The organism is Aeribacillus sp. FSL K6-3256, assembly GCF_037965805.1.
Taxonomy (GTDB): domain Bacteria; phylum Bacillota; class Bacilli; order Bacillales; family Aeribacillaceae; genus Aeribacillus; species Aeribacillus composti.
On record NZ_CP150188.1, the window covers coordinates 3,445,076 to 3,560,418 of the forward strand.

Consider the following 115,343-nt stretch of genomic DNA (forward strand, 5'->3'; position numbering starts at 1 on the left):
AGAAAGACCTGCTGCTTTTTTCGGAGCTGCTCCAAAACTAGCAAAAGCAAAAAGTATTAAGACAACAGCTATTGCACCTATTATGAAGTTCTTTTTCATTATGAATATTCCTCCTATCCCATCAATATCCAGATTGATTATAATATGGGTGGATCATAAATGCATCCTCCGAATGAACTAACATAATTTAGTAGAATGAACCGATTTTTGAAAAATAGTATCTTTCAATCTATGAATGACAAATTGCTGCTTCTCAATCAGCACACAGAGGAAAAATTGAAGGGCATGAAATTGCCGAAAACGTATTGAAAAAAAAGCATGAAATAGTGCTAAATGTCCAGAAGTCCTGATTACGGAGAAAAGCGCTTTTAGGTTTTAAGTTGTTTTCAGCTGACAGGGGCACTAGGACATATCGCCTAGTGAGAAAATCATCCTTTCAGCAAACAGACAAACTCGTCCAAAACGTTTGAATCGCTGCGCCCATTTATAACTGTGCTCCGACAAACTTGTATTAGATGTTATGAAACTGATCCAAAAGCGGGAAAGCTCGCAGCCTGTATTATTAACGCGCCGTTAAGAGGTAAATTGCAAAATCAACAGAGGTTTTGTGGACAAGCAGCCTTGATAACCTTCTTTGTTTTCCTAGATAACAATTGGGAAAATCTCCATGCTCAAACTTTAGATCAATCAATCGCTTACTTCCATTTTTCTCACATGAAAGACACCTTTAGAATACGTGCAGCACAATTTCTTCCATAATAGATTCCGCCTTGATGTAAAATATATGTTTGGAGGATAAATACATGAAACCAAAGGTGATAGTATATAAAAAATTGCCTGAAGATATTTTAAACAGCTTGAAACAAGTATGTGAGATCAAATATTACCCCGACAGTGAAGACTATTCTATATTTCTGCATGACTTACATGACGCTGAAGGGATGATTGGCGCAGGAATGCGAATCGATCAGCATTTTTTAAAGCAAGCTCCAAAATTGCGAATTGTCAGCAATGTTTCCGTTGGATATGACAATTTAGACATTCAGGAATTAACGAAACGAAACATTATGGCAACCAATACACCTGATGTTTTAAATGAAACAACGGCTGATGCAATTTTTGGGCTGCTCCTTATTACAGCTAGAAGAATGGCGGAGTTAGATCGTTACGTAAAAGAAGGCAAATGGGAAGCCCCGATTGGAGAAAATTTATTTGGTGTTGACGTTCACCATAAAACACTTGGGATTATCGGCATGGGGAAAATCGGCACCGCCATTGCCAAAAGAGCACATTTCGGTTTTGGCATGAACATTTTATATCATAACCGATCCCGCAATCAAAAGGCAGAGGAACAATTTCATGCCATCTATTGCGAGCTTGAGGACTTACTAAAACAATCAGACTTTGTCTGCCTCATGACGCCGTTAACATCAGAAACAAAGCATTTAATCGGGCTAAAACAATTTCAATTGATGAAACGAAGCGCCATTTTCATCAACGGTTCAAGGGGCCAGACCGTCAACGAAAAAGACCTTATTTACGCGCTCCAAAACAAACTCATTTTAGGTGCCGGGCTTGATGTATTTGAACAAGAACCTGTCCCGAAAGATCACCCTCTGTTAAAAATGAATAATGTCGTCACATTACCGCATATCGGCTCAGCAACTTATGAAACGCGGTATGCAATGGCAAAACTGGCGGCGGAAAATTTAATAAAGGGGCTGAAAGGATTATGTCCGCCCAATTTAATAAATCAAGAAGTGATGCGAAAGTGAATTGCTAATTTCAAACCTCTGAACATCAGAAACACTCCTTTCCAAAAAATCTTTTCAAAGAAAAAAAACGCTCTCCACGGAGGCGCTTTTTTTCTTTGAAAACATAAAATGTGAGTCCTTAAACTGCTGCTTGCTGAAACCGGGATAAATGCTGATTCATTCAAACCGTTCTAAGTTCAGCCTTTAGCTCCAGGTTGAGGAGGCTCGCACTCTTTTTGCAATGAGCTGCTTTTTCTGTTATATTTCATTCGCTGCTGATGATTGTGCTGAAATAATCAAATCGTTTTCTTAAAGCATTCAGCAGTCATGGATGCTAGTTTTTATTTGCAGATCGGACGTTGGATGATCTGCTTTTTTTTACGTATTTAGTTAAATAATTCGTGAAATGGAATTTTTTTAAAAAGATACTTTTTACAAAAATGTCATTTATGTTAATATAAAAAAAGATATTTCTATTTTCCGGTCATCAGATGACCTGTTTATCTGTTGTCAGAAAATTTAATAAAATGAAAGGAGGCGGACAAAGCTCTAAATGAACTGAAAGCTTCGTGAAAATGAAAGCGTTTAAACAATTCGATTTTATAACGAAAAATTTGAAGAAGGGGAGAAAGCCATGGTCAAGGGTAAATGGAAAATATTGATTGCCAGTTTAGTAGGAAGTGCGATTGAATGGTTTGACTACTTTCTTTATGGAACAGTTGCATCATTAGTTTTTAACCAATTGTTTTTTGTTAATGAAGACCCTACAGTCGGATTATTAATTGCCTATACTTCTTTTGCTTTAGCGTTTTTCCTCAGACCTGTTGGCGGAATTATTTTCAGCCATATTGGCGACAGGTTAGGAAGAAAGAAAACATTGGTTTTAACCCTTAGCTTAATGGGAATTGCCACATTTGGCATGGGGGTAATGCCTACGTATCAAGTGATCGGAATTTGGGCTCCTATCTTTTTGACTCTGTTGCGTTTCATACAAGGTTTAGCTCTTGGCGGAGAATGGGGAGGCTCTGTTTTACTAGCTGTTGAATATGCTTCAAAAAATAATAGAGGTTTTTTTGGAAGTGTACCTCAAATGGGAATTTCTTTAGGATTGATTTTAGGCACCCTTGCCCTTTCAATTATGTCACTTTTGCCGCATGATCAATTTATGTCATGGAGCTGGCGTGTTCCATTTCTGTTAAGTGCATTGCTTGTAATTTTCGGGCTGTGGATTAGAAAAGGAATTGATGAGACGCCTGCCTTTAAAAAAGCTCAACAAGAAGGAGAGGTTGCTAAAATTCCATTGGTAGACACTCTTCGCTACCATTGGAAAGAGGTTTTAATTGCGATGGGTGCAAAAGTCGTGGAAACTGCACCGTTTTATATATTTGGTACGTTTATTGTATCGTATGCCACTTCAACTTTGAATTTTGATAATACAGATGCATTAAATGCTGTACTGATAGGCTCTATCGTAGCTACAATCGTCATTCCGCTCGTCGGAAGCTTATCAGATCGAATCGGACGAAAAACGATTTATATTAGCGGAATTATACTCACTATTTTATATGCGTTCCCATATTTTTGGATGCTTCAACAAAATTCGGTGTTTTTATTAATTTTAGCAACGGTGATCGGCCTAGGCGTTATTTGGGGATCTGTGAATGCAGTTCTCGGCACAATGATTTCAGAAATTTTTTCGGCCAAAGTTCGATATACGGGAATATCTCTAGGCTATCAGCTTGGGGCTGCAGTTGCCGGAGGGACCGCACCGTTAATTGCAACCGCTTTATTAGTGGAATTTAACAATTCCTACATTCCTGTTGCCATTTATATTATTTTCGCTGCATTGATCAGCTTCATAGCTATTTGGTCTGTAAAAGATGGAGCGAATAGAGAGCTGAATGATAAAGTACAAATAAAGGCTTAAGAAAATTACAAAGCCCAGATTATTCCATTCCATGTGGATAATCTGGGCTTTATTTCTCACCATACTTGGGGTTGTTAATATAAAAATGAATAATTTTTCCATTAATAGGTATAAAAAAGCGAAAACTCTGGTATCGTAATTGTTGACTAGACAAACTAATTTATCAAATCTATTCTGCCATTACCATCTTTTTTATGGTTTCTATGCCTTCTGATGAAGTGCCTGCTGTTTTTCCAACCCAAGCAGCACTTCCATGCATTCTTTGTCCCATTTGCTTTGGGAAAAAATAAAATAAAACTCATCAAAAAGGGGGGATGGATACCGAAACAACGAACATCTTTTCTTTCGTATCCGCCTAGAAACGGGAAGAAAATTTGTCACCCCCGCCTTTTGATGATGAACCTTTTATTTTGCAATCTTCCTTATTTTTCATACTTCACAAACGGATCAGCAATGGTAATTTTTTGCGCTTCTGCATCGCTGGTGCCTACATATAGATCAGCTGTTCCATCCCCTTTTCTGATTAAACCGCCGCTGAAAACTACATTGACAAGGTCAGGCCGCTTGGCAGCGCCTTTCAAAAAATGGGATCTCGTTGCAATGAGTTCCATATCAGAAAATTTCATTGTATCAGGATCTAATACAAACACCATCGGATAATAATGGCGGTTCCCTTGTTCATCTTTGCTTGCTATATGTCCGAGCACACCAATCAGACCGTTAGAAAGCAAATGCAGTTCGTTTGCTCCTCCCCATTCTTCATCCGTAAATTGGCCCTCTAAAAGCGTGGCTTTTTCGAGATTTTCGGGATTAAGATCATCAAGAGTCGGTATTCGGATAAACCCAATTTTGCCGAGACCGCCTTTCTCGCCTTGAGGCCTTGTCAACACTCCAATTGATCCGTCTTTTAATTCAATCACTCTGATATCCTTCATGCCTTCAGGACCTTTAGCGAATTTTTCTAAATCTGCAATATTTTTCCCTTTATAAAAAAGCGTTCTCCACCAAAGTGAGCTTTTAAAAGTGGGATGCGGAAAAATTTCAACTCCACCAAAAACTAAATCTCCTCCAATTCTCGTCACGAACGGATCCTGCAGCTGAAATTTCGGCGCTCCTTCTTTCGGAATCCACTTTCCATCCCGATTTACAAAGAAATATACTTCTGAATGCTCGCTGTTTCGAGGCTCTACTCTACCTGCTATGACAAGTTCCCCATCATCTAAAAACGGCGCCGAGATATTATATACGTCCCTATTTCCTACACCTTTGAAAATTAACTTTTGTGGATTGATCGGCTGAGGAGCATTTTCAAATTCTTTTAGCAGCTTAGCGCTTGACTTAATGCCCGTTTTCTCCAACCGCACAAAAGCTCCCTCCACACTTTTGCATTTCTGTTTCTAGCAAAGACTTTCTGATGTTTTATCATATTCAATTCCAATGATGCTTGACAATGATGTGTAACGGGGGAAAAATATTTTACAAATGGATTCATCAATATTATTTACCTTTTCAAAAGAATTCTTTTAATTATTTTACATAACAAAAGTATTTCGTCAATTATATCATTTACAAAGATCAGCAAATTATTTATATGCCCTGCCCTATTTCAAATAAAACGTTTGCAAAGTTTTTCCATTATTTCTTCAAGAGAAATTTCCGCACCTGCAACCGATTGATCCGATGCACCATAATAAATCCGAACTGTACCATTTTCCGTCAAAGCTCCGCATGTAAATACAACTTGACCGAAGAATCCGTTCATTTCATAATCCGCTTCAGGCTTTAAAATGGGTTCCTCCGTCTTAGCTAACATTTTCCCAGGATCATTCAAGTCTAGAAGCAGAGCACCTAAAGAATAGCAGTCGTTTTGATCAGCGCCATGATAAATAGCCAACCAGCCTCTATCGGTTTTAAATGGAACTGCTCCCCCGCCAATGCGGCAGCTGTCCCATCCTTTTTCGCTAAGACTAAGCAAATGCCGATGATTTCCCCAATATAAAAGATTGTCCGATTCAGCAATCCATATTTCCGGTCTGCCGATTCCTTTCGGTACAGGTCGATGCAGCGCATAGTACTTGCCATTAATTTTTTCAGGAAAAATGGCCACATCTTTGTTTTCAGGATGAAAAATTAACCCTAGCCGCCTGCATGTTTTAAAATCAGTTGTTGAGGCAAGCCCCACTCCAATGCCTTCAGGCGACACTGCGCTGTACTGAATGTAAAAAGATGCACCAATCTTAGTAATTCTTGGGTCTTCAATTCCCCATGCTTCACGTTCAGTTTCCGGATACATGAAAGGTTTATCATCAATGGTGAAATTCCGTCCGTCTTTGCTGCGGGCAAGTCGAAAATAAGATAAAGATGTGACATAGGCAGCTCTATGCATGGAATCACTGTAAAAAATCATTCTTGGGTCAGAAAAATCATATCTTTTGTCATTTTTTTGCAATTCCATCTCTTTCAGCTTTCCTTTTCCTGAAGAAAAATCGATATAAGAAATTTTCACGACATTTGGATCAGTACAGACAGGACGTTCAGCAACGCGCAGCAATAAAAGCACTTCGCCGTTCAACTGGGCAACACCAGCATTAAAAACTCCTATTACTTCATGTCCACGGTGAAAAGGTTTTACATCGTCCGGAGCAATCAGTGGATTTTCTGGAAAACGAAAAACTTTCACAACCAATGCCTCCTGTTTTAAAAAAATCTAGGAAGTTTTTTGAATTGCCATGTTATTTTTCTTCAATGTCCCCTTTTCAATTCCTGTTACCAATTGTGATCGAATGTTAAACAATCCATGATCAACGTTTGAATTATCTATCCAAAGAACATCTCATTTATACAGCGTCGCTAATATAAATATTCAGAATAAAAATCAAGGTTGATATGGCAATTTTCAATCAAAGGTAAGAGTTAAAGCATGAAATCCAGCTGTCCAAAAATCCACAAACACCTCTTGAATGGATTGGCAAGGCAAAACGCAGCACTTATGTATTGAAAGATGAGCCATTATTTTTATGGTGACAAAACAAACGAAAGATTGACATACTGCATAATGACAGGGATGGTTATCAAGGGGTGTACAGAGCAAATTCAAACAAAATTCTCTATATAAAAATGACAGTCCGATGGGTTCCTAAAATGAAGGATTGGGGAGAAATACTACTGTAAAGGACAAAAATAATCGAATAAAATTTGTAAATGTCCTTCATAGAGGCAATGAAGTCCAACAAGAAGCAATTGTATGTGCTGAATGTCCATCATAAAACTTTTGAAGAACGTAATTCAGAAAGAGAACATAAGAAAAATCCTTCATAAGACTTCTGAAGGATTAAACAAGATAGGAAAAAATGGTTTGTCCGATAAATCCCTAAAATGAAGGGGCTCCAAAAAGTCAGTTAACTTGGGCACCTCTCCAACGGAATATTTTGACTGTACCAAATGAATGGCTCCAAAAAGTCAGTTAACCCTGACTTTTTGGACAGCCCTACCATCTAAGCGTCTATTCATTTCGATTTTTTCCACCTTAGTCTGTCTTAAAAACGCTTGGCAGACAAGGAACTGATCTTTAGAGAAGATGCGAATCGAACCAAAAAAGTTCATGAGCGGACGAGGCCAGTGACGCTGGATGAAAGCATTCGCCGACAGTCTGAATGCCTCCCAAATAAGGAAGGCTAGACTTTGTTCAGCTGTTTTTATTCATTTGTATATTTTGCAAATGAAGCTCCAAGCAGGTAACAATAGTTCAAATGGCAAGAATAAGCTTTCCGCATAGCTCAAACAGCGGCTGAAAATTAAAGCCTAATTTCCGGATAAAACAATACTTTGCCGATGAACTCTTTTTTTTCTAAAATTTTTTCAAACATTTTCGGTCCTTCCTCTAACGTGATGCGATGTGTGATCAGCGCCTCAGCGTTTATTTTTCCGGTTCTCATACAATCGATGGTCGTTTTCCATTCTTTTCCCGGAAACGGAGACGATATGGCATTCCAAGATCCTAATACGGTTAATTCGTTTCGGACGATTTTTTCAAAGTAAAATCTTTCGACTAGGACGTCTCCGTATGGAATTCCCATAAATACAACCTGCCCTCTCTTTTTCGCTAATGAAAAAACTTGGGCGGAAGTTACAGGGGATCCCGCTGATTCTACAGCAATGTCTACTCCTTTTCCATTCGTCAGCTCCATGATTTGATCATATGCCGATTTTTCAAGAGGATTAATCGTAAAATCCGCTCCCATTTCTTTGGCAATATTTAATTTCTGATCATCGATATCAATCGCAAAGATTTCACTTGCTCCAAAAATTTTTGCCCATTGGACTGCGAGAAGCCCGATAGTTCCGCATCCCATGACAGCAACGCTGTCACCCGGCTGCAACGATGTCCGGTAAAGCCCGTGTACGACAACGGATGACGGCTCAATCAAAGCAGCGGAGTCATAGCTTATCTCGTCCGGTATTAAAAGCACATTTTCACTAGGCAATTTCACATATTCGGCAAAGGATCCCGGCTGTAAGGCTCCAATAACATGCAAGCTTTCACATTGGGACAAAATCCCTTTTTTGCAGCTTTCACATTTACCGCAATATAAAGCAGGACAGCCGACAACCCTGTCTCCTGCTTTTACATGAGAGACAGAAGGACCAACTTCTACCACTTCACCGGAAAATTCATGTCCCCAAATCATCCCTTGTACGTAAGGTCCCAGTTTTGCATATCTTGAAATGTCTGAACCGCATATGCCTGTTGCTTTTACTTTAATGATCACGTCGTTCTCATTTTCTATCCTTGGTTCACTAGCATCCTCGAACCGCAGATCTCGTTTTCCGTAAAGTTTTAGTGCTTTCATTTCCTATTCCCTTTCCCGCATGGTTTAATTTTCGTTATGAACCTTCATATCTTGCTCCGAACGAACACCTTTAGATTTATTTTTGAAAAGCTTGTAAAATGCAACTGCCAACACGATTGAATTTATGATAAATTGATGTTCAATATAAAAATCGCTGACCATTCTCCCATACGGTCCAAGAATAAAATCTATGATGCTCTCAATCATTTTTTCACCTTCTTATTGACATGTTTGTCAATACTTTACTTCTTCCCCTTTGCCAAGACTTACATGAGACATATCCCCACCTGCTATGCGGTGGGGAACAACTGATTATTCATGAACAGGAGTTAAAATAACTTTAATTGCATCGCCGCTTTTAATTGCTTCGTATGCTTTATCCCATTCAGAAATGTTGAATTGATGTGTTACAAGTGTTTTAGTATTTACTCTATTTTCATTCATCAAGGCTAAAGACGGCTCCCAATCGCTTGGTTTTTGACTGCGAGATCCGGTAAATACAATTTCTTTTTGAATAATTTTTTCCATATCAATAGGGATTTCAGATTTTGCATAAATGCCAACCTGTACAAATTGGCCTTTCTTTTTCAATAAATCGAGCCCCATGTTCAAAGCAGGTACAGCACCGGTACATTCAAATACTGCGTCTACACCGTAGCCATCCGTCAATTCATTGACTAATTGTTTGACGTCTTCTTCTTGAATGTTTACGGCATAATCCAGTCCAAGCTCTTTTGCCTTTTCCAGCCGCAGCTTGTCATTGCTTAATCCGGTTATGATAACTTTAGCTCCTAAATCTTTTACGACTTGAGCGACTAATAAACCAATCGGACCGGGGCCGAGTACTAAAACGACATCACCTTGATGAATCGTAGCTTTCTTAACTGCATGATGTGCACATGCAAGCGGCTCCGTCATCGCTGCAGATAGAAAATCTACATTTTCAGGAAGCTTATGAACACTTTCTTTACGTGCAATCAAATAGGTTGCAAAGCTTCCATCTTGCTGCGTGCCCAGCCCTTTTCTGTTGCTGCATAAATTGTAATCACCGGACTGACAGTATTTACATGTTCCGCATATATAATAAGTAGTTTCAGAGGTTACCCGATCTCCTACCTGAAATTCAGTTACATTCTCCCCGACTTCTGCTACTACACCGGAAAATTCATGGCCTAACGTAACGGGGGCTTTCACTTTGTAATGTCCTTCATACGTATGAATGTCCGTACCGCATATTCCGCTGTATTTCACTAAAATTTTGACTTGATCCGGTCCGACTTTCGGTTCTTCCACATCTACTATTTCCAAGTTCCCAAATCCTAGTTCTTTTTTTACTAAAGCTTTCATTTCTTTATCCCTCCAGCAAGCTGCAATATTGGAGACTATTAATTGAATAGCGCAAAAATTCTATAGATGACGTAATTGATCAGATTTCCACCTTGGTCGATACTAGAGATTTTGCTCGCTCCTTCAGGCATGTTAAATTTAGATTCTACAGCCATCTCAGTATGGAGCGCCGCCAAATCTGTCGCCATGTACAGTGACAGGGCGATTAACAACGTACCAACGATTACCGAATGAACAATGTTTCCTCTTGCAGCACCGACAATAAATGCAACAATGAAAGGAATGGTAGCTAAGTCCCCAAACGGAAGAACGTTATTTCCAGGTAAAATAATGGCGATTGCTACTGTGATCGGTACTAAAATAAGAGCTGTTGAAATTACGGACGGGTGACCAATTGCAACGGCAGCATCTAGCCCGATATAAATATTTTGTGCGCCGAATTTCTTTTGAAGCAGTTCTCTAGCTGATTCAGAAATCGGCATTAAACCTTCCATTAAAATTTTCACCATTCTCGGCATTAACACCATAACTGCTGCCATAGACATCCCGATTTCGATCGTATCTCCGACAGAATATCCAGCCAATAATCCTAATGCGACACCTAAAATTAGCCCCATAAAGATCGGTTCACCAAAGATCCCAAATCTTTTTTGAATCGTTTCCGGATCAGCATTTAAATTTTTAAGACCTGGTATTTTTTGAATCAATTGGATCAATGGGATACCAAGAACTGCGTATGAAACCGTGCTTCCCGTTGCAACAGAAATTCCCGGAAGCCCGAAATATTTATCAAGCATCGGAGCTGTCCAATCTGCAATTTTCAAGCAAGCAATTTGGAATAATACCGCGGCAATTAAGCCTTGAATAATACTGCCTGATAACGTATATACAATTGCACCGGTAAAAGTGTAATGCCAAAAATTCCAAATATCTACATTCATTGTTTTTGTCGTTTTTGTCACAAGCATCAAAACATTTACTAACAATCCGAGAGGAATGATAAAGGCTGCAATTGGGGAGGCCCAAGAAATCGATGCAGCAGCCGGCCAACCTACATCAATAACATTCAGTTCGATTCCAAATCGATCAACCATTCCTTGAGCTGCCGGCCCTAGATTATTGACTAAAAGATCAACTACTAAGAAAATCCCTACGAATGCAACACCAATCGTCAAACCGGCCCGAAAGGCTTTTCCGGGTTTTTGTCCGAAAATTAACCCTAGTATAAAAATCGCCACGGGCAAAATAACTGTTGCACCTAAATCTAAAAATGCTCGTATCGCATCAACAAAACCTTGCATATTTTTCCCCTCCTTAAACCCCTACCAAAATAATCAAACGTTTGTTTAATTTTTCAGCGCTTCCAAAATTTCTTTTTTCACTTCATCCAGTCCAATGCCTGTTAAGAAAGCGCGTGCATTAATAACCGGGAACGGGTACTCCTGCTGTACAATTGTTGTACTAATTAATAAGTCAGCCGTGTCCACATAAGAACCAACTTCTGTAATTTTTATTTGAATAATTTCACATTCAATGTTATGTTCTTTGCAAAGCTGTTGCACCGCATCATTAACAATAGTTGAAGTAGCAATTCCAGCACCACATGCGACTAATACTTGTTTTTTCTTCATTTCAATTCATCTCCTTTAAATCTAAACATTCTATAATTTTTGTTTTGATTAATGTTTTATTTTTTTCTGTTGTTAAAAACTTGATGACATCCTCGTTTTGAAAGATGCTTATCAGTTTTTGCAAAATTTTCAAATGAGAATTTTGCTTGTCGATCGCTAATAAAAACACAATTTTTACCGGAGTTTTTGCCTCCTGCTCCCCCATGATTCCAAACTCAACAGCGTCTTTTAGTATCGCCAAGCTGATCGCCTTTTTATTGACATGAACGGAATCCGTATGGGGAATGGCGACAGATATATTACTGGAAGTTGGGAGACCGGTCGGAAAGGTTTTTTCCCTCTCAATAATTGCATCTATAAAACTCTCTTTTACAAAGTTTTTTTCGTAAAGATGGTTTCCCATTACTTTCAAAACTTCTTCCTGATCCTTCGCTTTTAAGTCGCAAAAAATCAAAGATTCATCAAAATGCAAATCAATCACTGGTATATCACCTACTCCATTAATAAAAGAGCTTTTATTCTTGTGCATATAATTTCAGAACTTCATGTAAGTCTTTCATGCTTTGTGCGTTCAATACTTTATTCAAATCCTGTTCATTTCTCACTAAATTCATTAATTGCATGAATGCTTTTAAATGTTGATCTTTATCTAAAGCTGCAATCACAATGATTAACTTAATGGACTGATAGTTTTCAAAGGCTACTCCTTTTCGCAATTTCAATAAGCTCATCGATAAACGATTTACTCCTTCATCAGGTGAAGCATGTGGAATAGCTACATGTTCACTGATGACAAAATAAGGATCTGATTGGCAATGTTTGATCATTGCTTCAACATATTGTTCTTTAATGCTTTTATCCTTCAGCAAAGGCTGGGCCGCCAGTTTAATCGCTTCTTCCCAACTACGAACCGAATGGCGGAATATCATCGTTGAAGGAGTAATTAAATCGCATAAATTCGGATTTTTAATAGAATGATTTTCTAACTTGTTGTTAGAGCCTTGGTGAATATAGCTTTGAATCGCATTGTAAAGCTCTTTTTTATTTTTAATGACAGCATGCTTTTCAATAATTCCCATTAATTCTTCAACATTTATTACTTCAGGTACAAACCCATATAAGTCAGACATCACTTCTTTTCGCAATCGTCTTTTTTCTTCAGCACCAATAAAATGATCTACAAGGAAGAACTTTTTATTTGTTTTCAAATAAACTGGAGAAAAGACAATGTCATAATCCATTTCATATTGTTGGAATTCGCGCACAGACAATGAATCAAGAAAAATAAATTCAGGAAACAGTTCTCTTAGCGTCCCATACATCAATCTGGAAACTGATATTCCTTTTGGGCAGACAACTATGGCTTTCATTCTTTGGCTAATATTGTCGCCCTGCCTGGAAAGCCACCCGCCGATTAAAATTGTTAAATAAGCAATCTCACTTTCCGGAATAGCTGAACCGATTAAATCTTCCAGCGGTTTAACCGATTTTTTAACAAGATGATGCAATTCCTTGAAATTTTTATTGATATCATCAAGAACATCATTTGTATCAGTTAAATTGTATTTAATTCGAAAATAGGCGGGCTTCATATGAAGGACGAGCTTTTGAAGAAGCTGCTCTTTATCCTTCAAAAAAATGAACGTATTTTTTTCAAAGTTGTCGATCACTTGACTTAGCGCGCTTTTTAATTCAGGAATTTCTTTATCAATCTCCTCTTTAGACCAATAAACATTCGTTGTCAGCAAATTCAGAGTAATAAAGAGCCGTTCTTCCTCTGAAACATTTGGAAAATCATGCAAAAGTTCTTCCGTTGCCAAGTATTCTTTTGTGCCGGAAATCTCATTATAATTAAGGTTAAAAGAACCGATATGATGGCCTTTCCGTATTCTTCTTAAAATAAAAATTAAAATATAAGGCATTAACTCAAGTTTTTCGTCTGTAAATTTCAGATTTAACGATGCCTCCACTTTTTCGAGGCGATTTTTAAATTCCTCTAACTCATCTACAGATAATTGCGAAATCTGAATGATCTTTTCTTTTCCTTGATCTGCTGTCCAGATGCTGTTCGTGATAGAGATTAACAGTTTCCGGCATTGAAATTCGTCTCCCTCAATGACGTATCCATATTTTCTTGAATACTTGTATTCAAGGCCGTGTTGTTCGACAATATCCTTTACTTTTTTCAAATCGTCAATAACGGTATTCTTGCTCACTTTTAGTTCAGATGTGAAATGAGCCAACGATAAGGCATCCATTCTCGTTAAAATCATCAATATAATGAAATGGACGCGCTGCAGTTTCGATAAATCATAAAAATCGACTGATTGAGTATTTTCCTTTTCACTCAATACTTTTAGTAAACTCGGATCTACAACAAAATAGCCGTGATTTGTCCTTTCAATCTGAGGGAAATTTTGTTCATAAAGCCAATCATTGATCTTGGAAAAACTATAATTGATCTGTCTCTTGCTCAAGTTGAATTTTTGAGCAAGTTCATTGCTACTAATGTTTGGATTTTTGATTACTTCTTTCAAAAGACAATTGCTTCGAATGTCTAGTAGCATTTGTACCTCCTTTCTAAGCACAATTTTAGGCCACTTTTCCTAAAATTGATTACGCTTTCATTCCTTTTTTTGAATTTTCGCTTTACAATTTTGGGATGAACTGATCTGTTCTCGTTATTATCAAATATTAAGGACACCTTCTGAACGAATGACATCCTCCTTCTGATAAATCTCATTTTCAGGCATTAAGGCAGTCCGAAATGGATGCTGCATCAAGTAAATGGATTTAAATCCAATTACTTATTTAATTTATCTATAGACTTCCCAACAAGGATTTAGAATATAAAGAAGTACAAGGTCAAAGACCTTGCCCAGTCGCTTGTAATCAATAGCGACGAAAAACCTGTCCATCCGGAAAAGATAAGACGGGATTCGTTTGACACTTACTTTAAAATCGAATGTCCTTGGATGTACGAGCTCTTCTTAACCGTCTTGTTAGGAATCAGCTAATATACTAACACAATTACATAATGTTATTTATAATTTCATAAAAGAAACATAATGAAAAATATTTAAAATTTTATCTAAATTTTAAAATATAATTATAAAAAATCCATATTTTATCACAAATTAAGGAAAGATGCATGAAATCATAATACAAATTCTTATTATTCATTCGTATAAAAAACGTCATTTTTTTATTGAACTCAAATAAAATTTACTGTATATTCTAATTATTTTTATAATTAAAAATTCTATAGGGTGGGATTAGCTGATGAGCGATTTTTTAAATGAGAAATTCACGGTTGCTGCCGTACAAGCCTCTTCGATTTTATATGACAGGGAAAAATGCTTGGAAAAAGCTATTTCGTTAATTGAAGAATCCGCGAAACAAGGGGCTCAATTAGTTGTATTGCCTGAGTCTTATATTCCTGGCTATCCGTATCACATCTGGTTAGGAACACCAATGTGGTATCATGAACTATTTAAGGAATGGTTTCTCAATTCCGTAGAAGTACCTAGTAAAACAACTGATGCTTTATGTGAAGCTGCACGAAAACATAATATACATGTCGTTATTGGTATTTCAGAGCGCGAAGGAAAAACATGCTATAACACAATTTTATTTATTGATAATAAAGGGAAAATTTTTGGCAAACACAGGAAATTGGTGCCGACTCATGTTGAGCGTGTTCATTGGGGCATGGGAGATGGAAGTTATCTAAATGTTTATGACACAGAGCTGGGACGAATGAGCGGGTTGGTCTGCTGGGAGCATACTATGGATTTGGTACGTCATTCCCTTATCGCACAACGCTCCCAGCTGCATTGTGCCGTATGGGTAGGATTTTCAAGTATAACGGGTTGGGATACATTATTTGATATGTCTACGGAACTATCTGCGCGTTATCATGCTCAAGTAGGCGGATGTTTTGTTATCAATTGTCAAAGTACAGTCGACAAGGACAATGTGGAAAAGTTAACACAGACTGATTATCAAAAAGAGTGGATAAAGCCTGGAGGGGGCTGGACGGCGATTATCGCACCCGGTGGTTCGATATTATCCGGTCCTTTAAAAGGAAAGGAAGGTATTTTGTACGCTGAAGTTGATATGAAATTAATTGCTGATATGGCACATTGGCACGATGCCATCGGACATTATTCACGACCTGATGTGACTAGTCTTCTGTTAAACCGCGAGCCTTATAAAGTGCTCCGAGATATGAACAATGCCAATAACATTAGTAATCCGAAGAATGGAAGTGGTCATGATCAACAATCTGTTGATCAAATAATGAACTTGTTAAAGCAATTAGAACAAAATCTTCGAAGCAGTGAATCAGATGAGCTCAGCAGAAGATTATCAGAAATTCAGCGCGAAGCCGTTCATGCATTTACAAGGGGGAATTAACCATGTGTCTTTGTTCTTTCGGTCCGAATTCTGGTGTTCACACTTATGATGTGACAAAATCAAAAGTAACGTATTTCAAATATAATATCAATGATCGTACTTTAGTTACGAACAAACAAGAGCAAGCAGATAGTGAAGCGTTGCCTAAGGGAAAAAGTCAATCATTATAAGCATATGCAACAAAAACTCCCTTGTTTTTCTCGAAACTAGGGAGTTCTGAATGACAGAAATATAGCCAATTTTTCAAACGAACGAACATTCGTCTGTTCTTCATTATAAATCGCCGACCAGCAACCATTACGGATCAGCAGGTTGCAAATAAACAGAGACAAACAAAATCCGAAATGCTTCTGACCGCAAGCTGCCATTGACCGTCATCTTGTATGGAAAGAGCATCTTGAAATTTTAGCTCAGAGTTAAGCAGGAAAAATCAGGAGCTTTACAATCGGTATTTCGAAAGAACGGCTCTTCTTGTGATTATTTTGCAAAACGAGGTGCTCTAAGTATGCTCCTATAGTCTATGATTTCACGATTCCTTGACGCCACATGATCCAATATGAAACGGAAACTTTATTTTATACGCTAACTCTTGAAAGTCTATAAAAGGATTGCGGTTTCCCTGTATATAATAAATCGATTGGTTCCGATGCTTTTCATAGATGGAAACGGGAAACGATTCATGCCAGTGAATCAGTAAAGAAAGATTAATTTGTTTAAGGCTGCTTTTTTTTATTTCATTCGGGTATCGCAATAAAAAATACATCATTGCTCTCGCAACAGTACCTTTGCCATGTTCCGGTTCGAATCGGCCGTCTTTAACAACTCCGCAGCGATTGCGGATTTTTTCTTTTGGCGATTCCGGCTGATAAAAAGAAAAATCATGAAAAGGATAATTGGATCGTTTGACATTGCACTCCGGATGACAAACAAATAAATGATGCAAATCGCTTTTCATCGGTTCCCGTGCATGAAACCAAGACTGCGGAACAATATGTTCTGTATTATATTTTAAACGCAAGTCAATGCTTTTCATCTTTTTCAATAAAGAAACGTCCTTTTTGCTCACTATTTCTAAAAGAGCCTGAAATTGCTCATATCTTTTTTGAATTATTTCGAAATCTTCTTGTATGATTCGGCTAGGATCGCTTTTTTCGCCAGAATAGATGCTTTTCACTGTTCCATCCGGCTGCAAATCGACCCACGTATACAAATAATGATCTTTGCATATAAAATACGGCAGCTGATTTTTATGTGTTTTTTTCACTAGATTATGATAATGGTAAAATAGGTTCAGCCCCTTGATTTCTTTTCCGATGACATTTTTGTAATAATGCTCTATATCTTTTTTATCTTTTTCTGGATCATAATAAAACTTCGTGTTTTGGCGGATTTTTTCCTGATTCTGCAAAAGAGTAAGAGATGTCCGAGTACGATCTTTTTTCTGCCACTCCTTGTGCTCTGCAATATTTCTAATTAAAGGTGCATCTTTTCTCCTTTTTCTTCCCATCATTCCTCATACCTCAATAATTAGTATCATGCTTGCAAACAATGAAACTTTGTTACTTTTGCAGCTTGCGAAATACAAGAAAAAATTTTCATCGTCAACAGCCAATCAAAAACCTTCTATTATTCTTTATTAATGGAATAATGCCAAACTCCTTTTTCCATCTCCTTTCTAATTTTTCCGTTGAATTCTAAATAATCTAGATGTCCTATAATTTCAGACATCACAAGCGAAAACTGCTCCGAATACTTATTTCCATAATAGGCTTGGGCTAGACCGCTCGCGGTTGTTACCCCGTTTAAAATGAGATTCATAATTTTTTCTGCTTTTTTCTCAATCCCTTTTAATCTTTTATTTATTAAATCTTTCGGGTCTTGAATGAATACGCCGTGTCCCGGAAATACGAGATCGAGAGGCAAATCCGAAACTTTCTCTAAAGAATGTTTATGCTGGAGTAAAGTCGGCATCCGCCGTCCAAAAGAATCGGGTTCGACAAGTGCGTTGCTGGATATATGCTGAATCAGCAAATCACCTGAAATCATCCAACGATGCTTTGGATCATACAGCGCAATTTGATCCGGAGCATGTCCGGGCACCTCGATAATTTGAAAATCCAAATGGCTGCTCTCGATTGGAATGATCTCCGCTTGGATAGCAAGTTTTCTGTTTTTCACAATCGATTCTTTTAAATAATCGACCTGCTTTCTCCCTGCTTCATGACATCCCATTTCCTCATATAATTTAGAAAAAAACTCCACCCTCATCTCAAGAAATTGGCGGTCTCTCTTTAAGCGCGGGATCGCATTTTTGTGGGCATAAACTTGAATGGGGTGATCAGCAATAATTCGATTCACTAATCCTACATGATCTATATGGTTGTGAGTTAAAATGATTTCAGTTAAGTCATGCAAAGCCAACCCGTTTTTTTGCAGCGTTTCCAACAATGCATTCCAACAAGCCTCATGATCCAAACCGGCATCTATTAAAGCAAGGGATTCTTTTGCTTTCACTAAAAAAAAGTTTATCGTTCTTAAATTAGACGGAACATCGACGATAATCGGGATGATTTCATAATTTTGCTTGCGAAGCTCCATATTTTTACTCCCCCTTTGTTTTGACGAACCAAATAAACCGCTTAAAACCCCCGACTTTAAATTTTGATACAAAGCGAAAAAAATCAGTTATGTGATTTGTTTCAGTCCTTGCAGCGCAAACGCTTACTGTAACCAAATCCCCATTTTTGCCATACCCTTTGGAAAATTTAGAACTGTATAAACATATTATATGTTTTTTTAAAAAGGTTTGTAAAAGAGGGGCTGCCAATTTATTTTCCATTTGTAACATGTAAGGCAATAACAAATATAGATCCGGTAGTACGGCCGCTGATTTCACGCTAATTTTACATCAAAAATCCCCATCGCCAACCGGCCGATAAGGTACTGTAAATTGACGCGCTTCATATTAAATACCAAAGCTCTTTACTGAAAAATAAATAACCCTCTTCCTTATTTTCAATGGAAAAGGGAAATCTGCTTGAACATTAAAATTCATAAATTCTTTTTTACATGTTGATCTAGGTCCGAAACAGGCAAAAGAACTAGCAGCTTCTTGCTAGCATTCTTATACATAAAATAAATCCGGTCGAATGAAAAAACGATTCAACCGGAATTAGTTTTTCAATAATTTCTGAATATCTTGCTCAAAATCAATCGGTTCGTCCCATGGTTCATATCTATTCACGACTTGGCCGTTTTCATCAATTAAATATTTTGTAAAATTCCATTTAATATCGTTGCCAACCAGCCATTCAGGGTATTCATTCGCTAGTTTGATTTTTAATAGTTTTTCTGCCGTATTCGATTCATCAAATCCGCGGAACGGCGCCTCATTTTTCAAATATTCGAATAATGGATGAGCGTTTTTTCCGTTCACGTCGATTTTTGCAAACATCGGGAATGTGACGCCATAATTTAATTGGCAAAAAGAAGCTGCTTCATCGCTTGTTCCCGGCTCCTGTTGATCAAACTGGTTGCATGGAAATCCTAGTATTTCAAAACCTTGATCATGATATTTTTTATATAGCTTTTGCAATTCTTCAAACTGGTATGTAAATCGGCATTTACTAGCGGTGTTCACCACTAAGAGCACTTGACCTTTAAATTCTGCTAAAGAAACTTTTTCGCCGTTTGCTTTTTCTACTTCAAATTGATAAATAGACATGGGAAACACCTCTTTATCTATTATTAAGTTATAATTATTATAATATAAAAATATTATCACGCAAAAAAAATTGCTCTCAGTTACAAATTTGGAAACTTTTTGCCTAAAACGAAAAAATGAAGGTGAATACCCGCCTATTTTTTCAATTTGAAGCATTGATTTTTTAGAATGGCTGCCTTGGCGAAATGCCCTCTTTTTTTGTCCAGCCCATTTTCTCTCACTTCAACTAGAAAAATGAATGTTCCCTCAATCAAAATAAAAAAATCCTTGCTTCATCTTCTCCTTTATTTTTAAAAAAGAAGACTTACCCAAGGAAAGATGTTTGAATACCTGCCAAACTAGCTTCTTTTTATGCCATGAAAGCATCAATTTTTATATAGCACTTGTATCAAAAAAAGCATTGGCAGGTCATCATTTTAAATGATCCTAAAACGTTCAATTGTTTTTATATTATCAACGTATACGAGCAATTTTTTTATGTCATTAGATATATAGTTCAACCGCTTGTATGCTTGTTTTTATTATGCATCGGTGTAAGCATATTGTTCGTTTTGGAGCGACAGTGCCAGTTTCCAAATACAATTTATCTAAGATTCGTTACATCATTAATATTATTGTAGTTCAACAGCCTTATAGTTTAATTGAGGGATGACATTTGCATAAAATTCCGGTAGTTCCTGCAACGGATTGCGGAAGGTTAATAGAATTTTGTCGATTCCGATTGATTCGAGGTCAATGATTTTCCGTGCAACTTCTTCGTAGCTCCCAATAAGACCTGTTCGAAAGCCTTCGTTATTGGCTATAAAATCACTAATCGTTGTAGCGTTTTTCCACATACCTTTTGTTTCTCTTCGTTTTTTTAACAAAGTAATAGCTGTGTCATCTGCGTGATCGATGATCATTTGATATTCTTCCATTGCTTCGCTTGTTGTTTCCCTGGCGATAACAAATGCGTTGACAGCAAATTTCACTTGGCGGCCATATTTCGCCGCAATTTCACTGACTGATTTTATTTGTTCCTCAAGTTCTTCTATAGGAGCACCGTTCATAAAATAATAATCTGATAAACGGCCTGCCATTTCTTGTGATTCCTTAGAATTTCCTCCTTGATAAATAGCGGGATAAGGTTTTTGGATCGGTTTGGGAGTTAATGTAGCATTTTTAATTTGATAATACTTTCCTTCATAGGAAAAATTATCGGAAGTCCACAACCCTTTTAGAACCTCCAAATATTCCGTTGACCTCCGATACCGCTCTTCATGCTTGATCCATTCTAATCCGAACATTTCTTGTTCTTCTTTAAACCATCCACTAACTAAGTTTATATGAAATCTCCCGTTGGAAATAATGTCAATCGTGGCCCCTATTTTGGCTAATGTCGCTGGGTGGATAAATGCGGGTAATACTGCAGCAATAAAATGAATGCTGCTTGTTTCGGCTGCTAAAGCTGCGACGACTGATAAAGGATCCAGCTGGCCGCTGTTTGCCGAACGATTTCCGCCAATATTCCCAACATAACGAACAGGAAAAAGAATGGAATCTACACGCAATTGATCAGCAACTTGAACAAGCTGCCGATTATATTCTATGCTTCCATCTGTACTTTGCTCGATTTTAGAACGAAGGAATCCTCCAGACAAGTTGGCGCCCCAAATCGAAAATTTCATACTGTTTCATCCCTTCAGTTGCAAATTCAATATAACTTTTTTCAAATTAAGACCTTTTCTTTAAATAAAGGCAAAACTGTTTCACCGAATCTGGATGCTTCTTCAAAATGAGGGAATCCAGAGAGAATAAAATGTGTTGCACCTGCATTTATATATTCTTGCAAACCTTCTCTAATTTGTTCAGGAGTGCCAACGAGAGCTGTACCTGCACCTTTTCTTATTCTTCCAATTCCAGACCATCCGTATTTGTCAAAGCGATCTCCCTGCTTTGTCAATTCATTCATTCTTTTTTGAGCAACGGAATCTGTCGTTTCATAATAATGATTCATATTGTTTTGAACGCTTTGATCAATCTTGCTGATGATATGATTTGCTGCTTCCCATGCTTCTTTCTCGTCTTGCCGAACAACGATGTGAATTCTAACACCGTACTCTAACTCTCTGCCATATTTTTTCGCTCTCTGCTTTACATCTTCAATCTGCTGTTTAATTTGTTCTACAGGTTCACCCCATTGAAGATAGACATCGGCTGACTTTGCAGCAATCTCTTTGGCGATATCAGATGAACCGCCAAAATAAATTGGAATGTTTGGGCTTTGGTGAATAGGCGGAATTAATTTCCCTTGTTTGATCATAAAGTACTCGCCTTGATAGTCGAATTCCTCACCAGCCCATGCTTTTTTAATAACTTCAAGAAATTCATCCGTGCGTCGGTATCGATCATCATGCTCTAAAAAATCACCGTCTTGACCTAATTCCTTTGCTGATCCACCAGTCACTACATTGACAAGTATTCTTCCTTCAGAAAATTGATCGAGAGTTGCTGACATTTTAGCAGCAACAGTAGGTGCTACAAAACCTGGGCGGAAAGCGATCAACGGCTTGATTTTTTCTGTATTATGAATAATAGCTGAGCCAACTAACCATGAATCTAGATAAGGTATGCCTGTTGGAATTAGGATTCCTTCAAAGCCGGCTTTTTCAGCTGTCTGTGCTACTTGAATAATATAGTCTAGAGTCGGTTTTCGATCGGGCACTTTCAATCCTAAAAATTCACCATCTCCATTAGTTGGTGCAAACCAGTAAAAATGAACAGTCATCGTAAAAGCCTCCCTATTTTAATCTCTCATATGCGAAAATCAATTGGTTTAATATGAGCTTTCCAATCATTTTCATTTCAAAAGTTAACTCCTAAAAACACAAAAAGCCCTTGGCGGAATAAAAATAAATTTATTCCAATCAAGGGCTATCGGTTGTCCGGTAAGCATATTCAGTTTAGTACTCATTATATTAAATAAAACCGATGTGTCAAGTATGATTTCATATTAGTTAGAAAATTTTCACAAAAATACAAAGTTTACTCCCAGTTATAGTCTACATATTTTTAAAGCCTGCCATAAACCGATGAGGGATTATATATTAAGCCAGCCTCCAATGTTTTTTTCATTTTGCTGTCTACATCATTTATTCGATCCGTTTTGTTCTTCATAAACTTTGTCAGCAATTCTGCGAGTATATATTTTGATCGCCAATAAACTAGCGGCTCCAACTAAAAGGATGGAAAGGTTGGGAATAAAAAAAGCCCAAACAATCGAAATGAAATAAAAGAAATAATAAGCGACCATGGATAAATACGTTTCTTTTACAGAAATGAGCCCGCTTTTTAAAAATTCTTTTTTGATATGCCGCACATATTTAATCGATAAAATCAATATGATGCCTACAACTCCGGCAAAAATATAAATATTTCCTGCGATAAAAACAGCTATACAAAAGGCAGCAAACATATAGTCCAGTTTAGTAACCGCATGATAGAGAGGTGTTTTCTCCAATGCTAGCCCCATATTATAAAACAATTTGACTTCTTTTATGAGATCGAACTGAACATCTTCAAGGATGTTTTTTATTTTAAAGTTTAAAACGCTTGAAGCAATAAATAATACAATAAAAATAGCCATCAGGAATGCGATGCTGTTTGTTCTGGCATAAGCTACATGCCCTAATGTCAAAAATGCAACAATTCCGAGGCACATACATCCTACGTTTATATAAGAGTATTTTCTTACCGCTCGAAACTTTTTGTTAAAAGAAAGGACGATGTAAAAAGTACATAAAAGAATAAACACCCCTAGTGTTAGTAAAAACAAGATTAGCTTAAAGATATTAGCATCTGTGGAAATGTGCGGGATGGTCAAGATGAATGCGACTAGACATACATAGTAAACGAAATGAAGATTCATCATTAATTTCATTTTTTCAAGTCCTTCTTTACTATAAAAATTTGGGAGCTCTCGGCGGCATCCATTAATTTTTGAAAATATATGTTTCCTCTTTGTAAATAACTCGAGCCTTCACAAGTATTGATTATTTTCCGGCGCTCGCAATTAAGTTGTAATTAGATACACTCACTAATTCCTTCATCCATTTCTTGTGTTAAAGTGATAAAGTAAGCAGGCAAAAGTTCTCCTTCAACCGTTCCATACTTATAAGTATTCAACCACTAGTGCCAGCTGGACTTTTTGTCCAATCTTTCCTTTATCTTAAGCTCCCGCCTGCAGATCATCATAATCTTTGAGTTGGCTTGAATGGACAGTGAACAAATCCCATCTAACCAAAGAAGATTTGGAATTTTTCTTACTAATTCTGCCAATTTAATTGTACCTCAAATCTTCCATATAGAAAATGATTCCGGACAACTTGCGTGACTTTTTCTTATTTTCAATGTTGTCAAGGCGTAGTGATCATAAATTATTGCCGGCAAGCAAACTGCTGTTAAGAGAAAGGATTAAAAAGCAAAAAAAACCGGGCGAAAAAATGGGTGCCCGGTTTGCTGTCTTATTTACTTGTTTCACTTAAATCTTTCACAGTTTATCCATTTATCCATTGAAGCTGCAAAAAATCTTTTATGTATATGATTCATTCACTGAATCTATTCAGCCTCATTTTTCCCTTCTATTGAAAAAAGTCGGATGAATAGCCAATGATGAATGGAAAATATCCAAATTTTTATTCACTCGCAATCTTTATTTCGGTATTCAATCCAATTTCAGGGATATCTTTATTTTCCAAGTACAAAGTGCCCGGCAGTTCCGGTGTTGTCGATCCGTCAAAGCGCAAAGTAATATGCCCCAATGTTGTTAAGTTTCTTTGCACAGCATCGCCGACAGCCGTGATTTCAAATTTTTCATTATTAATATAAAGCTTCTGTCCAGCTTGAATGACTCCTTCCGCCTTTACGACATCAATGACATAACAAAAATCTTTCAGATCCTGCGGAGCTTCATTACCAAATAAAATAATCATTTTCTCTTTCAAAAAATGATCGGCCATTGTTCCGATTCCTTTTATTTTATTCTTATAAATGATTGTCATAAAGTCGGCACAAACCTGTTACGGTTGTGCCTTCCCTCCCATATGTCAGATTTTTGCAAAACTCATGATGTTATAATTACAAATTTACGAATCATAAAGTCCGAAGCTTGCCAGCCAAGCGACAAACACCCTTGGAACCCCGATTAAGAATCTTGAATAAAGGACGGACGGTACACCGACCTCTACTGTTTCAGGTTCCGCTTCTGCAAGTCCCAAACCTACAGGTATAAAGTCACAGGCGTTTTGCGTATTGATGGCAAACAATGCTGGCAGCGCCAAGTTTGGCGGGATATTCCCTTTGCCAATTTCCACTCCAATCAGCGTCCCGATAATCTGAGCGATTACTGCTCCAGGTCCAAGCAAAGGTGATAAAAATGGCAATGAACAGATAAACCCGATTAAGAGCAATCCCCATATATCGCCAGCCAGCGGCGACATGATCTTAGCAAATACGTTTCCGATTCCTGAACCTTGAATAATTCCAATCAGCAATGATACAAAAGCCATGAACGGAATAATCGTGTTAATCATTGTTTGCACTGCTTCACGTCCTGCTTGATAGAACGTGCTAATGACTTTTCCTGCGCCAAGTCCAATTTTCGTTAGTAAGTTTTTATTGGAGCTTGCTGCCATTGTTTCAGAAATCTTTTTATCACTGCTATATTTAAACTCTCTTTCAGGTTTTTCTTCCGGGATTTTTTCTTCAGCCGGAGCCGCCTCTCTAGCACTCTCTTCAACGGGCTGAATTTGATCCAACCCCACATCTGAAACGTAAATATCTTCCGTAATATATTGGGCCAACGGTCCGCTTTTTCCTGTTGGCATAATATTGACAGTTGGAATGCGTTTTTGCGGATAGATGCCGCAGCGTAATGTACCGCCGCAATCAATAATTGCAAGCGCAATCTCTTCATCCGGTACTGATGTTTTAAAACCGTTGACCGGCTCGGCACCTGTCAGTTCAGCAATTTTGTCTACAATTTCAGGCTTTGCTCCTCCGGTAATATAAACAATTTTATTTCTTTTTTCCGTCGGTGTAATGATGAGCGGTCCGCCAAAACCGCCGCTGCCCTTCACAATTTTTATCGACCGATATTTAGCCATTTCCCATTCCTCCTCCTTTTCTAACGATGATGTAACGTTACTTCTGTTTTCAATTTAATATTTTGCTGTTTTTCTACTATTCTTGTTGTAAAATCTGTAATCCAGCCTGCGAAGAAGTTCATCACGAGACCGACAAGGAAATAACGGACAGCCAATTCTGCAGTGCTCAAACCTAGTTTCTCAATTCCAGCCGCAATACCGAGCCAAATAAATAATTCCCCTGGGTTTATATGTGGAAATAAACCGTTGCTGGTATGGCAAAAATATGCACCTGAAGCGAAATAGCTCGGTTTATATCTTTCCGGCAAAAAACGTCCTAATGACAACGCCATTGGATTCCCTAGCATAAATGAACCGACAAGCGGCAAGACTAAATATCTTAACAACGGGTTTTTAGAAGATGCCATCGCAAGTTTATTGACCCGCTTTTCTCCAATAAGCTGAATGAGTGTATTCATACAAACCATCAATAGCAACACAAGCGGAACAATGCTTTGCATCCACGAAATAAATGTTTCTGCACCAGTTTTAAACAAATTCATAAAACCTTCAGCAATCGTAACAATAATATCCACGTTCCTCACCTCTTCATGATTTTTTTACCGAAACAATGTTTTCTGCCTGCATCATGATTCGTTTAAAGATACTCGGCTTTTCGGGAATTTCCCCGCCGCTCATAATAATCTTATAATTGCTGACCGCATCCAAAATAGCTGATTTCAATAGCTTGTTGCAATGAGCCATATCGGCTTCTCCAAGCGTTTTTATATTTTTGCCCGTAAAGCCTTTCAATTCCCGAACTTTCGCTAAAACTGTAACCCCTTGTATTTTCATTGCTTTCAGAATCTTCCCGCTGTCGGAAACTGCAAATAATACAATGGTCCCCGCCCGAATTCTGCCGGGGCGCTTTCCGATTGCCACTTTTCCAATCTTTCGCAGCTCTATATACGCTTTGGCAAAATGTTTAATTTGAAAATAACCTAATGCCAATTGCACCATAAATGCTCCTGCTATAAAAAGCATAATGATGATCAATTGCATCCTATCACATCCCTAAGATTGATGATGAACTGCTTGCTTGTTCGAGGCATTTTGTAAAATCTTCGTAGCTGGCTGCATCGGCCAATTCCTCTACCTGTTTCTGATCAGAGGCGATTTTGATGATTTCATCGTAAATTTTAATCAGGAGGCTTGCATCATTATCGGCTTTTTCCGGTATTCCCAACAGAAAGACAAGCTTGATTTCCTTCCCGTCAACCACTGCTTTTTCAGGAAAAACACCGATCGCCATTTCAATCTGATTGGACTTGTAGTTAACTGTATGCGGCAAGGATATATACCGGTCAAAAACCATTGATCCTTTCTCTTCCCTTTCTCTCAGCCTCTCTTTAAAACCTTCGTCCAAATAGCCTTTCTTGACTAAAACGTCGATCATATCATTCACATTTTCGTGGTAGCCTTTATTTGTATCTAAGACGAAGAATTTATCTTTGTTGAGTAAAAGTTTTAAAATTGAACGGTGATTGCCAAAATCTTTCATTTTAAATTTTTTCCGATAGGTCATCTTTTCTATTTGCCTAGAAACACTCGCTTCGTCAAAGATTTCGTTGATTATGATGACAGGTGGATCAATTGCAAAATGAAGCTTTACTGTTGAAAAGACCATATCGTATTGATTCAAAAGCTCTTTTGAAACTTCAATTTCAGAGTAAATATCAATTTGAGTATTTGGATTTAATATGCGCTGCAGTTGAATAGAGACTAATTTGGCAGATCCCCGCCCGGTTCCGCAAATGACTGCAACTTTTTTTAATGCTCTCGTTATTTCATCATGTTGGGCAATGAATACTCCGAAATACAAGGATAGGTAGCCAAGCTCATCTTCAGGAACCTTCAGTCCATACTCTTTCTCAATTACTTGCCCGGCAATTTCGGCCAATTTAAAGGCGACAGGATACTTCTCCTTCACATCAGCCAGCTGCGGATTTTTCAAACGCACATCAAACATCAAGCGGTTCAGCATAAAGGTTAAATGATACAGAATATCTTTGAAAAATGTTTCATTTTCGAAAGTAATGCTTTTATCAAACCCTACTTGTTCGATTATTAAGTCCAAGAGACGTTTAATATCGTCGGAAATTGTAATGTCTACAATTGTTCGAATGTTTGTCGGCGTTCTTCTTCCCGCGATCGGCAATGTTATAAACAGTATTTCAGGTTGTGAAATTTCAACCGGCAAATGCCGTTCGATTACGGAAACGATTTCTGAAGCAATCGAATAGTCCTGTGTATTTAATAGTTTGTTATATTTTTCATCCAATTCCGTAAGAGGATGATTTTTTATAAAACGATCCAACATGACAATAATAAATTGCATTAACTTTTTTTGGGTGGTAGACTCTAAATTGTAGTGATTGGCAATCTTCATTATTTCTTCTTTAATATCTTCATCCAGCGGGTAATCCCCGTATAAATAGTCATAGACGTTATCTAATATAAAAAAACGGATATCCAGTTCATTTCCTTTTAGGCTCATCCCGCTGTTCGGTTTTCCATGAATGGCTAAATTGTAAGATTCCAACGCTACGGCAGCTTTTTTTATTTCATTTACAAGAGTTGTTCTCCCCAGATTCATGTCAAAAGCGAGCTCATCCAGCGTATTCCTTCCTTTGCTGTTGATTAATCGATCAATGATAAAAGCGATACGCCTTTGTGATGAATCCAGCATGTTTTTCTTCTTAGAAACGGTTTCAATGAAATCATCAAACCTATGCCCATCTTCAATAAACAAATGGTAGCCTTTTCCCTTTTCGTTTTTGATGGCTGCAATCCCATTCAGTTCACTGTTAAGTAGCTTAATATAATTGCGGATTGTTCTCGTGCTGACCCCCAATGAGTTGGCAAGATAATCCAAAGAACAATAGGATTTTTTTTGAAACGTTTCTAGCATTTGAACAACACGGCCATCAATTGTAAAATCCAACAATATTCACCACCTTTTACGTAAAAATAAAGTGACATAGTTTCGTCTATCAGTCAAAGGTAGTGATTGGAATTTTGTGATATTTCGTTATAGGACCATTTTTTTAGGCTGCTGTGATCTTAACCGCGGGATTTGCCTCCAGAAATATTAACTGTCGTACCAGTAATATAACTTGCACGGTCTGAAGCCAAGTAAGAAACTAAATCGGCTATTTCTTTTAGTTTACCCGGACGCCCAAGAGGAATGGAATTGCTGTAATCCGTTGACAATTGATCAACTGTGACGCCTCGAGTATAGGCAAGCGCTTCATTATAAGCATCTGACGTCAAGCCTGTCGGTTCGTTGATGCCAGGCGCCACCGCAACAACTCGGATATTGTATTTGCCGAGTTCTTTTGCCCACGAACGAGTGAAAGCTATTAATGCTCCCTTTGTCGCGGCATAGCAGCTTTGTCCAGATGATCCTTCCTGTCCGGCTTCGGAAGCAATATTGATAATAACTCCTTTATTTTGTTTAATCATTTCCCTGGCAGACGCCTGTGCACAAAGGTAAGGACCTTTTTGATTGACAGCTACCATAAAGTCAAAATCTTTCTCATTCAACTCGTATTCAGGTTTTTCACCTTTGACATCGACTAACAGTCTTGGCAGGTTGACTCCGGCATTATTTACTAAAATATCGACTGAGCCGAATAATTTCACGGTTTCGGCCACCATTTTGTCAACGCTTTCTTTTTTTGTAACGTCACATTTTAGAAAATAAGAACCATTATCTTGCGGTCCTTCTTCTCCATTTAAATCGGCTACAACAACTTTTGCCCCATTTCGGATCAGTTCGTTTGTGATATGTAATCCGATCCCGGAAGCGCCGCCTGTTACAATCGCCACCTTTCCTTCTAATTCAAGCCATGAGTCACTCATTACGATCTCCTCCTTTTGATCTAGTCTCTGCTCATTAGATGCTTTTAGTGTAAAATGTTTTAACCTTTTATTTAATACACAGTTTTTCACTTAAAATTGAAAAGTGGTGCATGAGCGGACAAAACGGTGGAAACAGATTGGAGCTGTAGAAATGAAAGAAAGTCTTACCTGCTTTCAAGGGTGGCTATAAGCCAAAAGACATATAAAAGTACGGAGTAACGAGAAAAAGACGTTCAACGTTCCAGAAGAAATACCGTAATGAACGCAAGCGCACGACGTAACGAAGCGATATTCGTTCATGAAAGCAAAATGGTGTAAACCGCACGCTTTCAGCAGCTGATAAATATATGAATGAATCGGATTGTTTTATTTTTATTGCATGAATTTTAGACTACAGGAAATCTATCATTTATTAACGAAAAAATAATCTTTCTTATCAAATGAAGGATTAGACTATAAATCCCTAATTTTTAGTCAAAAAACGATGCAAAACTTATCATTTCAAAGGCAATGGGTGTTGAACCACGATTGTATTCCTCCTTGTATTCACTAACGGGAAGCAGTCTTCATGTTTTCATTTTTACACTATCAAATGTGTGGACTGAATTTGCAAGATTTAATGCTTTTGAATTACTCTAAATTGCTGATTTTTATTTACATAATATTACAAAAAAGTTTATTCTGGCATCATACGTAAGGGAATAAGACAAGCTTAATTACTTGTGAGCGGCAAAATAGACTTATAGGAATATTAAGTGAGGTCATCATTTATATACCTACTAATGCCCAATTAGGAATTAGACTAGTTTTAAATGAATATAGATTCAGGAGTGAAAAGATTGCGTAACATTATTTTATTATTCATTATGTTTTTTTGGTTGGCTGCAATAATGTAAATGAATTAAAGAAAGATGAGAAAACTGCAAGTTACGGAAATTTTGAGCTGAAATTAAAAGTCCCCAAAGTGGTTAAAAACAAACAAGAATTTGATATCATTACAGCTTTTAAAAATAACGGAGCTGAAACAACTTTATTTCATAGTAAACCAATAATAGAATCATTCATTATAAAGGATAAGCGAGGTGAAGTAATTTATTCAAAAGATTAAACCTCAAACAGAGTTTTATATAAAGACGAAATCAAGCCTAATCAAAAATTTGAGGAGAAATTTCATATAGCTATAGATAAAACGGGAACATATTATGTAGCAGTCAACACTTCCAAATTATCTGAGAGCGAGGATGTTGAAGGCAAAAGATTTTCCATGAAGAACATAAAAATAAATGTTGAACAACAACATATAAGCAATCTTACAAATTAAACCCGGCTTTTATTATGATCCCTCTTATGCAGACAGTTAGGAAAAAGTTTAACCTTCGTTTTCTGCAAGAAAAAAATACAGAGTGTTGCAGTATATCTTTATCAAAATTTTGAATAAATGTATATGTGATCTATCCATCAAGGGCTTGGCGTAAATCCTCTGTAGCCATGATTCTTTAGTCAAGCGCCAGCTTCAACAGTTTTGGCAAAACCAAAAAAGGTTATCATGGCTCCTCCTCCATGTAAAGCCCCATTGCATATCACTGCATAAGGATTTTGCAATTCTCTGCACTTTTATTTTGCAAAAAACACCTAACCTGTCTCACAGAGGGATTTTTCACGGAAATAAAAGGATAAATATACTGATGAGTTTCAATGATGGTTGTTTAGGAATCTTAAACAGGAACGACGTTTAGCTAAAAAATTTCTTGAAATATTCGTCAGTAGGTTAAAAAATGCGAAACCTCAAAAAAGATTGATCAAAAGCATTTGCAGACCAGAGGAAACTTTTATCGTACTGCCTGAAGGCCACATTTCGTATAGCCTTTTTAAACATCTACTCTACTATCGGAAATGACAAAATAACCGATGTTCCTTGCCCTTCTTCACTTTCAATTTTCATCGTCCCGTTATGTAAAGCAACAATTTGTTTGACGATGGAAAGCCCGAGGCCTGTTCCCCCTGTTTCTCTTGAACGCGATTTATCTGTCCGGTAAAAACGTTCCCCTATACGATCCAATTCTTTTTTCGGTATGCCTATTCCATTATCCCGAACGATAACAACAGCCCGCTTCTCTTTCTGATACAATGCAATGTTGATCATCCCGTTTTCGAAGGAATACTTAATGGCATTGTCAATCACATTACAAAAAACTTGATGCAGCCGGTTCATATCTCCCATAATGATGATTTCATCATCTAAATCTGTTTTGATGGATATATTCCTTTTCTTCAGCGCAGGCGCAAACAGTTCTAATGAATCAAGAATCAATTGGGAAAAGGCGATCGGCTCTGCTTCAAGAGTCATATCTTTGTTTTCCAGCTCATTTAATTGTAATAAGTCGTTTATGAGCTTCTGCATTCGCGTTGTTTCTTTATTGATGAGCAGAAGATGATTTTTCGCCTCTTCTTTTGATGAATAAGCTTCATCCAGCAAGATTTGCGTGTATCCTCCAATATATGTGAGAGGGGTTCTTAATTCATGAGCCACGTTGGATAAAAATTCTTTCTTGCGCTCGTCTTGTTTTTCAAGAGATTCCGTCATTTTGTTGAAGGCGCTCGCCAATTCTCCTATATCATCTGACGTTTGGATAGGAACTCTTTTAGAAAAATTTCCGCGGCTGATCTCTTTTGCAATCGTTTGAATAGTTCGCAGCGAACGAAAGATCGAATGAATTGAGTACGTGATAACAAAATAGATCAATACGAAAAAGATTAAACCGAACAAGATTAAAATCGGAATCCCTTTACTAAAAACCTCTGGTATTTCGGCTAAAGGAATATAAATATATATAAAACCTATTAAGTTCTGTTCGTGGGTTAGCGGGAATATTGCTCCGACAATCTTTCGATCCAATTCATGAACATAGCCCTCTTTAACTACGTATTGCCCGGATGAGAGCTTTTTCTCATCTTCTTGACTGATCAGATGTTTGTAATCAATTTGATACGGAAAATGTTGATGAAGCTCATCTAATTGATCAACAGCTATTACTTCATAAGGTGAAATGAGATTATACCATTCAATTTTTTCTTTAATATCTTCACTAAGCGAGCCGTAATGAAAGTGAGCAGCTGTCTGCTTTCCTTCAAAAATAAGCCGCTCTTTCACACTGCGAATGTAAAGCTCTTTATATAGGAAGTGAATGAACAGAAAAGAAAACAAGATGGAAAAAATAATGCTGATGAAAAAGAGCAGCAATACTTTTTGACTAACTGAAAAATGTTTTATTTTTTTCAAGACGGCACCTCAAACTTGTAACCGATTCCCCAAACGGTTTGAATTAGATGGCTGTGCTCCTTTAATTTTAGACGAATCGTTTTAATATGAGTATCAACGGTTCGTTCACTTCCTGCATAATCGGAATCCCATATTTGGTCAAGCAATTGACCACGTGTAAATACTTTTCCTTTATTTTTGGCTAAAAGGAATAATAGATCAAATTCTTTTTGTGTGAGCGCAAGCCTGCGGCCTTCAACAGTGGCAATCCGGCCTTGAAGATCAAATTGCAACGGTCCAATAGCTGCTATTTTTACATCGCTTGCAATTCGATGTGTTCTGCGAAAAATCACTTCCATACGCGCCAAAAGCTCTGAAGGATGAAAAGGTTTTACTATATAGTCATCTCCCCCAATCTTTAAACCTTTCACCTTATCTTCCTCATTCCCTTTTGCCGTTAAAAAAATGACTGGAGAATCAATTTGAAGATATTGCCGCATTTCCTCGACTAAAGTAAAACCATCAATGTAAGGCATCATGACATCAACGATCAGCATATCCGGGTTTTCCTTTTTTAATCTTTCAAGTGCTTCAAACCCGTCTTTTGCTTCCAAACATATATATCCTTCTCTTGTCAAATACGTTCTAATCAGCTTTCGCATCTTTTCTTCATCATCAACGATTAACACCTTTAAAGACATCAGCCACTTGACACCTTCTCTCAACTTATTAAATGAATTTTCTAATTTATTAATTATAACCAGAAATTATGAAATTTGTTTGAAGTTTTTCATAAATTTGTCCTAGTAAGCTCCGAGCGATAGAAAGGCAAGCAAATGCTTCACATGACTGTCCATCATGTTTAGACCTCCTGCGATTGGATTTGACAAATTGCCAATTTTAAAAGCAAAGGCCAGTAAATGAATGTAAGAAAGGAAACAAATGTAAAAAAAATATCCAAATAGGCTTCATAGTTTTCACACAATTATACGCTAACCTTCAATTAGAACAATGACACTGAAAAAAGGATTCCGTCATGAAAAAATTATGGTATTTAATCGTTTTTTTGATGCTTTTTTGGACACATCCATCCAGCATCCATGCCGAAAGCACATTGCAATATCTGATTGATCAAGCTCCAGAGCACTCAATCGTGAGAATACCGAGAGGCGTTTATCATGAATCAATTGTGCTCTCAAAACCTGTTACGTTACAAGGAAATGGACAAGTAACCATTCAATCCTGCCGTAAAGAACCCGTCATCTCCATCAAAGGTCAACGCGTTTCAGTAAAAAACGTAACGGTCATTCAATGCAGCCAAGAGAAAAACGCTGCCGCTATACAAGTATCAGGAAATCATCACCGAATTGAACACGTTCATATTCGTACAAAGGGGATCGGGTTAAAGCTTGAACACGCCTATCACACCGTCATCACACAAAGCTCGATAAAAGGTGAAAAACAACATAACGGGATTGATTTATGGAAGTCAGAACAAAATGTCATTGAAAAAGTCAGAATCGAAAAAGTGAGAGATGGGATTTATATGGAGCAAAGCGATTATACAACGGCCGTCCAAAACCTCATCCAGCAATCAAATTACGGCATACACATTATGTATTCTGACCACATAACAATTCAAAAAAACATTTCCAAAAATAACGTGGCAGGAGCGATGGTCATGGAAACAAAGGGTGGAAAAATCGAAAAAAATGAATTCATTTTTAACAACCGCAATGTTCATGCTCAGGGGATTCTTTTATTTGATGCGACAGAGACAAAGGTGGTCCGCAATAATATTTCTTATAATCGAGTTGGTATTTTTGCCGAAAGCGCCTCCAATAACCTTATTTTATCCAATGAAATGCGTGGGAATTTTATTGGCATTCAATTCAAAGAGGCGAACGGAAACATCGTTTCAAACAATACGTTTATTAGCAATGTAAATGAAGCTCAAGCTTTGAGCAGCTCGGACAATGAAGTGAAAAGGAATTATTGGGACGCCTCTCTAAAGCTTGATGCCGATGGATCCGGTTATAGTGACATACCTTATAAAACGAATCCGTTCTTTTTAAGTTTGACGCAGGATATTCCAGAATACCAGCTGTTTTTCCATTCACCAGGCATGGTTGTATTGCAAAAATTATGGAAAAGTCCAGACAATGAAGCGATGACGGATGACTCGCCGCTTATGACAGCTCAAATACAAGATGAATCAAAGTCATCTTCTGGAGTGATCATTGTTTTCAGTCTTCTCTTGTTTTTAGGAAGCATTACTTTATGGAGGATAGGGAGGAAAAAAGAGGATGCGTAAAATGTATTTCATTTTCATGTTATGCGCTCTACTGATTATCACTGCTGCGTGCGGAAAAAAGGAAGTGTCGCCAAGAGCCATTGATGAAAAAAACGATAAATGCGCTCAATGTAACATGGCTGTAATGGATAATCAGTTTGCAACACAGCTTATTTTAAAAAATGGCAAAACATTCGTTTTTGATGATATCGGATGTATGTATAAATGGAAAAGCGAAAATAAAAATGAAAACATCGAAGCGGAATTCGTTAGAGATTATCATTCGAAAGAATGGGTTGAATCTGATAAAGCAACCTACGTGTATGATCAATCGATACGGACGCCAATGGCCTACAACGTCATTTCTTTCCAAAATAAAAAAGATGCTGAAGCCTTCATTTCAAAAAATAGCGGAAAAATATTAAACTTCGATCAATTGCAAGATCATAAATGGAAAATGAATAAAGAAATGATGGAAAAGAATATGCAGGCTGGTCATACGGATATGAATGGCGACCACAGCCACATGGATGAGGGCAATGATCATTCACATGAATGAAGGGCAAATTTATAAGTGCCCTTTTTTTACAGCGGGAGGAATTATGCGGAACATATGGAAAGCCGAATGGCGTTTGACAATCAGGCAGCGTTCTTCTTACACGTTTGTGTTTCTATGGATTTTCGTTTTATCATTACTATTTTTGTTAGAGCGGAATAACCCTGCTCTCACAGGCTATACAAACATGACAGGCACAATCGCCAACATTGTGCTGTACATCGTACCACTGTTTATGCTGGTGGCTGGATCGTTTTCCATCGCGAATGAAATGGAAAATGGCCAGTGGAGTCTTTTATGCACGTATCCGTTGCCGACTATTGCCTATTGGGTTGGGAAGCTTTGCGGGCAATTGACCGCACAATCTGCCATCTTCAGCTTAAGCTTCAGTTTGAGCCTTTTGGTCGGCACTTTATTGGGAAGTTCATTATCTTTGAAATGGGTGCTCATTTTATATATTTTTTCTATCTCGCTAATATGGTTTTTTCTCGTCATCGGCTTGACCATTGGCTCGTTTTCAGAAACGAGATGGCAAGCTCTCATACTTTCGGTCGGCGTGTGGTTTTTTCTTATCATGATATGGCCGACTGCAGTCATTTCCGTTTTGAGCTTTGTCCCTTATCCGATGATAGCTCCGCTTATAAAAGCATCTTTATTCTGTAATCCGGCGGAATTGCTCCGTATAGTATTCGTTGTTCAGCTTGACGGCGGAGCTGTTTTTGGACAATCATACGACGAGCTCATCTCTTTTATGCAAACAAAAGCGTTATGGGTGCTGTTCGTCGGTTATATGTTCATCTTTTCAAGCATCATGCTTGCATTTTCCGTCTGGAAGCTTGAAAGGAAGAAAAGACAATGACAACATTACAAGTCTCCGACGTTTCAAAAAAATATAAAACAAAAGTTGTGCTTTCTTCCATGTCACTGGAAGCAAAAAAAGGGGAATGCATCGTATTATGCGGCGGAAACGGAGCCGGAAAAAGCACGCTTCTTCGCATTTTGGCGGGTATTTCAAAACCGTCCTCCGGGGACATTGTTTTAAACAATATCAGTCTAATTAAAAACAGAAAAAACTATATCGAGCAGATCGGCTACATGCCCGATGATTTTCATGCTCAGCAATTCATGACGCTTCAAGAATTTTTATCATTTTATGCCAAACTGCGGAAAAAAGATCAATCATCTGTACAAGACATTTTAAAAAAAATAGGTTTGGAAGAATTTAAAAGAGAACTAGTGAAAAATGTATCAAAAGGAATGAGGCAAAGACTATTATTAGGACAAGCATTGTTAGGAAATCCAAAACTGCTCTTGTTAGATGAGCCAACAAATGGTTTAGACCCATTTTGGATTGATCAGTTTGTCAATTTGATAAAAGAACAAAAGATGAAAGGCACAATCATCATTTTTTCCACTCATATGATGGATGTTGCCGCAGAAGCAGGCGATCAAATTCTGTTTATAAAGGAAGGCTCTATTATTGACCATATGAAAAATACAATTCATAAGGAAAAAACCGCATTGCAATTGTTGAGGTTATATCGACATGATCTATAAAAGTTTTTATCATTGCTTAAAAAAAGGGTGAAAACAATGGAATTTGAAAGAATAGATGCAGTAGCAAAGGATTCAAAAGCATTCACTGATAAACAAACGAAAGCTTCTTTATATAAAACAGTATGGAGATGGCATTTTTACGCAGGGATTTTTTTCGCACCGCTGATTATTTTTTTGTCTATTACCGGAGGAATTTACCTGTTTAAACCGCAAATTGAAAATTACATGTACCATGATCTTTATTACGTCCAACAAGGACAGCATAAAATTTCATCTACAGAACAGATTTATGAAGTGAAAAAGAATTATCCACATGCAAAAATTACAGGTTTTACACCTTCCTTTGCGCCGGACAGGTCATCTGAGGTTGAAATAATGGTGAACGGGGAAAGTATATCTGTGTTTGTTAATCCATACAACGGCGACATTATTGGAAAGTTAAATGAGAATGCACGCTTCATGGCATGGGTGAAAGATTTGCATAACGGTGAATTATGGGGCGGCACCATTGGAAACTGGTTAGTAGAGCTCTCCGCTTGCTGGTTCATTATCCTAATTATTACTGGTGTTTACTTATGGTGGCCGCGAAATAGAAAATCTCTTTTTGGGACATTGATTCCGCGAATAAACCTGAGTAAAAGAAACCGCACGTTTTGGCGCGATATGCATGCCGTTACAGCAATCTGGCTTTCTCTTTTTATCGTCGTACAATTATTTTCTGGACTCATGTGGTCCGGTGTTTGGGGAAGCATGGCACATCGTATCGTTGATCCCATTTCCGGAAACCCGGAAGGAGATCAACCATGGGAAAAATATGCATTTCCTAAATCAACAATGCCAACAAAAGAAATAGCAGATGTTCCTTGGGCAGCTGAAAACTTACCTGTGCCCGAATCAAGTCCCAATGGGGTGAAAACAATTTCTGTTGATAAAGTTATGCAAATTGCAGAAAAAAACAACGTCCAACCGGGATATAGAATTGCATTTCCTGATGGAGAAACCGGTGTATATACGATCTTTTTAGATCCTGCTGACGTCTATCCTAACCGCCCACTGCCTTGGGCACAACAAACGCTGCATATAGATCAATACAGCGGAAAAGTTTTAGCTAAATTTGCATGGAGTGACTATGGTGCATTGGGAAAATTAATTTCACTAGGCATTGCATTTCATCAAGGAGAATTTGGATTCATTAGCCAGCTGTTCATGCTTGCATTAACTATTGGCATTATAATGATTGTTGTAAGTAGCGTTATAATGTGGTGGAAGCGAAAACCGAAAGGCAAATTGGGTGCTCCGGCTTTGCCAGAAAACTTTAAAATGTTAAAGGGAGTAGCCGTCATTGTCATTGTTCTAGGTCTTTTCTTCCCATTAGTAGGCGCGTCACTATTGATAGTGTGGGTTTTGGATTATTTCGTCATTAAAAGAATTCCCATTGCGAAACAGTGGATCGGGTAGAAAGCTAAATGGGAGCATCACACGAATAATGAATAAATTGTTATCAACCATTTACTGGCACCAGAGCCAATAAATCATTTCGCCTGTCAGCTCATCGATTGCATACGTCTGATTCCGTGAATCCCCGTCAAGGGAGGAAAGTTTTCAAGTTCGTGCGCGCTGGCAGGCGCCTTCAATGTTGGCACATGCTTTGCAGCACTCCCATTTTACTGGAATAACAAGTATAACTCCTCTATCTCGTCCACAAAATTCAGGTAACTTCCTTTTTACAAAATTGACCTGAACAGCTGGCAATAGTTAGTCATGTAATGAGAGTCTCGTTCCTTCCCGCTTAAAAGGAGTTGGAGGATAGTTTCTTTTTCAGTTCATCTAGCTCTTCTTCAGTTAATTTCGTAACTGACATAATAACTTCCTGTTCTAGCTCTGAACGAAGCATTTCTATGGCTACCTGTCGAACTCCTTCTTCCCGGCCTTGCTTTAACCCTTTTTTCAGCCCTTCCTCCCATCCTGCCCGCCGTTCGCCTTGAAGGTTTGACAATTGGTCCCGCAGCCATTTCAAACGCATTTCATATTCATAACGGTTTACCGGGTTGACGCTTAAGCTTTCCCATTCTTCCAGCGCTTCACGAATTTCCTGCTCATTCATCGCCAACACCTCCAGTTTCGATTTTTCACTTTTCGCCATCCACTGGAGACATGAAAAAAATTTTAGTTCATACCTCTTTTCACATAAAATGAACTATTCTACTCATGGTCAAAAAAGTCATTCATCCAATAGTTTCTTCTTCAGCTCATCTAGCTCTTCTTCAGTTAATTTCGTAACTGACATAATAACTTCCTGTTCTAGCCCTGAACGAAGCATTTCTATGGCTACCTGTCGAACTCCTTCTTCCCGGCCCTGATTCAGCCCTTCCTCCCATCCTGCCCGCCGTTCGCCTTGAAGGTTTGACAATTGGTCCCGCAGCCATTTCAAACGCATTTCGTATTCATAACGGTTTACCGGGTTGACGCTTAAGCTTTCCCATTCTTCCAGCGCTTCACGAATTTCCTGCTCATTCATCGCAAACACCTCCAGTTCACTGAGCATAAACTCATCGATTTTCCCCTTTTTGGCGTCTACTGCTGACAGCATCATCAGCCACGGATACTCTGGCAATCGTTTTATTTCTCTGTTATATTTCTTCCATTTTACCATAAACTGCTGTAAATCAATGACGTGAAATTCAAGGTGCGGACTCCAAAGAAAATGTTCTTCATCTTCTCGTATATGGAAAACCGTATGAAATCGCTCCGTTTCATGAGGAAAAAGCCGATAATTAATGATGGTAATCATAAAGGTAGGGGGAAGCATGCTGTACGGCTGTCCTTTTGCTAATGACCGGGAGAAAACCCTCGCCCAGTAATACAAAATTCGTTCCGGTAAATCGTGCTGATTTACGATTTGAATTTCCACATTGATACGCTCGCTTCGATCCGTCAGCACCAGTACATCAAGCCGGTTCATTTTTCCATCTTCTGTCTCTTTCGTCAGCTCCGTGCTTTCAAACTGAACATCGACAATGCGATCTGCTTCGCTCCGATGTAAAATCGCATTCAAAAAAGCAATGGTAAGCGACTTGCGGTTCGGGTTGCCGAACAGCTGCTTAAACATGAAATCCATCTTCAAATCGAGGTATTCTTTCATAATGGAGATCGTCCTTTCGAGGGAGAATAAAAATAAGAGGAAAACATAAGAGGGGGAAAGATTAAAAATCGTAACAGCTAGGACAAGTATTAATATTCTTACCAAAAAGAACATATGTTCTGCAAATAATATAAAACTACCTATAAGAAATGTCAACCTAAAATTTCAAACTTATTAATAGGAATTTAAATAATGAAGTTTTTTACTAGATTTTTGAACGCTTCCAGCCGCTACAATTCAAAACAGCAGAGAAAGGCATTTTTTTCAGTTTTACTGTAAACGCTCAAGTAATGCTGTTAAAGCCTCACTGCATATCCATTGACCGTTCTGGCGGTCAATGGCACAGCATCTCAACCAAATCTTCCACCAAATGTCCTGAGTTTTGTGATGTATCTATTTAGATGAAGTTTGCAGGCAAACGATTTCACGACTTTTCCCAAACGTGAGCCATCTTCTTTTTTCATCATCTGTATCCGTATCATAACGGGTAGCATCCTCCTTATTTTGATTCTTTCACTAGACATATGGTTGATAGCCTTACTTAATTTTCAATACGGGTACAAGTCTCCTTCTTGCTAAACCAAATTTCATATCTCTCACCCTAGCATTCGGGTTTCATTCCCTCGATGAAAAAGAGGATGACAACGAAAAGTAATCAACGCAGCGGATTGGAGTGAAGCACCCCCTCTTATTTCTTCATAGTTCATCATTGGAAGTCATTAATCATCAAAGCATTGTAATCAAAAATTCTTCATGTTAGATTGTGTTTACAAACCAAATCCGACTAAATTTATAAATTTTATATTTGTCGACTGGACCACCAGAGGCACAATTTTTCTATATGAGATTGTGTCTCTTTTTTTATCTATATCAGTGTCATGGTTACAAAAAGACACAATCGTAAAACTAAAATGATATAAAAGGAAGATGTGATCTCATGGAAACAAAAAAGTATGTAACTGATGTTTTGATTGTTGGCGGAGGTACAGCAGGAACGATGGCTGCGATTAAAGCGAAAGAAACAAATCCTGAATTAGAAGTGCTGATTTTAGATAAGGCGGATATTAGGAGAAGCGGTGCTATCTCCATGGGGATGGATGGTCTAAATAATGCAGTAATTCCCGGATACGCAACACCTGAGGAGTATACGTTGGAAATAACAGAAGCCAATGATGGAATCGTTGATCAAATCGCTGTATACCGCCAAGCAAAGGAATGTTACGAAGTAGTAAAGGAACTCGATTCCTGGGGAGTGGATTTTGAAAAAGATGAAAATGGTCAATTTGTTGTTCATCGGGTGCATCGAAAAGGTCGATATGTTTTACCGATGCCTAAAGCCAGCAACTTAAAACAAATATTGGCTAGACAGGTGAGAAAGGCTAAGTGTAAAGTGGTTAATCGTGTGATGGTTACTAGATTGCTAACACATGACAATACCGTCGTCGGTGCCATGGGACTAGATGTAATCAATGGTGATTTCATTATTGTTCATGCAAAAGCCGTAATCTTGACAGCAGGAGCTGCCGGACGCATGAGTTTAACCGATAGCGGCTATCTCTATGGAACATATGAAAATCCGACCAATTCTGGCGAAGGATTCGCAATGGCATACCATGCAGGTGCAGAACTCACAGGAATTGAATGTTATCAAATTAATCCTACCATGAAAGACTATAATGGACCTGCATGTGCCTATGTAGCCGGACCATATGGAGGCTATACTGCTAATGCAGAAGGAAAGCGAGTAACTGGCTGCGATTATTGGAGCGGCGAACTAATTATGAATATGTGGAAACTCGCCAATCAAGGGGAATCTCCACTTTATTTAAAAATGGATCATCTTGATGAAAAAGTTATTCAAAAAATTGAAGCAATTCTTCACTATAATGAACGGCCTAGTCGGGGGACTTTTCATAAAGGCAGAGGAAATGACTATCGAACGGATATGGTGGAGCTGCATTTTTCAGAAATTGGTCTTTGCAGCGGGCACAGTGCGGCAGGCGTTTTGGTGAATCATGAAGCCGAGACGTCCATGAAAGGACTTTATGCCGCAGGTGATATGGCGTGCGTACCACATCAATATTTACTGGGAGCTTTGACTTTCGGAAAAATAGCAGGTATCAATGCAGCTCGTTTTGCCTCTTCCCAATCTGAAATTGAACCAGACATCAGCCAAATTGAAGCAGAAAGAGAGCGGATTTATAAGCCTCTTCAAAATCCGGACGGCGTTCCTCATCATCAAGTAGAATATAAAATTCGAAATATCGTTACACAATATCTAATGCCGCCAAAAACCACCACAAAAATGGATATTGCTCTGAAGAAAATAGAACATTTTCGAAAAGTGGATTTAAATTTATTAGGCGCTAGGGATCCGCATGAACTCGGCAGAGCTTTGGAAGTCCATAGTATTGTAGATTGCGCCGAAATGATGGCCAGGTCATCCCTTTTCCGGAAAGAAAGCAGATGGGGATTCTACCACTATTATTTAGATTATCCGGAAAGAGATGATCAAAACTGGCTAAAAAGAGTGGTTGTGAAAAAAGGCGCCGATGGAAAAATGAAATTATACACTCGGGATCTCCCTCCTCAAATATTGGATGATTCCGGTTTTACACAGTCTTACTATGATCTATTTAAAAAGGAGGAAACAGGCCATGAGCAATCTGTCTCCTAAACTAATCCAACAAAATGTTGAAGCAAGTGTCATTATCGATCGCGATAAATGTATCGGATGTGAAATATGTGTTCAAGTATGTCCAATGGGAATTTTGGCTTTAGATGATGAGAAAAAAGCTTATATGAAGTACGATGAATGCTGGTACTGTACACCATGTCAAACGGATTGTCCGGTGGACGCTGTGACCGTCAAAATTCCATATTTGATCCGATAAATTTCAAGATCGTTCCGATCATGATTTTTCCAGTAAGAATGGGAACCTTCTAAATAAAAAATTGGGTTCCCATTCTTATCATCATGATTCTAATATAAATCTTCTTCAGACCATTCATCTCGCATATAAATAGAAGGAAGCATCGGAAGTTTTAACTCGCTGATAGCCATCTGTAAATAATCATCATTTGCAGTGATCCCATTAAAATTCTGAAAACGATCGTTATATTCTGTCGTATGAAATTTACCAATCGTTCCTAAATCACGGGCATAAATAGCCGCATCCCAACGGACCCTCGTAATAATCTGTGAGACTACTTCTGTTGGAACGCCAGTTGAGCGGGATAATACTTTTGCCGCTGAGGAAGGATCCTCTCTAAGAATCTTATGGGCACATAAATGAGCCTTTAAGTAAGCGACAACGATTTCTTCATTCTGTTTGCACCAGTTCTGCTCAGAAACAATTCCTGTCAAATAATCATCGCCCATACCAGTTTCAAAAAATACATTTCCTGCTTGATAATAATTAATTAAACTAGGGTAAGGCTCCCACATAACACTTGCTCCAATCCTTTGTTGAACAATCCCTTTCATACTCATCTCCATATCTTGATTAATAATTTGAGGATGAGAGTCTCCGATGGAGCATAACAATCGTTTTAAACGATGTTCAGCACTCGAAAAACTGACGGTTGATATAGAAACATTGACCAAATCTGATACATCTTCAATAAAGGTTTCTTTCTGTGCCACAAGAGAAATTCCTTTTCCATTTGTTGTTTTTCCATCAAACGCTAACAGGACTGATTGAAATGTAGGCAATAACCGGCTAAATTCAAAACTCAGCATGATGGGATAGTCTCCCAAAGAGGCAATCTGAACGGTCCCTTTTATCATGTCTTCCACTAATTCAATCCCTTTGGAAGCGTTTCTCCATTTGATTGAAAATGAATGATGCGGAAACATTTTTTTCAGCTCTTCCTCAAACAGATTTAATTCTTTTATTAAAACCGCACTCCACATATGAGCGGTACCGCTTTGGTAACCTACAGTAATCGGGATGGAATGAGACTGCGGATTTTGCGGCAAGGATGCAGGAGTGTTAATCTGTGTATGGTTATACAGCCATTTGATTAGGATTTCCTTATCAAAGAACACTTCTTTTCCAATTTTAATAAATGGTAATTGTTTATGCTTTCTCCAACGATCAATGGTAGAACGACTTACTCCTAGAAAGTCCATAGCTTCTTGCATGGTGATTAAATTCATACGATCAGCTGACATACTCCATTCTCCCTTCCACCTAATTATGAAGCTCAAAATACAAAAAAGCCCTTAACAAAAAAAGTTAAGAGCTTTTGGTTGTCCAATCAGTCATTTTTATAAAATTTTAAAATATTTTTACTAATTTTATAACACATATTATTCCTATCTTCAAACTATAATTTATTAGTCAAGTGAACGATATATTGTTGACTATAAAAACATATCATAAACAACCGCCCCATTTTTTCTAAATCTCATTTGCAGACTAAAAGAATAGACTGTCTTTTACAGATTCATTATATTGTAAACTTACTGAATAAAATTCTATTTTTAAAGCGGGCAAGTCATTGTGTTAATTATGGTATTCCTGCAGACATAGTTATTTTATTCGTCACCTCAGAATCATTAGTGCTCTGAGGATTTAATAAACGGATAATTCTATTGCGGATTTCGATAAAATGAGAATCCGTTCGTGAACGCGGCCGTGGCAAATGGACGGGAATAACTTCGTTAATTTTCCCTGGTTTGGGAGTAAGTACAACTATTCGATCCGCTAAATAAATTGCTTCTTCAATATCATGAGTTACCAATATAAACGTAATTTTTTCTACATTCCAGATCCGTAAAAGTTCATCCTGCAGTTTTTGTCTAAGAAACGGGTCTAACGCGGCAAAAGGTTCGTCCAGAAGTAACAATTCAGGTTTTAAACATAAGGCTCTGGCAATTGCTACACGCTGTTTCATCCCGCCTGATAATTGATTAGGATATAAATCAGCCGCTTCATGCAATTCAAATAACTGCAAATATTCATCTAGAATAGACTTCTTTTTATGAGGATCTACTTTCGCTAATTCCAATCCAAAGAGAATGTTTTTTCGAACAGTCAGCCATGGAAAGAGAGCATAATCCTGAAAGACTACTCCCCTTTCTTTGGACGGCTCCCTCACCCTTTGACCATCAAATAAAATCTCTCCATCATCCGGCTGATCGATTCCTGCTATTAACTTTAATAAAGTGCTTTTCCCGCATCCCGATGGCCCCAGTAAACAAAGGAATTCTTTTTCTTTAATGGACAATGAAATACGATCTAAAGCTATCACTTCTTCTGTCCCTACTTTAAAGGATTTGGTTACATTATGGATTTCAACAGACATAGGTCTCGTTCCCTTCATGGAAAAATTTTATATTTTATTGCCATTTAATGATCTGTTTTTCAATCAATCGCACAAAGGCAACTGATACATAACCAAGTATTCCTATGGTGAACATGCCAATAATCGAATTATGATAATCCATCAATTGATAAGCCTGCCAGGTGGCGTAGCCAATTCCCGTTTTCCCTGACATCATTTCTGCCGTAATAACCCCCATCCAGGATGCACTGACTCCTACTGACAAACCAGTGAATAACTGGGATAATACCGCGGGTAAATAAACTCTGCTTATCAAATGGGTCCTACCGCTTCCTAAACAGCGGGCAGCTTGAATAAGGGTTGGCGAAACTTGTCTTGTTGCATCCATAGTATTTATTAAAATTGGGAAAAATGCACCGATTAACGTAATGAAAATAATACTGCTTTCGATAGTATGAAAAAGAAGCATTGCTACAGGCAAATAAGCAATTAAAGGAATGGGCCGGAACAATTCAAGGATCGTAAATATCCCTTCGCTTATTTTATTGTGTGAAAGTCCAATCCACATTCCAATAGGTGCGCTGGTGAATAAACCGAGAAGAATACCTGCCAATACGCGAAAAAGACTTACGGAAATATTAATATAATAATCTATCTCCCCAAATTTCTGAAGCCAGGTTATGATGATTTCCGTTGGTTTGGGCAAATTCCCAAACTGTAAAGGCCATTGAATATTAAAATGAACAACCAAATACCATATGAACAAAAAGATGAGTATGGAAATCACTTTAATACTGGTCCGTCTTACATTGACTTTTACCAAATCACGTTGACCTGTTTCACTCTTTTTATTTTCCATTTGAACTGTATAAGACATCAATACACCTTCTCCTTACTCCAATCACCTTTCAATTCTTTATTATCCAAATAATTTTTACCTAACAATTCAACAGCTTCTCTTAAATAAGTATCATCTACAAATTCATCCAAGTTTAACTTTTCTTTTAACTTATCAATACGAATCAAAAAATCCACACTGCTGCTTAACGTATCTAAATCTTTTTGATAAATGGCTGAATCAAAACGAATATTTTTCGCCATTTTTAAAGTAATATCTATAGGAAATTTACTTTCTTCTGCAAAGATTTTAGCTGCTTTCTCCGGATCATCTAATACCAATTGATGGGCATCGCTTAATGCTGCCAGAAAAGCAACCACATAGCTTTTATTTTTTTCTGCCCAATCTCTATTTGCGACAACTCCTGCTAAATAATCTCGATTCGTTTCTTCTCCTGACAGCAGTACATTCCCAATATCTTTTTTCGTAATCAGGCTGGGATATGGCTCCCATGAGGAATGGGCAGCGATTTTATTTTGTTCAATACTTTGCATTCCAAGTGTTACGGACTGATCGATAATTTTAACTTTATCGACCATATTATTTTGCTCCAGAGCATCGAGAAGCATGCGATGTGCACTGCTTCCAATCGGGGTAGATACTGTTTTTCCTTCAAGATCCTTAACATCCTTAATATCACTGCCTTTTGGTACTAAAATAGCTTGATTACGTCCATTTTTACCTTTTCCATCAAAAGCAATAAAAACAGAGCGGTAATTTTTCTGTGTAATCCCCATAACACCGTTTAACAAGGACGGCATGTCACCTAAAAATGAAATTTGAATCTTTCCACCCACCATATTGTTATTCAATACAGATCCTGCTGGAGCGTCAAACCATTCAATCTTGAAATTCTTATCAGGATGTAATTGTTTCAAATACTTCTCATATAATTTTTGGTTTTTAATAATGAGTGCTCCCCATGTTTGCGCTGTAGGACTTTGATATCCAATGGTAATAGTGACTGTCTCTTGATCGTTTTCCTTTTGTGCAGCAGCAGTGCTTTCATTCGTGTTGGATCCGGAAACTTTTGGATTGGAACAAGCTTGTGTGATCAAAAGTGATATAATAACAAGTAGAGTTAAGAAATATTTATTTATCTCCTTATACATCGGGATGACTCCTCCTACCTATCAATCTTTTTTATTTCCGAATTAGCTTTTATACAGGAAGTCTTATACCAATCTCATAGCCTCCTTTCTTGATTTCATCAAAGTATGGAAATATATAAAAAAGGACACATTCCCATACTTTGAGGATTGTGTCCTCCGGTCATCCGGTCGGATATCATATAATACATATTAGTTTAGTCAGTTTTTGAAGAAATTTTATCATATGAAAATGAAAAGTAAACCACATGATGACAAATGATGAACAATGAATATAAAAGAGGAAAAACATTTAGATTTAGAAAAAAACAGAAATGACTGAAACCTTCATCGTTCCGCTTGATACAGGTGTCCAAAAGTAATGCACTTCAATAAAAAAGACCTTGCCAGCCTCCTGAAATGCCCACCTTAAACCATATAGCGTAGGTAGAAAAAATGCTGGCAAAGTCCAAGATTCATCGTCTTAAAGTTTTCGAATCCCATAAACTGAATAGCCGATACTAAAATTGTTTCAATGAGATTGATTGTCTTAGAGTTTCGAGCCCCTCTCGATCAATCAAATTTCAAAATGGTAGGGATTTATAGAAATCAGTCAAAAAATAGGCAGATAAAAATCAGAAGGTATAGCGGCATGATGTTTCTGATTGCTTGCCGAAGCTCTAAAAAATGAATGTAAATCGTATCAGACTGTCTGTTATTTTATCGAGGCTGGAGGAAGGAAAATCAGAAGAAGGAAGCAACCCCGTGAATTCCTGCTTCATCGATCTCCAGCTCGCTATCAGCAAGATCGTGCTTTGTCCGCTATCGCTTGGCTTATATAAGATCAACAAGCTTTTCCTGCTTCATTCTGTAAATGATGAATATCGTACTGATCGCGATCAATACAAGAAAGGTGCCGATTGTAAGCATAAGCGGATGAAGAATCGCAAACAGTTCACCAACAAGGTATTTTAAAGTACAATAGCTTAGCAGCACAACGATCGGGACAAGCGAGCCGATCAATGTGATGTAGTTTTGTGCGATCCGTGAGAAAAATACTGAAAAGAGCGCCGCAACAATGGCAACAATATAAGTAGCAATCACCGTTGTGATGATATAGCCTTCAAATGTAAAGTCAAACCAAAAATAGTAAAAATTATAGAACGAATTGATGGAAAGCGGAAAAAAAGCTTGCGTACCATTCCCAAGATAGAAAAGCCAAAAAATGACGACCTGCACAGTTGTGATCAATGCTGTGGCTGCTAAAGCAGCAAGAAGTTTTAAAGAAAACAAATTCCGGCCGGTTTTCGTCGTGTATTGCAGACTGATCGCATTGTTTAGTCTGTCTGTAATATGAACGCGGCATGTTACCATGACAACGCTTATAATAATCAAAACCGTCCAAAAGCGGGTGAGCTCATTGTAATTTTCATAGACAAGATATGGAAAAACAGAATTGACATCATTGTTTGCCATGATTTGTTTTACACGTTCTTGCTGATCTTCATCGGTATAAGATTCAATATCCCTCCCTTTCGATTCATATTGTTCAATGATATTTTCGAATGCTTGCAGCTCCCAAAAAACATCTGCTTGATCAACAAACACGACTTTTTCATGAAAATCTGCATACTGTTTATTTGTTAAATCCAATTGTCGAAACTGTTCATATGTTGTAATGCCTAGTTTTTCCGCATCTTGTTGTGATTTTAAATAGGCATTGGCCTCGTCTTTTTTTTGCTTATACCAGTTTTTAAAATGTTGAAACTCTTTTTCGTCCATTTCATGCCCATATTTATTGATCATTTCTTTCGTAATCATAAACTCATCTTTTGCAGGCCGTCCATTAGGGAAATTTTCAAAATAAAAGCTTAAAAACAGCTTGTAAAACAGAAAACTGATGAACAAAATAAGCAGCAGCACCTTCCAATTGAACAATTTTCTTAGTTCGTATAAAAAAACTCTCAATATTCTTCCCCCTAATTTAATGGTTGCCGTTTAAATTTGTACATGCTGAAGAATCCTAATAGAACAAATATGACCGCCCACGCTGCTATCGTTACAGCTTCAAAATATGGAAACATCGTAAAAATGTTGTTTCCCATAAACCATACATGCGGATTCATAATTAAATAAAAAGGATTCACATGCATGATCAAGATAAATTTACTATTCAGTGAAACAACGCTTGGAAGCCATAAACTAACACCAGCGAACAAAGCAAATGTAAAGAAAACAAGATAGCTGTTTTTCAGCCATATAGATAAGCTGAAGGTGAGCAGCATGTACAGCAGCTGGCTTAATAGTAAACAGCCGACAAATAAACAAACATACTGCAAGAATGATAGATTCCACCACGATATGTAAGGAAAAGGCGTTTCGCTATTAAAATAGCTGCTAATCGGCACAAACAGAAGATTAGAATAATCATAGACAGAAAAGTAAATGATCAATGTCGCTGCGATTAACAACATAACAGCACACACATTAGCGATTACACTTGCAGCAAGCTTGTCCCATAGCAAATTTCTCCCGCGTTTGCTCGTAAATGCAACAAAGAATGTACGGTGTTCAAATTCATAATTAGTTAGCAATGCTGTGATTAAAACAACGAGGATCATTCCTTCAAAAGCGATCGCCCGGCCAAGCTTTTTAAATAGCAAGGAATGCATTTCATAGACTGATCCTAAATAAAAGAAATGGCGATGTTCACCGTTTTTCACCAGCTGCTGCAGCCGCTTTTCTAAAAGATTGGCTTGGTTCAGCACCGTTTCTTCTGCCTCCCCGCTTAATCCGTATTTCTTGATTTGTTGCCGGGCAAACTCTGTCGCATCCAGCTCGCTGTAAATATCATCGACGCTTTTAGCGGTTTCATAATATTGAGTGAACAAGTTGAGATTGAATAGCCTGTTTAATTCACGATCCGTAAGATGTTGGTACAGAAACGCTTCATGGCCTTTTATAAACTCATATGGAAACTGATACTGCTTCTCGCTTTTTGGATTCAGCTCATTCACCCATACCATTTCATGATCGATTTCTTTTTTCATACCTGCCAATGCTTCATCATCGATTTTCGTCCCGTATTGCTCAACTATGTTTTGTAAAACAGGTAAATTTTCCCGTTCATTTTTATGGTCGAAAATAATCAAACCATTCAACGCCACAAAAAATAATAGTAAAATGATAAAGATCGGCGACTTGACAACTTTTATTAATTCGTATTTGATCATTATGCCAGCGCTCCTTCTCCATATACATGAAGAAATACGTCCTCTAATGTCGGCTCAACACTTTTCCAATTTTCATTTGGCTGTTCGTCGCTAACAAACCGAAAGATCATCTGGCCATTTTCTTGCTTTTCCGAAATTGTTGCAAATCGCTTCCGAAAGATTTCTGCATCCTGAAAATCAGCTGCGGTCTCATAAATGCGGCCGGACAATAATTGGCATAATTCACGTATCGGCTTTTTATATAAAATCGTTTTATCTTTAATCATAATGATTTCATTGGCAATCGATTCGACATCAGACACAATATGCGTTGATAAAATAATGATCCGATCGTTTGCTAATTGGGTTAAAAGCTTGCGGAAACGGGCGCGTTCGGTCGGATCAAGACCTGCAGTGGGCTCATCAAGAATCAAAATTTTTGGATCGTTCAGCAATGCCTGGGCGATGCCGACCCGCTGAATCATCCCGCCGGAAAACTTCCTCATTTTTTTATGCATGACATCTTCAAGTCCAACGAGCTTTAAAAGCTTCGGTATTTTTTCTTTTGCTTCATGCTTTGAAATCCCTTTTAATGCTGAAAGGTAAAGCAAATATTTTGCAGGGCTGTAATGCTTGTAATATCCGAACTGCTGCGGCAAATAACCGAGAAGCTCGCGGTATTTGCTGCCGAGATGGATGATATTTTCTCCGTTGTAACGAATTTCTCCTTTTGTCGGAAAGATGAGTGTGACAAGCATTTTCATCAATGTTGTCTTCCCAGCGCCATTTGGGGCTAATAGTCCGTAAATTCCGTTGTCAAACTGTAAATGAACATTTTCAAGAGCAATAAAATTGCCGTAATATTTGGAAACATGGTCGACAATTAGCATCTTTACAAAACTCCTTTTATATTGGTTTTGACGAAAAACAGCTTAAGCTGATGAACATATATATACATCGCAGCCATCCCGATGATGATGTAAATAAAATACGGAACGTTTAACAAAAAGGCTTGATAAACATAGCTGTTCATGTAAGAAAGAAACAAGTTTGCGGCAATCCAGCTGATAAATAAAGCAATTTTCCCACTTTTTGTCGGTACATAAAGCAATACATACAAAAAAGCAGCAGCAAAAAGAAATAAAGATGCAACAGATAATAAAAAGGCAAAAGGAAAATGAATGGAAAACTCTGTTGCCAGCCAGAAAATGATGACTCCATTGGCGAGCATAGCGAAAATGCTGAACATGAACATACGGAATGCTGCTAATTGATACACATTGTATTTACAAGTCATTTCCACCTCAAACGCCGGCTTTTGCTTTTGGCAAATAAAAAAGAAAAAAACGATGACAAAATAAATAACAGGTGAAAAACAAAAGATGAATGTATATACATCCAAGGCTGTCCATGAAAAATATTCTGCGGTTGAAAGAACAAACATAGCGAAAACAGCGATAGTTAAAACAATCGTAAAAGCGATTTCCGTCAGATCACGAAAGACGTTGCGGAAACCGACTTCGCGATACATAGTGAACATATATTGCCAAAAGGAAGGCTTTTTGTTCATGCCTTTTGCAATAATCTTCTGAATTTCTTGTTTGATCTCCTTATCGCTAGGAAAAGGAATTTTTTCGTTATCAATGGCCATGGACATCCTCCTTTAACTGCTCATTGATTTTTCGCAATGTAGAATAATATTTCGTTTTTACGGTTGATTCTTTTATCTGGAGCTTTGCGGCAATCTCGGCAAATGTTTGGCCTGCAAAAATTTTCATTTGCACAATTCGTCGATTCTCATGATCAAATCGTTCAAGCAGGTTTAAAACCTGTTTTACCTCGTCCTTTTGTTCGATTGTAAAAAGCACATCATCACTTTCCCGCTGATCTGTTAACAAATTGACCGTTTTCTTCTGCTGTTTATATTCTTTCGAGCGATAGTAATCGATGATTCTCGCCTTTGCGATTTTATACAGCCATGTCCGGAACGCCGCTTTCCCCTCATAGTGGTGAATGCCGCGCAGCATGCTGATGAAAATCTCCTGCGTCAAATCTTTCGCTAATTCTTGATCAAACGTTTGTTTAAATACGAACGCATAAATCTCTTTGTAATAATAAGAGATCAGCTTATTTGCCGCTTTTTCACTTGCCCGCTTCTGTATTGCTTTTATCCATTTCTTCTCTTGATCCATCGTGAAGCTTCACTTCCAATCCCAAAGCTCAAAACTTCTATCACTACCTATATATTCGCAAATAATAAATAAAAAGTTTTGCGAAAATCAAAAAAATTATCCAGCCGCTAGCCTCTCGATTGTTCGGAGCTTCACAGGCGACGCTTAACGACATATCCATACTGATTGGACCGGTCTGTTTTATGCACACTAGCGAAAAAAACGTTTCTTTCAGAACGGAAGCTTACATTACGAATAAGCGATTGTGATATAATGTGTATTCCGGCATGCAGATGAACGATATGTTTGCTTCAAAATACTGAAACGACTGCGGTTTAATGGAAAAGCTGCTAAAAAGAATTATTGAAATCTTCTTTATCTGGAAGCAGTAGTTTCATATTTTTTCAATTTTCCGGATAGACCAATATATGTGCTTAAAAATCCCATAAAAGTCATTTAACATTTTGTTCCACATACATACAATTTAAATAGAGATTGTTACTAGAAAAAGGAGATCTTTATGAGCAAGATTTTATTATCGAATATGACGGTATATGCTGAAGAACGAGTTTTCAAAAATGGATATGTATTAATAGAAAATGGGAAAATTCTTGACGTTGGTCCTCAAGAAAAGCTGGCTGTTACAGACGAACGGGTTGAAAAAATTGAAAGCAAAAACAATTATGCAGTCATTCCTGGTTTTATCGATTTGCATATTCATGGAGCAGCAGGCGCTGATACGATGGATGGAACCGATGAGGCAATTCGCAAAATGGCAGCGGCACTCCCCCGGGAAGGAACGACGAGTTTTTAGCAACAACGATGACAAGCTCTGAACAGCGGATTGAAGAAGCTCTGATCAATGTAAGAAAGTACATGGAAACAGCGAATGAACCCGGATATGCAGAAGTGTTAGGAGTCCACTTGGAAGGTCCGTTTATTTCCCCTAAAAGAGCAGGGGCGCAGCACTCAGAAAATATTCTCGAACCGAACTTGCAGTTATTTAAAAAATGGCAGCATATGTCCGGCGGAGCGATAAAGCTTGTGACATTGGCGCCTGAAAGAAAAGGTGGAATAGAATTAACCGATTATTTAAAACAAACAGGAGTTGTCGCCTCCATCGGGCATTCAGATGCTTCTTATGCTGAAGCTGCTAAAAGCATACAAGCTGGCATTACCCATGCAACCCATTTATTTAATGGAATGAGCGGATTGCACCATCGCAAGCCGGGAGCTGCTCTAGCAGTGCTCATGCATGATGAGGTGTTGTGCGAAATTATCGCAGATGGCATTCATGTGTGTCCGGGAATGGTGAAATTTGCTTATCAAAACAAAGGAAATGACGGGCTTATTTTAATCACGGATGCAATGAGAGCGAAATGTCTCGGTAAAGGAATCTATGAACTTGGAGGCCAAGAAGTCCGAGTGAATGAAGATCGGGCAGTTTTGCGGGATGGGACGCTGGCAGGAAGTATTTTGAAGCTGAATGATGCAGCCAAAAACATGATGGCTTACACCGGATGTACGCTTCAAGACATTATTCAAATGGCAGCCGTTAACCCTGCTAAACAAATAAACGTTTATGATCGCAAAGGAAGCATTGCAAAAGGAAAAGATGCTGACTTAGTTGTTTTAAATGACCGCCTTGAAGTAGTAATGACATTTTGCCGCGGAAAACTTGCCTATTCACAACAAGAAATGTGAATGATGCTATTGCTGCCAGCGAAAGATTACGGTGATATGAGCATGAAAGCAGCACAAATGATTAGGTAAACAAGAACTGAATTTTGCATTAAGACGGATCAGTTATTGCTGCTTTTACACAACAGCTCACATCAATAAACAAATTCGCTCTGTGAATCTAGATGAAGATGTGGACTGCATCCATTTAATAAAAAATAGTTACGATCATGATGGGGAGCACTATCCGCTAAAAGCAGATCCTCTCTTTTGTACCGATACCATTAATAACACAAAAACGAAGTGGAATTTAAGCTATGGTGGCAGGATCGAGAAAAACTATTGTTGTAAATGATTCCATTGAAATCGCTTCAATGATGGCTCTATCCCTTAGCCATGACTATCGCTTAATGGAATGTTAGCGCAAAAAGCCTTAAACGAGCCAAAAAAATTTAAGTGATTCCGACCAGTTGTTTGAAAAATAACACCATTAACCAACCGTCTTACTAGAGAAAATATGGAATAAGTGATAAAAGGAGCGGATCCCGTTAGGAATGCAAAAACATACAAAAACCCAAAAGTTTTTCGCAAACAAGCCCATTTCAGTCAAATCGATAGGTAACTATTTCAACCACTTTCGCACTTCCTCTTCCGCAAGTCCAGTGAGATCGGCAATATCTTTCGCTGCCATTCCTTTCGCCGACATATGCCGGATCATATTCTTCCGTTCTTCCTCCCGACCTTGCTTTAGCCCTTGCTTCAACCCTTGTTTCAATCCTTTTTCCAACCCTTCCTCCATCCCAGCACGCCGCTCGCCAAGAAGATTGGACAATTGATCCCGCAGCCATTTCAGCCGCATTTCATACGCGTAGCGATTTTCCGAACTGACGCTTAGCTTCTCCCACTCTTCCAATGCTTCGCGAATTTCTTGCTCGTTCATCGCCAACACCTCCAGTTCCTTGAGAATCGTCTCATCGATCTCTTGTTTCCGGGCATCCACCGCTGACAGCATCATTAACCAGGGCCACTCCGAAGATCGCTTCACATCACGTCTATATTTCTTCCATTTTACCATAAATTGTGATAAGTTCTTTTTCCCTTGAAAATAGATCCTAATTATTTTCTAGATGAGTAATCCTTCCTTATTTTTCAAATGGAGGCGGAAATAAAGGAGTTATTTTATTTGACTCGATCGAAATAGCAGACAGGATCTGAGAAGAGGCAAGCATGATCCGTGCCTTTCATGCGAAGAAGCATTAGACTAAGTTTCATCATAGTCCGAATCCTTTGACTGCATGTACTTATTGAAAGGGAGAGTGTATGAATGGGTACGAAGACTTACGGCAAATCAAAACACGTATTCAGGCTGTAACAAATATTCTTCTTCATGAATTCATCAGGAAAACTCTTGCATTCTATGAAAATAAATCTCGCGACTCAAAAAACTGTTTTCTGCAAGAAAAAATACAGAGTGTTGCAGTATACCTATATCAAAATTATGTATAAATATACATATATGTGATCTATCCATCAAGGGCTTGGCGTGAATCCTCTGTAGCCATGATTCTTTAGTCAAGCGTCAGCTTCAATAATTTTGGAAAACCAAAAAAGGTTATGATGGCCCTCTCTCCATGTATAGCCCCTTTGCATATCACTGCATAAGGATTTTTCGATTCTCTGCCCTTTTATTTTGGAAAAAAACAGAAACCCTAATGAACTGGAAGCTGTACTATGAAGTGCCCAGTTATCAACGATACTAAACTTAGGTTGTGGAAATCCAAATATTGATACCTGAACCATTTGAAATTTAGAGAAATTAAGAACAAAAATAAAAAATTTTAACTTCTAATCAAGTTTTTTATTTGAACATTTTACATTTTTTTGTTCTAAGAGCCATAAGACTTTCAAAAGAAAAAAGGACTTCACCCCTCATTTGTAGAATTTTTGATGTGACCTAAACACAATAATTCGCTAGGGGGAAGTCACTTTGTACATTCTACAAGAAAGTCTATTTTCCTTTTTGAAGAACTGTAAATTTTAGATTCTAAAGAAAATTTGCCAAATCTTTTTTAGTGTTGATTTACGTCCCTTTGCTAAGCAATTCTTCACCCCAAGGGGGGGGCTGAAGGTCATTCTAAGGAAAGGAATTTTAAGAGCTCTAATTGCTGCTCCATTAGAAGGTTTTGATACGTTTACAGCCCTTCGTAACCGATTGGATTAAGACATTCATTCCGTTATCAATGCGGTTTAAATATCAGTCGACCTGAACCATCTACCTCTACTTTTAGTACAGTATTTTCCATGAACACACCCAAAAAAATCTAGCAGAAAAAATCTTTATATGATCTTGTCCAGATAGGCCAAGCTGAAGTCGTATCAATGGAGGGCATCAGGCTATCGATAGTGCCGCCATTAACGCCTATGAAAAGATCAAGCCTAAAACAGAGTGAACAACAAGGGAGCAAAGTTTGATTCTTTTAGCAATAAAATCACTTGGTTTGGCCATAAAGTGCATCTTTCTGTAGATACCATCAGTGAATTACCGATTGCGATCGAAGTAACTCCAACTCATGTAAACGATGGAGAAGTCGACCCAACATTGATCGGAAATGTGACAGATTGTACAAATCTCCAAATCGAATTCCTGATCATGGATGGTGGATGTAACCAACTTTATGAAAAACCGATTAGTTTCTATCAAATTGAAAATTAACAGCTGTTAAAAACTCCCTGCAAAAAGTCTTTTATTTATAAATATCCCCTATTGACAAATATTTCGTTTCCAAATACGGTTCAATGCCTTCCACTCCACCTTCACGGCCGATTCCGCTTTCTTTCATTCCTCCAAAAGGAGCGTGGGCAGCAGATGGAGAGCCGTCATTCCAGCCGATAATTCCGAAATCTAAATGCTCATGCAGATAGATGCCTGTTCTATAGTCATTTGTAAAAAAGTAAGCGGCCAGACCATAAGGCGTGCTGTTTGCAATATTAACAGCTTCTTCTAATTCCTGAAACGTTGTGATTGGCAAAATGGGTCCAAATGTTTCCTCTTGCATAATCTTCATGTTCTCATTGACATTTTTGAGAACTGTCGGATAAACAAAGAAATAGCCTTTTTCCCTATTTGCATTGTATTTATTGCCGCAAAGAACTTCAGCACCTTTACTGATTGCATCGTTGACCTGCGAGACAATCTTATGAAAGCCTTTTTCATTAATAACTGGCCCAATTTGAGTGCCTTTTTCCAAACCATTTCCAACTTTTAATTTTTTAACTTCATTTGTTAATTTTTCAGCAAATTCCTCTACAATGCTTTCATGCACTAGAACTCTGTTTGCACAAATACATGTTTGACCGGCATTTCTGAACTTGGAAGCTATCGTTTGTTCTACCGCCAAATCAATATCAGCATCATGTGCAACAATGACCGGTGCGTGGCCGCCTAATTCCATTGAAACATGTTTAACTGTACTGGCACTGTCTCTGATCAATAATTTTCCTACAGGAGTCGAGCCGGTAAACGTAATTTTTCTGACATATTTGCTTTCCGTAAATATTTTTCCTACCTCACTGCCATAGCCATTCACACATTGAATTACATCCGCTGGTATTCCGGCTTCATGAGCGAGCTCAATCAATTTCATCGTGGTTAACGGGGTATCTTCTGCTGGTTTCACAACGAATGTACATCCAGCTGCCAATGCCGGTGCAGCTTTTCTTGTCATCATTGCGGCTGGAAAATTCCAAGGAGTAATGGCTGCAACCAATCCTACCGGTTGGCGGCTGACAATGATACGTTTGGATTCCGTATTTGCAGGAATTGTTCGTCCATAAAGCCGCTTCGCCTCTTCTGCATACCAATCAATGTAACTAGTTGCATAGTCAACTTCACCCAATGATTCGTGCAAAGGTTTACCGCTTTCCATTGTCATGATCTTTGCAAGATCATCTTTATGTTCTTGGATTTTTTTAGACCAAAGCTTTAATAGTCTCGATCGTTCATGTGCATTTGTTTTGGACCACTTTCGGAAACTTTCATGCCCTCTCCGCAATGCAAGATGAATCTCTTCTTCTGTATCTGCCTTTACTTCCTGGATCAACTCACCTGTTGCAGGATTCGTGACTTTAATCGTCGCTGCCATCAAGGTTTACCTCCCTCTGGGTTTTTCTTTGCTGGGATATAATAATATATAACGCCACTGGTTAATGGATTCCCGGCAATTTTATCCTCAGTTTCTTCACCCAGTTCATTGAGCAAAAGCTTTTTCCAATATGGATAGCCCTTTATATAATTCCTCGTCAGTAATAACCAACGGAGCTAAAAAGCGTATAATATTTCCATCAATACCAGCTGAAAGCAATAAAAGACCATGTTCATTCGCATATTTCAGAATTTGATTCGTTTTCTCTTTATTCGGTCGTTTGTTCTGGCGGTTATCTACGATCTCCACCGCTACCATAGCACCTAAGCGGCGAATTTCCCCTACAAACTCATGTTTCGCTTGTAATTCCAGCAGTTTTTTCTCAATCTTTTGTCCCAGTATTTCTGATTTTGTGAGCAAATCCTCTTCTTCGATGATATCAATGACTGCCAGTGCGGCGGCACAAGCTACAGGATTCCCAGCATACGTTCCACCCAGTTCACCCGGATCGGCAGCATTTAAAATTTCCGCCTTTCCTACTACACCGCTTAAAGGCAACCCGGCAGCCAATGACTTGGAAACAGTAATCAAATCCGGGACAACATCAAAATGTTCAATTGCAAATAATTTGCCTGTACGGCCAAAACCAGTTTGAATTTCATCTGCCACAAAAACAATACCGTGATCATCACAGAAGTCCCTGACAAATTTGACAAATTTCTTCGGTGGGATAATAAAACCGCCTTCCCCTTGAACAGGTTCCATTACGATACAAGCAACCGTTTCAGGTGCCACAGTAGCAGCGAAAAACCTCTTGAATTCTTCAATCGTCCAATCAATATATTGTTCATCTGTCATATGATCCGGTTTTCGGTACAAGTATGGATAAGGAGCTTGATACACTTCTGAAGCAAAAGGACCGAATCCGAATTTATATGGTTTGACTTTGCTCGTCATGCTCAACGTCAGATTCGTTCTTCCATGAAACCCTCTGACAAATGAAACGACCGCTTGTCTGCCTGTAAATTTACGGGACACTTTAACTGCATTTTCAACTGCTTCAGCCCCCGAATTAAAAAGAATTGCTTGTTTATCAAAATTGCCTGGCGTAATCTTGCATAATTTTTCTGCCAGCTTAATGTATCCTTCGTACATGATCACATTAAAACCAGGATGCAAAAATTTATCAACCTGTTCTTTTACCGCAGCCGTTACTTTAGGATGACTATGCCCTACATTTAAAGTTCCGATTGCCCCTGCAAAATCTATCCATTCATTCTGATCAATGTCTACGATGGTAGCCCCTTTTGCATGATGCGCAATACTTAAATTTCCATTGCTCACCCCTTTAGGAACATACTTTTTCCGTTTAGCCTGCAAGTCTTCCATCGTTGTCGATGATGCCATTTTTTCATTGCCTCCTCAAAATCAATATATATACGAATTATGTCAATTTTCTGTTATAGTGAAAAGCACCAGTTTTCTGATTTTTCAGGTACCAGTAGAAGAGATTGATCATGTTTTTTTCAAATAAATACTCTCATTCCAATCATTTTCATTAGGGAATTTCTAAAAACGGTAAATAAATCTATTTTAATGATTCTAACCAAATAAAAATTACCTTCTAAAAGAAAATCAGGGGGAAGTAACATTCGTGCAGTTCCTAGATGAAGAAGCTATTTACGACAATTGAAAGAAAAAGATGTTATGAAGAAAATATTACAAAGTTAAAAATTACAATGTAATTTCCGGTAAATAAAATCATTTATGAAGAAAGGAAGGCTGGCTTTCTCTTTTACATATACCTGCTGATATTTCCATCCTTCCTTTTAAACAATGTTTAACATTAGAATCACAAACAAAAAAAGAGAATTATTAGTTTTCTTTGTGATTAGCCAGAAATGACGACGCTTACAAAAGAGAGTGTATATGAACTGAAACGAGTAATGATCGACCTAAGAACATATTCTTCGAACCTGCAGGATAACTTTTATTTCAAAAAGAATTGGTCAGCTAAATTATACGCTGACTCTTAAAAAAGATTGATTAATTAGTTATTTTAAAATATGGCACAGAAAACATATAGTCCCACCACTTTAAACCAGTAATGACACCGTCGGTAAATTTTTGTCGGCACATTTCTAAAAACGTTATGTTAGGTTTCTTCCTTGTATTTTGTCCCTAACTTAATACCACATTATTTATGAAAAAAACCTCTGGTGTCCGAGTGTTTCACTGACGTCTGGCACTTTCCAATTTTCCTAAGCGTTGAGCCAATATAAGGTATTGGCTTGAGCTCGTATTGATATTATTTTTTGTTTGCCAAAAAGATGACACATCTTCTGACGGATACCACGGATCCTAGCCGCCCCTTCAAAACAGACAAAACGAGGCTTAGAATGGTTTTAAAAATGCTTAGAAAGTTACCAAACATGCTTTTGAAAAAGCCTACAAGAAAGTTCTTTTTCATTGATTTTGTTCCACGGTCCAAATATTCTTTTTTATCAAATCCCTTAAGGTTCACTTGATAAATTTCCTGATTTACGCAACAATTTTTTAAACCACACTTAACATCTTGTATCGCCTATATATGAAAAGCTCACGTGAAAGCATTACTTCCTAATTCAGAATCTTTGCTTTACACATAAAGGGAGACTTCCTGTTCAGATTCATAACTCAATTAAGAATTTTATTTATAGGCAGAACTTGTATATCATTTTTGTTACATGCTTCTACGATTGCCTTTGCTAGTTCCGGTGCTCCAGGAGTATCTCCATGAATACAAATCGTATCTGCTTCAATAGAAACCTCTTTTCCATCGTGAGTAATGACTTTTTTATCTTTAATCATTCTAACAACACGATCAGCCATTGCAGCATAGTCCTTTATTTCGGAGCCTTTTCTAGTTAATATAATAGACCCATTTTCCGTATGTTCACGATCCGAATAAGCTTCCTTGGCTACAGGGATACCCATTTTTATTGCTTCTTCCATAAATTCTGAATTATTTAAAGCAAACACAATCATATCCTTTGACACAGCATGGATAGCCTCAAGAATGGCACGTGCCACCTGTTTATCCTCCATTGCCCTCATATACAAAGCTCCATGCGGTTTGCAATGTTGTAATTTTACATCAAAAATGTTTGCAAATTCTCTCAATGCTCCCATTTGATAAATGATATAATCCTTAATTTCCGACGGTGTACAAGCCATTGCGCGTCGGCCGAAACCAAGCAAATCAGGAAATCCGGGATGCACACCAATTCCTACATTATATTTCTTCGCCAATTCAACTGTTTTCCTCATGACATGAGGATCTCCTGCATGAAAACCGCATGCGATATTTGCTGAAGAAATATACTTCATCATTTCTTCATCGTTTCCTTGTTCATAAAGGCCAAAACTTTCACCCATATCGCAATTGATATCTACCTTATACATGTTGATCCCCTCATTTCACTTGTTGATTCAAATTAAAATGATCGAGAAACTTGGTTGTATAATATCCTTTAGCAAACAGATCATTTTGCATAATTTTTTTCAATAATGGCAGATTTGTTTTAATTCCTTGAATTTCGATTTGCTCAAGGACGTGTTTTGTTTTTTCTAGCGAATCTCTTCGATTGCTGCCATGTACAATTATCTTCCCTATCATAGGATCGTAAAATGGAGTAACATGATTCCCTTCTACTACACCGAAATCAAATCTTGCTTGATGAACAGGCAAAGTCAAACGTTCGATCTGCCCGGGAGAAGGAAAGTAAGTGACCGGATCTTCCGCATACAACCGGCACTCAATGGCGTGGCCGTTTCTGTGAATTTGATCTTGTTGCAACGGAAGAGGTTGTTTAGCGGCAATCCGCAGCTGCCATTCAACTAAATCAAGGCTTGTAATTTCTTCAGTTACCGGATGCTCTACTTGCAGCCTTGTATTCATTTCAAGGAAGTAGAAATTTTTATGTTCATCAAAGATAAATTCCATTGTACCTAGATTGGTATATCCTATATGCTTTACTCCCCGAAGTGCTGTTGTCAACAATTTTTCCCTAAGTTCCTCATCAAGAAATGGGGATGGACTTTCTTCAATCACTTTCTGATGTCTTCTTTGTATAGAACATTCTCTTTCAAATAAGTGGACAGTATTGCCATAATGATCGGCAGCTATTTGTACTTCAATATGACGTGGTTCTGAAATCCATTTTTCCAGAAAAATCGTTCCGTCTCCAAAGAAAGATGTTGCTTGTTGCCTCGTTGAGTGAAAGGCTTCTTCCAGTTCTTTATCGTCTCGAACCAGTTTCATCCCGATTCCCCCGCCACCTGCGCTCGCCTTTAACATAAGGGGATAACCAATTTGGTTCGCAATAGATAACGCTTCTTCCACTGAATCCAAACTTCCTTCCGATCCAGGGACTACAGGAACTCCCGCTTCAGACATTTTGATCCGGGCTTCTACTTTGCTTCCCATCAATTTCATTACCTGTGCACTAGGACCAATGAAAACAATACCTTCTTCTTCGCATCCCTTAACAAAATCAGCATTTTCAGATAAGAAACCATATCCAGGATGAATTGCTTCCGCTTTTGTTTCTTTTGCTGCCCGGATTATGCTTTCCATATTCAGATAACTCTTCTTTACTTGGCTTTCTCCAATGTAAACTGCTTCAGCTGCTTCCTTTACAAACGGTGCATCCGCATCTGCATCAGAATATACTGCAACGGTTTGAATGCCCATCCGATTGCAAGTTTTGATAATTCTTCTGGCAATTTCTCCACGGTTAGCGATTAATACTTTTTTGAAAAGACTCATTGATTTGTTTGTTCACCCCATTCTTTCACTTTTCTTCTTTAATCACTGCTATCTCTTGTCCGGCATTAATTGGTTCTTCATTTGAAACTAAAAATCTATCAATAATTCCCTCTTTTTCTGCCTTTATTTCATAATAAGTTTTCATGACTTCAACTAATCCTATAACATCTCCTGCCTTAATACGGTCACCTTCCTTAACAAATTCATCTTCTTCAGGAGACGGTTTTCGATAAAATATTCCAGGGATCGCAGATACAATGATACTTTCCATATTAGATTCCTCCAATTTAACAAAGTTGTTGTTTTATTTGATTTAATATATTTTTTATTTCTTTTCTTGCTGAAAGGGCTTCTTCGATATCAACAGCCACAAATCTTACGGATTCATTTGTTTTGACTTGTGCCAATTTGTTTAAATCGGCGCTTATGATTGTACCAATTGTAGCGTATCCTCCGCCTGTAACGGCATCATTTAATAATGCAATTGGTTCAATACCATCTGGCACTTGAATGGATCCAATCGGATAACCTAAATCGACTACGTTCGAAGGGTTGCTTCCTGCCCCAAACGGCTGTTTGCGTTCAACAAAATTCAAACGTTCCCCTCTGAAGCGATAGCCCACCCGATTTGCTTCTGTTGAAACAGTCCAATCAATGGAAAAAAAGCGTTCCTTACTCTCCTCCGTTAAACGATAACTGCATAACCCCAAAACAACGCGGATTTCATGTTGATTTGAAAATTGCGGAATAAATGAATCGTCAATGCGTGCCCCAATTTTTGCAGGGCGTATATTTTCATTTCCTATTTTAAGTATGTCATTTTCTTGCAGTTGTCTCCCATCTAGCCCCCCTATGCCGCATAGCGTGTATGTAGAACGCGAGCCCATTACTAAAGGAACATCAAAACCGCCCGCTACAGCGAGGTATACTCTTGCGCCATTTTTGACAAAATCAAAAGAAAGTTGATCCCCAGCTTTAACAGCCAAAGCTTCCCACATTGGAACGGATTGTCCGTTTATTTTTGGAGGAATTTCCCCGCCGGTTAGAGCAATAATGGCATCTTCTTGAAATTCAAGAGTTGGCCCCATGTATGTGATTTCCAATGCAGCAGCATTTTCATTATTACCGACAAGTAAATTGCCTACAATGTAAGAGAACTTATCCATCGCACCTGACGGAGGCATTCCAACTTCATAGTAGCCAATACGGCCATTGTCCTGAATAGTCGTTTGCAGTCCGGGGGTTATGACTTTTATCATGAATACAACCTCCTTAACACATCTTCAGAAAATGCTTTAGGATCCTTTAGTACTTTTTTTGTTGAAAACGTAATATCCTTCGTCAAATAGCGGAAGGTCCCATCATTTACTTTTTTACGAATTTCCTCATACTCTTCCATGGTGATACTGCGGTATCTAAATATATCTCCTTGTTTTGGGAAAGTCATTGAATCTTTAAAATCATGATTGCGCTGTTCTTTCTCGAATATGGGGGCTGCCGCAATACCAAATAATTGATATCCTCCTGCCCCTTGAACTGGATATATAACAGCAAACGCTCCACCAAAACCAAATGCCCGCTCGGGAGTATATGTCCGGGGCCGAACATATTTCGGTACTTCTATTTGCTGCTCACGAGGCACCATTTGATAACACCATGGAAGCCCCGGCACAAATCCAATCATCGATACAATAAAAGGGAAGTCAGTTATTGCTTTTATTAAATCTTCTTTCGATTTGAAACCATTGATACGTGCCGCATATTCCAAGTCGGTTGATGAGGGATCTTGATGCCTGTCCCTAAAACGCATTAATGCCTCGTGTGTCCATGGATCATCAAATAAGATGGGGACATCTACAACACGTGAAGATATTTCAATGTCATCAGAAGAAACAGATTCCTCTAGTTCTCTCAATTTTGAAATCAAATCGTTCGGATGGGTACGATCTGGATCGAAACGAATCATATACGAAGAATTCGATGGACAAATATCTATTATTCCTGGAAGTCTCTCCTCCTTTAATCGATTCGTAATAGCCATTGCTTTAAAGTTTACTTCCAAACTCATCTCTTCACTTAATTCGACAAATATAAATTCGTCGCCACCATATTCATAACGAGTCATTTTCACACCACCTCTTACTTTCATAGTTTAAAATATATATAATTCCGTTAAATGAAAAATTTTTTACCAAACCTTTTTCCACAGCAAATTAGTAAACACTCATTAATTTATTTCATCTCCGGCTCTCTGCCATTGACCCACCTTTACTCCCAATACAGGAATTTATCTCTCAACTTGAAACAACAAACGGTGTTAAAGGTCTATAAATTTCCATCAATACCGTCAGAAAATAAAAAGTCACATTCATTCGGGTATTTCAGAATTTGGTTCGTTTTTTTTATGGTCCGTGTGGTCTTCAATAATCTCCGCCGCTACTATAGGATGTATGCCGCGAATTTACCTTCATCTATTATGTTCCACTTGTCATTCCAGCAGTATTTCAGAAATTGGGAGCAAATTCTTCTTTTCAACGATACCCATCATCGCCAACAAAAGAGCACATGCTGACGGATTTCTGGCATGCGTTTCACCCAGTACGGGCAGTCTTTCAAATTCCCATCTTGCCTGCTACACTGCTTAATAACCCACAGCCGACGACTTGGAAACGATCATCAAATCCGGGACAATATCAAATGTTTGATCCATATTTATATTGCTCAGCTTCCCATACCGAACGTTATATCGTTTCTTCCGTAAAACCCTTCGGCAAATAGGACGACTGCTTAATAGGCACAATTTCCGTGAAACCGCTTGAAACATTTCTTCCGATTAGTTTACAGCCCTTCAGTCGTCAATATTCCTAACATTCAATGTTGTCCTCCTTTACATTGTTTTTTAATAATATTATGATAAATATATTAAAAGAAAAGTACCAGTTTTCTGATTTTTCAGGTACCAGAGGGAGAGATAGATTATGATTTTCTTTCAAATAGATAAAAAGGATAAGTCAAATCATATCTATCAACAAATTTATAAATCGTTAAAAGAAGCGATTTTAGAGAGAAAGATTCCTACCAATGAGAAATTGCCTTCCAAAAGAAAATTAGCAGAAAAATTAGAAGTGAGCATTAATTCGGTTTCAAATGCGTACGAGCAGCTCCTGGCTGAAGGATATATTTACGCAATTGAAAGAAAAGGCTACTATGTGGAAAATATTACACAGTTCAACAATCAAAAAGAGGCTAAAATGAACTTTCCAGATGATTTAAAAGAAGAATTCTCCAAGAAAGATGAGGGATGGCTTTCCTTATCACATATGACGGCTGACATCTCCATGTTCCCGTTTAAAGAATGGATGAAGTGTGAAAAAATAGCAATAAAAAATCACAAAAACGAACTTTCGGACATTTCTCATCCTCAAGGTCCTTACCTTGTGAGAAAAACCATCTCACGTATGATTGCGCTTACACGCGGCGTTAAATGCGAACCAGAACAAGTGATTATCGGCCCCGGGACACAGCCCTTGTTACGTCAAGTGTTGGGCATGCAGAGGGAAAATATAAAAGCTGCAATTGAGAACCCTGGGTATTCTCGCATCTACCAATTATTAAAAGATATGAATTTTGAAGTTTTTCCAATCGATCTTGATAAAAAAGGAATAGACATCAAGAAAGTGGAAGCTTTGAATCCACATTTCCTTTTTATCACCCCGTCACACCAATTCCCGACCGGAATCATTATGCCTATTTCAAGAAGAATTGAACTTTTGAATTGGGCCTCGGCTTCTGAAGGAAGGTATATTGTAGAAGACGATTACGATAGCGAATTTAAATACGGAACGGACAATATTCCGTCGCTGCAAAGCCTAGATCGGAATCAACGAGTGATTTATGCAGGAACATTCTCCAAAACGATCATGCCAAGTTTCCGAATCAGTTATCTCGTTTTGCCTCCCGATTTATTAAGAGAGTACAAAAGACATTTTTCATATTGGATACAGGGAAGCAATACACTGAATTTATTTACGCTTCACTATTTTATTGAAAGCGGCGAGTACGCAAAACACGTCAAGCGCATGAACAATCACTATGAGATGAAAAGAGAAAACCTGATTAAGGAATTGAAATGGAAATTTCGAAATGACATTAAGATTAAAAATGTGCCGGCAGGACTTCATTTCATTGCGGAATTCAAAACAGATAAAGGGTATAAAGAAATTGAAGAAAGAGCAAAAAAAGAAAAACTTGAAATATACTCCATGAAGAGGTTCAATTTACTAGGCAATATCGAAGAAGGAAAAAAAATTATTTTGATTATCGGATTTGCCAATATAAAAAATGAAGACATACCAGTTGCCGTAGATAGATTGTACCGTGTTATTTATTAACTTTACATCGGACGAATAGCCGCTTTAGGAACAATGCCATAATGTTTTAAAATGATTCATCTTGGATAAGAATGCTCAATTTCTATTTTCCGCTGTGACCTTTCCCCTTTCACTTATAATATCTGTCCGTAGTTAAAAGAGAACTATCAGCTTTTATACGCACAACCCATTTAAGAGCAAAAGAAATGATTTTATTTAAAATTTTTCGATCTGGCATGACTCATGGGGAAGGTTCTTAAAAGCCTTTTTCCCACTAGTCATGCTAGAAAGCGAAGCACACAACCGAAAAAACTACCTCTTCTTTTAATTCTCTTTTACCTCAATCTCTTATCTTGTCAAATCCTCAATAAATTCACTAACGAAATATTTTCTATTTGCTTTCCTTTATCCTCTCCCGAAAATATCTCCTTACATCTACAACGGTTATGATTCACTCATAAGCCGGCTAAGTCGGCTAATTGCCATAGATCTACATCACGAAACATTTTTATATCCCTATTTCTTGCTAGCTGTACAAAATTCTGTGCAAAGACGCCGTTCACCACTGTCAGCCTTTCCAAAATATTCATCAACATTTACAAAAATGGAACCATTATTCCGGGTCGGGAGAGATAGAGGACAAAAGCTAAAATAACAATAAGGAAACTTACCTCAAAGTGAAACTAGGCTATAATGAATGGTAGCAGAAACAAATGAGATGGGTGGATTGATAAACATGAAAATAAAAACATTATTGATTGCTCCCTACCCCGGTTTAAAAGAATTAGCCTTAACTCTCGGTAAAGAACAACAATCCCTGGACATTACAGTTGTACAAGGAGATTTACAAGAGGCTATACCCATTGCGAAACAATATGAAAAAGAAGGTTATGATCTCATTATCAGTCGCGGCGGCACCGCTCAGTTGCTGCGCCAGCATATCTCATTGCCAGTTATTGAAATAAAAGTCTCAGGCTATGACTTATTACGTATATTGACATTGGTTAAAGACCATAACGCACATCTTCACATTATTGGATTCCTAAACATATGCCAAGGTTTTGTTTCTGTATCCAATCTTTTAGATGTTAAAATTCCTTATACCATTATCCATGACCAAGAAGAGGTAGAGGAGGCAGTCCAACAAGCTAAAGCCAACGGCGCCCAAGCGATTATCGGAGACACGATTACTTGCAAGACTGCGGAAGCGAACGGGCTTCAGAGCATACTGATTACTTCAGGCAGAGAGTCCATAATCGAAGCGTTTGAACAAGCAAAACAAACTTATCAAATTATTAAAAACACTGCCAAACAAACAAAGGTATATCAACAACTGCTGCAAAAAACAAAAGAACCTTTAGTTGTTTATGACGAAAATGGCATGATACAATTTACTAGTTCTTCTTTTCAAAAAATATTTCCAGCACTCAAAAATGATTCGGATAAATCTACTATTTATTCGTATTTTCCATTTCTCAACAATGCATGCACACAATTATGCAAAAAAATTGAACCAATAGAAATATTGTACACTTTCGTTACAGATGATGAACATATGCAGTTTCGGCAAGGGTATCTTAAAATAGATAACTCCGAAAACCACCAGTATTACCTGCGGTTTTCAGCCGAAGAGAAGGAAGACCAACAAGATTATGGCCTATCCGTTGCTGCCATACAACCAATCATGACTTCCTTTTCACAGATTCTCGGGAATAGCCAATTGATGAAAGCTGTTATTAAGCAAGGGAAAAAGGCTGCTGCACATAATAAGCCAGTTGCATTATACGGAGAAAAAGGAACTGGAAAAAAAACACTAGCAGGAATCATTCATTGTGAAAGCGAGGCGAAAGATAGTTTTCTGTTGCTCATCCGAGTCTTAGAAGATCATCGCGAGATAGCAGACTATCTCAAGCTTATCTTAGTCCATTTGGACATAGGGACATGTGTTTTCGAAGGCGTTGAACGTTTGCGGTTGGAACACCAAAATCATCTAGCGCACCTGATCCACCAGACAAAAGCACGCATTATTTTTTTATTTCATGATAACCCGATTGATTTGTTGCAGCAAAAAAAATTATCGGTTCAAATTTTTAAACAATTTAAACAAAACCAAATTCGATTGCCGTCTCTGAAAGAACACGCGGAAGATTTAAACGAATATGTTCGAAAATTTATTGCGCAATATAACGTCAAATATGGAAAGCAAATCGTAGGCGTGCAGGAAGAAGCGCTAAAATGGCTGTACAGCCGTACTTGGAAAAATAATTTACAAGAATTGAGCAGTGTGATTGAACAAGCCGTCCAGTTTACGAATAATGAGTATATTAATAAAGAAGATTTAAACAACATTTGGAAAAATACAGATGAACACGCTCAACTAGGTTGTTCCGTGATTGATCTCAATAAACCGCTAGCTGAGATTGAAAAGGATATTATCTGGAAAGTGTTACAAGAAGAAGAAATGAATCAGACAAGAGCAGCCAAAAGATTGGGGATCAATCGAAGTACGTTATGGAGAAAGCTGAAATAATGTTGCATAATGCAACATTATTTCATCTTTATTATTTTTATGTAAAAATATTGTTGATAAATAAAACATACCCTAATAAAATTAAATTGAAAGCGGTTTATTATTATATTATTTATAAAATTGTTTCATTTTAAAACAACAACAAAGGAGAGGAGAAAGAATGAAAATTAAGGCAACATTAGACCGCATTCCTGGTGGAATGATGGTCGTGCCATTGCTGTTGGCCGCGACGATCAATACGTTCGCACCGAATCTGCTTCGAATCGGCAACTTTACAGAAGCGCTATTCGTCAACAGCGCAAGTGCTTTAATCGCTCTATTTTTACTTTGCGCAGGAGCACAAATTAATGTAAGAAGCGCAGGCATTGCGCTTGGTAAAGGGTTTACATTACTGTTCGTCAAGTGGGCGGTAGGGGCACTTGTAGGATTAATCGCCTATATAGCAGCTGGTCCAAGTGGTTTATTTTTAGGTTTAACACCACTGGCTATTATTGCGGCAATGACCAACAGTAACGGCGGTCTTTATATGGCGATTGTCGGTCAGTATGGGAAAGAAGATGACAAAGCGGCCTATTCTCTATTAGCATTAAATGATGGACCATTCTTAACAATGGTAGCGTTATCTATTTTCGGCGCAATGGGGTTTGTCGATGGAATGTTTTCCATTGTCTCCTTTATCTCCGTTTTACTTCCAATTGCAATCGGCATGATACTTGGAAACTTAGACAATGAAATGAGAGAATTTTTAGCAAAAGGCAGCGATATGTTAATACCATTTTTTGCGTTCGCCTTAGGAATGGGGATCGACTTTGGGGCCATCATCAAAGGGGGATTAAGTGGCGTATTGTTGGGCGTAGCTACAGTATTGTTAACAGGAACTGCCGGATACTTAATCTTTAAAGCATTCGGCTGGAATCCACTTGTCGGTGCTGCTGAAGGCTCTACCGCAGGAAACGCTGTAGCTACTCCTGCTGCGATCGCGGCAGCGAATGCTTCTTTCGCAAGCGTAGCTGATTTAGCGACAGTCCAAGTAGCGGCAAGTACGGTCACGACAGCGATTTTACTACCAATTTACATCGCGTTTTTGGCGAAACGATTGGAAAAGAAAAATAAATTGCAGCAATACTACCAATTACCAAACTAACCCATAAAGCCCATGTCTATGACTTGGGCTCCTCCATTTAAGGAAGGAGATGCACCATGAAGATCGCAATCATCGCAGATGATTTAACAGGAGCCAACGACAGCGGCGTTCAGCTTGCTCATTACGGTTTAAAAACATCCGTACTATTTCAACTGCATTCGAGCCAACTAGACGAAAACGATGCGGTTGTCATTGATACTGATAGCCGCTCTTTATCTAAGAAAGAAGCCTATGAGAAAGTAAAGGTCGTATCGGAAAAACTAAAAGATTGTTTCCCGATTATCTACAAAAAAATCGATTCCACCCTTAGAGGAAATATCGGAGCGGAAATCGATGCTGTTTACGATGCAATAAAGCCGACATTTATGATTATTGCGCCAGGTTATCCCAAAAACGGAAGAACCACTTATAAAGGATATCATTTTTTACACGATACATTGCTACATGAGACAGAAATATCAAGAGACCCTAAATGTCCAGTTAAAGAGTCGTATATTCCCAGTTTAATTGCCAAACAGACAAAGCGTCCTATAGGATTAATTGACTATCAAACACTTCGTCTCGGATTTGATAAAGTAAAAGAGAGACTAAACGATTATCGTGCGAATCATATTCCTTACATTGTCTTTGACTCTTTAACTGAAGAAGATTTGTGTTGTATCGCACAATACGTTTGCCACATTAACGAAAAAGTCGTATGGGTCGGGTCGGCAGGTCTGGCTAATTACCTTCCCGAGGTTTATCAGCTTCAAAAAGCAAAAAGAACGATCAAGATTGATCAAAATCGACAGCCCATCCTGCTAGTAGTTGGTAGCGTCAGCCAAGTATCCCGCAAACAGTTAGATCTTGCCCTTTCTTTAACGAATGTCAAAGGTGTACAGCTTGATTCCATAAGATTGGTTAGTGATGACCAAATTCGCTGCGATGAAATGAAAAAAGCCATTCACCAGGCAGAGGATTGGGTCAAACAGGGTTATCATGTCGCACTATATTCTTCTGCTTCACCCAATGAAATAAAACAGGTACAGGAAATAGGAAAATCGAAAGGATTAAGCACAATAGAAATAAGCAATTTCATTGTTCAAAAATTAGGCGAAGTTGCCTCCACATTGATCAACAAGGGCTATTTTAGAGGGATGATATTAACAGGCGGGGATACTGCAAAACATGTATGCGAGAAAATCGGAGCTTCGGGTTTTGAATTGCTGGATGAAGTGGAAACAGGAGTGCCAATAGCGAAATTAATTCATGACTCAGGAATGCATGTAGTGACAAAGGCGGGAGCCTTTGGTTCGGAAAATACATTTATTCAAGCAATTCACCAATTACAAGGAGTAGATGTCAAATGAAACCTATCATCGGAATAACGATGGGAGATGCTGCCGGTATTGGACCGGAGATTATCGTAAAAGCCCTACAAAACCGATCCATTTATGAGCAATGCAATCCTTTAGTGATAGGAGATGCAAAAATATTAGAACGGGCAGCTAGAATTACCAATTCCAAACTGACCATTCACCCTATTTCATCTGTAAAGGAAGCAACTTACCAATACAGTACAATTGATTGCATTGATTTAAATTTGCTTCCTGCCAATTTGTCTTTTGGACAAGTATCAGCAGCTGCAGGAGATGCCGCATTCCAATTTTTAAAACGTGCCATCGAATTAGCTAAAAACGGATATATACAGGCCATTTGTACAGCTCCTTTAAATAAAGAAGCCCTGCACAAAGGCGGACATCTATACCCGGGACATACAGAAATTTTGGCCGATTTAACGGGCACTCAAGATTATGCGATGATGTTATCCTCTCCAAAACTTAAAGTCATTCATATTACTACCCATGTCGGGTTAATTAAAGCGATAGAAATGATTAATCCCGATCGGACCTACAAAGTCATTAAACTGGCTCATGAAACGTTGACAAGAGCTGGAAAAGAAAACCCAAGCATCGCCGTGTGCGGCATCAACCCTCACGCTGGAGAAAACGGACTGTTTGGCAATGGAGAGGAAGAGGAAAAACTCATTCCCGGCATCCGAAAAGCACAAGTGGAAGGAATCAATGCAACCGGACCATATCCGGCAGATACATTATTTTACCGTGCGGTGCGCGGAGATTTTGATATTGTTGTCGCTTGCTACCATGACCAAGGGCACGCCCCTATTAAAGTGCTGGGGCTGGAAGCCGGAGTAAACATCACCGTCGGCCTCAAAGGCGGTATCATCCGCACATCTGTCGACCATGGAACAGCCTTTGATATCGCAGGAAAAAATCTGGCGGACGAACGCAGCATGCTCGAAGCCATTCACGCCGCTGTCGAACTGGCTCCGAAAGTTTAAACACCAACCTTTTTGCTTTATTTATCTGTTTTTGGCAATTAAAAAATGTATGAATGACAAAATACGAATATTCCATTCCCTGTATAAAATTTTAGGTCTATATCGCTTGACACGGAGCTTCTGCGGACATGTTTCCTAGCGAAAGGAGCGAGCGCCAATCCTTGCTTCGCAAGGCATCAAGCCTAACATGTCCGCCACTCCATGTAAAATTTCTATTCGGATCATTTATGCTAAATAAGCAGTATGCTCAGATATGGTTGTTCATCTACTTGACCTTAATTTTTTGTCCGGTTAAGTCAATTCATTTTAGAACCAATTTTTAAAATAAGTTCTTCATAAATTTTTAGCGATGAGGCAACAAGAAAGACGAACAAGAGCGCCCAGATGGCGGCTGGTAGTTATTTGTGCTTCCATGATTTCAATGACGGAATAGCTTTCGCCAATGACACCCCCATAAAACCTCCGTCAGCTTTTCGGCGCGGCAGGCGCCTGTGGCTTTACCTTCAGCAAAAAGAAAATGCCAAGGAGCACCATCAGCAAAAGCGATCCCATCGCCAACCGATTGGCAATGTTTCCATATGAATGAAAAAGGAGGGTAATGCTTCCATAAATCGCTGGACCAATGATGGCTGACACTTTTCCAGAAAAAGCGAACAGTCCGAAAAATTGCCCTTGCTTATCTGGCGGGGAAAGTTCGACTATATATGTTCTCGAAGTGACCCACATCGCTCCTAAACTGACGCCGAACAAACTCCCAGCAATCCAAAAAGATAGCTTGGAAAAAGCAAGCACCCCTATCGCCAGTGCGATGCACATCACGATGCCGACATACAAAACCGCTTTTTTGGCTCCCTTGCTTCTCGTAATATAGCCAAAAAGAAAGGAACCGATAATACTTGAAACTGTGGAGACTAAATATAAAAGGATGAACTCCCCTGCCGTAAACCCGGCAATGACTTTGGCATAAACGGACATGATGGCGATCGTCGTCGCCACCGCATCATTCAAAAAGAAATAAGCAATCATGAAAGTAAAAATGTTTTGATACTTTTTCATTTCTTTCAATGTTGCATAAATATCCCGATAGCCTGCAAAAAATCCGGCCTTTCGCTTTAAGGCATCGGCTTTTTCGGCTTCTTCTTTGACAAAGAAAAACAGCGGGAAAGAAAAGAGGAGAAACAAAAGAGCGCTTGGAATAAAAGCCCGATAGTAATCCATTTCTCCAACAAATGGATACACAGCTAGCCCGACAAGCGTTCCGACATATCCGACAGCAACGCCAAAACCGGAGATAAGCGGAATTTCCTGTTTATTCCCCAAACTGGAAATCATGGAATCGTAAAAAACAAGGCTCGAATGGTAAAAAAACTTTGCTGCGACAAATAAAAGCACGATTATGACAAAAGACGCCGGCAATCCAAACATGGCATTCCCAAGATTCGAATATCCGGCAACACCCATAAGCAAAGTTGCCGTAACCGAAAGAGTCGTAAAAATCCCAAGCCATTTCTTTCTTCTCCCGGTCCGATCAATCCATGTGCCATATAAAGGAGAAAATATCACTAAAAAGAAAGAAGCTAACGCATTTGCATACGAAATAAATGTACTGGCGATTTGGTTCAAGCTCTCGCTTTTTCCCACCGTTTCCGAAACATAAAGCGGGAAAAAAATCGTATTCACATTCGAGGAAAAAATCGTATTCGCAAAATCATACAACGCCCACGATAAAATCGGCAACGAAACATACAGTTTCCAGCCCGGCTTTTCATACGCATGCGAGGCAATCTTCTCCACTGCACCCTCCCCCATTCTGTCGGTGATAAAACGGCCGCAAACCGTTTATTCCATATATAGATTACTTTGTATATTTAATGATTTTGTTTCATGGATGTAAATTTTTCGAAAGAATACCTCTTGCTTCCGAAAACAATAGGTTTCATTTTTGTCAGAATATAATTAATATTTTAACAAATAAATGTGCATTTGTGTATGATCATCGTTTTCCGGAGTCAGTCAAGACTTTGTTGTAGCTTTTTTGGTTCGCTGAAAACAGGTGTAAGTCATAGGTTAGCGAACCATTTTTTGAATTTCCTGCGTAAGTGCTTTTGGACTCTCATCCCTTGTCATGACAGACGGATATGTATACTTTTTTTACCATCCCTTGAGCTCAGACAGGGCATCGAGTGGTGACAGGCACCTGACCCAAGCAAAAAAATAAAAATGGTTCTGTTCGTCAATATCTACAAATATGTCGTACATTTCGTGTAGACAATAAAGTTCGGCAACAAACGCTTTGTAATCTAGGGATATTAGAACATTTATTAGAGAATGGCTCTGTCGATCAATAAATCGAGGGATTAGCCAAATTTTCAGAGCGTTACTTTGACCGAATTCACGGGCAAGGCTCTTCCTCTTCTGTCTCCGTGCTTTGGACAAAAGAGTTTGGGCCGGTTTATCTGTTCCGAAAGGTATGGGAAAGGTTAGGGCTTGGTCGGCTATTACGTAAAATCATGCCGTAAAAACAACTTATTAGACACCCCCGTGTTGTGGGTATAGTCCAAAACACCAGTATTTTCGGGCTTTTCTTTAGTGTACTCTGTCAAACTTTTAGATATAGTAATAAAGCTTGTAGACTGTCTAAGCAGAGACTTTGTCAACAAGCGAAAGTACTAGCTGATGTTTTGTATTTTCAAGAACTGACTAAGATAATGATCCTAAATTCAAGGTCTTCCTCCTGTAATCCATTCAATTAAATATCCTATAAACATTAAAATACAAAATATTATAAACATGATAAATTTATAAATCATTTAATTCCCCACTCTATTATTTTTTACAAGGTGCTATACTAAAGTAAGCTGCTACTGCTAAGGCAGCTCTTTTTTCGTCAGATTTCATAAATGGAAGAGCGGCAGTTATCCCAGCTACTAAAGCTTTATCACAGCCACAATCGAAATATCCTTTTACTTTATAACAAAGATCATGTGTCATACATAAAGAATCTAATTTATTTTTTGGTACACCGCCACCATGTCCAGGTCCGTACCAGTTTCCCCAAACTGGCATACTTCTTAATATTTGAGATACAGATTGTGACTCTTTTTTATTTTCAATTTGATTAATTAAATATATACGTTTTACCTACGGCCGAGTAGAAACAAAATCCATTCCCGAGGGAATTCGGCGATTTGCCCAATCGCTAGAGTCCATGATACCAACATGCTGAATGACCAGCATGGTTTCTATTGAATAATACCCGTAGCTCAAAAATTAGGGGATATAAAATAGCTCTTGCATGGAAAAGTCCTTTAAAAGGAAAGTGCGATCTTCAGTTTCATGCAAGAGCACTTTCATTTTTTTCGCCTACCGAGTGCTACATTTATTTTTCGATGGCGCAGCAAAGCCTTATTAGGCGGCAGGTTTTCTAACGTTTCCACTACTTCTTCGGATGAATAAGCCTAAACCACTGTCAAACGGCTTCGACAAATGACAGGCAATCTATTTCAACCACTTTCGCACTTCCTCTTCCGCAAGTCCAGTGAGATCGGCAATATCTTTCGCTGCCATTCCTTTCGCCGACATATGTCGGATCATGTTCTTCCGTTCTTCCTCCCGACCTTGCTTTAGCCCTTGTTTCAACCCTTGTTTCAATCCTTTTTCCAACCCTTCCTCCATCCCAGCACGCCGCTCGCCAAGAAGATTGGACAATTGATCCCGCAGCCATTTCAGCCGCATTTCATACGCGTAGCGATTTTCGGAACTGACGCTTAGCTTCTCCCACTCTTCCAATGCTTCGCGAATTTCTTGCTCGTTCATCGCCAACACCTCCAGTTCCTTGAGAATCGTCTCATCAATCTCTTGTTTCCGGGCATCCACCGCTGACAGCATCATCAACCAGGGCCACTCCGTAGATCGCTTCACATCACGTCTATATTTCTTCCATTTTACCATAAATTGTGATAAATCAATGGCGTGAAATTCAAGATGCGCGCTCCAAAGAAACTGTTCTTTATCTTCGCGGATATGAAAGATGGTGTGAAACCGATCGGTTTCATGCGGAAAGAGCGGGTAGTTGAGAATTGCAATCATAATCGTGGGAGGAAGTTCGCTGTACCCTTGGCCTTTGAAGAGCGACTGGGAAAAGAGCCTCGCCCAGTAATACAAAATCCGCTCCGGCATATCGTGCTGGTCAATGATTTGAATTTCCACGTTAATCCGCTCGCCTCGGTCGGTCCACACGAGCACATCAAGTCGGTTCATTTTCCCTTCTTCGAACTCTTTTGCCAGCTCTGTGTTTTCAAACTGCACATCGATGATACGATCATGGCCTGTCCGATGCAAAACCGCATTCAAAAAAGCGATTGTAAGCTGCTTTCGGCTCGGATGGCCGAACAATTGTTTAAACATAAAGTCCAGTTTTAAATCGAGGTATTCCTTCATAACGGGAATCATCCTTTCGAGGAGAATTTGGAGGGGAGTTGAGGTTTATCTAAAGAAAAGCCGAAGTTATTTACAGATTTTTCAGATAAAAGAAAGTGCATCGCCTTACAAAACGTACTTCTTGACAAATCTCAACCAGCAGACGTTCTAATGAAAACTTTGTCACCATATACATTCAGAACGTATGTTCTGATAATGTTATTGTAATACACCTTATCTTATCTTTCAATCACCAATGATTCGACAAATTTTGAACAGAGCCAAAAACTATACCAAGTTCCTCCTTGCTTGGAAATTGATCCCAGTTGTCTTCCAAAAAACAGGAACATGAGTAATCCTTCCCATTTTTCTTAGGTTACCATTTTAATTAGCAAAGTGCCGGTGTGTTTAATCCTGCCGTGGTGACCGTCGGGAAAGGAGATAACCGTCAGTATACCGAAGCATATCTGCGTTTTCAAGCCCACTACGGGTGAAGTACAGCCGTGCAAAAGGTTGTTCACTATCCGAACCAAGTTTGTTCTACATACGCACAAACATATTTCATTCGACCTAAATCTTTTCCACATCAGACCTTCCACATCAAGCCTAATATCCAGCACTCCGCACCAAATCCCCACCACATTCCATACTTTTCGTATTCCAACGCTTGACATGTTCGCGGCGGTGATTATAATTAATTAAAAAATTGTTAATAATTTTCTTACAATAACTATGAAGAGGAAAAGTAAGGTTCAGTTATTTTTCACAGAGAGCTTCGGTAGCTGAGAAGAAGCAAAAATACGAACCCGAACAATGGCCTCTGAGTTGCGTGCTGAAAGTATTATTTTCGTGTTTTATCCCAATAAAGTATGAAGGTACAAGTAGGTTCCGCCGAGTTTGGTACTCGTTACAAATACCACAGTATGAAGGGATTAAGCCCGTAGTACTGGCAGAGGCTGTTTTGTGCGAGCAAACAGTGAAGTAAGGTGGTACCACGTGAGCAAAACCACGTCCTTATCTATATAGATAAAGACGTGGTTTTTTTTATAAAACAACAATGTATGGGGGAAAATTTATGAATCGTTTTTTAGTTATTCAAACTGATTTTGGATTAAGCGATGGAGCTGTCAGTGCAATGTATGGAGTCGCTTTGAATGTTAATCCCAGCCTGAGGATTTTTGATTTGACCCACGATATTCCCCAATATAATATTTGGGAAGCGTCTTATAGGCTGTACCAAACGATATCGTATTGGCCAAAGGAGACGGTATTTATTTCTGTTGTTGATCCGGGTGTCGGTTCAGAACGGAGAAGCATTGTTGTGAAGACAAAATCAAACCAATATATTGTGACACCCGACAATGGAACGATCACACATATTAAGAAGTATATTGGGATCGAAGAAGCAAGGCTGATCGATGAAAAGGTAAACCGACTGCCAAATTCCGGCCATTCTTATACCTTCCATGGACGTGATGTTTACGCTTATACTGGCGCACGGCTTGCATCCGAAGTGATTACGTTTGAACAGGTGGGGCCGGAAATTCCAATCGATTCGCTAATTGAACTGCCGGTTTTAGAAGCCTATATTCAAAATGGTGCGATCAAAGGGAATATTGATATACTTGATGTCCGATTTGGAAACTTATGGACCAATATTGATCGCAGCTTGTTTCAAAAGTTAGACGTAGATTACGGAGATTCTTTTGAAGTAACGATTGAAAATGAAACAAGACAAGTCTATAAAAATATTATGACGTTTGGCAGATCATTTGCGGATAGTCATTTGGGCGAGCCTTTGCTTTACGTCAATTCGCTCGACAAAATCGGTGTGGCAATCAATCAAGGATCATTTGCGAAGGCCTACCATATTGAAGCAGGTGCCAAATGGAAAATCACTATCTGCAAAGTACCGAAATTCGTATATAATGAAAATTCAGTATAATCATAAAAATGAAAAAAGGAGAGGAAGTTCATGAAAGAAAACAATCTATCGATCAAAACAATCGTAGCAATCGGAATTGGAGCAGCTGTCTTTGTTATTCTGGGAAGATTTGCGTCCATTCCAACAGGGATACCAAATTCCAATATTGAAACAACTTATGCATTTTTAGCACTTATGTCAATTATTTTTGGGCCTGTCGCAGGCGGTTTCATCGGACTTATCGGTCATGCGTTAAAAGACTTAATATTTTATGGATCTATTTGGTGGAGTTGGGTTGTTGTCAGCTTGCTTGTCGGATTTTTAATTGGTCTGGCTTCCAAAAGCATCGATATCGAATCTGGTGAATTCGGCACTAAAAAAATTATTACATTTAATATTGTTCAGGTGATTGTTCAAGCAATCGGCTGGTTCCTTGTCGCACCTTCTCTTGATATACTGGTTTATGCTGAGCCAGCAAATAAAGTCTTCCTGCAAGGATTAGTTGTTGGAATTTCCAATATGGTAACAGTTGCCGTCATTGGAACACTTCTTCTTTTACTCTATGCAAAAACACGCAGTCAAAAAGGAAGTCTTGATAAAGAATAAAAGCACATTGTGAGTTTTGACAACATATTTACTTACAGGAGCTTTTACGAATGAGAAAACGAGTGATTGAATTTCATAATTTTAGCTTTAAGTATCATAGCCAAAAAAATCCAACATTAAAAAATATTCATTTCAACATTTACGAAGGAGAAAAAGTTTTAATCGTTGGTCCTTCAGGATCTGGGAAGAGCACCATTGGCCACTGCATCAATGGTCTAATCCCCTTCTCTTATAAAGGAGAAATGACCGGAAGTTTAAAAGTAATGGGTCAGGAAACAAAGGAGTTAAATATTTTTGCTTTATCAAAAATGGTTGGTACTGTTTTACAGGATCCTGATGGCCAGTTTATAGGATTAACTGTTGGTGAAGACATAGCTTTTGTACTGGAGAATGATTGCACTCCGCAAAAGGAAATGTTCGAGATCGTAAAAGATGCTTCCAAAATGGTCGAAATGGATGATTATTTGCCTGCCTCTGTCCATCATTTGTCAGGCGGGCAAAAGCAGAGGGTTTCCCTCGCTGGTGTAATGGTTGACAAAGTGGATATCCTGTTGTTTGATGAACCGCTCGCAAACCTTGACCCCGCTACTGGAAAGTATGCAATGGCTTTAATCGACAAAATCCAAAAAGAAACGAATACAACCGTTGTCATTATTGAACACCGTTTAGAAGATGTTTTATATCGCCATGTCGATCGCATTATTGTGGTCAATGACGGCTCAATAGTAGCTGATATGAGCCCTGTCCAGCTTTTAACAACTAACATTTTAGAAGAGACAAATATCCGGGAGCCGTTATATATTAAAGCGGTTAAATATGCCGGTTGCGAACTAACTGAAGATATGCATCCTGCTGATTTCAATCAGTTTAAAGCGGATTTATGCCGAAAAAACTTGTTGGAATGGTTTGAAGATTCAAATCCAAAAACGCCAAGTAAAGAAGGAAAAACAATTTTAGAGCTGAAAAATATTTCGTTTAGCTATTCACCAGGTCACGAAACGATAAAGGATGTTTCTTTTTCAATTAACAAAGGGGAAATGGTGAGCATTGTTGGAAAAAATGGAGCAGGGAAATCTACAATTACAAAATTAATTTGTGGATTTGAAAAGCCTTCCTCAGGGAGCATATTGTTTAACGGCAAGGATATAACAAACGAAACGATTAAAGAACGCTCGTTAAAAATCGGCATGGTCATGCAAAATCCAAATCATATGATTTCAAAGCATATGATTTTTGACGAAGTAGCCTTAGGCTTAAAGGTTCGCGGCCTAGCGGAAGCTGAAATAAAAGAACGCGTCGACAATACATTAAAAATTTGCGGGCTGTACCCATTTCGGAATTGGCCGATTTCAGCATTAAGCTTCGGTCAAAAAAAGCGGGTTACGATTGCTTCCATTTTAGTGTTAGAACCAGAAATCATTATTTTGGACGAGCCAACTGCCGGACAAGATTTTCGCCATTATACTGATATTATGGAGTTTCTTGTTCAATTAAATCGGCAAGGCGTCACGATTATGATGATTACTCATGATATGCATTTAATGCTGGAGTATACAGAAAGAGCGATTGTATTTGCAGAAGGCAGGAAAATTGCCGATGACTCAGCTGTCAATGTCCTTTCTGATATTGACATCATTGAACAGGCAAATTTAAAGGAAACGTCTCTTTATAACCTGGCATTAAAAACAGGAATACCAGAACCGAGGAAGTTTGTGGAACGTTTCATAGAATATGATCGGGAGGTAAGGCAGGTTGGCAGCCGAGATGCTATCTTATATTGACCGAAAATCTCCTGTTCATCAATTGACAGGTGTAACAAAGCTAATATGCTTTATCTTATGGTCGACAGCAGCTATGCTGACATACGACACTCGTATTCTACTATTTTTATTTTTAATTAGTATTCTCATTTTTATTATTTCAAAAATTAAACTTGAAGAGATATTGTTTGTTCTTGTATTTATTTTAGTATTTCTTTTCATAAACAATGTTGCCATTTATGTCTTTTCACCGCAAGAAGGAGTAAAAATTTACGGCTCCAACCATGTGTTATTTGAAATATCAGGAAGGTATAACGTCACATTGGAACAACTTTTTTACCAATTGAATATTACGTTAAAATATTTCACAGTGATCCCAGCGGCTTTGCTTTTTATTGTGACGACTCATCCGAGCGAATTCGCCGCTTCCCTCAATCGCATCGGTGTGAGTTATCGAATTTCGTATGCTGTTTCTTTGGCATTAAGATATATACCGGACGTACAGCGGGATTTTCGGAATATAGCACGCGCCCAACAAGCCAGAGGCCTTGACATGTCCCGCAAAGAAAAACTTCCTAAACGGATCAAAAATGCCGCCTCCATCCTTGCACCGCTTATCTTATCAAGCCTAAACAAAATTAACACCATCAGCAACGCAATGGAACTGCGCGGCTTTGGCAAAAACAAAAAACGCACATGGTATAGTGCAAGACCTTTTCAAAAAAGTGACTACTTTGCAATCGCTCTATTTACTATTCTGTTCATTGTCACCTTAATCATCACATTCCATGATGGAAGCCGGTTTTATAATCCGTTTTAAAAATACTCCTACTGATCGCATCCAGTAACGCTGTTTGTTGCTGGATGCGTTTTTTTGTGAAAACATTTAAATTAGCCCTATTTTAGGGGTGGGCAGGTTGCTTCCTTGGGCCTCTAAGCTGGCAAGCCTTTTTTTATGCAATCAAGTTCTGCATTTTTTTGTTGCAGAACTCTGTATTTTTATTTTGCAATAAACACTCATGCACATCACCTAAACAGAACTGCCCACATTTGTTACGCCAATCACTCCTAGTTCATCTTCCCATATTCATCCTTTTTCCTCCATAAACTTTTTACGAAAATATACCTGTGACGTATGGACTGCTCCATAACCGACCGCCAGCACGCCCTATTAACCAATTAATAGACCGAATATTAAGTTAACAGCACCCATAAAAACAAACCGCCCCATCAAGGGCGTCTCGACCATTTGGACCCTTTCCACTGATGCCATTTCCACGCGCTTTCGATGGCTGACAAGTGACAGGCAGCCTCACCCCCTCACAAATTCAGCATATTTTTTCTTCCGCTCTGTTTTTGTGCCTGAAAAGTAATCTAATAATGCATCCATATTCATAAATTTCGGAGGCAGCGATTTGGGATGCATATACAAATAAAAACTACTCCATCGGTAAAGTTCCGGCGCATGCACCATATGAGCTTCTACAGGATTGAGATGAATATATCGACTCACTTCCAACATTCCGCTGTCATTGTCAATCAATTTACCATAATAACGCTTTTCAAATACATGTCCCATCAAACGATAGCGAGTATTATAATAATTCGCATACCGTTTGTTCATGAGCGCCATGACTTTCGAAATCGGCTCCTGTTTTGAGCGCAGCTGCAGGTGAAAGTGATTCGTCATAAGGCAATATGCGGCTATTTCAAAAGGGATTTTTTCGTAAAGCTGGTGGAGGATATGGAGAAAAGCGAGAAAATCATTTGTTTCCTTGAATAGGGGATCACGCCGATTGCCGCGGCAAACGATATGATAAAACCGACGGGGCACCCAGATCCGCTTTTGCCGTCCCATTCTTTTTACCTCGCTGTTGCTTGTTGCTTTTGTATATGTTTTCAGCCACCTTAGCGTCATCGCTTCCCAAAGCGATTCATCCGCTATCTCTTCGGTTCCCTTTAAATCGGAAATGGTCCTTGCCAGCCGAATGATTTTCGCTTGTACACGATTGCTCCATTGATGCTGGGATGCCCATTGCTGCAACAGAAGTTGCTGCCTTTTGGCAAGCGGGCTTTTTTCCATTAATAACTCAAAAGGAACACGCCCATTCGTTATTTCTTTTCCGTAACGTTCATATTGCTTTCTTCTTGCTTCTTCTACTCTTTTCCTTATGGTTTCCGAAGATTCCGAAACCCTCGTTTCTTTGGTGAAATCAATGACTTCCAATGGTAATAAAACATCCATCCGGTCATAAATCGGCCCGGAAACACGATTTCGATACGCTTGAATTTGTTTCGGACTACATGTGCAATAGCGCGTTCTTGAGCCATCGCCCCAAGCAAAATAAAGTCCGCAGGATATGTCACCGTCGACGAAATACGGCTAATCGTCACTTTCCCCGTCTCTAACGGCTGGCGAAGCATATCCAGTGTCTTTTTTGCAAATTCCGCCATTTCATCGAGAAACAAAACACCGCGATGTGCCAGCGACACTTCGCCAGGCTTTGGGTGCGTTCCCCCGCCAATTAAAGAAACCGATGAAGCAGAATAATGCGGATGACGAAAAGGTGGATAGCCGCTCTCGATTTTTTCTCCTGCCAGCTGGTACAAATTGATCACCTCTAACTGCGCATCATGAGAAAGACCCGGCAAAATCGACGGAAACGTTTCCGCTAACAAACTTTTCCCGCACCCAGGCGGTCCAACCATTAACACGTTATGTCCGCCTGCCGCTGCGATCTCCATGCACGCTTTGCTTGATGATGGCCAATAATCGATTGAAAATCCCGATGATGCTTTCGCAGGGAGTCTATAATTTCAGGAGTGTGAAAAGCTGAGGATAACGAAAGAACACGTTGTCCATGCAGATATTGCACCGTTTCTTCCAACGTCTGAACAAAGATACAATCGAGATCTTTTCAAATGATGAAGCGGAAGTGTGGGATCATACGGAAGGTATATTTTTTGAAAACCGAGCTTCTTTGCTGCCAATATCGCTGGAAGCATGCCACCCACCGGCTGAATCGTTCATCCAACGATAACGAACCTAAAAATGCTGCATCGGAGGAAGCCGGCGCTGTCAGCTTGCCTATTGCCTTCAAAATCCCAATCGCCATCGCCAAATCAAACATCGGGCTATGCTTTTTCCGCTCCGGCGGAGACAAATGAACAACGAGTCTTTTATCAAAAACGTCGCATCCGAAAGCATAAAGCGAAGCAAGAACACGTTCCTTTGCCTCTTTCACCGATGCATCCGGCAACCCAACAATCACCATCGCCGCAATCCCCGGCACTTCCTGCACCTCCACCTGCACTCGATACCCTTCTAACCCCCTTAACCCAATGCTTAAAATCTTCACCGTCACTCATCCATCCCTCCCAATCACAGAACATTAGTTCTTACCCATTATTGTAATACCCTCCCTTTTATCTTTCAATTACCAATATTTCGACAAATTTCGGGCGGTGACAGGCACCGACCCCGGATTTTGGGGGATATGGGAGCATCCTTTAATAATTTTGAGTTATTCCATTTTAATACTATCTCACGCTGGGTGAGCCCAAATAATCCCATCATATCCTCGATTATGCGATTTGTGTCAATCGTTTACTTCCCATAGACTTATTGTATACCACCTTTTTTCCAGTGTACTATTTCTACTTTTCCCTTCTTATTTCCAGTTTCTAAAAAATTCAAAAGTAAAAACAGGGGGTTTGATTATTGAAAAAATTATTAACTGGTCTGCTTATAGGTTTGTTGTTGCTAAGTGTTTCCGCTTGTTCATCAACATCTTCAGGGTCTGAAGAAAAAATGTCTACACTAGAACGAGCTCAAAAAGAAGGAAAAATAGTTGTGGGATTTTCCGGTGAGGTTCCTTATGCTTATGAGGATGAAAATGGGAATTTGACCGGTCAATCTGTAGAAGTGGCCCGTGCTGTTTTTAATGAACTTGGCATTGAGGAAATGGAAGGAAAGTTAACGAAGTTTAGCTCACTTATTCCAGGATTAAAATCGGGCAATTTTGATGTGATTACGGCTGGAATGTACATTACACCAGAACGGTGTGAACAAGTCGATTTTGGGGAACCTGAATATAGCATTGGTGAAGCTTTGGCAGTGCAAAAAGGAAATCCTCTAAATCTGCAAAGCTATGAAGATATTGCAAAAAACCCAGATGTAAAGGTGGCTATTATGAATGGCGCCATTGAAATTGATTATTTAAAAGCTGCTGGCGTTAAAGAAAGTCAAATGGAATTTGTTCAGGACATCCCTTCCAATATTGCCGCTTTAGAATCAGGGCGTGTTGATGCGATTACGATGACTGGACCGACACTAGAGGCGGCTCTTTCCACAGCTAATGCCAAGAATATCGAACGTGTTACTGACTTTATTCAACCGACGGTCAATGGAGAATCCATTCGTGGATATGGAGCAGCGGCTTTTAAACCAGAGGATGATGATTTAAGAATAGCCTATAATGAAGTATTGCAAAAATTAAAAGATTCTGGTCAACTTCTTGAAATTATTAGTGAATTTGGTTTTACAGAGGCGGATTTGCCAGGAGATATGACAACGGAGCAGCTATGTGAAAAGTAGAATGATTTAAATAAAAACAGGCGCTCTTCCATGGGCGTCTGTTTTCATAAAGCAAGGTAGACAGCCATGCCATTTCTGCAAATGGTGCAGCAATTGAGCAAGGAGGCTATTCTAGAAACGGTGACTTCGCTCTAAAAATAAAATTCCAAAGGAAGTGATGAAAAAATATGTACGTATATGCAGAGATTATCCCTAAAATAGCACCGGGGCTTATAGTAACGATCGAAATTTTACTCGCTGCCTCGTTCCTCGCATTGATTGTCGCTTTTATCGCTGGTTTAGGACGGATTTCAAAGTTTACGATCATTAGAAAATTGATAGCTATCTATGTTGAACTTTTCAGAGGTACCTCTTTGTTAGTGCAACTGTTTTGGATTTTCTTTGCCCTCCCTGCCTTTGGATTACAACTTTCTCCATTTTTTGCAGGTGTTGTTGCGCTAGGACTAAATTACGGTGCCTATGCCTCTGAAGTTGTCCGCAGCACGATTTTGGCCATTCCCCATGGACAAACGGAAGCGGCGATTGCTTTGAATATGACGCGCTGGCAACGGATGAGACTTGTGATCCTCCCGCAAGCATTGCGAATGATGCTCCCTGGTTTTGGAAATATTTCGATTGAGCTTTTAAAAGGCACTTCGCTTGTTTCTCTCATAACTCTGACAGACCTGACCTATAAAGGCTTAATGATCCAAAATACGAATATTAGCTATACGTTTCCCGTCTTTATCGTCTTGCTCATCCTTTATTTTATAATTGCTCTGCCACTGATCATTGCAGTAAGAAAATTGGAGAAATACGCTTCGAAAGGAGTGGCTCAAGCATGACATGGGACTGGAATTTTGCGATTCAGATATTTCCTGAGATTGCAAGTGCGATTTGGGTGGTGATCGGGATCACATTTGGTGCTTATATTTTTTCATTAATCTTTGGCCTTGTTCTTACATTTTTAAGAAGATCAAGCTTTAAACCGTTATCAATGCTTACTTATGGCTTCATTGAATTTATAAGAAGCACCCCGCCTTTAGTCCAACTGTTTTTTGTGTTTTTTGCCTTGCCTTCGCTTGGAATTTCCTTCGATAAATATACAGCAGGAATTCTCACGCTGGGAATCCATTATAGTACGTACTTGTCTGAAGTGTATCGTTCCGGCATTGAATCCGTACCAAAAGGACAATGGGAGGCTGCGAAAGCAATGAACTTTACGAAAACGCAAACGTGGATCAATATTATTCTTCCACAAGCGATCCCTCCTGTGATCCCGATGCTCGGAAACTATCTGCTTGTTTTATTTAAAGAAACACCAATTTTAATGGCTATTGGCGTCGGTGAATTTTTGCAAAAAGCCCAGTTAATAGGAGCGGAACACTTTAAATATCTTGAGCCGATCACGATTGTTGGCATTTTATTCTTGCTGTTAAGTTACCCATCGGCCATTTTCATAAACAAACTTGAACAGCGGTCGAAACTTACTTTTGGCGAAAGAAAACACTGATTGAAAATGTATGTATACGTAAGATAACAGGTTGGAACTAAACTTTGTTTTGATAAAAGAAATCATTGAAAGGATGATGATACATGGGAGCTTTGGAAAAAGATCTGATCATGATAAGAAATTCCAAGCGACAACCGGCTGAAACATTAGTAAGCTATGAAAATGTAACGAAAAAATTTGGCGAAACGGAAGTATTAAAAGGAATAAATTTAGAGATTAAACGTGGTGAAAAAGTGGCGCTGATCGGTCCGAGCGGGTCGGGAAAAACGACGATTATTAGAATGTTGATGACCCTTGAAAAACCGACGTCCGGGATTATAACAATAGGTGGAGAACCGCTATGGCATAAAAAAACTGCGAGCGGCAAACTTGTCCAGGCTGATGAGAAACATTTGCGGAAAATGCGCAGCGATATCGGCATGGTTTTCCAACATTTTAACTTGTTTCCGCATATGACGATTTTACGTAATGTAACAGAAGCGCCGATTCATGTGCTGGGACTTTCAAAAGAGGAAGCCCATGCGAGGGCGGTAGACATGCTGACAAAAGTCGGTCTAGGCGATAAATTAGATGCTTACCCTTCACAGCTTTCCGGCGGACAAAAGCAGCGGGTGGCAATTGCCCGTGCTGTCGTCATGCACCCCAAAGTTATGCTGTTTGATGAACCAACTTCGGCTCTTGACCCTGAGTTGGTCGGCGAAGTTCTTCAAGTCATCAAAGACTTGGCTAAAAAAACCGACATGGCGATGATTCTTGTAACCCATGAAATGGATTTTGCCCGTGATGTGGCAGACCGCGTTGTATTTTTGCATGATGGCCAAATTGAAGAACAAGGAACACCACAAGAACTATTTGAAAATCCGAAAAGTGAAAGACTGCAGGCATTTTTAAAGCGTTTTTTAAAAAGGTAAACATCATTTTACAAAAGTCTAGCCCAAAGGTTACTAAAATGGAGAATTGGGGCTAGGCTACTTTTTTATAGTTTTCTATTTTGGTGGAGATCATTTTTTCCCTTGTCCTTGAATTATATATAGAGCGATCCAGATTTAGTTTTCTGCAAAAGATTCTAAAACATAGAGAGGATCTTTTAGGGGGGAGTGAAAACGGTAGAACGAAGTATTTGAAAAAATGCGATAAAAACATAAAAGACCAAAACATTGAAAATGCTGATGTCGAAGTTACAAATAGGTCGCCGCTGACGAAAATTGGAAAAGGTCGGCAAGGGGCTGTGTTCCCATTTACAGATGACATTTGTGTAAAGTTCTTTGGGAAAGAAGAGGATTGTGACCGAGAATATTACGCTTTATCACTTGGCCATGTGCAATAGCGCGTTCTTGAGCCTAAATATCCACACGGACACGGATTCATCGCCCAAAGCAAAATAAAGTCCGCGGGATATGTCACCGTCGACGAAATACGGCTAATCGTCACTTTCCCCGTCTCTAACGGCTGGCGAAGCATATCCAGTGTCTTTTTTGCAAATTCCGCCATTTCATCGAGAAACAAAACACCGCGATGTGCCAGCGACACTTCGCCAGGCTTTGGGTGCGTTCCCCTGCCAATTAAAGAAACCGATGAAGCGGAATGATGCGGATGACGAAAAGGTGGATAGCCGCTCTCGATTTTTTCTCCTGCCAGCTGGTACAAATTGATCACCTCTAACTGCTCATCATGAGAAAGACCCGGCAAAATCGACGGAAACGTTTCCGCTAACAAACTTTTCCCGCACCCAGGCGGTCCAACCTTTAACACGTTATGTCCGCCTGCCGCTGCGATCTCCAATGCACGCTTTGCTTGATGATGGCCAATAATCGATTGAAAATCCCGATGATGCTTTCGCAGGGAGTCTATAATTTCAGGAGAACGCAAAGCTGGGGGTAACGAAAGAACACGTTGTCCTTGCAGATATTGCACCGTTTCTTCCAACGTCTGAACAAAGATACAATCGAGATCTTTCAAATGATGAAGCGGAAGTGTGGGATCATACGGAAGGTATATTTTTTGAAAACCGAGCTTCTTTGCTGCCAATATCGCTGGAAGCATGCCATCCACCGGCTGAATCGTTCCATCCAACGATAACGAACCTAAAAACGCTGCATCGTAGGAAACCGGCGCTGTCAGCTTGCCTATTGCCTTCAAAATCCCAATCGCCATCGCCAAATCAAACATCGGGCTATGCTTTTTCCGCTCCGGCGGAGACAAATGAACAACAAGCCTTTTATCAAAAACGTCGCATCCGAAAGCATAAAGCGAAGCAAGAACACGTTCCTTTGCCTCTTTCACCGATGCATCCGGCAACCCAACAATCACCATCGCCGCAATCCCAGGCACCTCCTGCACCTCCACCTGCACCCGATACCCTTCTAACCCCCTTAACCCAATGCTTAAAATCTTCACCGTCAATCATCCATCCCTCCCAACCACAGAACATTAGTTCTTATCCATAATTGTAATACCCCTCCGTTTATCTTTCAATTACCAATATTTCGACAAATTTCGGGCGGTGACAGGCACCGCCCCCAATCGCCCCCAATTATTGGAATTAATTATTGGAATTAATTATTGGAATTTATTAGAATTGGAATAATTATTGGAATAACCCCCATTATGAATAACCCCCATTATTAGAATTATAAAAATATTTTTACTTCCATGTTGACAAAAATGAACAAAATCGAATAAAATTATGTTACAAGTTAACAAATAATCGTTAAAATCGAACAACTAGTTCAAAGGGTGAATACACATGTTACCAAAAGAACGACGCCGATGGATTGAAAAACAATTGATCACCCAAGGTAAAGTGGATATCGAAGAACTGTCGCAACAATTAAACGTGTCAGCAATGACGATCAGAAGAGATTTGGCTCTTCTTGAAAGAGAGGGCAAGATCGTCCGAACACATGGGGGTGCGATTCATCCGAAATCGCTAATTCAAGAAACACCGTACTCAACGAAAAAAGAAAAAAATATCGAGCAGAAAAAAGCCATTGCCCGTAAAGCAGTCGAACTGATTCCAGAAGGAGCTAATGTCATTTTAGATTCAGGAACGACCACTATTGAAGTCGCTAGGTTGATTAAAGACAGGGAAGATTTAACTGTTATTACTAATGACATTAAGATTGCAGCCGAATTAATGGAAAGTAAATTAAAGGTGATCGTGACGGGAGGGGAATTGCAAAACCAAGTTGGTACTTTGTATGGCTGCCCTACCCAAGAGTTACTGAAAAACATCCATGCAGATATTTTCTTTTTAGGGATCCATGCTGTCGATATTGCATCAGGAGTAACATCGCCCACTTTTGAAAAATCGCTAATCAAAAAACTAATGATGCAAGCGGCCGAATCTACTTGGTTGCTGGCCGATTCCAGCAAGTTTAACCAAAAGGCTTTTTCTCTTGTTTGCCAACTTTCAGAGTTGGAAGGGATTATTACAGACACGGGATTAAGCCAAGAAGACCAGTGTAAATATAGTGAACATGTAAACGTGATTGTTGTGCGCCCTATTGAATGAGAATGAGTATAGGCAGTCCCAACTTCAACTAAAAATCAACGTCATATGAAAAACCCCTTACTGTCCTGCTTGGTGATAAACAAAAATAAGGGGGTGATCCATCGGCAACGATATAAACGATTTTGATAGACAGGGAGGGGGAACAATACTTATGAGAATAGGAGTAATTGCAGATGATCTGACCGGCGCTAATGCAACAGGAGTCAGATTGGCCAAACAAGGATTCAAAACAGCTACCTTCGTCAGAAACGCACCTTTGACAAATATAGAAAACTACGATGCTATTTGTATTGATACCGATAGCCGATACGCTTCTAGGGAGATTGCGGAAAATCGCGTACGCCAGGCAATCAAAAATCTCAAACAATGGAATGTGAAGATATTTTGCAAGAGAATTGACAGCACCATCCGTGGCAATATTGGGATCGAAATTGATACCGTTTTAAATGAACTCGGCGAACATTCTATCGCCATCGTCGTCCCTTCTTTTCCCGACTCGGGAAGAATAACAACCGGGGGATATTTGCTCGTTGATGGTGTACCTGTCCAGGAAACCGACGTAGCCAAAGATCCTCTTATGCCCGTCAATCAGTCGTTTGTCCCAGACATCATTCGACAACAAAGCATCCATTCAGTCTCATTGATAGGGCTGGATGCCGTTCTTTCCGGCGTCGGGAGAATCACCAATAAATTACGGGAAGAAATCGAACAGGGAAACCGAATCATCGTGGTTGATGCAGTAAACGATGAACATATCGAAACAATTGCCCTTGCGATGACAAAGATTAAAGATAAAATCATTGTTCCCGTCGATCCAGGTCCCTTAACCGCTTACTATGCAAGATTATACTTACATCAAGAACTCAACACACAAAAAATATTAATCGTCATCGGAAGTGTGACCTTTTTAACCGGCCGACAACTTCATTATCTCTTAGCTAAAACAAACGCTAACCCGGTATACGTAAATCCAGAAAAATTAGCGAGTTTCACAAATAGCTGGAATGAAGAAGTTGAACGGGCCGTATCCATTGGCCTAAAAAGATTAGAAACAGAAAACATCTTAATTGTGACTACGTACCACCCCGCGAATAAACTGATCAACTTGAAAGCGTTATCTGAGATAGAGCAAGTATCTGAAGATGCTCTAGCTAAAAGAATAACAGACGGACTTGCCGTAATTAGCAGGAAAATTATTGAGAGTTCCAAATATCCTATTTCTGGATGCTTCACAAGCGGCGGCGATGTAACCGCATCCCTTTGCGCCGTAGGAAGAGCAAATGGCATTGAAATTGAAGACGAAGTTCTCCCATTGACATCATTCGGATACTTCTCGGGAGGATACTTGGACGGACTCCCTGTCGTCACAAAGGGAGGCATGGTTGGCGACCAACGGTCCATTTACAAAAGTCTACGGTTTTTACAAATGAAAATCAATCACCAAAGGAGTGGAAAACATGTCAGTACAAACTAAACCGATTATCGCAATCCCAATGGGAGATCCGGCAGGAATCGGACCAGAGATCACAGTTAAAGCCTTGAATAACCCGAAAATATATGAAGTTTGCTCACCCCTTGTTATTGGTCATAGTGAAGTATTGAAAATGGCTATGAATTTTACAAGTATCTCGCTGAACATCCGTAAAATTAAAGATCCTTCAGATGGAAAATACGAACATGGAACAATAGATGTTATCTCATTAAACAACGTAAACGTAGACACCCTTGAAATGGGGAAAGTTCAGGCACAATGCGGGAAGGCAGCTTACGAATATATTGAAACAGCTGTCCATCTAGCCCTTAACGGAAAAGTGTCAGCTTTAGCCACGACGCCGATCAATAAAGAATCGTTGAAAGCGGCAAACGTTCCTTTTATCGGACATACAGAAATATTAGCCGCATTGACCAATACCCATGATCCACTGACGATGTTTGAAGTAAGAAACATGAGAATTTTCTTTTTAACGAGACACCTGTCCCTAAAAGACGCCATCGCCGCAATGACAAAAGAGAGAGTTTGTGACTATTTAATTCGTTGTGATCAAGCATTGCAACGCCTAGGAGTGGAAAATCGCAAAATCGCCGTAGCAGCATTAAACCCACACGGCGGAGAAAACGGGCTGTTTGGAAGGGAAGAAATCGATGAGATTCTCCCAGGCATTCAAATGGCTCAAGAAAAAGGGATTAACGCCGTTGGGCCAATCCCTGCTGACTCTGTTTTTCATCACGCACTAAATGGGCTTTATGATGCTGTACTATCCCTTTACCATGATCAAGGTCATATTGCCGCGAAGATGGCGGATTTTGAAAGAACGATTTCGATTACAAACGGTCTTCCATTTTTGCGCACATCTGTCGACCACGGAACAGCCTTCGATATTGCCGGAAAGGGAATTGCAAGTAGCGTAAGTATGGAAGAAGCCATTACACTTGCAGCAAAATATGCGCCAAAATTTCAGCCTTCATGGGCATAACTCTTCTATGGTCTAGGCAACAAAAGGGGAATGAAAAGGGGGTATAAGCGTTGGAAGCATCGGGCGCCCAAATGATATTCGGGCTCGTATTAGGGGTAGCGATCCTCATTTTCCTAGTACTTAAGACGAAAATACACGCATTTTTGGCTCTGATCATAGCAGCTTCCATTACTGGACTGGTTGGGGGCATGTCTGCTCCCGACGTCATCAACGCGATCACCGCAGGATTCGGATCCACTTTAGGATCTATAGGAATCGTGATTGGATTCGGAGTGATGATGGGACGCATTTTAGAAGTATCCGGTGCTGCTGAAAAAATGGCATATACGCTTGTAAAATGGGTCGGAAAACGAAAAGAAGAATGGGCAATGGCGATCACAGGGTATATCGTTTCCATCCCTATCTTTGTGGACTCAGCCTTTGTGATTTTAACGCCGCTTGTGAAAGCCCTTTCTAAAAAAACCGGGAAATCCGTTCTCACCATTGGCGTGGCACTCGGAGCCGGGCTCGTCGCCACCCACCATGCGGTGCCACCAACACCCGGTCCATTGGGTGTTGCGGGAATTTTTGGAGTTGACGTCGGATTGATGATTGCGTGGGGATTAGTTTTTGCCATCCCCGTTACCGTTGTAGGCGTCCTATATGCCAAATGGCTTGGAAAGAAAATATATCAAATCCCTGATGAAACAGGCTTAGATTATGTACGACCGGTTAATCCGATCACGGTCCAGGAATTTCTTGAATCTAAGGAAAAGAAAGACTTACCTTCGCTAACACGATCGGTGCTTCCTATTTTCGTTCCGATTATATTAATCTTTGCGAATACAACCGTCACCGCCCTCAAATTAAAGGGAGGAATTTACGACTACATCACATTTCTTGGCTCGCCCATTATTGCAGTTGGAATCGGATTGATCTTCTCCATATACGGATTATATCACCATGTGAAGCGCTCTGAAGCGCTTGACCAAATGGAGGAAGGAATCAAAACGTCCGGAATCATCCTCCTCGTCACCGGTGCCGGTGGGGCGCTCGGGAACGTCCTAAGGGAGAGTGGAAGCGGGGATTATATTGCCCAACAAGTAGCGCAATTACATCTCCCAGCCATCTTAATCCCTTTCATCATCGCAACGATTGTGAGACTGATTCAAGGCAGCGGAACCGTGGCCATGATTACCGCCGCCTCCATCTCAGCACCTATTTTGCAACAATTAGATGTCAATATGGCATTGGCTGCACAGGCAGCCGCCTTAGGTGCAATGGTCTTCTCATATTTTAACGATAGCTTATTTTGGGTCATTAACCGCATGTTAGGAATTAAAGAAGTGAAAGAACAAATTTTGACATGGTCTATTCCAACCACACTGGCATGGGCAGCGTCTCTGGTTACGTTACTCATCGTCAATGCATTTTTCGGATAAATCAACAAAAATGAAACTTACAAGCCGCCCTTGTTACGGGGTGGCTTGTCCTCCTTACCCTTTCCGCTGATGCCATTCCCACACGCTTCCACTGATTGATTCCAACGAACATTCCGCTTTCCATCCAAGTTCTTCATCAATTTTTTGTGAATAAGGCGGCAAGGCGCGCCGGTTCGCCTGGGCGGCGATCGATGGATTCAAATGACTTTGCGTTCGGTGCTTTTTCACATGTTTCAATCACTTCTTTGACGGAATAGCCTAAGCCGTTGCCGAGGTTATCAATATCCATGGCAATGACCAAGCCATCCCCCCTAATGTTAAATCTTTGACAAACTTCGAAGCACGGCAGGTATTATCCCATAACAGGGGCTAATTCATCCAATGTTGCACCTTGGAAAGAAGGAATCTCGCACTCAAAGGCTACTTTCAACCACCAATGAGGTGTTGATTTTTCATTCATATACACAACACGAACAGAAGGGTTCACTCCATTTTCTAACAAGGAAAAGATGGCCTTACTATAAAAAGCCGGAACATATCCAAGCTTCTTCCCCCCATGAGTATAAATAGCAACAGCATGAGGGTCATAAGCGTTTGTTGGTTCTTGTACTAATTTCAACGTTTCGTTAATGGCCAGCCATGTTGCCCAATTTTGAGGAAGATTTTGATGGCGCATGCCATGAACAAAAAAGCTGACGCGCAGCTTGCCATCGTTTTCAAGACGCAGCGGCTGCTCAAAAAGAATAAGTGTCGCTGGCTAACCGCCCACGTGTTTGTTGAAGCAAGTCCATCTTAGTGGAATTCTCATCCAGACCTAAATCGGACAAAATGGCTTTAAAATCCGCACGATCTGGTGACGGCAATCGGCGTTCAAACGCCGGAAACAGCTCCTTTGATCGATATATTTTAGTTGGGTCTGGGAAAGCTGGATGCAACATATACCCGTTATTCAATGCATCTTTCAGTTTTCCGTGACCAGAGGCATTATAGGTGTAAGTGAACTCATAATAGCCATCATAATGAGAAAGAGTTCCTATATGATAAAAAGAACGGGTTTTGGGATTTTGCCAAACCACTAAAAGTGTATGAACTTTTTTCATGTTATTGATCACCCCTTCCAATCCACTCCAATATTTTCTTTCTTCGAAAAGGCACTATACTCAATAACCAGTCTTTTTGTGCCTCGCTTAAAATATCTAATGATTGAATAAAATCAGAATACCTTATTAAATCAAATTCAACTAATTTTTGGATACTTTGATGAAACTCATCGGATTCAGTAAAGTAATAAATCATGCTGCACCATAGAATACGAGTCCCCAGCGAAGCCATTTGTTTTTCATATAAATTTATCCCTTCTATTTCCTTTTAAAAACAAATTCAGCCTCCCGCTGACACTCATTCAGCAGGAGGTTTTCTATTTACTTCCCATTGCGGCTATGCCATTTCCACGCGCTTTCGATGATTTGTTCCAATGAATATTCCGCTTTCCATCCCAACTCTTCATCAATTTTTTGCGAGGATGCGACAAGATGCGCCGGGTCGCCCGAACGGCGGTCAGTATATTCAATGACGGGTTTACGTCCCGTGACTTTTTCACATGTTTCTATCACTTCTTTAACGGAATAACCTAAGCCGTTGCCGAGATTGTAAATAGCTGTTTTCTTTTTACCAGTCAACAATGCTTCAAGCGCTAAAATATGCGCCTTCGCTAAATCGGTGACATGGATATAGTCACGAATGCATGTCCCATCTGGTGTATTATAGTCCGTACCAAAGACAGAAATTTTGTCGCGCTGACCTAACAAATGCTGCAAGACAATCGGAATTAAATGCGTTTCCGGGTTATGGTCTTCGCCAATTTCTCCCGACTCATGCGCACCAGCCGCATTGAAATATCGAAGGACGACATAGTTCAAACCATACGCAGAAGCAAAATCCGCTAAAATTTGTTCGATCATTAACTTCGAACGGCCGTATGGGTTAATTGGATTTGTTGGGCAATCTTCCGTAATTAATTCGACATTCGGAATCCCATACGTTGCCGCAGTAGACGAAAAAATAAAGTTTTTCACACTATATTTCAACATTGTTTCTAGCAACGTTAATGTAGCAGCAACGTTGTTTTGATAATATTTCAGCGGATTCACCACTGATTCGCCGACTAAGCTGTTCGCCGCAAAATGCATGACAGCTTGAATCGGGTATTTTTCAAAAATCGGTTCAAGATCCGCTTTGTTCCCTAAATCCCCTTGCACAAACACCGCACGATCATCCACTAAATACCGATGACCGGTCGATAAGTTATCAAGCACAATTACTTGCTCTTTTTCCACTAACTCTTTCACTAAATGACTGCCGATATAACCGGCTCCGCCAACAACGAGAATCATATACAATCCCCCAATTTAATACGCTAACTATTTGATGGACTATTGTTATGACTGAGTTTTCTAATGCGGAAACAAGTTCTTCGCTCTCTTGTATGGATGCGCTGAAATAACCAACACTTTCCCGTTTGCTCAGAAGGAATGTCATATCCGTACAAATCCCGCAATTTCGTACCGCACCAGATGCATTCCTAGAAAACAGAGTGCATGAAAATCGATTAAAACCCTTCTTTTTCTTTTACTAACAAAAAAGAAGCTGCTAGAAGAAACACATCCTTCTAGCAGCCAAAAAATCATTTACTCGCAGATAAGCAATTTGCTTCTACTTCTTCCCATGTCATATAAATACGAACAATATCTTCTTCAATTAACTCCGTTCCTGTTTGCACTTCGATAAATTCTAAATCCGTAATCGCTTTAATTCCATGTTTCGCACCGACAGGAATTTCAAGCACATCCCCCGGCTTCACACGGCGAATTTCTCCGTTAAAAGCAAATTCCCCTTCACCTTTAATAATGGTCCACACTTCACTGCGATGATGATGCATTTGATAGCTTAAATTTTTCCCTGCGGTAACACCGATTCGTTTTGTTAATACTTCTCGTCCATCTTCAAATTTTGTATAATCTAATACCCGATACCAACCCCAGCGGCGTTCTTCGTACATTGGGCGCTGGTCAAAACCATTTACTAATTCTTTGATTTTTGGGCTCTTCGCTTTGTCAGCGACTAAAATCCCATCTGGACTTACCGCAACAACCGCATTAGATACCCCTAATACTGTTACCGGAATATCTAGCTCGTTAATGAGATGGGTATTCTCACAATCAGCACTAATAACACCCTTACCAATTTGATTTGTTGCCATTTCCTCTGTTAACGTGTTCCATGTGCCAAGGTCTTTCCAATAGCCATCATATGGCAACACAACAATGTGTTTTGTCTTTTCTACTACTTCATAGTCAAAGCTAATTTTCGGCAACTTATCATACTGCTTTAATAGCTCATCATATTGAGTTGGAAATCCCTTTTCTTGCAGCAAAGAAATAATATAGTCGAGTTTAAAAGCAAACACGCCGCAGTTCCAAAGCGCGCCTTGTTTAATTAATTCCGCTGTAAGCGTAAAATAATCCCCACCTTTTAATGATAGGGATTAAATACTATTATTGTGATAAGTTATTAAAAACCCGACAATTCAAAGGAATTGTTTTGGACCAAGGAAGTAGTTGATCAAGCTCATCCATATTGCTTATATCCATATTGGGAAGCCTTTCAAATAAGTAGCGAAGATAATAAAATGGATTTAATTTATTCTCTTTTGCTGTCTCCACAATACTGTAAATGATTGAGCTGGCCTTAGCTCCTTTCGGAGTATTGCTAAAAATCCAGTTCTTCCTTCCGATCACAAATGGTTTAATGGATCGTTCACTTCGATTATTATCGATTTCTAAACGTCCATCCTCTAAAAATGCCACGAGTTTTTCCGATTGGTTGAGGCAGTATGTAATGGCTTGACCTAATAGACTCTTTGGTAAAACATTGCTTTTCTCTGTTTTTAGCCATGCTGAAAAAGCCTCCAACAATGGTTGGCTGTGTTTAAGTCGTTTTTTATATCGTTCTTCTGGTGTACATTCTTTCAAATCACGCTCGATGGCAAATAGCTGATTACAGAAATTGAGTCCTTCCCGAGCTGTGACTGCTGAATGACGTTTGGATTCAGGAAGTACGTTTAAAGCCTCATCGAACTTTCTGCGGGCATGAGCCCAACATCCAACTAATGTTACGCCGGATACCTTATGGTATCCTGCATATCCATCGACATGCAGGTATCCTTTAAACCCTTTTAGGAATTCTTTGGCATGTTCTCCTGCTCTAGTTTCCTGATAGTCATAAAGGACAAGTGGTGGATCCTCTCTTCCAGTCCGATAAAGCCACATGTAAGATTTCGATGTACTTGACCTTCCAGGTTCATGTAAAACCTGAACAGTTGTTTCATCCGCATGTAGAATGTCTTTAGAGAGGAGATGCTCTTTCATTCGTTGATAAATTGGCGCAAGCCATTTTTCGGCACCATAAAGCATCCAATTGGCCATGGTTTGCCTGGATAAGATCACACCTAATCGTTTGAACTGTTGTTCTTGGCGATATAGAGGTAGCCCCTCTACATATTTTTGATTCATAATATATGCCATGCTTGACGGTGAAGCTAAACTTTTTGGATACACAGATTTTGGGGCAGGTGCTGTAACGATTGGTGTCTCTATTTCATTACGCTCACAATGACGGCATCCATAGACATATCGAACGTGTTTTAAAACTTTGACTTGAGCCGGAATAATCACTAATTCTTGTCGTACTTCTGTGCTCATTTCGTGTGTTTTTTCACCGCAACACGAACAGACCTGCTCTTCTTCGGGTAAACGATATTCAATCGTTTCCATAGGCAGGTTTTCAAACGTAGCTTGACGTTGACCACGTTTCTTTTTACGACGATATGTAATTGTTTCAACAGTTGGCTCTTCGGCTTTTACATTAGACTCTACCTCTGCTTCATTGAATAAAGGTAGTTCTAATTGATTAGGATTTGTTTTTTCGCTTGAAGAGCCAAATTTTCGTTTTTGACTAAGACGATACTGTTCTTCATACCAATTTCGCCGTCAATTCAACGATTTGCTGTTGAAGTTTTTCAATTAATTCAAATGGGTTTTGGTTAGGATTCTTTAAATTTTTCATCATGTAGTAATAATTCGACGGTTTTAGCTATTTTCCTCCAAGGTTTTTGTTAAAAGTAAAAAATTCATATAACTGTTCTAGCCTTTACTTCTGGGTGTGCTTTCTTTTGCTCCATTGCAAGACCATCCAATAACCAGCGTAATTGCCGATAACTAATTTGTATCGTTCCAGTGTCATTTTCATTTGGCCATTGAAATTTTCCTTTTTCCAATCGACGATAATAAAGCCAAAAACCATTATAGTCCCAGTGAAGAATTTTTAATTTATCTCGCTTTCGATTACAGAACACAAAATAACTTGATGAAAAGGGATCTAAATCAAATCCCTCTTTCACCAAAGCAGCTAATCCATCAATGGATTTTCTCAAATCAGTACTTCCTTTTGCCAAGTAAACTCGTTCAGCTCTTGTACCAACTAACATGTTGATTTCAACGTCCTAACCACTTCTGAAAGAAAGGCCGGATCGAAACCAGGTTTTACTTCAATTGAAATCCCACTAATTTCAATCCGTAATGAATTTTCAACTGTTTGTGAATGATCTTCTAGGGTAACGGATGCCCATTTTGTAGACTTTCCTTGATTTTTTATTGGATTTTCAATTTTTCTTAACCAGTATTTAAACTGGTGAATATTCCATTGATTTTCCTTGCACCAGTTTACTTGAGTTTGACCGCTTTTACGATAGTCAGCGATTCGTTGTTCCCAAACCTTTCGTAATTCAGGATTCTTAGGCATAAAAAAACCTCCTTCAATTTCATCTTGAGGAGATTATCTCATGAAATTAGCACACCAAGAAGGTGTGCAAGATTTGACGCTTACATTCCGCTGCTTTTTCTTCATTTGGTTTTTCTGTAAAATGACTTACTCTTAAATAATCACTATCACTAGATTTAGAAGCAGGAACAATATAACCGTACTTCGCAGATGGATACGTTGGCTCCACACCGATTAATGCCAAATCAGCCCCACTTGCGAGTACGGTTTTTTCTAAATCTTTTACTCGATGAAAAAAACGATCCTCCACATAAGGATCGACAGGTAACACCGCAATGACTTCATCTAAACGAATTCCTTCTATGCTATACAAATAAACCGATGCTAGAGCAATCGCTGGAAACGTATCGCGCCGCATCGGTTCAATAATAATCGATACCTCTTGTCCTAATTGGCTTTGAATCATATCGACTTGGGATTTGCTTGTCGCAATCACAGCGGAATCAGCTAGGTCAACATTTCCTAGCTGTTCCCATACGCGCTGCACCATCGACTGCAGCTCGCCGTTTTGGCTTTCTAACACTTTTAAAAACTGTTTTGAACGAGCGTCATTAGATAACGGCCAAAGGCGTTTGCCGGAGCCGCCGGAGAGTAAAACTAATTTCATTGTCTCCTCCTTGTTCAGTATCAAAGAAATTATTTTCGATAAATAGCCCTTTTAAAAGCCCAAATAACTCTGTCCTGTTGATCTGGCGTCATATTTGATCCGGAAGGTAAACATATACCATTTTCAAACAAAGCTTCTGAAACACTATAATTTTCATGATGAGGATAGTATTTTATCCCTTCAAATAATGGTTGAATATGAAGTGGTTTCCATACACGTCTAGCTTCTATGTTTTCTTTATCTAAATAATTGATTATTTCTACAGGACTAACTCTTAATTTTTCCTGATCAATCGTTAAAGTAGTTAACCATCTATTAGAAACTGTACCTTCTAACTCTGGCATAAAATAAACTCCGTCAATTTGTCCTAACTCTTCAAAATAACGCTGGAAAATAGCTCTCCTTGCCTCTATTCTATGTTCTAATACTTCTAATTGAGCACGTCCAATACCAGCCAAAACATTACTCATTCGATAGTTATAACCTAATTGGCTATGCTGATAATGGAGAGCTGGATCTCGAGCCTGTGTCGCTAAGAAGCGTGCCTTTTTTAGCGCTTCTATATCATTAGAAACTAGCATTCCTCCCCCAGAGGTAGTGATAATTTTATTTCCGTTAAAAGAATAGATTCCAAACTTTCCAAACGTACCGCTCTTTTTTCCCTTATATGTAGATCCGAGTGATTCTGCTGCATCTTCAATAACAGGTATATTATATTTATTACATAAACTCAAAATTTCATCCATCTTTGCACTTTGGCCATATAGATTAACTACAATCACTACTTTAGGCAACTTTCCTTCACGTTTTGCATCTTCAAGTGCCCTTTCTAATGCAATAGAAGACATATTCCATGTATCGGGTTCTGAATCAATAAAAACCGGCTCAGCTCCCTGATATAATATAGGGCTAGCACTAGCGATAAATGTAAGAGTAGAACAAAAAACACGATCTCCACTTTTAATATCAAGCAAACGTAATGCTAAATGAATCGCAGCTGTTCCCGAACTAACTGCAACAGCCCCCTCAATCCCTACATATTCAGCTAATTCTTTTTCAAATGCATCCACATTAGGACCTAATGGAGCAATCCAATTTGTTTTGAAGGCCTCATCAATATATTTTTGTTCATTACCACTCATATGAGGAGGCGATAAGTAAATTCTCTCTTTTAACATAGAAGACCCTTCCTTATATTAATTATTCTACAAACTAGCAACGTTTTTTTATTACCTTTGCTGGAATCCCAACAGCAACCACTGCCTCAGGAATTGGCTGAGTTACAACAGCCCCAGCCCCAATAATTGAATTGTTTCCAATCGCAATATTAGGAATAATATTGGCCCCTGTTCCAATATGTGCTAATCTACCTATTTGTACGTTTCCAGCTAAATTTGCTCCTGGCGAAACATGAGCATAATCCTCAACTACACAGTCATGTTCTATTATTGCACCTGAATTAATAATAACATGTTTTCCTACATAGGCTGACGAATTAATTACAGCGTTTGGCATAACAACGGTACCTTCTCCAATGAAAGCATTTGAACTAACTACCGCAGATCGATGAATTGCCTTTCCAAATGTAACCTTTAAACAATTTAATCTAGCGGAAATTTTTTCCCTTACTCTATTGTCACCAATAGAAATGATAAACTTCAAATTCCCTTTATACTTTTCTAACAAATAAGGTACATAATTAATATTTCCTAAAACAGGGTACCCTCTTAATTCTTGCAGTAGAGGATTATCATCTATTAGACCTATAACAGTTTCTTTATTTTCTTGTAGTATATCCAAAATAACCTTTGCGTGTCCGCCAGCCCCAATAAGTACATACATATTAGATATTACCCCTTTAATATGCAATAATCTTATTTAAAATAGTATCGTCAATAATCAAATCTTTTATTCTTTTAACTATTCTGTCACTAGCTTTCCCATCTCCATATACATTAGATACCTTTGAAACACTTTGCCTAAATGATTCGCTTAAAACTTGGTTTAGCCCTTTTTCTATATCTTCTAAAGCAGTTGTAACGTCTACAACATTACCTGAACGTTCTCTACCTTTCTGTCTATTTCCAATATTTAATACAGGTACATGAAAAGACGCTGCTTCGATAATTCCGGATGATGAATTGCCTATTAATGCTAATGAATGTTTTAAAACTGTTAAATAATCCAGATGATTAAAGTTCTTTATAAATTTAATATTAGACTGTTTATATTCGTTATATACAGCCGTAATCTCTTCTGTTCCATAATCAGAATTTGGTAGAATACAAATAATTGGTTTTTGATGCTTTATTAGTGCATCAAGAACATTTTTAATTTGATCCTTTAATGAGTGAACCTCAGTAGTAACAGGATGATACACTAATAAAAAGTAATTATTCTTCTCAATAAAACCAAGACCATACTTATCTCTAACCTCTTCAAAGGATGGGAGATTTGCCTTAAGAATAGTATCCAATCTTAACGCACCAACTTGATGAATTCTCCATTCATCTTCTCCCATTTTTTTTAATCGTTCAGCGCTTTTGGCCGTAGCCGGGAAATGAATATGAGATAATTTAGAAATAGCATGTCTTACAGATTCATCTATTGAACCAGATACTTCCCCTCCATGAAGATGAGCAACTGGAATATTTAAATGGGATGCTGCAATAGCCGCAGCAAGCATTTCTCCTCGATCACCTAAAACAAACAAAAGATCAGGTTGGTTTGTTTCTAAAACCTGGGTCATTCCAATGATCCCAAGGCCAATTGATCGTGCCATATTTGCAGAAGTAGAACCCTGCAACAAAATGTCTATTGTTCCTATAATTTTATATTTATCTGCCTTAATTTCATTTATTGTATATCCGTAAATAGGAGATAAATGCATTCCTGTGACTATCAATCCAAGCTCTAAAACAGGATCCTTTTCTATTTTTTTTAGTAGAGGGACATAAATTCCATAATCGGCTCTCGTACCTGTAACAACCACAATTTTTTTTACTTTTTTCCTCATAACACATCATCCCAAGTTAGCACTTGATCCTGTTTAAGCTTACGTTTCACCGTTTTTCCTAACAATAGATTATAATACTTTGGTGGTATACCAGTTCCAGGTCTCTTTATTACAAGGTTTTCCTTCGTTATTATATCTCCTGGTTTTAAATCTTGACTAACGACCAAACTTTTTCTTGCTACCTCCTTAGTGTTTTCCTCAGAAGGCATGCATCTTTTTACTCCATCACCTAGACCTTTCTCAATAATTCTAATAGATTTAACTAACTGTTTAAATTCATGAGGTTCCAAAGAAGCTTTATGATCGGGGCCTGGTAAATTCTTATCTAATGTAAAATGTTTCTCTATTATTCTTGCACCTAACGTTACAGCAGCTAATGCTATTTCAATCCCCTCGGTGTGATCAGAATAACCTACTACTTTATTAAATGCTTTTTGAATTGTAACCATTGCTCTTAAATTAACATCCTCGACAGGCGCAGGATAATTGGAGGTACAATGCAATAGGGCAACACTACTTTTATTTATAACTTCTAAAGCTTCCTCAATCTCTCTTAAATTAGACATTCCAGTTGATAAAATAATAGGTAGGCCAAAGTCGTTTATTTTCTTTAAAAAAGGGATATTAGTTAAATCTCCTGATCCAACTTTATAAGCATTAATACCTATTTCTTTTAGAAAGATGGCTGTTTCTTCATCAAATGGTGTAGATAAAAAGTCAATATTTTTTTTCGTACAATATTCTTTTATTATTAAATGGTCTTCACGAGATAACTCTAATTTTTTTAACATTTCCAATTGAGTTTCGTTGGTACCTGTATTGTCTTGTTGATATTTAGCCTTTTCGGCAAACCTTGAAACTAATTTATCACTTTTAAAACTTTGGAATTTTACAGCATCAGCTCCTGCTTCATATGCAGCGTCTATCATCTTAAGAGCTAAATTTAGATCTCCATTATGATTAACACCAATTTCGGCAATAATATAAGTGGAATCACTTCCACCATTCACAACAGTATTAATCTTTTGTTTCCCCATTTTTTTATCACCCCTTTCTTAGGAAGCAGTCCAACCGCCATCTACAACAATATTTTGCCCTGTAATATAATTTGATGAATCAGACGCTAAAAATACTATAACTCCTCTCAGATCCTCTTTATTTGCCATCCTTCCTAAAGGCACCATCTCTGAATATTTTTTAACAAAGGATTCAGGTTGATTATCGTATACACCACCAAAACTAATACAGTTCGCCGTTATTTGATATGGTCCTAAATAAGTAGCAAGGTATCTTGTAAAATTAATAATTCCACCTTTAATTGCAGCATATTCAGCAGGCATAGTCATATTAGTGCCTTCATAAATTTTAAACCTTGGCCCCCTCATACCATAAATTGATGCAATGTTAATTATTTTTCCAAATCTTTGTTTCATCATTTGTTTTGAGGCAACGTGGGAAACTAAAAAGTACCCGTTTAGATGCATATCAACATTTTCTTTCCAATCATTAAAATCTATATTTTCATATTTAGAACCATAATTTTTATTTCTTGGGTAAGCATTATTAACTAATACATCAATCTTTCCAAACTCACTTACAATATTGCTAATACACTTCATTACCGACTCTGGATTGGTAATATCTAAATATTTAAAAACTATTCTATTTGTTTTGTTTCGGTCATATAAATCCTTAATTAGAGATTCTGCTTTATCTTGATTAATATCTCCAATCACAACATCAGCACCATAGAAATATAGAGTCTCTACAAAGGTAGAACCTATTAAACCGGCTCCCCCAGTAACTAATATCGTTTTTCCTTCCAGATTAAATAAGTCCTCTTTCAAGAATATTCCCCCTATAAAGAAAAAAGCTATGCTAATTGATATTATTTCTCTTCATCAAGAATTCTACAAATTCGAAATCAATAGGGCGATCAATATCGATTGAACGCTCTTCTGGCATTACCACTGCCATTGTATTATCGGAAAAAACACTATCGGTATTTAATAAAAAATCTTTTTTATATACATATATAGAGGCATTCATTGCATATACCATTGGTGCATCTTGTCTCCTTGTTATCGATCTATCTAATTTTTTACACAAATAAACTCTCCCATCCTTTTCTTCTACCATATTGAAATAAGGATTTTTATGAGCCGGCGTTACACTAAAAACTACATTAGGATTTTTTTCGATCATTTTGTTTACACAATTCTCTATATCCTCAACTGTCCGTAACGGAGAAGTTGGATCTAAATCAACAATTAAATCATAACGATCATTTTCTTCTTGTTCTAGATACCTTACCGCATGTTGCAATACAGGAATTTTCGGTGACGTATCTGTTGCCAGTTCCTTCGGTCTTAAAAAAGGAACGTCTGCACCATATTGTTTAGCAACCTCTGCAATTTTAGGAGAATCTGTGGAAACTATTATACGATCAAACTTAGTATATTTTTTTGCACATTCAATTGTATATGCAATTAATGGCTTTCCGTTAAGTAAACGTATATTTTTGTTAGGTACTCCTTTAGAGCCACCTCTTGCACATATAATTGCTAAAATTCCCATTTTGTTTAGCATCCCCTATCCATGAATTTAGATAGCAATAAACCTCTTTAAAATACTAGATTTTTTCGAAGCTATTGCTATTTCCAATACCCTTTTTCCTTCCTCGATTGGAATTAATGGTTTATGACCATAAATAATGCAATCAAAAAAGTGTTCAATTTCCTCTACATACATGTCATTTCTGTCACAACTAATATTGTAAACTTCCCAATTCTGTTTACGAATATCGAAATGTTTTACAACTTCTTCTTTATAATCCCATAATATAGTTCCATATTCACCAATTATTTTACAGTTTCGACTATAATCTCTTTGTAGATAATCTAAATGGATATGCCCCAAAACCCCGTTTTTTGTTCTTAATAATACCTCAGCAATATCTTCCGTTTCAATTTCTAGTTTACTTACCTTACCCGATAAAGCGCATACCTCACTCACATCACCAATAAGCCAGTACACATAATCCAATTCATGAATTAGGTCAAGAACAGCTCCTCCACCATACTCTTCCTTAGCACTATAGGATAGACGATAATCTTGATTAGGTCTCCAATCTGGTAAGTATTGCCCTACAGATGCTGACACTGAATAAATATCACCTATAGTATTATTATCAATCAATCTTTTAACGAGCTTTAACCCAGGATGAAATCTCATGTTACAACCAACTAATACAATATTCTCCTTATTGTGAGTAACATTTATTAAATCATCTACTTTTTCGAGGCTATGAGACAACGGTTTTTCTATAAATAAGTGACAGCCCTTGTTTGCTGCTTTTATCGCAAAATCCAAATGTAAATGCGTTGGATTACAAATAAAAACAACATCAGGATTTTCAGCTAAAGCTAAATCATAGTCGGTAAATTGTTTATAAGGAATATGATTTGAAATATTGGAAGATCTATAAAGAATTACCTCTATATCAATCTTTCTGAGATTTGCAACCATTTGAAGGTTACTTAAATGTCTTCTTCCGATTGAGCCAAACCCAACGAACAATATCTTCACATTATCACCTTTTTATCAAAAAATCATATATTTTTATCTAAAAGACAGCCCTTCCCGCTGTAATAATTCTAATATTGCGTTCTTATTTAATTTTGGCGCATTTAAGGAAGAATACTCCTCATACTTTGCTTTTACAAACCCAGCATATTCATAACTCTTAGCCCTGTCATTAATGTTTGAAGGAATTAAAAACATCTCATCATTGCATAACGCCCTTTCAGATTCATCCAGAGTCATAAGTTCTTCGTAAAGCTTTTCTCCTGGTCTAATTCCTATTTCTCTAATTCTTGGTTCGAATTTTATGCCATAAGCTTTCTCATAATCTTCTATCAATACTTCTGCTAAATCTAAAATATTCAAAGAAGGCATTTTTAATATAAACAACTCTCCACCCCGAGCATATTCCGCAGCTTTTAAAACTAAGTTTGCTGCCTGAGGAATAGACATCATAAATCTTGTCATTCTTCTATCTGTTAAAGTAATTGGTTTGCCACTCCTAATTTGTTCCTTAAATAAAGGTATAACAGAACCTCTTGAACCCATTACATTTCCAAATCTTACACAAGAAAAAACTGTTTTATGTGCACCTTTATAATAATCGGCTGCACTTATTAATTTCTCGGATAATAATTTTGTAGCCCCCATAGTATTCATTGGGTTAACTACTTTATCAGTGCTGATAGAAATAACTTTCTTAACTTCATTAGCAAGGGCTGCTTCAATTACATTTTGTACCCCTATAACATTCGTTTTGACTGCTTCAAACGGATTATACTCACACGCAGGAACATGCTTTAATGCCGCAGCATGAAATATATAGTCTACTCCTTCAGTTGCGTACAACAGCCTCTGTTTATCCCTTACATCACCTATCAAATATCTTATATTATCATACTCATGAAGTTCTTGTTGCATAAAAAACTGTTTACTCTCATCACGACTAAAAATTCTTATAGACTTCGGATTATGCAGTAATAATTGACGAACTATTTCGCTACCTATTGAACCTGTACCACCGGTAACTAGTACTGTACTATTTTCGAAAATCATCGTATCAATCCCAATCCTTTCAATCAATATTGTATCATTCACAAATAAGTTATTTTTTAAGCACTGATTAATTACCGATCGTAAAAACAAGCGGTCTGTAATCCATTAAAACATGAACTGCAAAGAACTTTTTCACCGAAGATGAACATCAGCAGGTACATCCATTTACCTTCAAAGTGCCTACATGTGAGAAAAGGTGTACATGTAACATTTTCAATCAGCAATTGAGTCCAACTAACTTTCGGAGAAAAGTTGTAAGACCAACATTAAATTAAGTGAATCTTATCATTTAATAAACACACCTGTTATCCTTACATTCTGTAAAACTTTAGATTAGCGGCTCCTCTCTCAATATCAAAATTACGGATATTGATCTCTTTGTTTACGGGTAAGAATTGTGGGACTCTAATTGTTTTTTTCTTAACATCGTTACTATATATCTTTATATAAATATAGTCTTTAATATAAATAACTCGTGGTGCTATATATAACTGACTAACTGTTTCGATTTGGTTTGATTATCGTTCTTTGTTCTTGTCCATACTATAGCTAGAATTCAGGAACGAAGGAGCGATAAAAACAATGGCACGTCTCACCATCACTCATACGCATGACCTCACCCCAACCGATTTACGGAAATTAGAGAAACAGCAAGATAATGTTTGCTTACGTATGTGCATCACGGCGGTTCGTCTCGTAATGGAAGACTACATAGGGAAAGAAGTCGCTGATTTGTGCAATCTTCATCGTCAATCCTTTGCCACCTACGTCAAAAAATTTAATGAAGGTGGGATAGATGCCTTATTAGAACGAAAATGTGGACCGGGACGCCCATGTTTTTTTACAGCCGAACAACAAAACGAACCCAAGCAAGTCATTTTAAACGAGTTCCCCTTCCGATCACAGATTGGGATGCGCTTCCTCATGGACCACTTCTATTATTCGGGAGTATGTGCACAACACGTATGGGGTCGAGATGAGCTGTACAGGCATTTTGCGCATGCTTTGGCGACTACGCTTAAGCTACACGCGCTCAACTTATGTGCTAGCCAAAGCCGATCCAGACCAACAATGAACGTTTGAAAGAGAACTCGACCTCATTAAAAAACTGTTGAATCCCGATACCGTACTTTTGTTCAAGATGAAACCCATGTCCATGCCTATCAGATCCTTCATGCCACATAGTCCGAAGTCGGCAAACAGAAACAAGTGTTTACGTATAGACACCATGCGAGCGTCACCTTATTGGCGCTTTGAACGCAATGGTGGGAGAAGCGCTACACCAAACCTCCTCTTCTTGTCATCTAACATTCTACTTATCGTAAACACTATAATAATCAGGATTAACGTCATTATGTTTGTAATTTGAAATATTCTATTTACTATTTGAAAGCCAATTTCAAAAGACATTTTGTATATTTTAGCAAACAAAACTAATAAGGGTGATGCTAGAAAAGTATGATTTCCTAATAATTTAAAAAATATAAAAGTTATTTTGTTATAAAAAAAGGCCCATAGTATAACATATAGTAAAACAATTATTATAGAACCGGAATAATATAACACTTGTGAATGCACACCAGTTGCAAATGGAGCATTAAGTTGTGCTCTTGCTAGAGCCATGTTTCGACCGGCAGCTATATCAATTAGCTTAAATTCCCCACTTTTAATCTTTTTTATATTATCAACATTCTCATTACTGTATCGAATATCCTCTATTATTTCATCAACTTTATTCTTATTTCTATACTCATCTCTATGTGAATAAAAGTACCACCAAAGTTGGTTTTGTTGTGCTAATCTATTGTAAAAGTATTGAGTTATATCATTTTCTACTTTATTCATCGAACTATTTACAAAGAGTATTCTATTAACAAATAAGATCAAAAGTACCATAATTCCAACTCGCAAAGTAACTTTTCTGATTTTTTTTATATTCATTTTCAGAAGGAACGGGAATATAAAATAAAGCGACATAAATAATATAGAAGAAAATTTCTGGCCAATCCAAAAGTAACTTAAAACAGATAGTAAAAATAACAGTATAAAGGTTGCATTTTTAGTTCTATAGAACATATATCCTAAATAAACGCTATAATACATTAAAATCACTTTAATATTTCCTAGCAAAGGATTGGCAGAAAATACTTCCTTTTCATATCCAAACTTCCCTACATTTACAACCCAAAAAGGTTTGTCAACTATATTTAAAATAAAATAACCTAAAAGAACTAAATAGACTATTAACATTAGCCTATCAATAAAATTTATATTTTTATTTGCAGGATCTTTCAATTCTAGACTATTAAATTTAATCCTTTCTTTTTTATAAAAAAAATATAAAAATTCGTTAGTTATAACAAAAATTAAAAATGCATATTTAAAAGAACCTGCATAAAAAGATATGGTTCCTAACTCATAAAGATACACATTTTGAGTTTCCAGTAAAAGCGTGCTTAGTAAATTTGATAATATTGAAAAAAACACAATAAAGTATATGATGAAATATCTTGTTTCAATTATAAAGTAATATGCTAAATACCCAATAAAAATTAATGTTGTAAAAACATATGTTGTGGAACTATTAGGAATAAAATTCAGAATTACTGCTACACACATTAATACTCTTATTATTAACTGTTTTAAAATCATAATACTCCTTCCCGAAATTGATATTGATTGTTTTTGTAATTAGTATTTAAGTTTTATTATTACATTTGATGGTATTGCAAAATTAAAGTAAAAACTCGAAGTTGTGCATAAGTCTACACAATTGAACATGCAGCTGATAGCGACGTAACCCATACCAACGAGATTACTCTAGGCCGTTGATCTTGAGCTGGTTGAATACTCGTTCGATGTTCACACGTAATCCCAACAACCTCTTCCCAAACCAAGTGTTCAAGAAATCGGGAATCACACGACCATAGGCATCTTTTCTCTCGCTCTTTTGGTTTCAAGGATTCAACTGGGGACACAAAAAAGATCCCGATGTTCTCGGCGGCGTTTCGGGCATTTTCGCTATCATAGGCCGCATCTCATAACGCAAATGGAATGTTCCAACCTTTTAAAGCCGAAAAGACCTCCGGATCTACAGCCGTGTCATGTCGGTTGGCTGTCGTGAAAACATGAGATAAAATAATTCCTTCTGTTGTGGTCCCTACATGAAGTTTATAGCCCTTAAACAAACCGATATCGAGTCGACATCCCCCATTTGGCTTGGGAATCATATAGACTACTTCTCAACGCCGTGCTGTCGATCAAGACAATAGAAGGCTGTTGAACGCCTAATCCGTGAACAGTTGGGCATGAAACTCCGAAAATCCTTGTTCTTGAAACCAAAAGAGAATCGATATCACCCATGTATGCATGTTCTTTGATCCAGCTGGAAACCATAATAGTGTCCGTCCCTTGGATTGTAATTTGTGTTCACTGACTGTATATAATTTCCAAAGGGGTGGATTTTTTATGTCCCTTTATGCACGCATTATGCGTTTTGCAACACGTTCGCATTTCACTACAAATTGTTAGTAGCAATGAGAAAATGTACAGGCAATGAAGCATATGCATCTATTTTTGTATAATTATAACTTGATATGGAGTGGCGGTCATGATGGGCTTTCCTGCCTGCAAAACGATATGGCTTGCTCTTTTGCATAGAATCATGAGCGCAGAGGCTCCATGTCAAGTAACGTGGTGTATGAGTTAATATTCAGTGAAACGGATACTCTTATTTGCCTTTGGTACATTTTTTAATTGCCAAAAACATGCTAACATCATCTCTATAAATTCCAACTTTTTTTCTGTGAAAATCAATGAAACATGGTCGAATCGGTATACCCCACGATCAAATTGGATACCCTGTTAATGACCAAAAACGGCAATAAGAAAGCAGAGCTACCTTATTTTTAGGTATCTCGTATAGTTCTTCGTCTTTTTGGTTATATTAATAGGTTGGCTGTTCTCGAAACGGTTCTTTTCGAGAAAGCATGCAGTAAATGATTGTAAGCATTCGGTGCGCCATCGCAACGAGTGCTTTTTTCTTTCCCCTGCGTGCCGCCAGTGACCAATATTTCGCTGCCAATCGTTGATTCCTGCATCGAGATAACGCCCACGCTGCCTCACATAACGCGGATTTGATATGGAGATTTCCCTTCGTCGTTCGGGTACTTTTCCGTTTCCCTGCACTTTCATGATTCCCTGGAGCCACTCCAGCCCATGAAGCGAGGTGTTGCGAAGTTGGAAACTGTCCCATATCGACCCCGATTTCAGCGATGATCACGGCAGCGGTTTCTTTTTTGACTCCCGGTATGGTCACAAGAAGCTCCATCTCTTGTTTGTAGGCTTGTAAGAGTTGGTCGATTCGCTCTTCGATTTCTCGAAGTAAGCTTTCCAACGATTCGATATGCTTCCAAGATTGGCGAATCATAAACAACTGATGCTCGGTCAATGTTCCAAAGAGAGAATCTTGAATTTGTTGTCTTTTTCCTTTCATTCTCCCATGAATGCAGGCATCAATCTCTGGTTCTTCGATATATCCTTGTTTCATTAGGCGTTCAAGTAGTTTTCGCCCAGATACACCAAATATGTCCGAAATGATAGAACTTAACTTGATATTCGAACACTCTAACACTTTTTGTATCCGATTTTTCTCAGCGGTCAATTGCCCAATCCACTTTTTCCGTAAACGGGTCAAATCTCGCAATTCCCGAATGTCCGCAGGCGGAACGAAACTCTTCTCGATCAGCCCATAACGCAATAATTTGGCGATCCATTCGGCATCGGAGACATCTG

93 protein-coding genes, 8 pseudogenes and 1 other annotated feature (2 of these 102 running past the window's edge) are annotated in these 115,343 nt (G+C 38.5%); of the genes and pseudogenes, 32 read left to right on the forward strand and 69 right to left on the reverse strand.

Features of this window, described 5'->3' with window-relative positions; genetic code table 11:
* A protein-coding gene (locus NSQ84_RS16585) for a hypothetical protein (RefSeq protein WP_327848107.1) crosses the window boundary here: on the reverse strand, nt 1–99 show its beginning. Its footprint begins 342 nt before the window's first position; only the first 99 of its 441 coding nucleotides appear in the window; it begins with the start codon at nt 97–99; its stop codon lies off the left edge, out of view.
* 704 nt (nt 100–803) lie between these two features.
* Between NSQ84_RS16585 and NSQ84_RS16590 the strand changes: the two genes are divergently transcribed.
* Entirely contained in the window at nt 804–1,775 is a 972-nt protein-coding gene (locus tag NSQ84_RS16590; protein ID WP_327848108.1) for a D-glycerate dehydrogenase, read from the forward strand.
* A gap of 613 nt (nt 1,776–2,388) precedes the next feature.
* Nucleotides 2,389–3,681 (forward strand): MFS transporter, encoded by a 1,293-nt coding sequence (locus tag NSQ84_RS16595; RefSeq protein ID WP_339212132.1) that lies wholly within the window; start codon nt 2,389–2,391, stop codon nt 3,679–3,681.
* Nucleotides 3,682–4,103: 422 nt separating this feature from the next.
* On the opposite strand, the gene NSQ84_RS16600 is transcribed toward NSQ84_RS16595, so the two are convergent.
* From NSQ84_RS16600 to NSQ84_RS16640, 9 genes are all read right to left on the reverse strand, one after another.
* The gene (locus tag NSQ84_RS16600; RefSeq protein WP_063388861.1) at nt 4,104–5,045 is read right to left on the reverse strand and encodes a DUF1861 family protein; all 942 of its coding nucleotides are present in this window, start codon (nt 5,043–5,045) and stop codon (nt 4,104–4,106) included.
* 242 nt (nt 5,046–5,287) lie between these two features.
* Nucleotides 5,288–6,361 (reverse strand): glycoside hydrolase family 130 protein, encoded by a 1,074-nt coding sequence (locus tag NSQ84_RS16605; protein ID WP_066251199.1) that lies wholly within the window; start codon nt 6,359–6,361, stop codon nt 5,288–5,290.
* Nucleotides 6,362–7,475: 1,114 nt separating this feature from the next.
* The gene (locus tag NSQ84_RS16610; protein ID WP_066251196.1) at nt 7,476–8,531 is read right to left on the reverse strand and encodes a galactitol-1-phosphate 5-dehydrogenase; all 1,056 of its coding nucleotides are present in this window, start codon (nt 8,529–8,531) and stop codon (nt 7,476–7,478) included.
* Between the two features lie 24 nt (nt 8,532–8,555).
* A complete protein-coding gene (locus NSQ84_RS16615) occupies nt 8,556–8,738 on the reverse strand; it encodes a hypothetical protein (RefSeq protein WP_066251194.1) in 183 nt (60 codons plus the stop codon).
* Nucleotides 8,739–8,843: 105 nt separating this feature from the next.
* A complete protein-coding gene (locus NSQ84_RS16620) occupies nt 8,844–9,878 on the reverse strand; it encodes a zinc-binding dehydrogenase (RefSeq protein WP_063388865.1) in 1,035 nt (344 codons plus the stop codon).
* Nucleotides 9,879–9,916: 38 nt separating this feature from the next.
* Entirely contained in the window at nt 9,917–11,179 is a 1,263-nt protein-coding gene (locus NSQ84_RS16625) for a PTS galactitol transporter subunit IIC (RefSeq protein ID WP_063388866.1), read from the reverse strand.
* A 45-nt stretch (nt 11,180–11,224) separates the two neighbouring features.
* A complete protein-coding gene (locus tag NSQ84_RS16630) occupies nt 11,225–11,509 on the reverse strand; it encodes a PTS sugar transporter subunit IIB (RefSeq protein ID WP_063388867.1) in 285 nt (94 codons plus the stop codon).
* Between the two features lies 1 nt (nt 11,510).
* Nucleotides 11,511–11,990 carry a PTS sugar transporter subunit IIA gene (locus tag NSQ84_RS16635; protein WP_082829602.1) on the reverse strand — a complete coding sequence of 160 codons (480 nt, stop codon included), beginning with the start codon at nt 11,988–11,990 and terminating at the stop codon, nt 11,511–11,513.
* Between the two features lie 34 nt (nt 11,991–12,024).
* A complete protein-coding gene (locus NSQ84_RS16640; RefSeq protein ID WP_063388869.1) occupies nt 12,025–14,076 on the reverse strand; it encodes a BglG family transcription antiterminator in 2,052 nt (683 codons plus the stop codon).
* Nucleotides 14,077–14,791: 715 nt separating this feature from the next.
* Between NSQ84_RS16640 and NSQ84_RS16645 the strand changes: the two genes are divergently transcribed.
* Together NSQ84_RS16645 and NSQ84_RS16650 are read left to right on the forward strand one after the other, a co-directional pair.
* Nucleotides 14,792–15,928, forward strand: coding sequence for a carbon-nitrogen hydrolase family protein (locus NSQ84_RS16645; protein ID WP_339212133.1), 1,137 nt, complete (start codon nt 14,792–14,794; stop codon nt 15,926–15,928).
* A 2-nt stretch (nt 15,929–15,930) separates the two neighbouring features.
* Complete coding sequence (locus NSQ84_RS16650) at nt 15,931–16,098, forward strand: hypothetical protein (protein ID WP_157727840.1); 168 nt, start codon at nt 15,931–15,933, stop codon at nt 16,096–16,098.
* 356 nt (nt 16,099–16,454) lie between these two features.
* On the opposite strand, the gene NSQ84_RS16655 is transcribed toward NSQ84_RS16650, so the two are convergent.
* The 14 genes from NSQ84_RS16655 to NSQ84_RS16720 form a co-directional block, all read right to left on the reverse strand.
* On the reverse strand, nt 16,455–17,438 hold the full coding sequence (locus NSQ84_RS16655) for an endonuclease (RefSeq protein WP_327873364.1): 984 nt from the start codon (nt 17,436–17,438) through the stop codon (nt 16,455–16,457).
* A gap of 116 nt (nt 17,439–17,554) precedes the next feature.
* Nucleotides 17,555–18,526, reverse strand: coding sequence for an MBL fold metallo-hydrolase (locus tag NSQ84_RS16660; protein WP_327873363.1), 972 nt, complete (start codon nt 18,524–18,526; stop codon nt 17,555–17,557).
* Between the two features lie 574 nt (nt 18,527–19,100).
* Complete coding sequence (locus NSQ84_RS16665) at nt 19,101–19,652, reverse strand: glutathione peroxidase (RefSeq protein ID WP_063388877.1); 552 nt, start codon at nt 19,650–19,652, stop codon at nt 19,101–19,103.
* Between the two features lie 611 nt (nt 19,653–20,263).
* Nucleotides 20,264–21,319 (reverse strand): LLM class flavin-dependent oxidoreductase, encoded by a 1,056-nt coding sequence (locus tag NSQ84_RS16670; protein ID WP_327874161.1) that lies wholly within the window; start codon nt 21,317–21,319, stop codon nt 20,264–20,266.
* Between the two features lie 41 nt (nt 21,320–21,360).
* The gene (locus tag NSQ84_RS16675; RefSeq protein WP_066251173.1) at nt 21,361–22,419 is read right to left on the reverse strand and encodes an LLM class flavin-dependent oxidoreductase; all 1,059 of its coding nucleotides are present in this window, start codon (nt 22,417–22,419) and stop codon (nt 21,361–21,363) included.
* Between the two features lie 360 nt (nt 22,420–22,779).
* Complete coding sequence (locus NSQ84_RS16680; protein WP_145976108.1) at nt 22,780–23,571, reverse strand: hypothetical protein; 792 nt, start codon at nt 23,569–23,571, stop codon at nt 22,780–22,782.
* A gap of 754 nt (nt 23,572–24,325) precedes the next feature.
* A complete protein-coding gene (locus tag NSQ84_RS16685) occupies nt 24,326–24,691 on the reverse strand; it encodes a PTS glucitol/sorbitol transporter subunit IIA (protein ID WP_117017161.1) in 366 nt (121 codons plus the stop codon).
* Nucleotides 24,692–24,775: 84 nt separating this feature from the next.
* Entirely contained in the window at nt 24,776–25,795 is a 1,020-nt protein-coding gene (locus NSQ84_RS16690; protein ID WP_063388882.1) for a glucitol/sorbitol-specific PTS transporter subunit IIBC, read from the reverse strand.
* Between the two features lie 20 nt (nt 25,796–25,815).
* Nucleotides 25,816–26,370, reverse strand: coding sequence for a PTS glucitol/sorbitol transporter subunit IIC (locus NSQ84_RS16695; protein ID WP_063388883.1), 555 nt, complete (start codon nt 26,368–26,370; stop codon nt 25,816–25,818).
* A 13-nt stretch (nt 26,371–26,383) separates the two neighbouring features.
* A complete protein-coding gene (locus tag NSQ84_RS16700; RefSeq protein WP_327873694.1) occupies nt 26,384–26,836 on the reverse strand; it encodes a transcriptional regulator GutM in 453 nt (150 codons plus the stop codon).
* Between the two features lie 4 nt (nt 26,837–26,840).
* Complete coding sequence (locus NSQ84_RS16705) at nt 26,841–28,778, reverse strand: BglG family transcription antiterminator (protein WP_339212134.1); 1,938 nt, start codon at nt 28,776–28,778, stop codon at nt 26,841–26,843.
* Between the two features lie 119 nt (nt 28,779–28,897).
* Nucleotides 28,898–29,698: an SDR family oxidoreductase gene (locus NSQ84_RS16710; protein WP_066251157.1), complete on the reverse strand. Its 801-nt coding sequence runs from the start codon at nt 29,696–29,698 to the stop codon at nt 28,898–28,900.
* 1,876 nt (nt 29,699–31,574) lie between these two features.
* Entirely contained in the window at nt 31,575–32,978 is a 1,404-nt protein-coding gene (locus NSQ84_RS16715) for an ATP-binding protein (protein WP_066251154.1), read from the reverse strand.
* Nucleotides 32,975–33,658, reverse strand: coding sequence for a response regulator transcription factor (locus tag NSQ84_RS16720; protein ID WP_063388886.1), 684 nt, complete (start codon nt 33,656–33,658; stop codon nt 32,975–32,977). Before NSQ84_RS16720 ends, NSQ84_RS16715 begins: the two co-directional genes overlap by 4 nt.
* Nucleotides 33,659–33,993: 335 nt before the next feature.
* On the opposite strand from NSQ84_RS16720, the gene NSQ84_RS16725 reads away from it, so the two are divergent.
* From NSQ84_RS16725 to NSQ84_RS16745, 5 genes are read left to right on the forward strand one after another with little or no spacing between them, the layout of a single operon-like run.
* Entirely contained in the window at nt 33,994–35,271 is a 1,278-nt protein-coding gene (locus NSQ84_RS16725; RefSeq protein WP_327873696.1) for a NosD domain-containing protein, read from the forward strand.
* The gene (locus NSQ84_RS16730) at nt 35,264–35,809 is read left to right on the forward strand and encodes a nitrous oxide reductase accessory protein NosL (protein ID WP_339212135.1); all 546 of its coding nucleotides are present in this window, start codon (nt 35,264–35,266) and stop codon (nt 35,807–35,809) included. The genes NSQ84_RS16725 and NSQ84_RS16730 overlap by 8 nt, the downstream gene beginning before the upstream one ends.
* 43 nt (nt 35,810–35,852) lie before the next feature.
* A complete protein-coding gene (locus NSQ84_RS16735) occupies nt 35,853–36,665 on the forward strand; it encodes an ABC transporter permease subunit (RefSeq protein ID WP_327873698.1) in 813 nt (270 codons plus the stop codon).
* Nucleotides 36,662–37,363 (forward strand): ABC transporter ATP-binding protein, encoded by a 702-nt coding sequence (locus tag NSQ84_RS16740; protein ID WP_327859266.1) that lies wholly within the window; start codon nt 36,662–36,664, stop codon nt 37,361–37,363. The genes NSQ84_RS16735 and NSQ84_RS16740 overlap by 4 nt, the downstream gene beginning before the upstream one ends.
* 36 nt (nt 37,364–37,399) lie before the next feature.
* The gene (locus NSQ84_RS16745; RefSeq protein ID WP_327873699.1) at nt 37,400–38,821 is read left to right on the forward strand and encodes a PepSY domain-containing protein; all 1,422 of its coding nucleotides are present in this window, start codon (nt 37,400–37,402) and stop codon (nt 38,819–38,821) included.
* A 331-nt stretch (nt 38,822–39,152) separates the two neighbouring features.
* On the opposite strand, the gene NSQ84_RS16750 is transcribed toward NSQ84_RS16745, so the two are convergent.
* Together NSQ84_RS16750 and NSQ84_RS16755 are read right to left on the reverse strand one after the other, a co-directional pair.
* Entirely contained in the window at nt 39,153–39,467 is a 315-nt protein-coding gene (locus NSQ84_RS16750) for a hypothetical protein (RefSeq protein ID WP_327873700.1), read from the reverse strand.
* Between the two features lie 117 nt (nt 39,468–39,584).
* Complete coding sequence (locus tag NSQ84_RS16755) at nt 39,585–40,508, reverse strand: Rpn family recombination-promoting nuclease/putative transposase (protein ID WP_327873720.1); 924 nt, start codon at nt 40,506–40,508, stop codon at nt 39,585–39,587.
* 934 nt (nt 40,509–41,442) lie between these two features.
* On the opposite strand from NSQ84_RS16755, the gene NSQ84_RS16760 reads away from it, so the two are divergent.
* Nucleotides 41,443–43,182 (forward strand): fumarate reductase/succinate dehydrogenase flavoprotein subunit, encoded by a 1,740-nt coding sequence (locus tag NSQ84_RS16760; RefSeq protein WP_327873701.1) that lies wholly within the window; start codon nt 41,443–41,445, stop codon nt 43,180–43,182.
* Entirely contained in the window at nt 43,163–43,399 is a 237-nt protein-coding gene (locus NSQ84_RS16765) for a ferredoxin family protein (protein ID WP_144597784.1), read from the forward strand. The genes NSQ84_RS16760 and NSQ84_RS16765 overlap by 20 nt, the downstream gene beginning before the upstream one ends.
* An 89-nt stretch (nt 43,400–43,488) precedes the next feature.
* On the opposite strand, the gene NSQ84_RS16770 is transcribed toward NSQ84_RS16765, so the two are convergent.
* From NSQ84_RS16770 to NSQ84_RS16810, 9 genes are all read right to left on the reverse strand, one after another.
* The gene (locus NSQ84_RS16770) at nt 43,489–44,682 is read right to left on the reverse strand and encodes a helix-turn-helix domain-containing protein (RefSeq protein WP_144597785.1); all 1,194 of its coding nucleotides are present in this window, start codon (nt 44,680–44,682) and stop codon (nt 43,489–43,491) included.
* 338 nt (nt 44,683–45,020) lie between these two features.
* A complete protein-coding gene (locus tag NSQ84_RS16775) occupies nt 45,021–45,818 on the reverse strand; it encodes an ABC transporter ATP-binding protein (RefSeq protein ID WP_144597786.1) in 798 nt (265 codons plus the stop codon).
* A 34-nt stretch (nt 45,819–45,852) separates the two neighbouring features.
* Nucleotides 45,853–46,674 (reverse strand): ABC transporter permease, encoded by an 822-nt coding sequence (locus NSQ84_RS16780; RefSeq protein WP_327873702.1) that lies wholly within the window; start codon nt 46,672–46,674, stop codon nt 45,853–45,855.
* Nucleotides 46,674–47,807 (reverse strand): ABC transporter substrate-binding protein, encoded by a 1,134-nt coding sequence (locus tag NSQ84_RS16785; RefSeq protein WP_327873703.1) that lies wholly within the window; start codon nt 47,805–47,807, stop codon nt 46,674–46,676. Before NSQ84_RS16785 ends, NSQ84_RS16780 begins: the two co-directional genes overlap by 1 nt.
* A gap of 810 nt (nt 47,808–48,617) precedes the next feature.
* A complete protein-coding gene (locus tag NSQ84_RS16790; protein WP_327873704.1) occupies nt 48,618–49,751 on the reverse strand; it encodes a hypothetical protein in 1,134 nt (377 codons plus the stop codon).
* An 11-nt stretch (nt 49,752–49,762) separates the two neighbouring features.
* Nucleotides 49,763–51,016, reverse strand: a complete 1,254-nt coding sequence (locus NSQ84_RS16795; protein ID WP_327873705.1) for a hypothetical protein — start codon at nt 51,014–51,016, stop codon at nt 49,763–49,765.
* Complete coding sequence (locus NSQ84_RS16800) at nt 51,016–51,885, reverse strand: ABC transporter ATP-binding protein (protein ID WP_327862907.1); 870 nt, start codon at nt 51,883–51,885, stop codon at nt 51,016–51,018. The genes NSQ84_RS16795 and NSQ84_RS16800 overlap by 1 nt, the downstream gene beginning before the upstream one ends.
* Nucleotides 51,886–51,887: 2 nt before the next feature.
* Entirely contained in the window at nt 51,888–52,646 is a 759-nt protein-coding gene (locus NSQ84_RS16805) for a hypothetical protein (protein WP_144597791.1), read from the reverse strand.
* On the reverse strand, nt 52,636–53,187 hold the full coding sequence (locus NSQ84_RS16810) for a sigma-70 family RNA polymerase sigma factor (protein WP_063388899.1): 552 nt from the start codon (nt 53,185–53,187) through the stop codon (nt 52,636–52,638). Before NSQ84_RS16810 ends, NSQ84_RS16805 begins: the two co-directional genes overlap by 11 nt.
* Nucleotides 53,188–53,686: 499 nt before the next feature.
* Between NSQ84_RS16810 and nagA the strand changes: the two are divergent.
* A pseudogene (gene nagA / locus NSQ84_RS16815) lies at nt 53,687–54,870 on the forward strand (N-acetylglucosamine-6-phosphate deacetylase).
* Between the two features lie 598 nt (nt 54,871–55,468).
* Here nagA and NSQ84_RS16820 read toward each other — a convergent pair.
* Nucleotides 55,469–55,861 (reverse strand): Rpn family recombination-promoting nuclease/putative transposase, encoded by a 393-nt coding sequence (locus NSQ84_RS16820; RefSeq protein WP_327873706.1) that lies wholly within the window; start codon nt 55,859–55,861, stop codon nt 55,469–55,471.
* A 1,431-nt stretch (nt 55,862–57,292) separates the two neighbouring features.
* Here NSQ84_RS16820 and NSQ84_RS16825 point away from each other — a divergent pair.
* Complete coding sequence (locus NSQ84_RS16825; RefSeq protein ID WP_339212136.1) at nt 57,293–57,559, forward strand: hypothetical protein; 267 nt, start codon at nt 57,293–57,295, stop codon at nt 57,557–57,559.
* A gap of 31 nt (nt 57,560–57,590) precedes the next feature.
* Here NSQ84_RS16825 and NSQ84_RS16830 read toward each other — a convergent pair whose 3' ends face one another.
* The 7 genes from NSQ84_RS16830 to NSQ84_RS16860 all read right to left on the reverse strand — a co-directional run bounded on the left by NSQ84_RS16830 (nt 57,591) and on the right by NSQ84_RS16860 (nt 65,923).
* Complete coding sequence (locus NSQ84_RS16830) at nt 57,591–58,988, reverse strand: NAD-dependent succinate-semialdehyde dehydrogenase (protein ID WP_327873708.1); 1,398 nt, start codon at nt 58,986–58,988, stop codon at nt 57,591–57,593.
* 105 nt (nt 58,989–59,093) lie between these two features.
* Nucleotides 59,094–60,395, reverse strand: coding sequence for a 4-aminobutyrate--2-oxoglutarate transaminase (gene gabT / locus NSQ84_RS16835; RefSeq protein WP_327873709.1), 1,302 nt, complete (start codon nt 60,393–60,395; stop codon nt 59,094–59,096).
* A 1,269-nt stretch (nt 60,396–61,664) separates the two neighbouring features.
* Complete coding sequence (locus NSQ84_RS16840; protein WP_327873710.1) at nt 61,665–62,432, reverse strand: 5-oxoprolinase subunit PxpA; 768 nt, start codon at nt 62,430–62,432, stop codon at nt 61,665–61,667.
* Nucleotides 62,433–62,442: 10 nt separating this feature from the next.
* Nucleotides 62,443–63,798, reverse strand: coding sequence for an acetyl-CoA carboxylase biotin carboxylase subunit (locus NSQ84_RS16845; protein WP_327873711.1), 1,356 nt, complete (start codon nt 63,796–63,798; stop codon nt 62,443–62,445).
* Nucleotides 63,799–63,823: 25 nt separating this feature from the next.
* On the reverse strand, nt 63,824–64,069 hold the full coding sequence (locus NSQ84_RS16850) for an acetyl-CoA carboxylase (protein ID WP_130157666.1): 246 nt from the start codon (nt 64,067–64,069) through the stop codon (nt 63,824–63,826).
* A 16-nt stretch (nt 64,070–64,085) separates the two neighbouring features.
* Nucleotides 64,086–65,057 carry a biotin-dependent carboxyltransferase family protein gene (locus tag NSQ84_RS16855; RefSeq protein ID WP_117017413.1) on the reverse strand — a complete coding sequence of 324 codons (972 nt, stop codon included), beginning with the start codon at nt 65,055–65,057 and terminating at the stop codon, nt 64,086–64,088.
* Nucleotides 65,054–65,923 (reverse strand): allophanate hydrolase subunit 1, encoded by an 870-nt coding sequence (locus NSQ84_RS16860; RefSeq protein WP_327873712.1) that lies wholly within the window; start codon nt 65,921–65,923, stop codon nt 65,054–65,056. Before NSQ84_RS16860 ends, NSQ84_RS16855 begins: the two co-directional genes overlap by 4 nt.
* A gap of 853 nt (nt 65,924–66,776) precedes the next feature.
* On the opposite strand from NSQ84_RS16860, the gene NSQ84_RS16865 reads away from it, so the two are divergent.
* The 5 genes from NSQ84_RS16865 to pdxA (NSQ84_RS16885) all read left to right on the forward strand — a co-directional run bounded on the left by NSQ84_RS16865 (nt 66,777) and on the right by pdxA (NSQ84_RS16885) (nt 74,183).
* The gene (locus NSQ84_RS16865; RefSeq protein ID WP_327873713.1) at nt 66,777–68,189 is read left to right on the forward strand and encodes a PLP-dependent aminotransferase family protein; all 1,413 of its coding nucleotides are present in this window, start codon (nt 66,777–66,779) and stop codon (nt 68,187–68,189) included.
* A 715-nt stretch (nt 68,190–68,904) separates the two neighbouring features.
* The gene (locus NSQ84_RS16870; protein ID WP_117017417.1) at nt 68,905–70,698 is read left to right on the forward strand and encodes a sigma-54-dependent transcriptional regulator; all 1,794 of its coding nucleotides are present in this window, start codon (nt 68,905–68,907) and stop codon (nt 70,696–70,698) included.
* Between the two features lie 160 nt (nt 70,699–70,858).
* On the forward strand, nt 70,859–71,842 hold the full coding sequence (locus tag NSQ84_RS16875; protein ID WP_117017418.1) for a 2-keto-3-deoxygluconate permease: 984 nt from the start codon (nt 70,859–70,861) through the stop codon (nt 71,840–71,842).
* Nucleotides 71,843–71,898: 56 nt separating this feature from the next.
* The gene (locus tag NSQ84_RS16880; RefSeq protein ID WP_311066614.1) at nt 71,899–73,191 is read left to right on the forward strand and encodes a four-carbon acid sugar kinase family protein; all 1,293 of its coding nucleotides are present in this window, start codon (nt 71,899–71,901) and stop codon (nt 73,189–73,191) included.
* Complete coding sequence (pdxA, locus tag NSQ84_RS16885) at nt 73,188–74,183, forward strand: 4-hydroxythreonine-4-phosphate dehydrogenase PdxA (RefSeq protein WP_327873714.1); 996 nt, start codon at nt 73,188–73,190, stop codon at nt 74,181–74,183. Before NSQ84_RS16880 ends, pdxA (NSQ84_RS16885) begins: the two co-directional genes overlap by 4 nt.
* A 465-nt stretch (nt 74,184–74,648) precedes the next feature.
* On the opposite strand, the gene NSQ84_RS16890 is transcribed toward pdxA (NSQ84_RS16885), so the two are convergent.
* The 3 genes from NSQ84_RS16890 to NSQ84_RS16900 all read right to left on the reverse strand — a co-directional run bounded on the left by NSQ84_RS16890 (nt 74,649) and on the right by NSQ84_RS16900 (nt 78,623).
* Nucleotides 74,649–75,992 (reverse strand): MFS transporter, encoded by a 1,344-nt coding sequence (locus tag NSQ84_RS16890; RefSeq protein WP_063388908.1) that lies wholly within the window; start codon nt 75,990–75,992, stop codon nt 74,649–74,651.
* 1,017 nt (nt 75,993–77,009) lie between these two features.
* A complete protein-coding gene (locus NSQ84_RS16895) occupies nt 77,010–77,249 on the reverse strand; it encodes a hypothetical protein (RefSeq protein ID WP_327873715.1) in 240 nt (79 codons plus the stop codon).
* Between the two features lie 432 nt (nt 77,250–77,681).
* Nucleotides 77,682–78,623 (reverse strand): Rpn family recombination-promoting nuclease/putative transposase, encoded by a 942-nt coding sequence (locus NSQ84_RS16900; RefSeq protein WP_327873716.1) that lies wholly within the window; start codon nt 78,621–78,623, stop codon nt 77,682–77,684.
* A gap of 702 nt (nt 78,624–79,325) precedes the next feature.
* Nucleotides 79,326–79,621: a binding site (T-box leader), on the forward strand.
* 56 nt (nt 79,622–79,677) lie between these two features.
* On the opposite strand from NSQ84_RS16900, the gene NSQ84_RS16905 reads away from it, so the two are divergent.
* The 4 genes from NSQ84_RS16905 to NSQ84_RS16920 are packed head-to-tail and all read left to right on the forward strand — an operon-like array spanning nt 79,678 to nt 83,712.
* Nucleotides 79,678–80,547 carry an S-adenosyl-l-methionine hydroxide adenosyltransferase family protein gene (locus NSQ84_RS16905; RefSeq protein WP_063388964.1) on the forward strand — a complete coding sequence of 290 codons (870 nt, stop codon included), beginning with the start codon at nt 79,678–79,680 and terminating at the stop codon, nt 80,545–80,547.
* A 30-nt stretch (nt 80,548–80,577) separates the two neighbouring features.
* Nucleotides 80,578–81,132, forward strand: a complete 555-nt coding sequence (locus tag NSQ84_RS16910) for an ECF-type riboflavin transporter substrate-binding protein (RefSeq protein ID WP_327873717.1) — start codon at nt 80,578–80,580, stop codon at nt 81,130–81,132.
* A gap of 50 nt (nt 81,133–81,182) precedes the next feature.
* Complete coding sequence (locus NSQ84_RS16915) at nt 81,183–82,913, forward strand: ABC transporter ATP-binding protein (RefSeq protein WP_327873718.1); 1,731 nt, start codon at nt 81,183–81,185, stop codon at nt 82,911–82,913.
* Entirely contained in the window at nt 82,885–83,712 is an 828-nt protein-coding gene (locus NSQ84_RS16920) for an energy-coupling factor transporter transmembrane component T (protein ID WP_327873719.1), read from the forward strand. The genes NSQ84_RS16915 and NSQ84_RS16920 overlap by 29 nt, the downstream gene beginning before the upstream one ends.
* Before the next feature lie 492 nt (nt 83,713–84,204).
* On the opposite strand, the gene NSQ84_RS16925 is transcribed toward NSQ84_RS16920, so the two are convergent.
* Both NSQ84_RS16925 and NSQ84_RS16930 read right to left on the reverse strand, forming a co-directional pair.
* Nucleotides 84,205–84,750: a transposase gene (locus tag NSQ84_RS16925; RefSeq protein ID WP_327873721.1), complete on the reverse strand. Its 546-nt coding sequence runs from the start codon at nt 84,748–84,750 to the stop codon at nt 84,205–84,207.
* A gap of 27 nt (nt 84,751–84,777) precedes the next feature.
* A pseudogene (locus NSQ84_RS16930) lies at nt 84,778–86,257 on the reverse strand (YifB family Mg chelatase-like AAA ATPase); the annotation flags it as partial.
* 356 nt (nt 86,258–86,613) lie between these two features.
* Here NSQ84_RS16930 and ehuB point away from each other — a divergent pair.
* The 4 genes from ehuB to ehuA all read left to right on the forward strand — a co-directional run bounded on the left by ehuB (nt 86,614) and on the right by ehuA (nt 89,892).
* Nucleotides 86,614–87,489, forward strand: coding sequence for an ectoine/hydroxyectoine ABC transporter substrate-binding protein EhuB (gene ehuB, locus NSQ84_RS16935; RefSeq protein ID WP_327873300.1), 876 nt, complete (start codon nt 86,614–86,616; stop codon nt 87,487–87,489).
* Between the two features lie 167 nt (nt 87,490–87,656).
* On the forward strand, nt 87,657–88,313 hold the full coding sequence (ehuC, locus tag NSQ84_RS16940) for an ectoine/hydroxyectoine ABC transporter permease subunit EhuC (protein WP_327862712.1): 657 nt from the start codon (nt 87,657–87,659) through the stop codon (nt 88,311–88,313).
* On the forward strand, nt 88,310–88,981 hold the full coding sequence (ehuD, locus tag NSQ84_RS16945; RefSeq protein ID WP_327862713.1) for an ectoine/hydroxyectoine ABC transporter permease subunit EhuD: 672 nt from the start codon (nt 88,310–88,312) through the stop codon (nt 88,979–88,981). Before ehuC ends, ehuD begins: the two co-directional genes overlap by 4 nt.
* Nucleotides 88,982–89,064: 83 nt before the next feature.
* Complete coding sequence (gene ehuA / locus NSQ84_RS16950; protein WP_327862714.1) at nt 89,065–89,892, forward strand: ectoine/hydroxyectoine ABC transporter ATP-binding protein EhuA; 828 nt, start codon at nt 89,065–89,067, stop codon at nt 89,890–89,892.
* Between the two features lie 406 nt (nt 89,893–90,298).
* On the opposite strand, the pseudogene NSQ84_RS16955 reads toward ehuA, so the two are convergent.
* Nucleotides 90,299–91,384: pseudogene (locus tag NSQ84_RS16955) on the reverse strand (ATP-binding protein); the annotation flags it as partial.
* Between the two features lie 343 nt (nt 91,385–91,727).
* Between NSQ84_RS16955 and NSQ84_RS16960 the strand changes: the two are divergent.
* From NSQ84_RS16960 to NSQ84_RS16975, 4 genes are all read left to right on the forward strand, one after another.
* Complete coding sequence (locus NSQ84_RS16960) at nt 91,728–92,495, forward strand: DeoR/GlpR family DNA-binding transcription regulator (RefSeq protein ID WP_327873691.1); 768 nt, start codon at nt 91,728–91,730, stop codon at nt 92,493–92,495.
* Between the two features lie 151 nt (nt 92,496–92,646).
* Nucleotides 92,647–93,969 carry a four-carbon acid sugar kinase family protein gene (locus NSQ84_RS16965; protein ID WP_327873690.1) on the forward strand — a complete coding sequence of 441 codons (1,323 nt, stop codon included), beginning with the start codon at nt 92,647–92,649 and terminating at the stop codon, nt 93,967–93,969.
* Nucleotides 93,953–94,969 carry a 4-hydroxythreonine-4-phosphate dehydrogenase PdxA gene (gene pdxA, locus NSQ84_RS16970; protein WP_339212137.1) on the forward strand — a complete coding sequence of 339 codons (1,017 nt, stop codon included), beginning with the start codon at nt 93,953–93,955 and terminating at the stop codon, nt 94,967–94,969. Before NSQ84_RS16965 ends, pdxA (NSQ84_RS16970) begins: the two co-directional genes overlap by 17 nt.
* A 50-nt stretch (nt 94,970–95,019) precedes the next feature.
* The gene (locus tag NSQ84_RS16975) at nt 95,020–96,390 is read left to right on the forward strand and encodes a gluconate:H+ symporter (protein ID WP_015375993.1); all 1,371 of its coding nucleotides are present in this window, start codon (nt 95,020–95,022) and stop codon (nt 96,388–96,390) included.
* A 54-nt stretch (nt 96,391–96,444) separates the two neighbouring features.
* Here the strand turns inward: NSQ84_RS16975 and NSQ84_RS16980 are convergent.
* From NSQ84_RS16980 to NSQ84_RS17060, 17 genes and pseudogenes are all read right to left on the reverse strand, one after another.
* Nucleotides 96,445–96,673, reverse strand: a pseudogene (locus NSQ84_RS16980) (UDP-glucose 4-epimerase GalE); the annotation flags it as partial.
* A gap of 69 nt (nt 96,674–96,742) precedes the next feature.
* The gene (locus NSQ84_RS16985; protein WP_327873688.1) at nt 96,743–97,066 is read right to left on the reverse strand and encodes an HIRAN domain-containing protein; all 324 of its coding nucleotides are present in this window, start codon (nt 97,064–97,066) and stop codon (nt 96,743–96,745) included.
* A gap of 58 nt (nt 97,067–97,124) precedes the next feature.
* Nucleotides 97,125–97,490 (reverse strand): hypothetical protein, encoded by a 366-nt coding sequence (locus NSQ84_RS16990; RefSeq protein ID WP_327873687.1) that lies wholly within the window; start codon nt 97,488–97,490, stop codon nt 97,125–97,127.
* A gap of 321 nt (nt 97,491–97,811) precedes the next feature.
* On the reverse strand, nt 97,812–98,783 hold the full coding sequence (gene galE, locus NSQ84_RS16995; RefSeq protein ID WP_327873686.1) for a UDP-glucose 4-epimerase GalE: 972 nt from the start codon (nt 98,781–98,783) through the stop codon (nt 97,812–97,814).
* Nucleotides 98,784–99,073: 290 nt separating this feature from the next.
* Nucleotides 99,074–99,895: pseudogene (locus NSQ84_RS17000) on the reverse strand (cupin domain-containing protein); the annotation flags it as partial.
* Between the two features lie 49 nt (nt 99,896–99,944).
* A pseudogene (locus NSQ84_RS17005) lies at nt 99,945–101,517 on the reverse strand (IS66 family transposase).
* Between the two features lie 61 nt (nt 101,518–101,578).
* Entirely contained in the window at nt 101,579–101,935 is a 357-nt protein-coding gene (tnpB, locus tag NSQ84_RS17010) for an IS66 family insertion sequence element accessory protein TnpB (RefSeq protein ID WP_003352857.1), read from the reverse strand.
* A complete protein-coding gene (locus NSQ84_RS17015) occupies nt 101,929–102,249 on the reverse strand; it encodes an IS66 family insertion sequence element accessory protein TnpB (RefSeq protein WP_311066156.1) in 321 nt (106 codons plus the stop codon). Before NSQ84_RS17015 ends, tnpB begins: the two co-directional genes overlap by 7 nt.
* Nucleotides 102,250–102,334: 85 nt before the next feature.
* Nucleotides 102,335–102,895: pseudogene (locus tag NSQ84_RS17020) on the reverse strand (sugar phosphate nucleotidyltransferase); the annotation flags it as partial.
* Nucleotides 102,896–102,924: 29 nt separating this feature from the next.
* On the reverse strand, nt 102,925–104,073 hold the full coding sequence (locus tag NSQ84_RS17025) for an aminotransferase class I/II-fold pyridoxal phosphate-dependent enzyme (protein WP_339212138.1): 1,149 nt from the start codon (nt 104,071–104,073) through the stop codon (nt 102,925–102,927).
* A gap of 34 nt (nt 104,074–104,107) precedes the next feature.
* Nucleotides 104,108–104,737 carry an acetyltransferase gene (locus NSQ84_RS17030; protein ID WP_066249387.1) on the reverse strand — a complete coding sequence of 210 codons (630 nt, stop codon included), beginning with the start codon at nt 104,735–104,737 and terminating at the stop codon, nt 104,108–104,110.
* Nucleotides 104,738–104,753: 16 nt separating this feature from the next.
* The gene (gene neuC, locus NSQ84_RS17035) at nt 104,754–105,911 is read right to left on the reverse strand and encodes a UDP-N-acetylglucosamine 2-epimerase (RefSeq protein WP_327873684.1); all 1,158 of its coding nucleotides are present in this window, start codon (nt 105,909–105,911) and stop codon (nt 104,754–104,756) included.
* Complete coding sequence (neuB, locus tag NSQ84_RS17040; protein WP_066249394.1) at nt 105,908–106,948, reverse strand: N-acetylneuraminate synthase; 1,041 nt, start codon at nt 106,946–106,948, stop codon at nt 105,908–105,910. Before neuB ends, neuC begins: the two co-directional genes overlap by 4 nt.
* An 18-nt stretch (nt 106,949–106,966) precedes the next feature.
* On the reverse strand, nt 106,967–107,758 hold the full coding sequence (locus NSQ84_RS17045) for an oxidoreductase (protein WP_327873683.1): 792 nt from the start codon (nt 107,756–107,758) through the stop codon (nt 106,967–106,969).
* Nucleotides 107,759–107,789: 31 nt separating this feature from the next.
* Nucleotides 107,790–108,488, reverse strand: a complete 699-nt coding sequence (locus NSQ84_RS17050; RefSeq protein ID WP_339212139.1) for an acylneuraminate cytidylyltransferase family protein — start codon at nt 108,486–108,488, stop codon at nt 107,790–107,792.
* Nucleotides 108,489–108,515: 27 nt separating this feature from the next.
* Nucleotides 108,516–109,499, reverse strand: a complete 984-nt coding sequence (locus tag NSQ84_RS17055) for a Gfo/Idh/MocA family oxidoreductase (RefSeq protein WP_066249401.1) — start codon at nt 109,497–109,499, stop codon at nt 108,516–108,518.
* A 33-nt stretch (nt 109,500–109,532) separates the two neighbouring features.
* Nucleotides 109,533–110,549 (reverse strand): UDP-N-acetylglucosamine 4,6-dehydratase family protein, encoded by a 1,017-nt coding sequence (locus tag NSQ84_RS17060; protein WP_327873914.1) that lies wholly within the window; start codon nt 110,547–110,549, stop codon nt 109,533–109,535.
* Between the two features lie 699 nt (nt 110,550–111,248).
* Here NSQ84_RS17060 and NSQ84_RS17065 point away from each other — a divergent pair.
* Both NSQ84_RS17065 and NSQ84_RS17070 read left to right on the forward strand, forming a co-directional pair.
* Nucleotides 111,249–111,323, forward strand: a pseudogene (locus NSQ84_RS17065) (DNA-binding protein); the annotation flags it as partial.
* A gap of 202 nt (nt 111,324–111,525) precedes the next feature.
* Nucleotides 111,526–111,624, forward strand: a complete 99-nt coding sequence (locus tag NSQ84_RS17070; protein WP_327873915.1) for a hypothetical protein — start codon at nt 111,526–111,528, stop codon at nt 111,622–111,624.
* Between the two features lie 167 nt (nt 111,625–111,791).
* On the opposite strand, the gene NSQ84_RS17075 is transcribed toward NSQ84_RS17070, so the two are convergent.
* From NSQ84_RS17075 to NSQ84_RS17085, 3 genes are all read right to left on the reverse strand, one after another.
* Nucleotides 111,792–113,201, reverse strand: a complete 1,410-nt coding sequence (locus NSQ84_RS17075) for a hypothetical protein (protein WP_327873908.1) — start codon at nt 113,199–113,201, stop codon at nt 111,792–111,794.
* Between the two features lie 528 nt (nt 113,202–113,729).
* Complete coding sequence (locus NSQ84_RS17080; protein WP_327873909.1) at nt 113,730–113,945, reverse strand: hypothetical protein; 216 nt, start codon at nt 113,943–113,945, stop codon at nt 113,730–113,732.
* Between the two features lie 550 nt (nt 113,946–114,495).
* A protein-coding gene (locus NSQ84_RS17085) for an IS110 family transposase (RefSeq protein WP_327873910.1) crosses the window boundary here: on the reverse strand, nt 114,496–115,343 show its 3' portion. It continues 289 nt past the right edge of the window; 848 of the gene's 1,137 nt are visible here — the last part of the coding sequence; its start codon lies off the right edge, out of view — the gene reads right to left on this strand; it ends in the stop codon at nt 114,496–114,498.

What these genes read in the sequence shown, in the direction of transcription:
- NSQ84_RS17015 (WP_311066156.1), bottom strand. Translation starts at nt 102,249, where the DNA reads ATGCCTAAGAATCCTGAATTACGAAAGGTTTGGGAACAACGAATCGCT.
- NSQ84_RS16745 (WP_327873699.1), top strand. Translation starts at nt 37,400, where the DNA reads ATGGAATTTGAAAGAATAGATGCAGTAGCAAAGGATTCAAAAGCATTC.
- NSQ84_RS16770 (WP_144597785.1), bottom strand. Translation starts at nt 44,682, where the DNA reads ATGTCAGCTGATCGTATGAATTTAATCACCATGCAAGAAGCTATGGAC.
- NSQ84_RS16850 (WP_130157666.1), bottom strand. Translation starts at nt 64,069, where the DNA reads ATGGAAAGTATCATTGTATCTGCGATCCCTGGAATATTTTATCGAAAA.
- tnpB (WP_003352857.1), bottom strand. Translation starts at nt 101,935, where the DNA reads ATGTTAGTTGGTACAAGAGCTGAACGAGTTTACTTGGCAAAAGGAAGT.
- NSQ84_RS16795 (WP_327873705.1), bottom strand. Translation starts at nt 51,016, where the DNA reads ATGATCAAATACGAATTAATAAAAGTTGTCAAGTCGCCGATCTTTATC.
- NSQ84_RS16720 (WP_063388886.1), bottom strand. Translation starts at nt 33,658, where the DNA reads ATGTCTTTAAAGGTGTTAATCGTTGATGATGAAGAAAAGATGCGAAAG.
- NSQ84_RS16655 (WP_327873364.1), bottom strand. Translation starts at nt 17,438, where the DNA reads ATGATGGGAAGAAAAAGGAGAAAAGATGCACCTTTAATTAGAAATATT.
- NSQ84_RS16760 (WP_327873701.1), top strand. Translation starts at nt 41,443, where the DNA reads ATGGAAACAAAAAAGTATGTAACTGATGTTTTGATTGTTGGCGGAGGT.
- NSQ84_RS16915 (WP_327873718.1), top strand. Translation starts at nt 81,183, where the DNA reads ATGAGAAAACGAGTGATTGAATTTCATAATTTTAGCTTTAAGTATCAT.
- NSQ84_RS16690 (WP_063388882.1), bottom strand. Translation starts at nt 25,795, where the DNA reads ATGGCTAAATATCGGTCGATAAAAATTGTGAAGGGCAGCGGCGGTTTT.
- NSQ84_RS16740 (WP_327859266.1), top strand. Translation starts at nt 36,662, where the DNA reads ATGACAACATTACAAGTCTCCGACGTTTCAAAAAAATATAAAACAAAA.
- NSQ84_RS16650 (WP_157727840.1), top strand. Translation starts at nt 15,931, where the DNA reads ATGTGTCTTTGTTCTTTCGGTCCGAATTCTGGTGTTCACACTTATGAT.
- NSQ84_RS16820 (WP_327873706.1), bottom strand. Translation starts at nt 55,861, where the DNA reads ATGATGCTGTCAGCGGTGGATGCCCGGAAACAAGAGATCGATGAGACG.
- NSQ84_RS16710 (WP_066251157.1), bottom strand. Translation starts at nt 29,698, where the DNA reads ATGAGTGACTCATGGCTTGAATTAGAAGGAAAGGTGGCGATTGTAACA.
- NSQ84_RS16845 (WP_327873711.1), bottom strand. Translation starts at nt 63,798, where the DNA reads ATGAGTCTTTTCAAAAAAGTATTAATCGCTAACCGTGGAGAAATTGCC.
- NSQ84_RS16610 (WP_066251196.1), bottom strand. Translation starts at nt 8,531, where the DNA reads ATGAAAGCACTAAAACTTTACGGAAAACGAGATCTGCGGTTCGAGGAT.
- NSQ84_RS16905 (WP_063388964.1), top strand. Translation starts at nt 79,678, where the DNA reads ATGAATCGTTTTTTAGTTATTCAAACTGATTTTGGATTAAGCGATGGA.
- NSQ84_RS16875 (WP_117017418.1), top strand. Translation starts at nt 70,859, where the DNA reads ATGAAAATTAAGGCAACATTAGACCGCATTCCTGGTGGAATGATGGTC.
- NSQ84_RS16750 (WP_327873700.1), bottom strand. Translation starts at nt 39,467, where the DNA reads ATGAATGAGCAGGAAATTCGTGAAGCGCTGGAAGAATGGGAAAGCTTA.
- NSQ84_RS16810 (WP_063388899.1), bottom strand. Translation starts at nt 53,187, where the DNA reads ATGGATCAAGAGAAGAAATGGATAAAAGCAATACAGAAGCGGGCAAGT.
- galE (WP_327873686.1), bottom strand. Translation starts at nt 98,783, where the DNA reads ATGATTCTCGTTGTTGGCGGAGCCGGTTATATCGGCAGTCATTTAGTG.
- NSQ84_RS16880 (WP_311066614.1), top strand. Translation starts at nt 71,899, where the DNA reads ATGAAGATCGCAATCATCGCAGATGATTTAACAGGAGCCAACGACAGC.
- NSQ84_RS16735 (WP_327873698.1), top strand. Translation starts at nt 35,853, where the DNA reads ATGCGGAACATATGGAAAGCCGAATGGCGTTTGACAATCAGGCAGCGT.
- NSQ84_RS17025 (WP_339212138.1), bottom strand. Translation starts at nt 104,073, where the DNA reads ATGTTAAAAGAGAGAATTTACTTATCGCCTCCTCATATGAGTGGTAAT.
- NSQ84_RS16960 (WP_327873691.1), top strand. Translation starts at nt 91,728, where the DNA reads ATGTTACCAAAAGAACGACGCCGATGGATTGAAAAACAATTGATCACC.
- NSQ84_RS17080 (WP_327873909.1), bottom strand. Translation starts at nt 113,945, where the DNA reads ATGGTTTCCAGCTGGATCAAAGAACATGCATACATGGGTGATATCGAT.
- NSQ84_RS16670 (WP_327874161.1), bottom strand. Translation starts at nt 21,319, where the DNA reads ATGAAATTTTCGATTTGGGGCGCCAACTTGTCTGGAGGATTCCTTCGT.
- NSQ84_RS17030 (WP_066249387.1), bottom strand. Translation starts at nt 104,737, where the DNA reads ATGTATGTACTTATTGGGGCTGGCGGACACGCAAAGGTTATTTTGGAT.
- NSQ84_RS16625 (WP_063388866.1), bottom strand. Translation starts at nt 11,179, where the DNA reads ATGCAAGGTTTTGTTGATGCGATACGAGCATTTTTAGATTTAGGTGCA.
- NSQ84_RS16910 (WP_327873717.1), top strand. Translation starts at nt 80,578, where the DNA reads ATGAAAGAAAACAATCTATCGATCAAAACAATCGTAGCAATCGGAATT.
- NSQ84_RS16805 (WP_144597791.1), bottom strand. Translation starts at nt 52,646, where the DNA reads ATGGCCATTGATAACGAAAAAATTCCTTTTCCTAGCGATAAGGAGATC.
- pdxA (WP_327873714.1), top strand. Translation starts at nt 73,188, where the DNA reads ATGAAACCTATCATCGGAATAACGATGGGAGATGCTGCCGGTATTGGA.
- NSQ84_RS16800 (WP_327862907.1), bottom strand. Translation starts at nt 51,885, where the DNA reads ATGCTAATTGTCGACCATGTTTCCAAATATTACGGCAATTTTATTGCT.
- NSQ84_RS16730 (WP_339212135.1), top strand. Translation starts at nt 35,264, where the DNA reads ATGCGTAAAATGTATTTCATTTTCATGTTATGCGCTCTACTGATTATC.
- NSQ84_RS16615 (WP_066251194.1), bottom strand. Translation starts at nt 8,738, where the DNA reads ATGATTGAGAGCATCATAGATTTTATTCTTGGACCGTATGGGAGAATG.
- NSQ84_RS16865 (WP_327873713.1), top strand. Translation starts at nt 66,777, where the DNA reads ATGATTTTCTTTCAAATAGATAAAAAGGATAAGTCAAATCATATCTAT.
- NSQ84_RS16685 (WP_117017161.1), bottom strand. Translation starts at nt 24,691, where the DNA reads ATGACAATCATTTATAAGAATAAAATAAAAGGAATCGGAACAATGGCC.
- NSQ84_RS17060 (WP_327873914.1), bottom strand. Translation starts at nt 110,549, where the DNA reads ATGATTTTCGAAAATAGTACAGTACTAGTTACCGGTGGTACAGGTTCA.
- NSQ84_RS16645 (WP_339212133.1), top strand. Translation starts at nt 14,792, where the DNA reads ATGAGCGATTTTTTAAATGAGAAATTCACGGTTGCTGCCGTACAAGCC.
- NSQ84_RS16640 (WP_063388869.1), bottom strand. Translation starts at nt 14,076, where the DNA reads ATGCTACTAGACATTCGAAGCAATTGTCTTTTGAAAGAAGTAATCAAA.
- NSQ84_RS16860 (WP_327873712.1), bottom strand. Translation starts at nt 65,923, where the DNA reads ATGACTCGTTATGAATATGGTGGCGACGAATTTATATTTGTCGAATTA.
- NSQ84_RS16700 (WP_327873694.1), bottom strand. Translation starts at nt 26,836, where the DNA reads ATGCAATTGATCATCATTATGCTTTTTATAGCAGGAGCATTTATGGTG.
- NSQ84_RS16595 (WP_339212132.1), top strand. Translation starts at nt 2,389, where the DNA reads ATGGTCAAGGGTAAATGGAAAATATTGATTGCCAGTTTAGTAGGAAGT.
- NSQ84_RS16675 (WP_066251173.1), bottom strand. Translation starts at nt 22,419, where the DNA reads ATGACTGTTCATTTTTACTGGTTTGCACCAACTAATGGAGATGGTGAA.
- NSQ84_RS16775 (WP_144597786.1), bottom strand. Translation starts at nt 45,818, where the DNA reads ATGTCTGTTGAAATCCATAATGTAACCAAATCCTTTAAAGTAGGGACA.
- NSQ84_RS16965 (WP_327873690.1), top strand. Translation starts at nt 92,647, where the DNA reads ATGAGAATAGGAGTAATTGCAGATGATCTGACCGGCGCTAATGCAACA.
- NSQ84_RS16895 (WP_327873715.1), bottom strand. Translation starts at nt 77,249, where the DNA reads ATGCCAGTTTGGGGAAACTGGTACGGACCTGGACATGGTGGCGGTGTA.
- NSQ84_RS16620 (WP_063388865.1), bottom strand. Translation starts at nt 9,878, where the DNA reads ATGAAAGCTTTAGTAAAAAAAGAACTAGGATTTGGGAACTTGGAAATA.
- NSQ84_RS17075 (WP_327873908.1), bottom strand. Translation starts at nt 113,201, where the DNA reads ATGATTTTAAAACAGTTAATAATAAGAGTATTAATGTGTGTAGCAGTA.
- ehuC (WP_327862712.1), top strand. Translation starts at nt 87,657, where the DNA reads ATGTACGTATATGCAGAGATTATCCCTAAAATAGCACCGGGGCTTATA.
- NSQ84_RS16630 (WP_063388867.1), bottom strand. Translation starts at nt 11,509, where the DNA reads ATGAAGAAAAAACAAGTATTAGTCGCATGTGGTGCTGGAATTGCTACT.
- pdxA (WP_339212137.1), top strand. Translation starts at nt 93,953, where the DNA reads ATGTCAGTACAAACTAAACCGATTATCGCAATCCCAATGGGAGATCCG.
- NSQ84_RS16780 (WP_327873702.1), bottom strand. Translation starts at nt 46,674, where the DNA reads ATGTCTTATACAGTTCAAATGGAAAATAAAAAGAGTGAAACAGGTCAA.
- NSQ84_RS16830 (WP_327873708.1), bottom strand. Translation starts at nt 58,988, where the DNA reads ATGGCAGCGACGATTAAAGTCACGAATCCTGCAACAGGTGAGTTGATC.
- NSQ84_RS16855 (WP_117017413.1), bottom strand. Translation starts at nt 65,057, where the DNA reads ATGATAAAAGTCATAACCCCCGGACTGCAAACGACTATTCAGGACAAT.
- ehuA (WP_327862714.1), top strand. Translation starts at nt 89,065, where the DNA reads ATGGGAGCTTTGGAAAAAGATCTGATCATGATAAGAAATTCCAAGCGA.
- NSQ84_RS16660 (WP_327873363.1), bottom strand. Translation starts at nt 18,526, where the DNA reads ATGGAGCTTCGCAAGCAAAATTATGAAATCATCCCGATTATCGTCGAT.
- NSQ84_RS16840 (WP_327873710.1), bottom strand. Translation starts at nt 62,432, where the DNA reads ATGTATAAGGTAGATATCAATTGCGATATGGGTGAAAGTTTTGGCCTT.
- NSQ84_RS16890 (WP_063388908.1), bottom strand. Translation starts at nt 75,992, where the DNA reads ATGGGGGAGGGTGCAGTGGAGAAGATTGCCTCGCATGCGTATGAAAAG.
- NSQ84_RS16785 (WP_327873703.1), bottom strand. Translation starts at nt 47,807, where the DNA reads ATGTATAAGGAGATAAATAAATATTTCTTAACTCTACTTGTTATTATA.
- NSQ84_RS16900 (WP_327873716.1), bottom strand. Translation starts at nt 78,623, where the DNA reads ATGAAGGAATACCTCGATTTAAAACTGGACTTTATGTTTAAACAATTG.
- gabT (WP_327873709.1), bottom strand. Translation starts at nt 60,395, where the DNA reads ATGGCATCATCGACAACGATGGAAGACTTGCAGGCTAAACGGAAAAAG.
- ehuD (WP_327862713.1), top strand. Translation starts at nt 88,310, where the DNA reads ATGACATGGGACTGGAATTTTGCGATTCAGATATTTCCTGAGATTGCA.
- neuC (WP_327873684.1), bottom strand. Translation starts at nt 105,911, where the DNA reads ATGAGGAAAAAAGTAAAAAAAATTGTGGTTGTTACAGGTACGAGAGCC.
- NSQ84_RS16990 (WP_327873687.1), bottom strand. Translation starts at nt 97,490, where the DNA reads ATGAAAAAAGTTCATACACTTTTAGTGGTTTGGCAAAATCCCAAAACC.
- NSQ84_RS16870 (WP_117017417.1), top strand. Translation starts at nt 68,905, where the DNA reads ATGAAAATAAAAACATTATTGATTGCTCCCTACCCCGGTTTAAAAGAA.
- NSQ84_RS16725 (WP_327873696.1), top strand. Translation starts at nt 33,994, where the DNA reads ATGAAAAAATTATGGTATTTAATCGTTTTTTTGATGCTTTTTTGGACA.
- NSQ84_RS16765 (WP_144597784.1), top strand. Translation starts at nt 43,163, where the DNA reads ATGAGCAATCTGTCTCCTAAACTAATCCAACAAAATGTTGAAGCAAGT.
- NSQ84_RS16925 (WP_327873721.1), bottom strand. Translation starts at nt 84,750, where the DNA reads ATGGGACGGCAAAAGCGGATCTGGGTGCCCCGTCGGTTTTATCATATC.
- NSQ84_RS16680 (WP_145976108.1), bottom strand. Translation starts at nt 23,571, where the DNA reads ATGAAATTAATGATGAATCTTCATTTCGTTTACTATGTATGTCTAGTC.
- NSQ84_RS16985 (WP_327873688.1), bottom strand. Translation starts at nt 97,066, where the DNA reads ATGCGCCATCAAAATCTTCCTCAAAATTGGGCAACATGGCTGGCCATT.
- NSQ84_RS17050 (WP_339212139.1), bottom strand. Translation starts at nt 108,488, where the DNA reads ATGGGAATTTTAGCAATTATATGTGCAAGAGGTGGCTCTAAAGGAGTA.
- neuB (WP_066249394.1), bottom strand. Translation starts at nt 106,948, where the DNA reads ATGGGGAAACAAAAGATTAATACTGTTGTGAATGGTGGAAGTGATTCC.
- NSQ84_RS16665 (WP_063388877.1), bottom strand. Translation starts at nt 19,652, where the DNA reads ATGTCTATTTATCAATTTGAAGTAGAAAAAGCAAACGGCGAAAAAGTT.
- NSQ84_RS16590 (WP_327848108.1), top strand. Translation starts at nt 804, where the DNA reads ATGAAACCAAAGGTGATAGTATATAAAAAATTGCCTGAAGATATTTTA.
- NSQ84_RS17070 (WP_327873915.1), top strand. Translation starts at nt 111,526, where the DNA reads ATGAGCTGTACAGGCATTTTGCGCATGCTTTGGCGACTACGCTTAAGC.